The 115,343-nt window shown below is 36.7% G+C and carries 85 protein-coding genes, 4 tRNA genes, 2 other RNA genes and 3 pseudogenes (1 of these 94 cut by a window edge); 32 read left to right on the top strand and 62 right to left on the bottom strand.

What is annotated here, in order from left to right; translation table 11 throughout:
* The 9 genes from rplB to rpsL form a co-directional block, all read right to left on the bottom strand.
* Positions 1-701: the 5' portion of a 50S ribosomal protein L2 gene (gene rplB / locus HWV54_RS01015; protein ID WP_005865059.1), read on the bottom strand. Its footprint begins 133 nt before the window's first position; 701 of the gene's 834 nt are visible here — the first part of the coding sequence; it begins with the start codon at positions 699-701; its stop codon lies beyond the left edge, outside the window.
* 20 nt (positions 702-721) lie between these two features.
* Complete coding sequence (locus HWV54_RS01020; RefSeq protein ID WP_005865057.1) at positions 722-1,015, bottom strand: 50S ribosomal protein L23; 294 nt, start codon at positions 1,013-1,015, stop codon at positions 722-724.
* Positions 1,012-1,632: a 50S ribosomal protein L4 gene (gene rplD, locus HWV54_RS01025; RefSeq protein WP_005865055.1), complete on the bottom strand. Its 621-nt coding sequence runs from the start codon at positions 1,630-1,632 to the stop codon at positions 1,012-1,014. The genes HWV54_RS01020 and rplD overlap by 4 nt, the downstream gene beginning before the upstream one ends.
* Complete coding sequence (rplC, locus tag HWV54_RS01030; RefSeq protein WP_005865053.1) at positions 1,632-2,372, bottom strand: 50S ribosomal protein L3; 741 nt, start codon at positions 2,370-2,372, stop codon at positions 1,632-1,634. The genes rplD and rplC overlap by 1 nt, the downstream gene beginning before the upstream one ends.
* Positions 2,373-2,399: 27 nt before the next feature.
* Positions 2,400-2,708 (bottom strand): 30S ribosomal protein S10, encoded by a 309-nt coding sequence (rpsJ, locus tag HWV54_RS01035; protein WP_005865051.1) that lies wholly within the window; start codon positions 2,706-2,708, stop codon positions 2,400-2,402.
* Positions 2,709-2,773: 65 nt separating this feature from the next.
* Positions 2,774-3,949, bottom strand: coding sequence for an elongation factor Tu (gene tuf / locus HWV54_RS01040; protein ID WP_005865050.1), 1,176 nt, complete (start codon positions 3,947-3,949; stop codon positions 2,774-2,776).
* Between the two features lie 58 nt (positions 3,950-4,007).
* Positions 4,008-6,092, bottom strand: a complete 2,085-nt coding sequence (fusA, locus tag HWV54_RS01045; protein ID WP_005865046.1) for an elongation factor G — start codon at positions 6,090-6,092, stop codon at positions 4,008-4,010.
* A gap of 27 nt (positions 6,093-6,119) precedes the next feature.
* The gene (gene rpsG, locus HWV54_RS01050) at positions 6,120-6,590 is read right to left on the bottom strand and encodes a 30S ribosomal protein S7 (protein WP_005865044.1); all 471 of its coding nucleotides are present in this window, start codon (positions 6,588-6,590) and stop codon (positions 6,120-6,122) included.
* Between the two features lie 18 nt (positions 6,591-6,608).
* The gene (rpsL, locus tag HWV54_RS01055) at positions 6,609-6,980 is read right to left on the bottom strand and encodes a 30S ribosomal protein S12 (RefSeq protein ID WP_005865042.1); all 372 of its coding nucleotides are present in this window, start codon (positions 6,978-6,980) and stop codon (positions 6,609-6,611) included.
* 498 nt (positions 6,981-7,478) lie between these two features.
* Here rpsL and xth point away from each other — a divergent pair, with 498 nt between their 5' ends.
* From xth to HWV54_RS01080, 5 genes are all read left to right on the top strand, one after another.
* A complete protein-coding gene (gene xth / locus HWV54_RS01060) occupies positions 7,479-8,261 on the top strand; it encodes an exodeoxyribonuclease III (protein WP_040296372.1) in 783 nt (260 codons plus the stop codon).
* A gap of 130 nt (positions 8,262-8,391) precedes the next feature.
* Entirely contained in the window at positions 8,392-9,297 is a 906-nt protein-coding gene (locus tag HWV54_RS01065) for a transporter substrate-binding domain-containing protein (protein WP_005865038.1), read from the top strand.
* 137 nt (positions 9,298-9,434) lie between these two features.
* Positions 9,435-10,193 carry an amino acid ABC transporter permease gene (locus HWV54_RS01070; RefSeq protein ID WP_005865037.1) on the top strand — a complete coding sequence of 253 codons (759 nt, stop codon included), beginning with the start codon at positions 9,435-9,437 and terminating at the stop codon, positions 10,191-10,193.
* Positions 10,190-10,906: an amino acid ABC transporter permease gene (locus HWV54_RS01075; RefSeq protein ID WP_005865035.1), complete on the top strand. Its 717-nt coding sequence runs from the start codon at positions 10,190-10,192 to the stop codon at positions 10,904-10,906. Before HWV54_RS01070 ends, HWV54_RS01075 begins: the two co-directional genes overlap by 4 nt.
* 10 nt (positions 10,907-10,916) lie before the next feature.
* Positions 10,917-11,663 (top strand): amino acid ABC transporter ATP-binding protein, encoded by a 747-nt coding sequence (locus HWV54_RS01080; RefSeq protein WP_176953546.1) that lies wholly within the window; start codon positions 10,917-10,919, stop codon positions 11,661-11,663.
* Positions 11,664-11,761: 98 nt separating this feature from the next.
* On the opposite strand, the gene HWV54_RS01085 is transcribed toward HWV54_RS01080, so the two are convergent.
* The 6 genes from HWV54_RS01085 to HWV54_RS01110 all read right to left on the bottom strand — a co-directional run bounded on the left by HWV54_RS01085 (position 11,762) and on the right by HWV54_RS01110 (position 18,800).
* Positions 11,762-12,553 (bottom strand): tetratricopeptide repeat protein, encoded by a 792-nt coding sequence (locus HWV54_RS01085; RefSeq protein WP_005865032.1) that lies wholly within the window; start codon positions 12,551-12,553, stop codon positions 11,762-11,764.
* Between the two features lie 259 nt (positions 12,554-12,812).
* The gene (locus HWV54_RS01090) at positions 12,813-15,536 is read right to left on the bottom strand and encodes a valine--tRNA ligase (RefSeq protein ID WP_005865031.1); all 2,724 of its coding nucleotides are present in this window, start codon (positions 15,534-15,536) and stop codon (positions 12,813-12,815) included.
* Between the two features lie 157 nt (positions 15,537-15,693).
* Positions 15,694-16,257, bottom strand: a complete 564-nt coding sequence (locus tag HWV54_RS01095; protein WP_005865029.1) for a DUF2497 domain-containing protein — start codon at positions 16,255-16,257, stop codon at positions 15,694-15,696.
* Positions 16,258-16,481: 224 nt separating this feature from the next.
* Positions 16,482-17,783, bottom strand: coding sequence for a TolC family outer membrane protein (locus HWV54_RS01100; RefSeq protein ID WP_176953547.1), 1,302 nt, complete (start codon positions 17,781-17,783; stop codon positions 16,482-16,484).
* Positions 17,784-17,838: 55 nt separating this feature from the next.
* Positions 17,839-18,513 carry a protein-L-isoaspartate O-methyltransferase family protein gene (locus HWV54_RS01105; RefSeq protein WP_005865025.1) on the bottom strand — a complete coding sequence of 225 codons (675 nt, stop codon included), beginning with the start codon at positions 18,511-18,513 and terminating at the stop codon, positions 17,839-17,841.
* 213 nt (positions 18,514-18,726) lie between these two features.
* Positions 18,727-18,800 (bottom strand) — tRNA-Cys (locus tag HWV54_RS01110).
* A 182-nt stretch (positions 18,801-18,982) separates the two neighbouring features.
* Between HWV54_RS01110 and HWV54_RS01115 the strand changes: the two genes are divergently transcribed.
* A tRNA-Asn gene (locus HWV54_RS01115) sits at positions 18,983-19,057 on the top strand.
* 821 nt (positions 19,058-19,878) lie between these two features.
* Here HWV54_RS01115 and HWV54_RS01120 read toward each other — a convergent pair.
* Together HWV54_RS01120 and ilvA are read right to left on the bottom strand one after the other, a co-directional pair.
* The gene (locus HWV54_RS01120; RefSeq protein ID WP_005865023.1) at positions 19,879-21,291 is read right to left on the bottom strand and encodes a DEAD/DEAH box helicase; all 1,413 of its coding nucleotides are present in this window, start codon (positions 21,289-21,291) and stop codon (positions 19,879-19,881) included.
* A gap of 704 nt (positions 21,292-21,995) precedes the next feature.
* Positions 21,996-23,261 carry a threonine ammonia-lyase IlvA gene (gene ilvA, locus HWV54_RS01125; protein WP_005865021.1) on the bottom strand — a complete coding sequence of 422 codons (1,266 nt, stop codon included), beginning with the start codon at positions 23,259-23,261 and terminating at the stop codon, positions 21,996-21,998.
* A gap of 157 nt (positions 23,262-23,418) precedes the next feature.
* Between ilvA and HWV54_RS01130 the strand changes: the two genes are divergently transcribed.
* Positions 23,419-23,504: transfer RNA gene (locus HWV54_RS01130), tRNA-Leu, on the top strand.
* A gap of 320 nt (positions 23,505-23,824) precedes the next feature.
* On the opposite strand, the gene HWV54_RS01135 is transcribed toward HWV54_RS01130, so the two are convergent.
* The 3 genes from HWV54_RS01135 to HWV54_RS01145 all read right to left on the bottom strand — a co-directional run bounded on the left by HWV54_RS01135 (position 23,825) and on the right by HWV54_RS01145 (position 28,176).
* Entirely contained in the window at positions 23,825-24,769 is a 945-nt protein-coding gene (locus HWV54_RS01135; protein WP_005865019.1) for an outer membrane protein, read from the bottom strand.
* 765 nt (positions 24,770-25,534) lie between these two features.
* Positions 25,535-25,807, bottom strand: a complete 273-nt coding sequence (locus HWV54_RS01140; RefSeq protein ID WP_005865017.1) for a hypothetical protein — start codon at positions 25,805-25,807, stop codon at positions 25,535-25,537.
* The gene (locus HWV54_RS01145) at positions 25,801-28,176 is read right to left on the bottom strand and encodes a mechanosensitive ion channel family protein (RefSeq protein WP_005865015.1); all 2,376 of its coding nucleotides are present in this window, start codon (positions 28,174-28,176) and stop codon (positions 25,801-25,803) included. Before HWV54_RS01145 ends, HWV54_RS01140 begins: the two co-directional genes overlap by 7 nt.
* Positions 28,177-28,355: 179 nt before the next feature.
* Here HWV54_RS01145 and HWV54_RS01150 point away from each other — a divergent pair, with 179 nt between their 5' ends.
* The 4 genes from HWV54_RS01150 to HWV54_RS01165 all read left to right on the top strand — a co-directional run bounded on the left by HWV54_RS01150 (position 28,356) and on the right by HWV54_RS01165 (position 34,146).
* Positions 28,356-28,736: a hypothetical protein gene (locus HWV54_RS01150; protein ID WP_005865013.1), complete on the top strand. Its 381-nt coding sequence runs from the start codon at positions 28,356-28,358 to the stop codon at positions 28,734-28,736.
* Positions 28,737-28,803: 67 nt separating this feature from the next.
* A complete protein-coding gene (secD, locus tag HWV54_RS01155) occupies positions 28,804-31,317 on the top strand; it encodes a protein translocase subunit SecD (protein WP_005865011.1) in 2,514 nt (837 codons plus the stop codon).
* Positions 31,318-31,422: 105 nt separating this feature from the next.
* Positions 31,423-33,168: a cation:proton antiporter domain-containing protein gene (locus HWV54_RS01160; RefSeq protein WP_005865009.1), complete on the top strand. Its 1,746-nt coding sequence runs from the start codon at positions 31,423-31,425 to the stop codon at positions 33,166-33,168.
* 24 nt (positions 33,169-33,192) lie between these two features.
* Positions 33,193-34,146 (top strand): lysylphosphatidylglycerol synthase transmembrane domain-containing protein, encoded by a 954-nt coding sequence (locus HWV54_RS01165; protein WP_005865008.1) that lies wholly within the window; start codon positions 33,193-33,195, stop codon positions 34,144-34,146.
* A gap of 723 nt (positions 34,147-34,869) precedes the next feature.
* Here HWV54_RS01165 and HWV54_RS01170 read toward each other — a convergent pair.
* Positions 34,870-36,423 carry a TerC family protein gene (locus HWV54_RS01170; protein WP_005865006.1) on the bottom strand — a complete coding sequence of 518 codons (1,554 nt, stop codon included), beginning with the start codon at positions 36,421-36,423 and terminating at the stop codon, positions 34,870-34,872.
* 473 nt (positions 36,424-36,896) lie between these two features.
* Here HWV54_RS01170 and HWV54_RS01175 point away from each other — a divergent pair.
* Positions 36,897-36,972: transfer RNA gene (locus HWV54_RS01175), tRNA-Lys, on the top strand.
* Between the two features lie 214 nt (positions 36,973-37,186).
* Here the strand turns inward: HWV54_RS01175 and HWV54_RS01180 are convergent.
* Complete coding sequence (locus HWV54_RS01180; RefSeq protein WP_005865004.1) at positions 37,187-37,399, bottom strand: hypothetical protein; 213 nt, start codon at positions 37,397-37,399, stop codon at positions 37,187-37,189.
* A gap of 221 nt (positions 37,400-37,620) precedes the next feature.
* On the opposite strand from HWV54_RS01180, the gene HWV54_RS01185 reads away from it, so the two are divergent.
* Positions 37,621-37,794, top strand: a complete 174-nt coding sequence (locus tag HWV54_RS01185) for a hypothetical protein (protein WP_005865002.1) — start codon at positions 37,621-37,623, stop codon at positions 37,792-37,794.
* 106 nt (positions 37,795-37,900) lie between these two features.
* Complete coding sequence (locus tag HWV54_RS01190; RefSeq protein WP_156785828.1) at positions 37,901-38,515, top strand: hypothetical protein; 615 nt, start codon at positions 37,901-37,903, stop codon at positions 38,513-38,515.
* 13 nt (positions 38,516-38,528) lie between these two features.
* Here HWV54_RS01190 and HWV54_RS06855 read toward each other — a convergent pair whose 3' ends face one another.
* The 3 genes from HWV54_RS06855 to HWV54_RS01205 all read right to left on the bottom strand — a co-directional run bounded on the left by HWV54_RS06855 (position 38,529) and on the right by HWV54_RS01205 (position 39,834).
* Positions 38,529-38,729 carry a hypothetical protein gene (locus HWV54_RS06855; RefSeq protein WP_040296442.1) on the bottom strand — a complete coding sequence of 67 codons (201 nt, stop codon included), beginning with the start codon at positions 38,727-38,729 and terminating at the stop codon, positions 38,529-38,531.
* A 513-nt stretch (positions 38,730-39,242) separates the two neighbouring features.
* Positions 39,243-39,638, bottom strand: coding sequence for a type II toxin-antitoxin system HicB family antitoxin (locus tag HWV54_RS01200; RefSeq protein WP_005864994.1), 396 nt, complete (start codon positions 39,636-39,638; stop codon positions 39,243-39,245).
* Positions 39,610-39,834, bottom strand: coding sequence for a type II toxin-antitoxin system HicA family toxin (locus HWV54_RS01205; protein ID WP_005864993.1), 225 nt, complete (start codon positions 39,832-39,834; stop codon positions 39,610-39,612). The genes HWV54_RS01200 and HWV54_RS01205 overlap by 29 nt, the downstream gene beginning before the upstream one ends.
* Before the next feature lie 421 nt (positions 39,835-40,255).
* Between HWV54_RS01205 and HWV54_RS01210 the strand changes: the two genes are divergently transcribed.
* The 4 genes from HWV54_RS01210 (at position 40,256) to parE (ending at position 44,765) form a co-directional block, all read left to right on the top strand.
* Positions 40,256-40,900, top strand: coding sequence for a LemA family protein (locus HWV54_RS01210; protein ID WP_005864989.1), 645 nt, complete (start codon positions 40,256-40,258; stop codon positions 40,898-40,900).
* Positions 40,900-41,751, top strand: coding sequence for a TPM domain-containing protein (locus HWV54_RS01215; protein ID WP_005864987.1), 852 nt, complete (start codon positions 40,900-40,902; stop codon positions 41,749-41,751). Before HWV54_RS01210 ends, HWV54_RS01215 begins: the two co-directional genes overlap by 1 nt.
* 135 nt (positions 41,752-41,886) lie before the next feature.
* Positions 41,887-42,624, top strand: a complete 738-nt coding sequence (gene lipB, locus HWV54_RS01220) for a lipoyl(octanoyl) transferase LipB (protein WP_005864986.1) — start codon at positions 41,887-41,889, stop codon at positions 42,622-42,624.
* Positions 42,625-42,707: 83 nt separating this feature from the next.
* A complete protein-coding gene (parE, locus tag HWV54_RS01225) occupies positions 42,708-44,765 on the top strand; it encodes a DNA topoisomerase IV subunit B (protein ID WP_005864984.1) in 2,058 nt (685 codons plus the stop codon).
* 19 nt (positions 44,766-44,784) lie between these two features.
* Here the strand turns inward: parE and recJ are convergent, their stop codons facing one another.
* The gene (recJ, locus tag HWV54_RS01230; protein ID WP_005864982.1) at positions 44,785-46,569 is read right to left on the bottom strand and encodes a single-stranded-DNA-specific exonuclease RecJ; all 1,785 of its coding nucleotides are present in this window, start codon (positions 46,567-46,569) and stop codon (positions 44,785-44,787) included.
* A 291-nt stretch (positions 46,570-46,860) separates the two neighbouring features.
* Between recJ and rplM the strand changes: the two genes are divergently transcribed.
* The gene (gene rplM / locus HWV54_RS01235) at positions 46,861-47,325 is read left to right on the top strand and encodes a 50S ribosomal protein L13 (protein WP_005864980.1); all 465 of its coding nucleotides are present in this window, start codon (positions 46,861-46,863) and stop codon (positions 47,323-47,325) included.
* A gap of 2 nt (positions 47,326-47,327) precedes the next feature.
* A complete protein-coding gene (gene rpsI / locus HWV54_RS01240) occupies positions 47,328-47,813 on the top strand; it encodes a 30S ribosomal protein S9 (protein WP_005864978.1) in 486 nt (161 codons plus the stop codon).
* 307 nt (positions 47,814-48,120) lie between these two features.
* Here rpsI and HWV54_RS01245 read toward each other — a convergent pair whose 3' ends face one another.
* On the bottom strand, positions 48,121-48,486 hold the full coding sequence (locus HWV54_RS01245; RefSeq protein WP_005864977.1) for a response regulator: 366 nt from the start codon (positions 48,484-48,486) through the stop codon (positions 48,121-48,123).
* Positions 48,487-50,522: 2,036 nt separating this feature from the next.
* Positions 50,523-53,294 (bottom strand): autotransporter family protein, encoded by a 2,772-nt coding sequence (locus HWV54_RS01250; RefSeq protein ID WP_005864975.1) that lies wholly within the window; start codon positions 53,292-53,294, stop codon positions 50,523-50,525.
* A gap of 1,877 nt (positions 53,295-55,171) precedes the next feature.
* Between HWV54_RS01250 and HWV54_RS01255 the strand changes: the two genes are divergently transcribed.
* Positions 55,172-56,560, top strand: coding sequence for an amino acid permease (locus HWV54_RS01255; RefSeq protein ID WP_005864973.1), 1,389 nt, complete (start codon positions 55,172-55,174; stop codon positions 56,558-56,560).
* Positions 56,561-56,668: 108 nt separating this feature from the next.
* Here the strand turns inward: HWV54_RS01255 and ilvC are convergent, their stop codons facing one another.
* The 10 genes from ilvC to HWV54_RS01305 form a co-directional block, all read right to left on the bottom strand.
* A complete protein-coding gene (ilvC, locus tag HWV54_RS01260; protein ID WP_005864971.1) occupies positions 56,669-57,688 on the bottom strand; it encodes a ketol-acid reductoisomerase in 1,020 nt (339 codons plus the stop codon).
* 1,024 nt (positions 57,689-58,712) lie between these two features.
* Complete coding sequence (locus tag HWV54_RS01265; RefSeq protein ID WP_005864969.1) at positions 58,713-59,447, bottom strand: pyridoxine 5'-phosphate synthase; 735 nt, start codon at positions 59,445-59,447, stop codon at positions 58,713-58,715.
* 79 nt (positions 59,448-59,526) lie between these two features.
* Positions 59,527-60,648 carry an ATP-dependent DNA helicase gene (locus tag HWV54_RS01270; RefSeq protein WP_040296368.1) on the bottom strand — a complete coding sequence of 374 codons (1,122 nt, stop codon included), beginning with the start codon at positions 60,646-60,648 and terminating at the stop codon, positions 59,527-59,529.
* A gap of 1,957 nt (positions 60,649-62,605) precedes the next feature.
* Positions 62,606-64,405, bottom strand: coding sequence for an acetolactate synthase 3 large subunit (locus tag HWV54_RS01275; protein ID WP_005864965.1), 1,800 nt, complete (start codon positions 64,403-64,405; stop codon positions 62,606-62,608).
* A 261-nt stretch (positions 64,406-64,666) separates the two neighbouring features.
* Complete coding sequence (gene miaA, locus HWV54_RS01280) at positions 64,667-65,539, bottom strand: tRNA (adenosine(37)-N6)-dimethylallyltransferase MiaA (RefSeq protein WP_005864963.1); 873 nt, start codon at positions 65,537-65,539, stop codon at positions 64,667-64,669.
* Positions 65,540-66,141: 602 nt separating this feature from the next.
* Positions 66,142-67,659: a Do family serine endopeptidase gene (locus HWV54_RS01285; RefSeq protein ID WP_005864961.1), complete on the bottom strand. Its 1,518-nt coding sequence runs from the start codon at positions 67,657-67,659 to the stop codon at positions 66,142-66,144.
* A gap of 155 nt (positions 67,660-67,814) precedes the next feature.
* Positions 67,815-68,750, bottom strand: coding sequence for a protease modulator HflC (gene hflC / locus HWV54_RS01290; protein WP_005864959.1), 936 nt, complete (start codon positions 68,748-68,750; stop codon positions 67,815-67,817).
* Between the two features lie 2 nt (positions 68,751-68,752).
* Positions 68,753-69,898 (bottom strand): FtsH protease activity modulator HflK, encoded by a 1,146-nt coding sequence (gene hflK / locus HWV54_RS01295; RefSeq protein WP_005864957.1) that lies wholly within the window; start codon positions 69,896-69,898, stop codon positions 68,753-68,755.
* Between the two features lie 117 nt (positions 69,899-70,015).
* A complete protein-coding gene (locus tag HWV54_RS01300) occupies positions 70,016-70,525 on the bottom strand; it encodes a dihydrofolate reductase (protein ID WP_005864955.1) in 510 nt (169 codons plus the stop codon).
* Positions 70,522-71,316, bottom strand: coding sequence for a thymidylate synthase (locus HWV54_RS01305; RefSeq protein WP_005864953.1), 795 nt, complete (start codon positions 71,314-71,316; stop codon positions 70,522-70,524). Before HWV54_RS01305 ends, HWV54_RS01300 begins: the two co-directional genes overlap by 4 nt.
* Positions 71,317-71,537: 221 nt before the next feature.
* Here HWV54_RS01305 and HWV54_RS01310 point away from each other — a divergent pair, with 221 nt between their 5' ends.
* The 3 genes and pseudogenes from HWV54_RS01310 (at position 71,538) to HWV54_RS01320 (ending at position 76,709) form a co-directional block, all read left to right on the top strand.
* Positions 71,538-72,845, top strand: coding sequence for an MFS family transporter (locus tag HWV54_RS01310; protein WP_005864951.1), 1,308 nt, complete (start codon positions 71,538-71,540; stop codon positions 72,843-72,845).
* Positions 72,846-73,526: 681 nt separating this feature from the next.
* A pseudogene (locus HWV54_RS01315) lies at positions 73,527-74,835 on the top strand (MFS family transporter).
* A 566-nt stretch (positions 74,836-75,401) separates the two neighbouring features.
* A complete protein-coding gene (locus tag HWV54_RS01320) occupies positions 75,402-76,709 on the top strand; it encodes an MFS family transporter (RefSeq protein ID WP_005864946.1) in 1,308 nt (435 codons plus the stop codon).
* Positions 76,710-76,787: 78 nt separating this feature from the next.
* Here HWV54_RS01320 and HWV54_RS01325 read toward each other — a convergent pair whose 3' ends face one another.
* Positions 76,788-77,093: a DUF2853 family protein gene (locus HWV54_RS01325; protein WP_005864944.1), complete on the bottom strand. Its 306-nt coding sequence runs from the start codon at positions 77,091-77,093 to the stop codon at positions 76,788-76,790.
* A 98-nt stretch (positions 77,094-77,191) separates the two neighbouring features.
* On the opposite strand from HWV54_RS01325, the gene ssrA reads away from it, so the two are divergent.
* From ssrA to HWV54_RS01350, 5 genes are all read left to right on the top strand, one after another.
* Positions 77,192-77,549: a transfer-messenger RNA gene (ssrA, locus tag HWV54_RS01330) on the top strand.
* A 160-nt stretch (positions 77,550-77,709) separates the two neighbouring features.
* Positions 77,710-78,255, top strand: a complete 546-nt coding sequence (locus HWV54_RS01335) for an SspB family protein (protein ID WP_005864943.1) — start codon at positions 77,710-77,712, stop codon at positions 78,253-78,255.
* Positions 78,256-78,267: 12 nt separating this feature from the next.
* Positions 78,268-78,450, top strand: coding sequence for a DUF4169 family protein (locus tag HWV54_RS01340; RefSeq protein WP_005864941.1), 183 nt, complete (start codon positions 78,268-78,270; stop codon positions 78,448-78,450).
* A 10-nt stretch (positions 78,451-78,460) separates the two neighbouring features.
* A complete protein-coding gene (locus HWV54_RS01345) occupies positions 78,461-78,712 on the top strand; it encodes a ribbon-helix-helix domain-containing protein (protein WP_005864939.1) in 252 nt (83 codons plus the stop codon).
* Positions 78,713-78,834: 122 nt separating this feature from the next.
* Positions 78,835-81,171 (top strand): ATP-dependent helicase, encoded by a 2,337-nt coding sequence (locus tag HWV54_RS01350; RefSeq protein WP_040296441.1) that lies wholly within the window; start codon positions 78,835-78,837, stop codon positions 81,169-81,171.
* A 61-nt stretch (positions 81,172-81,232) separates the two neighbouring features.
* Here HWV54_RS01350 and HWV54_RS01355 read toward each other — a convergent pair.
* Positions 81,233-81,829, bottom strand: a pseudogene (locus HWV54_RS01355) (DapH/DapD/GlmU-related protein); the annotation flags it as partial.
* A 157-nt stretch (positions 81,830-81,986) separates the two neighbouring features.
* Here HWV54_RS01355 and HWV54_RS01360 point away from each other — a divergent pair.
* Genes HWV54_RS01360 through HWV54_RS01370 form a run of 3 tightly spaced genes read left to right on the top strand, consistent with a single transcriptional unit; the run spans position 81,987 to position 85,312 of the window.
* A complete protein-coding gene (locus HWV54_RS01360; RefSeq protein ID WP_005864933.1) occupies positions 81,987-82,568 on the top strand; it encodes an SCO family protein in 582 nt (193 codons plus the stop codon).
* A 29-nt stretch (positions 82,569-82,597) separates the two neighbouring features.
* The gene (locus tag HWV54_RS01365; RefSeq protein WP_005864931.1) at positions 82,598-83,467 is read left to right on the top strand and encodes a 50S ribosomal protein L11 methyltransferase; all 870 of its coding nucleotides are present in this window, start codon (positions 82,598-82,600) and stop codon (positions 83,465-83,467) included.
* A gap of 18 nt (positions 83,468-83,485) precedes the next feature.
* Positions 83,486-85,312, top strand: a complete 1,827-nt coding sequence (locus HWV54_RS01370; RefSeq protein WP_005864929.1) for an aminopeptidase P family protein — start codon at positions 83,486-83,488, stop codon at positions 85,310-85,312.
* A 948-nt stretch (positions 85,313-86,260) separates the two neighbouring features.
* Here HWV54_RS01370 and ligA read toward each other — a convergent pair.
* The 22 genes and pseudogenes from ligA to HWV54_RS01480 form a co-directional block, all read right to left on the bottom strand.
* The gene (ligA, locus tag HWV54_RS01375) at positions 86,261-88,420 is read right to left on the bottom strand and encodes an NAD-dependent DNA ligase LigA (RefSeq protein ID WP_005864928.1); all 2,160 of its coding nucleotides are present in this window, start codon (positions 88,418-88,420) and stop codon (positions 86,261-86,263) included.
* 122 nt (positions 88,421-88,542) lie between these two features.
* Positions 88,543-90,204 (bottom strand): DNA repair protein RecN, encoded by a 1,662-nt coding sequence (gene recN, locus HWV54_RS01380; protein WP_005864926.1) that lies wholly within the window; start codon positions 90,202-90,204, stop codon positions 88,543-88,545.
* Positions 90,205-90,210: 6 nt separating this feature from the next.
* The gene (locus HWV54_RS01385) at positions 90,211-91,104 is read right to left on the bottom strand and encodes an outer membrane protein assembly factor BamD (protein ID WP_005864924.1); all 894 of its coding nucleotides are present in this window, start codon (positions 91,102-91,104) and stop codon (positions 90,211-90,213) included.
* Positions 91,105-91,273: 169 nt separating this feature from the next.
* On the bottom strand, positions 91,274-92,149 hold the full coding sequence (gene lpxC / locus HWV54_RS01390) for a UDP-3-O-acyl-N-acetylglucosamine deacetylase (RefSeq protein ID WP_005864922.1): 876 nt from the start codon (positions 92,147-92,149) through the stop codon (positions 91,274-91,276).
* 202 nt (positions 92,150-92,351) lie between these two features.
* Entirely contained in the window at positions 92,352-94,121 is a 1,770-nt protein-coding gene (gene ftsZ, locus HWV54_RS01395) for a cell division protein FtsZ (RefSeq protein ID WP_005864920.1), read from the bottom strand.
* Between the two features lie 68 nt (positions 94,122-94,189).
* Positions 94,190-95,491: a cell division protein FtsA gene (ftsA, locus tag HWV54_RS01400; protein ID WP_005864919.1), complete on the bottom strand. Its 1,302-nt coding sequence runs from the start codon at positions 95,489-95,491 to the stop codon at positions 94,190-94,192.
* Positions 95,488-96,399 (bottom strand): cell division protein FtsQ/DivIB, encoded by a 912-nt coding sequence (locus tag HWV54_RS01405; RefSeq protein WP_040296367.1) that lies wholly within the window; start codon positions 96,397-96,399, stop codon positions 95,488-95,490. Before HWV54_RS01405 ends, ftsA begins: the two co-directional genes overlap by 4 nt.
* The gene (locus HWV54_RS01410) at positions 96,387-97,307 is read right to left on the bottom strand and encodes a D-alanine--D-alanine ligase (RefSeq protein WP_005864915.1); all 921 of its coding nucleotides are present in this window, start codon (positions 97,305-97,307) and stop codon (positions 96,387-96,389) included. Before HWV54_RS01410 ends, HWV54_RS01405 begins: the two co-directional genes overlap by 13 nt.
* Positions 97,308-97,548: 241 nt before the next feature.
* Complete coding sequence (gene murB / locus HWV54_RS01415) at positions 97,549-98,526, bottom strand: UDP-N-acetylmuramate dehydrogenase (protein ID WP_005864913.1); 978 nt, start codon at positions 98,524-98,526, stop codon at positions 97,549-97,551.
* Complete coding sequence (murC, locus tag HWV54_RS01420) at positions 98,504-99,931, bottom strand: UDP-N-acetylmuramate--L-alanine ligase (RefSeq protein ID WP_005864911.1); 1,428 nt, start codon at positions 99,929-99,931, stop codon at positions 98,504-98,506. Before murC ends, murB begins: the two co-directional genes overlap by 23 nt.
* A complete protein-coding gene (locus HWV54_RS01425; RefSeq protein ID WP_005864909.1) occupies positions 99,915-101,051 on the bottom strand; it encodes a UDP-N-acetylglucosamine--N-acetylmuramyl-(pentapeptide) pyrophosphoryl-undecaprenol N-acetylglucosamine transferase in 1,137 nt (378 codons plus the stop codon). The genes murC and HWV54_RS01425 overlap by 17 nt, the downstream gene beginning before the upstream one ends.
* Positions 101,041-102,198, bottom strand: coding sequence for an FtsW/RodA/SpoVE family cell cycle protein (locus HWV54_RS01430; protein WP_040296440.1), 1,158 nt, complete (start codon positions 102,196-102,198; stop codon positions 101,041-101,043). Before HWV54_RS01430 ends, HWV54_RS01425 begins: the two co-directional genes overlap by 11 nt.
* 130 nt (positions 102,199-102,328) lie before the next feature.
* Positions 102,329-103,729 carry a UDP-N-acetylmuramoyl-L-alanine--D-glutamate ligase gene (gene murD, locus HWV54_RS01435; RefSeq protein ID WP_005864904.1) on the bottom strand — a complete coding sequence of 467 codons (1,401 nt, stop codon included), beginning with the start codon at positions 103,727-103,729 and terminating at the stop codon, positions 102,329-102,331.
* Positions 103,730-103,733: 4 nt separating this feature from the next.
* Entirely contained in the window at positions 103,734-104,804 is a 1,071-nt protein-coding gene (mraY, locus tag HWV54_RS01440) for a phospho-N-acetylmuramoyl-pentapeptide-transferase (protein ID WP_005864902.1), read from the bottom strand.
* Between the two features lie 21 nt (positions 104,805-104,825).
* Positions 104,826-106,247 (bottom strand): UDP-N-acetylmuramoyl-tripeptide--D-alanyl-D-alanine ligase, encoded by a 1,422-nt coding sequence (locus tag HWV54_RS01445; RefSeq protein ID WP_005864900.1) that lies wholly within the window; start codon positions 106,245-106,247, stop codon positions 104,826-104,828.
* Positions 106,244-107,695: a UDP-N-acetylmuramoyl-L-alanyl-D-glutamate--2,6-diaminopimelate ligase gene (locus HWV54_RS01450; RefSeq protein ID WP_005864897.1), complete on the bottom strand. Its 1,452-nt coding sequence runs from the start codon at positions 107,693-107,695 to the stop codon at positions 106,244-106,246. Before HWV54_RS01450 ends, HWV54_RS01445 begins: the two co-directional genes overlap by 4 nt.
* A 23-nt stretch (positions 107,696-107,718) precedes the next feature.
* Positions 107,719-109,462 (bottom strand): annotated as a pseudogene (locus HWV54_RS01455) (peptidoglycan D,D-transpeptidase FtsI family protein).
* Positions 109,462-109,866 carry a cell division protein FtsL gene (gene ftsL, locus HWV54_RS01460; RefSeq protein WP_005864893.1) on the bottom strand — a complete coding sequence of 135 codons (405 nt, stop codon included), beginning with the start codon at positions 109,864-109,866 and terminating at the stop codon, positions 109,462-109,464. The pseudogene HWV54_RS01455 and the gene ftsL overlap by 1 nt, the downstream one beginning before the upstream one ends.
* Positions 109,863-110,861, bottom strand: a complete 999-nt coding sequence (gene rsmH / locus HWV54_RS01465; RefSeq protein ID WP_005864891.1) for a 16S rRNA (cytosine(1402)-N(4))-methyltransferase RsmH — start codon at positions 110,859-110,861, stop codon at positions 109,863-109,865. The genes ftsL and rsmH overlap by 4 nt, the downstream gene beginning before the upstream one ends.
* Positions 110,862-111,131: 270 nt before the next feature.
* An RNA gene (gene rnpB, locus HWV54_RS01470) (RNase P RNA component class A) lies at positions 111,132-111,521 on the bottom strand.
* A gap of 74 nt (positions 111,522-111,595) precedes the next feature.
* Positions 111,596-112,105 carry a lytic transglycosylase domain-containing protein gene (locus HWV54_RS01475; protein ID WP_005864889.1) on the bottom strand — a complete coding sequence of 170 codons (510 nt, stop codon included), beginning with the start codon at positions 112,103-112,105 and terminating at the stop codon, positions 111,596-111,598.
* Between the two features lie 626 nt (positions 112,106-112,731).
* Positions 112,732-113,106 (bottom strand): hypothetical protein, encoded by a 375-nt coding sequence (locus HWV54_RS01480; protein WP_005864887.1) that lies wholly within the window; start codon positions 113,104-113,106, stop codon positions 112,732-112,734.
* Positions 113,107-115,343 lie beyond the last annotated feature (2,237 nt).

The following is a 115,343-nucleotide window of genomic DNA, read 5'->3' on the forward strand; positions in this document are numbered from 1 at the left end:
CCACCATGTGGATGATCAACTGGGTTCATAGCAACGCCACGAACATGCGGACGCTTACCACGCCAACGTGACCGACCTGCCTTACCATCATTAATATTCCCATGATCAGGATTTGAAACAGCACCAACGGTTGCAAAACAACTGCTAGACACCAAACGCTGCTCTCCGGAATTAAGACGAAGAATAGCCATTCCTTGATCTCGTCCAACCAACTGTGCATAAGTACCAGCTGAACGCGCAATCTGACCACCCTTTCCAGGTTTTATTTCAACATTATGAATAATCGTACCCACCGGCATATTACCGAGCGGCATAGCATTTCCTGGTTTAACATCAACATTTGAACCAGCTATTATAGAATCGCCAACATCAAGACGTTGTGGCGCAATAATATAACTCAATTGCCCATCCTCATAGCGAATTAGTGCAATAAAAGCAGTGCGATTTGGATCATATTCCAAACGCTCAACTTTCGCAAAAACATTGCGCTTAAGACGCTTAAAATCAACAAACCGATAGCTACGCTTATGACCACCACCCTGAAACCGAGCAGTAACACGACCATGATTATTACGCCCACCTTTTGATGACAAACCTTCAGTCAGTGTTTTTACAGATTTCCCCTTATAAAGACATGAACGATCTACAATAACAAGCTGACGCTGCCCCGACGTAGTTGGATTAAACTGCTTAAGTGCCATTATTTTATCTCCGAGCCTCTTTAAAGACCTGTCGAAACATCGATAGACTGACCACTCGCCAGTGTCACGATCGCTTTCTTGACATCACTCTGCCGACCAACAATACCCTTAAAACGCTTCACTTTGCCCTTACGGACTAACGTGTTAACTGCTTTCACTTTTACACTAAAAAGCGCTTCAACAGCAGCTTTAATTTCAGGTTTCGTCGCTCTCGGCGCAACATTAAAAGCAACTTGATTATATTCAGAAATCATAGTCGATTTTTCAGTAATAACTGGACTAATAATTATATCATAATGCCGAAGATCTATCATTTAAAACGCTCCTCAAGAGCCTCGACAGCTGCTTTTGATAAAACAAGTTTGCTGCGACGCAAAATATCATAAACATTAATACCTTGAATTGGTAAAATATCAATATTAGGAATATTCGATGCTGCTCTAGAAAAATTAATATCAATATCTCTACCACCAATTAAGAGAGCATTATTGAATCCAAGCTTAGAAAAACAAGAAACAAGCACCTTGGTTTTAACATCCTTAATGCTCATCTCATCAACTACAATTAAATTCTTTTCCTTTAATTTCGCTGATAAAGCAAAACGCAACCCAAGTGCACGAATTTTTTTAGGAAGATCATGCGTATGACTACGAACCACTGGACCATGTGCTTTACCACCACCACGAAACTGTGGCGCACGAGCAGAGGAGTGTCGAGCACGTCCTGTTCCTTTTTGTTTAAACATCTTTGCCCCTGTTCGTGATACATCAGATCGCCCCTGAGATTGATGAGTCCCTTGCTGACGATGTGCAAGTTGCCAACGAACAACACGTTGTAGAATATCCTCACGTGGAACAAGACCAAAAATAGCATCAGAAACTTTCAACTTACCAGCTTCATCCCCATCAAGGGTTTTAATTACAAGATCCATTACACGGCTCCCTCAGATTCAGAGGTCTCCATCATCGGAGTAATCATTTCCGCTTTCTCCTTTGCAAGATGGCGAATACCAGCAGGCTTCGGTACATTATCAGGAAGAGGTTTTTTTACAGCATCCCGCACCAAAATCCAAGCACCTTTAGAGCCAGAAACAGAACCACGTACTAAAATCAAACCACGTTCAATATCTGTAGAAACGATCTCAATATTCTGCGTGGTTACACGCACCTGCCCCATATGGCCAGCCATCTTCTTCCCTTTAAACACTTTACCTGGATCTTGACATTGCCCTGTCGAACCATGCGCACGATGTGTAATTGAATTACCATGTGAAGCACGATGACCACCAAAATTATGACGCTTCATAACACCAGCAAAACCCTTACCGATACTCGTACCTGTCACATCAACCCTCTGCCCTGGAACAAAATGCTCCACTGTAATCTCAGTACCAACATCAAGAAGATTATCGGGACTCACACGAAATTCTGCCATTTTAGCCTTCGGTTCAACAGAAGCTTTAGCAAAATGCCCACGAAGCGGTCGCGAAGTATTTTTTATTTTAGCAAATCCTACACCTAACTGAACAGCAGTATAACCATTCTTTTCAACTGTACGCTGAGCCACAACTTGACAATTCTCCAAACGAAGTACTGTTACTGGCACATGCTCACCAGCTTTATTATAAATACGGGTCATGCCCAACTTCTGTGCTATTACACCTGAACGCATCGGGTCTGTTCCTTCTGTCCTCAAACCTCAGAGCTTAATTTCTACATCAACACCAGCAGAAAGATCGAGTTTCATAAGAGCATCTACTGTTTGCGGTGTTGGATCAACAATATCAAGAAGACGTTTATGTGTACGCATTTCAAACTGCTCACGGCTCTTCTTATCAATGTGTGGTCCACGATTGACCGTAAACTTCTCAATCCGCGTTGGAAGTGGAATAGGACCACGGACATTTGCACCAGTACGCTTAGCAGTCGACACGATTTCACGTGTCGATGCATCAAGAATTCTGTGGTCAAACGCTTTCAAGCGAATGCGGATATTTTGATTGTTCATGCTCTTTTATTTCCCTGTCATGCAAAACACCTTTAACAGCAAAGGCACTTTTCACTAACCTTTATTTACTCAATGATCTTAGAAACGATACCTGCACCAACAGTACGACCACCTTCACGAATAGCGAAGCGAAGCTTCTCTTCCATTGCAATCGGAACAATCAAAGAGACATCCATCGCAACATTATCACCAGGCATAACCATCTCCGTTCCTTCTGGAAGTGTAACAATTCCCGTCACATCCGTAGTACGGAAATAAAACTGAGGTCGATAATTCGTGAAAAATGGAGTATGACGCCCTCCTTCATCTTTTGTTAAAATGTAGGCCTCTGCTTTAAATCTTGTATGAGGAGTAACCGAACCAGGCTTTGCCAAAACCTGTCCACGCTCAACCCCTTCACGATCAACCCCACGAAGCAGTGCTCCAATATTATCTCCTGCTTGACCTTGATCTAAAAGCTTGCGGAACATTTCAACACCTGTAACCGTCGTCTTAGAAGTCGGACGTATGCCAATAATCTCGATTTCCTCACCAACCTTAATAACACCACGCTCAACACGACCTGTTACAACCGTCCCACGGCCTGAAATTGAAAAAACATCTTCTATCGGCATTAAAAATGGCTGATCAACTGGTCGCTCAGGTGTCGGTATATAATTATCAACTTCACTCATCAAAAGACGAACTGCATCTTCCCCAATGCTTTTATCTTTATCTTCAAGAGCTGCTAACGCAGAACCTTTTACTATCGGTATATCGTCTCCGGGAAAGTCATATTTTGACAATAGCTCACGCACTTCAAGCTCAACAAGCTCCAAAAGCTCAGCATCATCAACTTGATCAACCTTATTAAGAAAAACAACAATCGCCGGAACACCTACCTGACGTGCTAGCAAAATATGTTCACGTGTCTGAGGCATCGGACCATCAGCAGCAGAAACAACCAAAATCGCTCCATCCATCTGCGCTGCTCCTGTGATCATGTTTTTTACATAATCCGCGTGCCCAGGGCAATCAACATGTGCATAGTGCCGTTTCTCTGTTTCATACTCAACATGCGCTGTAGAAATGGTAATTCCGCGTGCACGTTCCTCTGGTGCAGCATCAATTTGGTCATACGCTTTAAATTCACCAAAATATTTCGTAATCGCTGCTGTCAACGAGGTCTTCCCATGATCAACGTGACCTATCGTTCCTATATTAACATGCGGCTTCGTACGTTCAAATTTGCTCTTTGCCATTTGAGCTCTCCATTTTCCATCCAAGTCAAGGACTAAGTTAAAATTAATGACTTAAAAATCATGCGTATTTTTTCTGAATCTCCAAAGCAACAGCCGAAGGGACAGGTTCGTAATGATCAAACTGCATTGTATATTGCGCACGCCCTTGACTCATCGAACGAAGATTATTTACATAACCAAACATGTTCGCCAAAGGAACCATTGCATTCACAACTGTAGCAATACCACGAGTCTCAGTTCCTGAAATTTGACCACGACGAGAATTTAGATCACCAATGACATCACCAACATAATCTTCTGGAGTCACAACCTCTACCTTCATAATTGGCTCGAGAAGCTGTGCACCAGCCTTCTTTGCTCCATCACGAAAAGCTGCACGAGCAGCAATTTCAAAAGCCAAAACGGAAGAATCAACATCGTGATAACCACCATCGATCAGAGTAGCCTTTACACCAAGCATAGGAAACCCTGCAAGAGGCCCTGATCCCATAACACTTTCAATCCCTTTTTGAACACCAGGGATATATTCTTTGGGAACAGCACCTCCAACAACTTTCGACTCAAAAACAAAATCATCGCCCTCGTGAGGTTCAAAAATAATCTTTACACGAGCAAACTGTCCCGCACCACCAGATTGCTTCTTATGCGTATAATCAATTTCTGCCATTTTGGTAATCGTTTCACGATAAGCAACTTGAGGCTGCCCAATATTTGCCTCAACTTTAAACTCACGCCGCATACGATCAACAATAATATCAAGATGGAGCTCACCCATTCCAGCTATAATAGTTTGCCCTGATTCCTCATCAGATTTTACACGGAATGAAGGATCTTCAGCAGCTAAACGATTCAGTGCAATACCCATCTTTTCCTGATCTGCTTTCGTTTTGGGCTCAATAGCAATCTCAATAACAGGCTCTGGAAAATCCATCCGTTCCAAAATAATAGGCTTTAGAGGATCACAAAGAGTATCACCTGTTGTCGTTTCTTTAAGCCCTGCAAGAGCAACAATATCACCAGCAAATGCTTCCTCAATATCCTCACGAGAATTTGAATGCATTTGAAGCATACGGCCCAGGCGCTCCCTTTTCCTCTTCACAGTATTTTCTAGAGAAACACCCTTCTGAACCTTACCAGAATAAACACGACAGAAAGTTAATGACCCAACAAAAGGATCATTCATAATCTTAAAAGCAAGCATGGAAAGCGGAGCATCATCCGAAGATTCGCGCGTTGTCTCAGATTCAGTCTTCACATCTATACCACTAATGGCCGGAACATCAACCGGAGAAGGAAGATAAGAAACAACAGCATCCAAAAGTGGCTGAACACCCTTATTTTTAAAAGCTGTCCCACAAAGAACCGGATGAAACTGAACCTCTATTGTCCCCTTACGGATCAGAGCAATAAGCTGTTCATTAGTCGGCATAACACCTTCTAAATAAGCCTCTGTCGCAGATTCCTCGACCTCAACTGCCATCTCAATTAATTTTTCACGATATTCTTCCGCCTTCTCCTTCAAATCGGAGGGAATCTCACTAACTACCGCTGAAGCACCGATGGAACCATCCCATTTCAATGCCTTCATCTCAACAAGATCAATGACACCTTCGAAATCATTTTCAGCACCGATTGGTAACTGCAAAACAAGCGCTTTAGCCCCTAACCGAGAACCAACCATTTCTACACTACGATAAAAATCAGCACCGATCTTATCCATCTTATTAACAAAAACCATGCGTGGCACACGATATTTCTCAGCCTGCCTCCAAACAGTTTCCGTCTGAGGCTCAACACCAGCATTTGCATCCAATAAAGCTATCGCCCCATCAAGAACACGCAAAGAACGCTCAACCTCAATAGTAAAATCAACGTGCCCTGGTGTATCAATGATATTAAAACGCCGTTTACGTCCATCACGCCCTTCCCAAAAAGTCGTCGTCGCAGCAGATGTAATCGTAATACCACGCTCTTGCTCTTGCTCCATCCAATCCATCGTAGAAGCACCATCATGAGTTTCACCAATTTTATGATTCTTACCCGTATAGAACAAAATACGCTCAGTCATCGTGGTCTTACCAGCATCAATATGCGCCATAATACCAAAATTACGATAGTCTTCAATTTTATATTCGCGAGCCATTACATTTGCCTTAAGTCTTAAACATACCTACCAGCGATAATGAGAGAATGCACGATTAGCTTCAGCCATACGATGGACATCCTCACGCTTCTTTACTGCAGAACCACGATTATTAGCCGCATCCATCAATTCACCAGAAAGACGATCAATCATTGTTGCTTCATTCCGCCCACGTGCCGCTGAAATTAACCAACGAATAGCAAGAGCCTGACGACGACCAGGGCGAACATCAATTGGAACCTGATAAGTAGCACCACCAACACGACGAGAACGGACCTCAATATGAGGAGCGACATTTTCTAACGCTTGATGAAACAGAGCCACAGGATCTATTTTCACTTTCTTCTCCACCACCTCAAGCGCACCATAGACAATACGCTCAGCAACTGACTTTTTACCATCAAACATAATGGCATTCATAAATTTCGTAATAACCAAATCACCAAATTTAGGATCCGGATTAATTTCACGTTTTTCTGCTCTATGGCGACGGGACATGGGCTTTGTCTCTCAATATTATTTTGGACGCTTTGCGCCATACTTTGAACGGCGCTGTTTACGATTCTTGACACCCTGCGTATCAAGCAAACCACGAATAATGTGATAGCGAACTCCTGGCAAATCTTTCACACGACCACCCCTAATCATTACAACAGAGTGCTCTTGAAGATTATGCCCCTCTCCAGGAATATAACCAATCACCTCGAATCCATTTGTTAAACGGACTTTAGCAACTTTCCGAAGCGCAGAATTGGGTTTCTTGGGTGTCGTTGTATAGACACGCGTACAAACACCACGCTTCTGTGGATTCGATTGAAGTGCAGGAACCTTATTGCGCTTAACTGGCACAACACGCGGCTTGCGAATCAACTGGTTTACGGTAGGCATGTAACCTTCCTCTTTTTGATTTTCTTCTCACCCTTTTGGGCTTTTTCTATTTCATCTATTCCGATAAAATCGGAGCAAATACTTAAACTCACACACAAAATCGGGCAGCACTGCGAAAACAGCTTACCCGATTACAAGCAGAGAAGGCAATAGCCTTTTGCACTAGCATTTGCTTTTAATCTTTAAAACAAAACCCGTTTGAATGACCCTTTGGATGAACACTCAAAACCGCTTATCATTCTCACATCGGTTATAGTACTTTCTAATAGCGAGAACACATACATTCGTCAAGAACTAAACATCAGAAAGTTTTTAAAAATGAAAATAAATTAATCATACACTTTGAATTTGGCTTTTACAGAAGTTCTTGATAAATGAAATCCTCATAGTAATATCTCTAACCATAATATAATATTGTGGATATGTCTAATATGTCTATAAGAATACTTGAACGCAGCAATTTAACCAATTGCACAGGTGATATTTAAGATGAATACCATGAAAATAGTAACTTGGAATATTGCTGGAATAAAAGCAAGACATGAAACATTATACCAATGGCTACAGCAAAACCAGCCCGACGTAGTCTGTCTACAAGAAACTAAAAGTACTGATGAAAATTTTCCACGCAATGCAATTGAAGGATTAGGTTATCACATAGAAACACACGGACAAAAAAATTTTAATGGCGTTGCGATTCTCTCTAAAAAAACACCTGATGAAGTTGTCCGAGGATTACCAGGCAATGATAATGATGAACAAACACGCTACATTGAAGCCGTTTATTCAACAAATAAAGGTGTTATCCGTATTGCATCCTTCTATTTGCCGAATGGAAACCCTGTAAAAAGCGAAAGATATCTTTATAAAATGGAATGGATGGAAAGATTGTATGCACATGCAAAATTATTGCTTACATACGAAGAACCTCTTATCCTAGCTGGTGATTATAATGTCATTCCCACCCCATTAGATGCAAAAAATCCTCAAGAGTGGAGTCATAATGCCTTATTTCTTCCACAAATAAGACAGGCATTCCAACGTATTATCTATTTAGGTTTTTATGACGCTATTCGTAACGTCACAGAAGCCCCCTCATACAGCTTCTGGGATTTTCAAGCTAATGCGTGGCGCAAAAATAATGGGATTCGTATTGACCACTTACTATTATCACCAGAAGCTGTCGATCAACTTATTTGCGCTTATAGCCAAACAGAAGTAAGAGGATATAAAAAACCATCGGATCATACTCCCGTTTGGGCTCACCTTAATTCCAATTAAGAATAAAGTACTTGGACTTTAATTAAAATAAAAAATATCCCAACTAGAATATAAATGTGCTAAACGGTACGTGACGATATATCTCAAGCTAAAAATAAAAACGAAAAATTGTAAATGAATGGAGGACATAATGAAACAATCACTGTTAATTTTTATTGCAGTAATTGCCATTGGGCTGACAAGTGTCGCACGTGCCGGTAATGACACACTTGAAAAAATAAAAAGAACAGGAGAAATTACCCTAGGTGTTCGTGAATCATCAGGTCTAGCCTATGCCCTTGGTAATGATAAATATGTAGGTTTCCATACAGAAATGGCAGAGCGTATTATTGACGATATTTCAAAAAAAATTGGTAAACCGATTAAAATTCGTTATATTCCCATCACATCACAAAATAGAATCCCTCTCTTGAAAAATAATACCTATGATTTTGAATGTGGCTCAACAACAAATGATGTTGCCCGTAGTAAAGAAGCTGCATTTGCTTATACCACTTATGTAGAAGAAGTTAGAATTGCCGTAAAGAAAAACTCTAATATTAAATCTCTTGCCGATTTAAACGGAAAAATAGTCGCTACCACCACCGGTACAACGTCTGTCCGCCTTATCCGTAAAAATAAACGTGCCAAAAATATTCATTTTAAAGTTGTGAAAGGTAAAGACCACGGAGACAGCTTTTTATTATTAGAATCTGGCCGCGCAGATGCATTTATTATGGATGCTTCAATTCTTGCTGGACATATTGCCAAATCGAAAAACCCATCCGATTATGTCATCCTTGATACAGTACTTTCAGTCGAACCCATTGCTTGTATGCTCCGATTAAATGACAAAAAATTTGAACAAATAATCAATGATAGTATCATACGCCAAATTAAAGACGAATCACTTGCAAAACTTTATGATAAATGGTTTATGAAACCAACTCCGCCTACAAATATTATTGTTAACCTTCCCTTATCTAAAACAACAAAATATGCCTGGGAACATCCAAACAATAAGCCTCGCGAAGAATACTTAGATAATAACCTGTAGAATTCGAAAAAGGATAACCACGTTCTTTGAAAATTGAGTGTGGTTATATTTTAGTTCGTTTTTTTATAAATTCAGCATATTTAAATACGGTTGATTTATTCTACTATTTTACAGATACTTAAATTTAGGAAATATTAATGGACTTTTCTTTCCTTTGTAAAGATGATCTTAATCAAACACTCGTGGTTGGATGCTTTGGAACTCCTGGTGTGAATCATACCTATTTAGATACGCTACTTGATAGCTTCAAAAATACAGTTATATTATCCGTCTCTTCATTGATCTTAGCTGTATTCTTGGGTATCATTATAGGGACAATACGCACTCTACCAAATACTTCCATCAGCCGTTGCTTGTTGCGTACTATTGGAAGTATCTGGGTGGAAATTATGCGTAACATTCCTTTACTTGTACAAGTGTTTTTATGGTATTTTGTTGTGCCTAAAGTTTATCCACCAGCGATGAACTTTTCACCTATTCTCTTAATAACATGTGCCTTAGGATTTTTTACATCTGCCCGTATTGCAGAACAAGTTCGCTCTGGTATTGAAGCAATTCCTTCTGGACAACGTTATGCAGCTATGGCACTGGGATTTACAACCTATCAAGTTTATCGCTATATCATATTACCACGTGCTACGCGCACAATCATGCCTCCGCTTACTTCAGAAGCAATGGGAATTGTGAAAAATTCATCCATAGCATTCGCTGTTTCACTAAACGAACTGATGCAATTTCAATACCAAACAATTGAAGAAGTAAGCCATGTTTACGAGAATTATCTCATTGTCACGATTCTTTACATCATTATATCTTTATTTATATTCACCATTATGACAATAATTGAGCAAATGCTCAAGATACCTAATTTTCAAACAGAGGAACACAGAATATGATAAATTCCATAACCTCCAAGTTTGAATTTTTTTCTCCTTTCAATTTTTCAGATTTCGATTTTTCATTTTTTACTTTTGATATATTCTATTCTTATATTCTATCAGGGTTACTCTTTAGTATTTTTCTAACTCTTTTTGCAACAATACTAGGACTTATTTTCGGTACACTCTTAGCAATGATGCGGCTTTCTTCTATAAAATTGGTCTCTTGGCTTGCAATAATTTATATAACTGCTATGCGCTCAATACCACTTGTTATGGTTATCTTATGGTTTTTTGTACTTCTACCTTTCATAACTGGAACATCAATCGGTGCAAATAAATCAGCACTCATTACCTTTACCGCATTTGAAACTGCATATTTTGCTGAGATTATGCGCGCCGGTATAAACTCTATTTCACAAGGACAAAAACAGGCAGGGCAAGCTCTTGGAATGACATATTGGCAAAATATGTACATCGTAATTCTTCCTCAAGCTTTTAGAGACATGTTGCCAATTTTTTTAACACAAGTGATTATTCTTTTTCAGGACACAACACTTGTTTATGCAATTAGCGGCAATAGCCTCTTGAACGGTTTTGATATTGTTGCTAACAATTTCGGCGTAAAGCAAGAAGCTTATGTCTTGGCAGCTATTTTCTATTTTGCTATCTGTTTTACATTGTCGCAGATAGTTTTATATCTACAGAAAAAAATATCCATTATCCGCTAACAGGAAAAAAATGTCTACGCATATGATCGAAATAAAAAATGTTTCCAATTGGTATGGTGAAATTAATGTCCTTAAAGATTGCTCTACCAATATTAACAAAGGCGAAGTCGTTGTAGTTTGTGGGCCCTCAGGCTCAGGAAAATCAACACTTATTAAAACAATTAATGCCCTTGTACCTTTTCAAAAAGGTGAAATTTGGATTAATGGAGTCCCAGTTCATTCAAAGCAGACAAATCTGTCTAAATTACGTAGTCACGTAGGAATGGTATTTCAACACTTTGAGCTTTTTCCACATTTATCTGTCACAGAAAATTTAACAATAGCACAAATTAAAGTTCTAAAACGCAGTAAGAAAGAAGCACTTGAACGTGGCTTGTTATATCTTGAACGCGTTGGACTGATTGAACATAAAAATAAATACCCTGGTCAACTTTCCGGAGGTCAACAACAACGTGTTGCTATTGCACGTGCATTAACTATGGATCCACTCGTGATGCTTTTTGATGAACCCACATCTGCTCTAGATCCTGAAATGGTAGGTGAAGTACTAGATGTTATGATCAGTTTAGCTGAAGAAGGTATGACGATGATTTGTGTAACACACGAAATGGGTTTTGCTCAAAAAGTATCAGAGCGTATTATTTTCATGGATCAAGGAAAAATTCTCGAAGATTGTTCATCCGAAGAGTTCTTCTCTGCCCCTCAAGCCAGAACACCGCGTACACAAGAGTTTTTGTCTAAAATTCTCAGCCATTAATCATTACATGATGAAGACAAAAATTTTTCTCTCTTTAAACTCGAATAAGAGGTAAAATTTTGTTATTAAGAAATCCACGAAACGTTGTAATAATATATTCAGAAACTATTATTTTTTAGAATATCATCAACCAGAGACATTGCCTTACGTCGTTCAAATTCATCACAAATGTTAAAAGCACGCTTTTGTAGAGGATAAATCCAATTACGATCTTTTGCATTAGCTTTTTCATAGGCCGCAGTTAACATCGCGACACCGCGAATTGTTTTTCCTGCCTGAAAAAGCATATTTCCAAGCATTGCTTGAGCAGGAGGATTTCCTTTCCTTGCTGAAAGTTGAAACCACCGTGCTGCCTGTACAAGGTTTTTTTCTCTTCCCTCTCCTTTTAAAAATATTTTTCCTAGTTGATACTGAGCTTTAGGATTTCCATAATTCACCGCAGCTTGCATATAAAGATTAGCAGCATAAAAAGAATTAGGTTTTACGGGTGATTGAGGAATACCTTTTTTTATATATCCTGCAAGTTTAACCAACGCATCAGAAACATAACTTTCACTCTCTGAGCCAAGATCAGCACCTTTTTCAACGACATATGCAAAAAAATTATATGCTTTATAATCATCTTTAGGTACACCATCACCATCTGCATAGATATGGCCAAGTTTCCAATTCGCACCAATATGCCCCATACTAGCTGCACAACGTAATGCTGAAATAGCCAGATTTATTTGCCCATTTTTATAAGCAGACATACCACGTTTCAAAAAATAAAATGAATTATCAGCAGCATTCTTCGAGCTATTTATATCTATTCCATAAGCAGCAGAAAAAGATCCTCCCCAAATAATAATAATTGCGGCTCTTTTTAATACCTTAAATATGTTTACCATCTAAAAATCCCCCCCTTATCTCAGTTTTATGATTACATGTACTCCAAATTTCTTTATATACACTGGAAATTTTCTTTTCAGTAAGAGAGAAAAAAATATTTTAAAACTAGTATTTTAACAAAAAAGGCAAATAAATAGAAATCGCCCCAAATATCTAATTAAAAGAATGTCTTACTTTTGTATACAAGAACTTAATTTTTAAGCATAAATGAGCAGTACAATAATATAAAGTCTCCACGAAAGAAGTAAAAAGTCGAAATCACGCCAATCTCTCTAAAGCAACAGATATTTTCTTCTGTACCGCACGCAATTCTATAATTCTGTTACGTTCAATCTCAATAATTTCAGATTTTGCATTTGCGATAAAGTTAGGATTGTTTAGTTTAAGCAATATTTTTTTAATATCCTGCTCAATTTTACTAACATTTTTCATTAAACGAGCGCGTTCAACTTCCAAATCAATCAACTGCTCCAATGGTAAACAAAAAACCGCCTCTCCCACAATCATTTGTGCCGAAACAACTGGAACTCTATCAGAGAAATCAATAGATTCAATACGCGCCAACTTTTTAAGAAGAGTATCATAAAGTTTCACACGCTTTTGCGTTAATTCTCCACCTTCTACAATAACAAGAGGTGCTAGCGTACCAGCTGGAATATTCATCTCAAAACGCACAGATCGAATCTCACTGACAACATCAATAAGCCAATTAATATCAGAGGCAGCTTTTTCATCTACAAATATTTCCTCTGGCCATGATACCAATGCCAGCATATCCTCACGCTTCATACCTGGCGTTTCTGTAAGAGACCACAACTCCTCCGTCATATGAGGCATAAAAGGATGAAGAAGTTTATAAACTACATCCAAAACAAAAGCAGTACATGCCTGAGTCTCATTTTTAGCATCCTCATTGGAATCTTGAAATATCGGTTTGAGAAGCTCCAAATACCAATCACATAATATATTCCAAATAAAGCGGTAGAGTACGCTAGCAGACTCATTAAACTTATAATTTTCAATGCCAACAGTCACTGCCGAAATAGTTTTAGATAACTCTGTTAAAATCCAACGATTAAGCGTAAGCTTTGCTTTTTCTGGCTTAAAAGCTGGATCATGTTTAACACCATTCATCTGTGCAAAGCGGGTGGCATTCCATAATTTCGTAGCAAAATTACGATAGCCTGCAACACGGGAAGGGTCCAGTTTAACATCACGACCTTGTGCTGCCATAACAGCCAAAGTAAAACGGAGTGCATCTGCACTATATTTTTCAATGAGCTCCAATGGGTTAATAATATTTCCCTTCGATTTTGACATCTTTGCTCCCTTCTGATCTCGAACGAGAGCGTGCACATAAACCGTTGGGAAGGGAACCTCACCCATAAAGTGAAGTCCCATCATCATCATACGAGCAACCCAGAAAAAAATAATATCAAAACCTGTAACAGATAGAGATGTTGGATAAAAAGTAGCTAATTCAGGTGTTTTGTTTGGCCAACCTAGTGTTGAAAAAGGCCAAAGTGCGGATGAAAACCATGTATCCAAAACATCTTGATCACGGGTTAATTCCACCACTCTACCATAATGGGAGAGAGCCGAAGCTAAAGCTTCTTCTTCACTTTTTTCAACAAAAATCTTGCCATCAGGACCATACCAAGCCGGTATCTGGTGCCCCCACCATAATTGACGTGAAATGCACCAAGGTTGAATATTTTGCATCCAATTGAAATAAGTTTTCTCCCAACTATCAGGAACAAATCGCGTTTTCCCTTGATGAACAGCCTCTATCGCTGGTTTTGCTAACTCTGCAGCATGAACATACCACTGATCTGTCAAGAATGGTTCAATAGGCACCCCGCTGCGATCCCCATGAGGAACAGTATGTGGATGATCTTCAACAGCTGCTAAATATCCTCTCTCTTCCAACAAAGAAACAATCCGATTGCGTGCAAAAAAACGATCACATTGATCTAAATTTTCTACTAATAGGTTTAATCCATCGGATAAAGTTAAACCATCGAAAAATGCTTCATTCTCACGGAGAAAAATCTCAGCTTTTTCTGTAAAAATATTAATTAAACGTAGATTATTGCGCTGCCCTACTTCAAAATCATTAAAATCATGTGCTGGGGTAATTTTTACAGCACCACTCCCCTCATCAGGATTTGCATAAGTATCACCAACAATTAATAATCTACGTTCAACAAGCGGTAAAAGAGCATTTTGACCTATAAGATCTTTATAACGATCATCTTCAGGATTAACCGCAATTCCTGTATCACCAAGCATTGTTTCTGGGCGTGTTGTTGCAACCGTTATAAAAGTTGTAGCATCATTTGGATCAAAAATTTTACCTTCAAGTGGATATCTAAAGTGCCACAAATAGCCTTTGATTTCTCTTTGCTCAACTTCAAGATCCGAAATAGCCGTTAATAATTTTGGATCCCAATTAACGAGACGTTTATCCTTATATATCAACCCTTGCTTATAAAGCGTGACAAAAACTTCGCGAACAGCTTGAGATAACCCTTCATCCATTGTAAACCGCTCACGCGACCAATCACACGAAATACCAAGACGGCGCAACTGATTCGCAATAATTCCTCCAGTTTCGTAACGCCATTCCCAAATACGCTCAACAAATTTTTCTCTACCCATTTCTTGACGCGTTGGCTCTTGTCGCTCTGCAAGTTGACGCTCAACAATCATTTGCGTTGCAATTCCTGCATGATCCATACCAGGCTGCCACAACACATTTTTGCCACGCATCCGCTGAAACCTGACTACAATGTCTTGAATTGTTGTATTAAGTGCGTGGCCCATATGAAGTGAGCCCGTAACATTGGGAGGTGGAAGCATAACACAAAAAGGTTCTGCATCACTTTTTGCACCCGCTCCCGCTTCAAAAGCACCACGAGCCTCCCACCTCTTTGCAACCCGTTGCTCTATAGAAGCAGCATCATAGTTTTTTTCTAACATTCTACTCACCCATAACGCCGCTGAAAATTAATATATGATCTAAAACGCGATCATACTATCCTACAAGGCCTACTTATTCACAGTACACCTGCAAAGCTGTAAACAAAATTCTTATAAAATAAAATGAAAATTGAAAAAAGCAATAAAAAGCAAATAGTTAAGATGATTTCTTAATTGCCTTGACAATCTCTTCACGTAAAATTTTCTCAAGCAAAACAGGCAATTTACCCTGTAACCACTCTGCTACAGCTGGACGCAAGACATCCTTTGCAATCTTCTCAGCAGAAGAAATACAATATTCAGATAACTCCACATGACCAACCTCTATATTCTCCGACTGGGAGAAATGTGCCTTATCACTATATTCTTTTGTTTTATGAACAGAACTCTGCTCTTCAAAAGAAAGCTTTACCTTTTGCATATCTACACCAACTGCATTATTTTCTGCTTCTATATTCTCTTTTTGCGTTAAAGAAAAATCCTGTTTCTCAGAAGAAAGGCCAATACGATCAGCTAAAGCTTTCATTGCATCATCAACTGATAAGGTTGTATCATAAGCTCCCTCTGACGCTGCTGCTGAATGATCCGCAGAAGCATTCACTGCTACACCGCCATTTAAAAAGTGATCAGGTTGAACCGAATTTTCTTCGATTATTTCACGAATAGATGTCAAAATTTCATCCATACTCGGTTCACGTAATACGCTTGAACTCTGTACCATACTTTAAAACCTCTCAATGATGCAACAACAAACAGAATCATTCTTTAGTGTAAGCAAAAGAATAATAAGATCAACATGCTTCCCTCTATATTTCCAAACACAAACGTCGTGAAGAGGGCACTACACACAACTTTTTTATTTATGAAATGCTCTATTTTCCAACATGTTCAATTCTGGATCTACTAATCTTTTAAAGATCGACATTATTTGCAGATTAATATGCACTATCGAATATATTTAATCGTTTTTAGACCTAAATAATCTGCAGTCAATTTACCAATAGAAGATTGAACACTATAGCTCGCAACAACAGCATTACATTCTGCCATCGCAAGTGCAATTTGAGCATTAATTAACTGAGTTCGAGAATTTAAAACATCCAATGTCGTAGCCTGCCCTACCCGATTTTCTTGAACACGACCTTTAAGAGCAATTTCAGCAGCACGAACACTCTCACGATACGCGACAACAGACGTACGCGCACCCTCTAACTGAAACCAAGCAGAAGTAAGTGCCTGTCTTATCTTACTATGAGCTAAATTAAGCTGAAGATGAGCCTGCTCAAGTTGTTCCTTGGATTGTCGAATCTGAGCAGATGCACGCCCACCTTCAAAAATTGGAACACTCACTGACACCCCTATTGATTTAGAAACTCCCTCTTCCCCAGCACCACTGTAAATCTGATTATAAGATGCTGCTGCAGAAAGATCAACTTTAGGAAGCAATGCTCCTTCTTTTGCCTTTACATTGTAACGGCTAGCATCAACCAAATATTTTGCATAAAGAATTGCCGGATGTAGTGCAACACTCATCTGATAAGCAGCATCAAGATTGATCGGTAAATCTTTTGCCACAGGTGGATGTATTAATTTTTCAGGATCAGAACCAATAACTTGCCTATAAACTGCCTCCGCTGATTTTACATCAGCACGTGCCCGACTAAGTTCTGAAATAGCCACAGATCGCGCAGCTTGTGCTTGAGAAAGATCAACACGCCCTCCTTCTCCCACATCAAATTTTGCTTTATTCGAACGAACTTGTTCTTCAAGAGCAGCCAAATTTTCTCTACGAAGATCAGCAATACGACGTGCTTGATATACATTCGCATAGGCTGTTACAGTGTCAAGAAACGTATTTTGCTCAACATTACGAAGATATTCACGCTGTGCTTTCAACTTAACCTGTGCTGAAGAAAACATATTTTGGGTGCTAAATCCGTCAAATAATCTTTGATTTAACTTTATCCCTATGGCACCAGAAGTAGTATAGGGACCCCTCATGGGTTTACTCCGTCCATAGCTTCCAATACCTTCAATTTGTGGCAATAACCCAGACCGTACAATAACCACATCATCACTTGATATACGCACCGCAGCACGTTCACTATTTAATTCAGCATTGTGTATATAAGCTTTCGCAAAAGCATCCATCAATGTTTCAGCACAAACCGATCCTGATAGTAAAACATTCAGAACCAGAAACAAACACACCTGAAATTTCTTGTTTATTTTAAACACAATACCCACAACAACAAACCCCACATTAATTTAAATTATCTTTTATTTACAAACAAAACAAACACTAAAATATAAAATCAGGTGTTTTTAAAAAACTAGGAAGAGGTTTTACAGCGAGATTAAAAGCACGACGCGCCGCAATAATCTTATCTTCTTTTACATAGATTCGCGCAACACCGGAATTACCGCACCCCTCAACCACAACAAGACGTCCGTGGTTTTTCATTTGATCAAAGAGACTTTCGGGAATAAAATCGACAGCTCCCTCGATAAAAATCAAATCATAAGGCCCCTCAACAGCATATCCCTTCTCTAAAGGTCCATGAATTACAATCACATTGTCATATTGATTACGCTTTAAAGTCTCAGTAGCTTGTTCCGAAAGAGCTTTATGACTTTCTAACGCAATCACAGACCTTGCAAGTTTTGAAAGCAATGCTGCACAATAACCACTATTAGTCCCAACATCCAAAACGATATCCGATGATTTTACAGCCGCAAGCTGTAGCAATTTTGCCAAAGAAGCAGGCCCCATCGAATAGTAAGCAGGTAATCCATTTTGCGCTGGCCATACAATAATATCGGTATCGACATAACTTAAAGATTTCATATCGGAAGATATAAAATCTTCACGAGGTACCATTAAAAACGCTTCAAGAACTGATAAATCCGTTACATCTACTGTACGAATTTGATTATCAACCATTTTGCGGCGAAGCTCTGCAAAATCTGCAACCATCACAACCCTTTTCTCCCGCATACAATCAAAAACTACAACAAAACGACGAGAATGAGAACTTAAAATACCTTATTGTGGATGTTACAAAAAAGCATATTATAACAAACAATTAGATTCTAGCCGCATTACTTTTTATAATAAAGCGCTTTATCGTGAAGGAAAATCTTTTATTTTCGCATATCACCCTTAAAAGCCATTTTGTTTAAAATCGGCTGGAGGCCTCGCCCGGAATCGAACCGGGATACAAGGATTTGCAGTCCTCTGCGTAACCATTCCGCCACGAGGCCTCGTCAAACATACAAGTGTCAATAAGGGAAGGCGACGCATCCGTCAAGATATAGAAATCTTCTCCGTTCTTTTTTCTTCTTCTTACAATTTATGACATTTTTTAAAAAAAAAGTAATTTTACTCTTTGCAAATCAGTATTGCTTTGCTATAGCCCTTGCAGTTGAATAATTGGGTACTACGTTCCCCGGTAGCTCAGCGGTAGAGCAACCGGCTGTTAACCGGTTGGTCGCTGGTTCGAATCCGGCCCGGGGAGCCAAATTTCTTTTTTTGTGTATAAGATTATTTCATGGATTGCGTGTGAAAGGTGCATAAATAAAAATAAAAGAGTAGCTTCTCAGCTTACCTTCTACAAAACGCATTTTCTTTTATTAACTTTATCTAATAATGCTTCTTGAATTTTCTTAAGGCTTGTTGGGAAAGATTGTTCAACGTTCTAACAGGTATACTTTTTACAACTGACGAATCAACAAAAAACAATAAATGAAGCTGTATTATCAGATATTATTCCCTAATATTACCGATATAACTAAAAATTTCTGTAGCTTAAAAACTATAGGACAATAGGCATAAATCTTATCCTAATCCAAATACCATCTTTAACAAGTTACATTGCACTACATTCTCTTGTTTAAATCGCAATACGTATCAAATAAAAACTAAAACCCATCAATATAATCTCTGAAAGCATTAAAATAAAATGTAGCTAAATGAATTTTTTATAAGACATAAAATCATCTCTATTATAAGTTAGCATAGAGAGATAAAATTTGACCATTTATTATATAATACTTTCTTTTATTTATATTTTTAAAGATAATATATCTAATAACAAATATAAATAAATCTTTTAAAGGCAATTATAAGAGCATGTTATTTACATCATATTATAAAAGAATATGTCTTTTAAAGTTATTAATTACACCAGATATCTAACTTATTTCCACTCCCCAAAAGTGAGAAATTAAAAAAACGCTCTCATTTTGGCAAAAGCATTATTTTATATTTCTCTTTCTCTCGTTTAGACTTATAAGAAACCGAGAAAATATTCTGAACTTACAATCCCTTATAAATATTTTTTTAGGCTGCCTTCTTCACTGACTTGCAAAAACGAAAAGACTTGGCACGTTTTGCTACTTTTTTTGCTTTTTTGTGTTTTTCATTTGAAGATGGAGAATTTTTATCCTTTAACTGTTTAGCTTTATCTTTACGACTTAAAAATTTCTTCTGACGTTTAGATTTTCTAAAATGCAGTTCTTCACCATTTTCTTTATCTCCACTTTTTGGTATAGTCGGCTTTTCTGGAAATGCAGCAAACTGTTCTGGAATAGCTTCAGAGACTAATCGTATACGAATCAAGCGCTCTATGGCACGTAACCGCGCTCCTTCTACTCCTTCATCAAAAAGTGTGATAGCCTCACCAGATGCACCATTGCGTCCTGTTCGACCGATTCGATGCACATAACTTTCAGCTTCATCTGGTAAATCATAATTAATAACGTGGCTTATTCCTGGTATATCAATACCCCGTGCTGCGATATCTGTCGCAACAAGAACCTGTACTGTTCTTTCACGAAAAGCTTTCAAAGCAGACTGCCGAGCACTCTGTGATTTATTTCCATGAATTGTAGCAACTAAATACCCCATCCTTGCTAAACTACGTGTAACAGCATCAGCACCGTATTTAGTTCGGGTAAAAACAATAACCGAAGTAAAAGCTGGATTCGCTAAAAGTTTACCTAAAACCTTCTTTTTTTCACTTGTAGGGACACAATACAATTTTTGAGTGATTTCTGCAGCAGTTGTCCCTTGAAGAACGATCTCTATTTTAATCGGATCCTCGAGCAAAAATTTCGTAAGTGCTATGATTTCTTTCGGCATTGTCGCAGAAAAAAGTGCTGTTTGACGCTCTTGATGTAAAAGCTTTGCGATCTCCCGTATATCATGAATAAAGCCCATATCTAACATACGATCTGCTTCATCCAGAACTAAAAAACGAGATTGAGAAAGATCAACGTATTTTTCACAAACAAGATCTCTTAAACGACCTGGCGTTGCTATGAGAACATCTACACCTGTTTCCATACGTTTAATTTGTTTTAAACGTGATACTCCACCAAAAAGAAGACATGTTGAAAGATGCGTTCCTTTCGCAACAGCACGAATTGTTTCATTAATCTGAACAGTGAGTTCACGCGTAGGAGCCAAAATCAAAGCACGCGCAGTTTTAGGGGAACGCTTATCGCCTAAAGCCAAAATCTGACTCAAAATAGGTAAGCTAAATGCCAAGGTTTTTCCAGAGCCTGTTTGTGCAATACCCAAAATATCATGACCTTTTAACATCACTGGAATAGCTTGTTCTTGAATAGGTTTAGGTTTACTCATACCAGCAATGAGTAAATTTTTAATCAAAAGAGCAGGTAAGCCCAATTTTGCAAAAACATTTTCTCTATTTATATTCAAAATAAAATCTTTCCTCAGTCCAACAACCATAAACAAGTAACAAGCTGAACCTAGTTATTTAAGAATCCACGCAATAGAAACCTTGATATTTCAAATTTGTGAAGCAACGCTTTAAAAAGCGATTTGTACACCCCATGAACATTTAAGATCAAAAGAAAGGCAGATAAATTTTATTCTACAAAGAACTAGCCCACTAGCTTAGATACCTTTACCTGCACTATCGTTCGATTACAACAAAAAAGCAGATATTTTATAAGATATATTTATTATAAACAAGAAAAACACTATTTTAATTGTTATTTCTTTATTCGTTTTCTTCAATAGCAATAAATGTACTCTCTTAAAATCAGAAAAAGTCTCAAGAAAGATCGAATTCTGTATAATTTTCTGACCACTATAGATTAAATCCATTGAGTTTTATCAAAAAATTAAAATTTATAATGAATGATACGATCTTTTATCTCAAAAATAGCCGATATCAAAGCACAAAAGCACCATCATCGGTTTGCAAATAGTCACCCTTGTTTCATTTAAACGATAAGTGCCTGCAGGAAAATTCTTAAACTAAACACGTAACTGTTCAAGAAGATTGCGCCGTAACATATTTTCTGTCGTCTTTAATCGGAGAGCTATTCCTTTAAAAGCCGACCAAGTATATAAGCAGAAAGATGTACGAAATTTTCATTTTTTACAGGATTACGAACACCACCAATTAAATTCAAAAGTTCAGCTTTTCAGATGACAAAATCAAATAATGTTTGGTCGTCGGTAATATCACGATAGCGCCAACCTAATTTTTGAAACTTCTCCTCTAAGATACGAAAATTAATGTATTTTTTTGTTTCAATTGCAATCAATACAGAACCAAAATTTCTAGCTGATTTTTTGAGGTATTCAAAACGCACGATATCATCATCTGGAGATAACTGAGTAAGAAAACTACGCAGTGCACCAGGACGTTGTGGAAAACTAAAAATAAAATATTTTCTCAATCCCTGAAAACGCAGAGAACGCTCTTTAATATCCGGCAAACGCTCAAAATCAAAATTACCACCTGAAATAACGAGAAGAATTTTTTTACCCTTCAACTCCTGAGAGGAAATACTATTAAGAGCATCAATCGATAAAGCGCCAGCCGGTTCAAGAACCACACCTTCAACATTGAGCATTTCAACCATTGTAGAACAAACACGATTTTCAGGAACTGTAATAACAGAATCTGGTGAAAATTGCTTCAACATGGTGTAATTTAATGCGCCAATTTCAGCAACAGCAGCACCATCCACAAAAGTATCAATATTTTCAAGTTTGAGACGTTTCCCTCCCTTCAAACATGCAAGTAAACTTGCTGCCCCTTGTGGTTCAACAAAACGAAGCTTTGTTTTCCAACCATATTCACGTAAAAACTTACTCACTCCACTGGCCAAACCACCCCCGCCTACAGGTACAATTATCAAATCTGGTTCATTCTCTCCATTGAGTTTTTTCCATTGTAACACAGTCTCGCATAAAACTGTCGCCTGCCCGGTAATAATGCGAATATCGTCAAAAGGTGGTGCCATCACACCACCACTCTCAGCAGCGAAAGACTGTGCAGCCGCATAACATTCATCAAATGTATCACCAATTAAGCGAATATCAATAAACTCTTTACCAAAAATGCGCGTCTTATCAATTTTTTGTTGCGGAGCTGTCACAGGCATAAAAATCACGCCCTTACGTCTAAAATAGCGACAAACAAAAGAAACTCCTTGCGCATGATTACCCGCTGACGCACAAACAAATACAGCATCTTGGGATATCTTACCAAGCATTTCTGAAACAAAATTAAAAGCACCGCGAATCTTATATGAGCGTACCGGTGTTAAATCTTCACGCTTCAAATAAATTTCTGCATCATATTTTTGACTCAGAAAATCATTTCTTTGAAGTGGAGTTTCAGCAAACACATTATGTACAGCTGCTGTAGCCTTGGTTACATCTTGGATAAATTTACTCATAACACCATCATTTTATACTTTGTTAACATCAGACAGATTTCTTCTAGCCATAAAGATAACTATTGTCAGCCTCTAATTTGCCCAAAAATGAAAAGTTACACTTTTATCATTAATTCTTGATTCAGTAAAAAATATAGCTTATGAGAGAGCTCTTATCGCGGACGTGATGAAATCGGTAAACATAGCAGACTTAAAATCTGCCGGTCAAAGACCTTGCGGGTTCAAGTCCCGCCGTCCGCACCAAAAACACAAGTTTTTTATTTTACAACAGTTATTAGGGTCTCAATAAACTACCTTTTGTAACACTATTATAACGTTATAGAGAGGCGTGATTATAAAAATAGAGAATCATGACTCTCTTTTTGAATACGTTTTTAGCCAAGAAAATTATTCAAAGAAGTTTTATTCTAAAAAATGGAAGCCGCAGTAATTATTTCTCACCTCATCATAATCATTAAAAATCAATAGCTCCATTCTCCGTTATAAAAATAGTATTTTAAGCACTTTTAATAAAAATAAAGGCCCGAAAAACAAGGCCTTTTAACAATCTATTCTTGCAAAAATTAGAATTTGTAAGCTATACCAAAACGAAAATCATTTGTCTTATAGTTAAGTTCAATCTTGTCTCCAAATTTCTTTTTACCAAAATCTGAGTAACGATATTCTGTACGCAAAATAATATTATCAGTCATTGCAAAATCAACACCACCACCAAAAGTATAACCAACCATAGTCTTCGTTTTATCTAATTTAGCTCCCAAATTCTCTTCTCCCGTAATCGATAAAGACAAAATATCTTGAAGCTGCCCATAAGCAACGCCACCAGCAATATATGGCATAATACGATTAGCAGAAAAACCAACACGTACCCGGGTGGCACCAGTCCATTTTTGTTTTAAAGTATGACTAAAATTTATATGATCTTGTTTTTGATTGTGTTTTTCTGCCCTTTGGTCTCCTACATTTGACTGAGAAACCCCATTTACCGAGCCTCTCACTGACTGCTCAATAACTTGTTTTGCTAAATCGTGGATTCTTTCTTTCTTGACATTATCAGATTTATTTTGATCAGTTCGACCAATAAGAACAGCGTTTTTTTCATCTATAACAACAATAGTTTGGGTCTTCTTTCGTCCAGATAAAAATACGTCAGTATCAACACCTAGAATAAAGCTATTGCCTAAATCAACATTAGCACCAGCATAAAAACCCCCCACAAAACCTGATAATTTAGGCAAATATTTTTCCTCAACCGGAACCCATTTTTTATGCTTACTTTCTTCATCAGAAAAAAAAGGGCTATCATCATCAAAAGCCATTGCAGAAAGTTTACTCGAAAACCCACCAATTTGACCTCCGAAATAAAAACCTTGCCAAGAAAACGTAGGAGTAGCAATTGATGAAACAACTTGCGCTGGCTGTTGAGAAATTATAGCATCTGCTGCTTCCACTATAGAAACTGAAAAAAAAGCAAAAGCAGATATTGTTACTAAATATTTCGTATTCATGAAATTATATCCTCTTGCTATTATTAAACATAATAAAAATAATCACATTTAAAAAACAAATCTCTATAATATCTTACAAAATTTTTTATACTTAACTATAGTTACATTAAAATTTAATCTTTAAAATAATATGAATCAATTTTAATATTTTATCAACAAGTAATAATTAAAAATATAAATACTTATTATAAAAATTATCATATTAAATATTGTAATAAAGAAATATTAAGCCTTACAATCAAATTGACGTACAAAATTCCTATATAAATCATTCAGTAATATTTTTATATAAAGTATCTCATAAAATATTTTAGATTAATTTCTTAACGTTATGATTTATAAAATATCACATAAACAAATATACGTTAATTTAATTACACTATTAATTATCAAATAATATAACATATAATAATTTTATACATTTTATTATACTAACTATTTCAAAATAAATATTAATATTTATTAAATAAAAATAATACAAATATATATGTTTCAAGAAAATTTGTAAAACAAAAAAAATAATATAATTTCAGTTAAAGAAATTATCTTTTTAACATTGAGTACTTAAATCCTCTTTCATATAAAGTACATATTTCAGATTCTGTAGATACTCAGAAAATGCCATCTATCTAATAACTAATATTAAACTCCACATCGATATTATAAGTTTTTACAAAAAGCCTTTAATCACGATGTTATTAATGTGCACAAAAACGATGTCACGGTTCTCTCCAACCCTAGCTAATAACAAAATCTTCAACCATTTTATTTAAAAATTGCTCTACCCTCACTGATTTCTATATTATCTTCTGCCTTTATTGCAAAACGATCTTTATTAGGAAAAGTGATAAAACACCCTTTCATACAAATTGTAACTGTTTGATTAATATTCAACGAGATATTTAAAGGTATACTCCCTTCAACGACGGTGATAGATTGTACCTTTAAATCAGTATTTTTCACAGTTGCTGCAAAAGCTACCATAGACAAGATATCCAATAACGCAACCGTTATAAAGACAGGAATACATTTTAACATTCCAGGATTCCTTCCTCAACAAAACGTCTATATAATACAAAGCGAAGAGCATTGGTCACCTTAGAAGGTGAGGTAATGTTAGGTACATAAATAGCCAAATTAAATGCAAATTTCTTACTATCAAATGCAGTAAAATTCACCTGTGGCGCAGGATTTTTCAAAACCCCCTCTGTCACAGAAGCAATCTCTAGCAAAATCTCAACAACACGCTCTGGAGCAACATTAGAAGAAACAGTAATAGGGATATCAACCCGCCCCATTTTACTCCCACGGGTCCAATTACTGACATTACTATTGATGAGGCTTGAATTAGGAATAATAATCGTCTTACGCTGAAATGTTTCAAGTTCAGTTGCACGTACACTGATACGTTTAACAATACCACCTACTGAACCAGATTCTATGTAATCCCCTAGTTTAAAAGGCCTCCCAACCAAAATAATAAGCCCAGATACAAAATTTTGAACAATATTTTGTAACCCAAAACCTATACCAAGCGAAAGCCCACCAGCAATAAGCGCAAAATTTTTAAGATCTAAACCTGCCATTGATAATCCTATCAAAGCCGACACGACAATACCGCCATAACCTATGACTGTTTTGATAGAATTACGTACCCCAGAATCAAATTCCCCACGCTCTAATACAGTCCCGTCTAACCAGGCAATAAATCGGCGAATAAGAAACCAACAAGTAAAGAAAGCAACAATTCCGATTATAATAGAAATTAAAGAGATGAACACATTTCCAATTTGAAAACCAGTCATTAACTGCCATAACATTGTTTTTAAATCAGAATATGAAAATCCAAATTGTACAGCAATTGGCATTGCGCAAAATAAAACCACAACCAAATTAAGAAAAATACTTAATATTCCCCCTAATTGATTCATTGTTTTCTCTTCTAAATGCAACCATTGCATCAGAGTATGACCAACACTTGTTTTTATAAATTGGCCTTGAGTTCCAAGTGCTTGAACACTCTGTATCCCCAAATACATGAGAACCAAAAACGCCCCACCAATCATAATTTGCTGCATAATGAAGCGCGCTAGACCAACATAACCTAAAAAATCCATCACAATCAGCAATACTCCCAATACAATGAGAGGAATACGTATATAAAATGGCCAAAATAGTGGCTCTTTCTTTTGACTTTGAGAAATCTCACGTCTGAACTGTAAAGGTACAAATGAGATAATAAACAGCAGTATTGCGACAAAAAAAACAGCAATAAAACTTTTGGCAATAGTCAAAGAAAGAGAGGCTGAAACGACTTGATAAATACTATCGAGAACAGCATCAAATGCTAAAACTCCACCTAAAAAAGTAATCAAAATCACCAGTTGATACGCTGCCGTCGGTGCAATATTGAGAAGATGCACACGGGTTATATTTGATGCTAAAAGAACCACTGCTAAACGATTTACCAAAAAAACGAAGATAATTTGATACCCTATTATATCAAATACTGTTATGAGTTTGCCTGGATCCAAACCAAAACTACGGAACAAAAATAGTACAAGATAAACACAAACAACACATACAAGTGAAGGGAGAAGAACTGAAATAAAAGCAACCAATAAGCGTTGTAAATAAAATATTTCTTCATTCCTCTTGGTAAAATGATTGCGTATACGCACCAGCATTTTGCAAGAAAAATAAGAAAGTCCTAAAGCAATCAAAAGTGGAATTAAAAAGGAAAGAATCAGTTTTAATAACTTGAAATAAAATACAAAATTCCACCAAGAGCTCAACAACAAAAGAAAATCAGATGAAGCCTCTTTGGTTTTTTCTACGAGATGTTTAACCATCGGCATTGAAAACTCAAGCCTGTGCGTAAGTGTACGTTTAAAAAGTTCTCGAGATTGAGAAATAGCAAGTTCGGCTATTCTATTTGTAGCTAAAAAGATTGCTTCAAACCGAAGTACTATACTATTAATCTTAGCTTTTTTCTCTAACAATTGAGAACGCTCTTCACTTGTTTTTTTCAAATTATTTAGATCATTATGGAGTTCTATTAACTGATCAAGAAGTGCATTAATATCATTAAGAGGAGCACGTAAAACAAACGCCGCTTCTATAGCACGCTTACTGATATCTTGTGCACGTAACCGCACCTCTACTAAAGCACGCTCATCTTCTGACTTATTTTCAAAGTCTTTTTCTAAAGTTTCTGTATTTTGTTCAAGATTTTTAATAATGCACTGTTGTTGTTGAATAATTTCATCAATTGAGTGAGAAGTAATCCTTTGTCCGATGATTGCATTTTGTGACTCAAAACGCTCCAATGCAAAACAATTGAATACAATGATAAACCCCAAAATAAAGAGAAGTATACGTAATTTTTTTCTAAAAAATGAATACATATCTGCCTTAGATATACAAAGAAAAACTTTCTCCTCTGTGAAAATAGAGCATGGAATAAATATTTTCAACTTTTATAGAATAAGTTTATAAAAGCTTTCCCTTATTTCATAATCCTGATAAATAAGAAAAAGGATATCAATAGGCTTTGATTCAATAAGATTAAAGAAAGCGCTTTAGCATGTTTTTTTTGCACCTCTATTGCAAAAAAGAAATTTTTTTCCCTTTTACGGCCTGGTTTCTTCTGTCTGGTTTTAGCATGCTGTTGACTAGCAACCTAGAAGCATGCGCTTATTTAAGTCAACAATTACAAGCAAATAATATAATTGAAATGAATACACTTGATACACAAAACGAGTGTGATCAATTAAATCTTAATGTTATAATAACTGAAAACAAAAAATTTGTAACACTTCATACAGATTCTATGCTACCTATCAGTATTTTTCAATCTATCCTAGCATTGAATCTCTTTTTAATAACGACCATAGTTATTGACACAAAATTTTGTAACCTTCAAACACAATATTTTGAAAATAAACGTGCGCCTCCTATTACTTGAATTATGAAATGATCTTCTTATATCACCTCTGCCTTTAACTATTAGATTGCCTAGAGCGGAATATATCATGCGTACACCCGGTTGGTTAATTACTCTTTATTGTTTTATCCTTCTAAGTAGCATTTACGTTACCTTGCCTAATTTATTTTCACAAGAGCAGGTTAAAAATTCACAATTTTTAACCAACACCCGTGTGACACTTGGGCTTGACCTTCAAGGAGGTTCTTCTCTCCTACTCGAGGTGGATAGTAAGACATTAAAGCGTGATCAATTACATATAGTTTTAGCAAATGTGCGTAACACACTACGTGAAAAACAAATCCCTACATCGAGTGTTCGTATCATCGAAGATAGCGTCGTTGTACTTATTTCTGATCCATTACAAACTGAAAAAACACTCTCTGCTTTGAAAACATTAATAACCCCCATATACAATAGCTTTGGCACTCCAGCCAATAACATCACTATCAGTGCCCAAAATCAAACTATTCGTGTTACATTGACTGAAGCCTATATTAAGGATTGTATTAGCAATGCTATTGAACAAAGCTTAGAAATCATCCGTCGCCGTATAGATCAAGTTGGAGTTACTGAACCAGCCATCCAAAAAGTAGGAACCGAGCGTATTATGGTTCAATTGCCAGGCTTGCAAGACCCAAAACAGCTGCGTGATCTTTTAGGAACAACCGCTAAGATGACTTTTCATTTAGTGCCCTCTCACGTGGATATAAATAACCCACCCGCAGGCGTTTCAATCATTCCTGGATATACTGATGAGACACAACGTTACGCAATTTATGACCAAATAGCCTTAGATGGAAATGTCCTGAAAGATGCCCACGCAGGTTTCGACCCGCAAATGCCAGGACGCTCTATTATTTCATTTACCTTGAATTCTGCTGGTGCAAAAATATTTGCGGAAATAACACGACAAAATATTAATCGTCCTTTTGCAATCGTTCTTGATAACAAAGTTTTGACCGCTCCTACTATCAATAGTGTCATTCCCAACGGACAAGGTCAAATTACAGGAAATTTTGATCCCAAAGAAGCTTCAACTCTGGCTGCCCTTCTGCGTGCTGGCTCTTTGCCCGCACCATTAACCGTAATTGAAGAGAGAACCGTAGGTCCAAATCTTGGTGCTGACGCCATCCAAATGGGGCTTTATACCGGTATAATCGGTTTTGTTCTTGTTACAATTTTTATTTTCCTCCTCTACAGAGTTTGGGGTATCATTGCTAATATAGCACTAGCACTTCACACTATCTTAACATTTGCTGCACTAAGTCTTCTCGGTGCAACACTCACACTCCCAGGTATTGCTGGTATTATTTTAGGCATTGGTATCGCCGTTGATGCCAATATTCTAATTAATGAGCGTATCCGTGAAGAAAGCCGAAAAGGTGTCAGTGCTTTTGCAGCTTTAGATCGTGGATTTAAACATGCTTTTGCAACCATTGTTGACGCAAATATTACTGCAATTATTGCAACTATTTTATTATTTTGGTTTGGTACCGGCCCTGTTCGTGGTTTTGCTGTAACAATGTTGCTTGGTATTATTATATCCATGTTCACAAATATCACCATTGTGCGCATTATGATGATTTGGGTAATCCGTAAATGGAAAATTAAAACTCTGAATCTTCCCTCTATTTTCAACATTATCCCACAAAATACAACCTTCCACTTTATGAAAGCGCGCTTCATTGGTATTGGCGCCTCAATTATTTTATCATTTGCTTCAATTTTTCTATTTTTTAAGCCTGGTTTAAATTTCGGAATTGATTTCATTGGTGGAAGCCAAATGAGTATTACCACAAAAGCACCAGCAAACTTAGCAACTTTGCGTTCTAAGCTTTCTACCCTTAATATTGGTGAAATCACACTGCAAAATATTGATAATGAAAATACTGTGCTAATTCGCATACAGAAACAAAATGACAGTGAAGCACAACAAACCATCGCGATTGATAAGGTTAAAACAGCAGTACAAAACATCTATCCAGATGTCACATTCGATCAAATAGAGGTTGTTGGTCCAAAAATTTCAGGAGAGCTTGCCACAGCTGCTTTTACTGCTGTTATTCTCGCCGCGATTGCCATGACCCTCTATATATGGTTGCGCTTCGAATGGTTTTTTGCAGTTGGAGCAATTGTAACACTTATCCTAGATACTACAAAAATGATTGGTTTTTTTGCTTTATTTCAATTTGATTTCAATTTAACGGCCATCGCTGCTCTTTTAACAATTGTTGGTTACTCGATAAATGATAAAGTTGTTGTCTATGATCGAATGCGCGAAAACATGCGTCTTTATAAAAAAATGCCGCTGCGTGAACTCATTGATCTCTCAATTAATCAGGTTCTTATACGTTGTCTTTTTACATCAACGACCACAGTTCTTGCTATGTTACCTATGGCGATATGGGGAGGAAGTGCTGTCCATAATTTTGCATTACCCATGGTCTTTGGTATTATTATTGCTACATCATCCTCTATCTTTATTGCTGCTCCCATTTTACTCCTTCTAGGAAATTGGTGGCGTAAACGAAGTAATCGTATAAACACTGAACTACAATAAAAATGCTATGCTACTTTAATATTATAATACCACCCCTTTCTCTTCATAAAAAAATTATAGTCGTTTAACTCATTAATTTTTTTGATAAAAAGTCGTAAATAATACATGCTCCATGATACACCACTGATTACAACTATCGTTGCAGGTTTATGTTTAGCATTTCTTTTAGGAATGATTGCTAGCCGTTTGCGTATTTCACCCCTAGTAGGATACTTGTTAGCAGGTGTCATTGTTGGACCCAATACAGGCGGCTTTAGAATAGATTCCGTTATTATCAACCAACTTGCTGAAATTGGTGTCATTTTGCTGATGTTTGGTGTAGGGCTACATTTTTCATTAAAAGACCTTTTATCTGTGAAAGCTATTGCTGTCCCTGCTGCCATTGCACAAATGGCATTCTCTACTTTTCTAGGCTTATGCCTTGGCTTGATCATGGGATGGGGATTCAGCGGTAGTTTAGTCTTTGGTTTAGCTTTATCCATAGCAAGTACTGTCATCCTGCTGCGTGCTTTACAAGAACGTCACCTTATTGAAACAGAAAAAGGACGCATTGCTGTGGGATGGTTGATTATTGAAGATTTAGCAATGGTCCTTATACTTGTCCTCATACCATCACTGGCAAATGTTCTTAGCAACACAAAAAAGGAAGCGCTTGATCCTCTTGTTCAATGGTTAGATTTAAGTATTTGGGGAATTTTTGGTCTTACCATCTTGAAAGTTATTGTATTTATCGCCCTTATGCTTGTTATTGGACGGCGTATTATCCCTTGGTTATTAAAAATGAGTGCCCAATCGGGTTCACGTGAATTATTTCGTCTGAGTGTCTTTGCTATTGCACTAGGAGTAGCTTTCGGAGCAGCTCATTTATTTGGGGTTTCTCTTTCTCTTGGCGCCTTTTTTGCAGGTATGGTTATGAGTGAATCAGAATTAAGCCATCGTGCAGCAGAAGAATCTTTACCATTACGAGACGCATTTTCTGTGCTTTTTTTTGTTTCTGTGGGGATGTTATTTGACCCAGGAAAATTCTTGACCCATTTTTTTCCTCTCTTAGCAACGTTACTCATTATTATACTAGGAAAGTCTGTTGTTGCCTTTTTCATTGTTAAGGCTTTTCGCTATTCTAACGCAACAGCTTTGACCATTTCTGCAAGCCTTGCCCAAATCGGAGAATTTTCTTTTATCCTTGCAGGTTTAAGTTTGAGCTTGGGACTTTTAAACAACGATGCCCATGATTTAATTCTTGGTGGTGCAATTCTTTCTATTTTACTCAATCCTCTTGTTTTCATTGCCTCTAACAAAATTAAAAAACGGCTAGAAAATATCTCAGAAAATTCACAAGACACGCAAACAACTACTGATATTGATTCACCAAATCCTGAGCAAGAACTTTTATCAATGACCTTAAAAACTAATCATATAGTGATTATTGGCTATGGTCGTATTGGTAAATACGTTGCATCATCTTTAATAAACAGAGGTGAATCTGTCTTGATAGTTGAAGAATCAAGCCGCCTCGCTGATAAAGCAATTGCAGATGGATTTGAAGCTATTTGCGGCAATATTATTCAACAAGAAATAATGAACGCAGCAAATATGAGTAATGCATACAAAGTTGTTATTACAATGCGAAGTACCATTGAAGTAGGGGAATGTATAGTAAATATACATGAAGTGAAAAAAGATATTCAAATAATTACCCATGCACTTTCCGATATAGAAACAACTTATCTCATTGATTTAGGTGCAAATGTCGTAGTAACTGATGATGAAGAAATTGCTAATGGTATTGTCGAGCATATAACAGAACAGAAATCTGTAAAAAATATGCACAATAGTGAATTTAGTTTATAGAAAACATAAAATGGATAAAGAAGCGTGAAAACAAAGCAATTTATATGGCCGTTTGTTGGTATTTTAGCAATGCTGATATCTATCCGCATTCTTTATATAAAACTCTCTGCGATTTCTTTTGGTGATGTTTTAGAACGCTTGAGCAATTTAAATGCACAACATTGGCTATTAGCCTGTTCGTGCTCTCTTCTAGCTTATGCTGCTCTTGCTGGATATGACCGAATTGCCTTACAACATTTAGGCCATAAAATTTCTTGGATTTTTATTGCCATATGTTCATTTACGACGTATGCTCTTTCACATAATATCGGTGCTTCAGTTTTTTCTGGAGCAGTCGTGCGTTATCGTGCCTATAAAATGAAAGGACTAAATGGAACAGAAATTGCGATATTAGTAGGTTTTTGTTCTTTTACTTTTATAGTAGGCACGATTTTACTTTTGGGGATCGTTTTGATTCTGCAACCCCAAATTATTACTCTCATTCATGATGAGCTTCCCGAATGGCTTGGAACGACAGTTGGTACCATTTTGCTCAGCTGTATAATACTCTATACTTTCGGCAGCTGGCTTCAATTAAAACCTTTACGCTTGAGCAAAAAAATTCAACTTTCTTACCCAAGGCTAAAAATTGTCATTCAACAGCTTCTCATTAGCCCCCTGGAACTTTTAGGAGCAGCAGGAATTATATATGCTGTTCTTCCACATAATCCAGATGTTCATTTTATTTCTGTGCTCGGTGTTTTCCTAGCATCTTTCACCATAACCCTTCTCTCCAACGCTCCAGCCGGAGGAATTGGTGTTTTGGAAGCTTTATTCATCACAGGCATGCCCAATATAAATCCAACCGATGTCGTTGCAGCACTTATTGTATTTAGGCTGCTTTATTTGATTATACCACTTATTATTTCATTATTTGTTGTAGCAATTTTTGAAGCTCAACAATACTGGAAAGGTTCCTCTAAAACACCGCCTGAATAAATAAAAAGAAATCAATTTCCCCCCTCTCGTGGAGCGTGTGTAACTAATAAACCTTACCGGCATTCCGCTTCGTATGGAAATTAATGCAACCATTATACTCATTTATCTTTTTTTATTAAATCTTGAAGCCTTTCTCTTTTCATATCAACTTCACGATACAAAATTCATGGAAATACTTGGTACTTCAATTTTCCACCCCCAAAACCCTTCATGCATCTATCGAATGAATTTCTGTATATAAAAACAACCACTTCTATAATCTTCAACCGGCTTTTAATACTGAACATTAGGATTGCTATTTTGTAATGTATATATCTATACGATTTTTTATAAAAAAAGAATATACAAAGAGTTTCTATAAACGACCACACAAGAATACAAACAAAGATTTTACAAAATTTTCGTCTCTAAAAAATGCAAAAATAACGTATATGCAATCACTATTTTTGGGATTAATAACTATTTTATAACTAACTCTGCAGCATTTCTTTTTCCGTAGCAATTTATTGATAAAAGTTCTTGTCTAATATAACGATTTCCCTGTTCTAATATAGCAATTCAATGACAATTTAACTTTTGCATATCCATGCTTCACGCTCAAAAACCTGTTAAAAAATAATGACAACACTATCCGATCCACTAATTTCTATATTCTTTCTTTTCTTTATAAAATAAGAAATGTTTTTCTATTGCCTTGCCTACCAAATAATACGCTTTTTTTGGCTATACAAGTGGAGAAATAAGGATTTTAGAAACATTGCGGCGATCCATTTCAATAACTTTAAAGCGCAAACCGTCAGCTTCAAAGCTTTCTCCCTCATTCGGCAAATGACCGAACCGCCAAAGCATAAACCCAGCTAAAGTAGTATAACGATCGGCCTCATCAACAAGATTACGCCCAAGATAACTACTTAAACGGCGGATATCAGCATATCCTTCAACAAGAAGGTTTCCATTTTCAAGTTGTTCTGCAATCATGGGTTCTTCGTCATCATCAGGAAAATCACCTGCAATGGCTTCAAGAATATCGGTTGGTGTTGCAATTCCTTTAAAAGATCCATGCTCATCAACAATAATTGCAAGCTGAATCGAAGAATGGCGTAATTGCTCCATTAATCGTAAAACACTTGTATTTTCATGAACGACGAGCGGTTCTCGCATAGCTTTTTTCCAATTGATCTTTTTACCCTCTGCCAAATTCAAAAGAAGATCTTTTGTCAAAGCAACACCAACAAATTCATCCACTTTTTCACGTGCAAGAATTAATCGACTATGTTTAACCTGTTGTAGTTCTTCACGCATTTCATTCTCATCACCATTTAAATCAAGCCATTCAATCTCATTACGCGGTGACATAATAGAGCGAACAGGACGATCAGCCAAATCGAGCACACCACGAATCATCTCTTTTTCTTCCGGACGAAATAACTCAGAAGCAGCTACCTGCTCAGCAATAACATCTACAGTCTCACCAAGATTACCACCTTTGCTGCCCCCACCTAAAAGTCTCAAAACAGCATCAGCAGTTCGACCACGTAGATCATTTGTTGTAATCATTTTTTCACGATTACGACGTCCAATTTGGTTAAAAGCTTCAATAAGAACAGAAAAACCAATAGCAGCATACAAATACCCTTTTGGAATATGAAAACCAAATCCTTCAACAATGAGAGTAAAACCAATCATCATCAAAAAACCAAGACAAAGGATTACAATAGTGGAATGACGATTAATAAAACGCATAAGAGCGCCAGATCCACACATCATTACCGCCATAGCAATAATAACTGCTATGTACATAACTGCTGCTTGTTCTTTTGCAATCATACCTGTTGCAGTAATAATACTATCTAAAGAAAAAACAGCATCCAGAACCACAATTTGAACAATTACCTGCCAAAAAACAGCATAAGCAACGCCTGTTTTTCTTTCATGTGATACGCCTTCTAATCTTTCATGTAATTCTAGCGTTCCCTTTGCTAGCAAAAAAGCCCCACCCGCAATTAAAATAAGGCTATGCCAACTAAATATAAAAGATGAAATTGAAAAAGTTATTGTGTCAAGATTCATCACCCATCCAATAACCGCAAGAAGAAAAATCCGCATAATCAGCGCTAAAGTGAGTCCCATCAAGCGCGCACGATCACGCAAATGCAGCGGCAATTTTTCAGCTAAAATCGCAATAAAGACAAGGTTGTCTATTCCTAAAACAATTTCAAGAAAAACCAACGTGACTAAACCAAACCACGCATGGGGATCAATGATCCATTCCATCATAGTTCACCCTTTAAAAACATCTTTAAAAGCTTAAAAGCGCGCGATTGACAAAACAAATTCATAAGCTTTCATTCGCACAATTGAACAAACATATTGAACGCAAAAAAATCCCATTCACAGGAAGCAATAGCAAAATATTCCTTAAACACATATGATTGATAAAATTTACAAAACAGAACAATAGCTTACACTTCTTACAACCAAAAGAAGGTTCTTCTGAATTTTGCCCGGGCATTACGCTCGCCGATCCTCCAACTAATAGTCCCTCAATAACTAAAACATTTATCTTTAGAACCTCTTATAATGGGTCTATTTTTATATAAGATCAAGGGGGGTATAGTATCATAATTTTAACCGTATAGCCAATTTAGCTATAAGCTTAACCATTTTCAATAAAAAATAACAAAACCATCTAGACATCCTCCCTTAGGAGCGTTATAGAACCGCTCAATTCTTATATTTCAAAAAGCTGTGGGTGATTAGCTCAGTCGGTAGAGCAGCTGACTCTTAATCAGCGGGTCGCGGGTTCGATTCCCTCATCACCCACCATCTGTCTTTTTTTCTCTATAACTTATTGATTTTATTGATATTTATTTAAGGTTAGGGATGAGAAAATCAGGTTAGGGAATAAGAAATATAATCTCTCTTTTAATTTTTACTCAACCAATGTTTTAAATGTGTAAAGCTATTATTAATAGCCTCCACAAGACGAGCAAAATTAAGAAACCATTTTCTAAAGAATTTCGCGCGTCTCAGAGTATGTTTAGAGGCGGATATTTGGTTTTTGTGTAAAAATATTTCCTACAGCATCTATAAGACGTGAACAATCGAGTGCTAACAAGAGTATAATGAATACAATCCATTTCGTATAACGTGACATCACTTTTACACTTTTGTAGGTCATGATGATTTCTTGAAGGATTTCTTTTTCTGCTTCTGTAAGTTCTGTATCGTCTTTTATTTTTTTTCTAGCCATGTTTCCACCCACACAAGCGTTCACCTTGTTTATTGTGCTTTAAGATCTCTCTTGCTAAGTTTGGACTGATGGTGTTCAGATCTTGCCCACTTAAATAAATTGGCAACCAACCAAACCAATCTCTGTAGTACTGAACATAATAATAAAGAGGAAACTGAACAAAATTATTAAACAACTGGATGAAGCAATTATTCATCAGAATCTAGAGTAAGGAGAGAAAAATGATTACAGCTACGATACTAGGGCAGATTATAGGAGTTATTGGCGGTTGTGCAATAATAACATCATCTATTTCACTTGTTTATTCTATCGTTAAGTATCAGAAATTATACCGTAAAGCGATTAGAGGACTGAATCTAGCGCTCCAAGAACTAAATAAAGCGATTGACGAGTAAAAAAAGGGGGGAATGTGGTTTATTATAGGAATTGCAATCCTTATTATTCATAATAATCCCAATATTAATTAGTATCATTATATTAGTAATTTACGGTGTTGGATTCTTGCTAAAGAAAATATATGAGATTCTAGGTACGATACTCGGTGTAGTAATGAGAGTACTAGTAGCAATAATACTACCAACGGTAGAGACTATTAACTATACCTTTACAAAGGACAAAAGAAAATGGAACGAAATAATTGAGAAACGAGAAGAATTTAAAGAATATAAAGCGATTAAGAAAAAAAATGGAGAAAAAACGATAAATTATTACTTCCGTTTTGCTAAACATGGGGTATCTCTACTCTTGCGCTTAGTGGAACTCTCCTACTTCGCAGCAGTAGTCGCTTTAATAATCATGTTTCCTACAGAGTACATCATTGCTACGTTTTTCCCCCGCTCTTTTGCCCCTTATTTGTTAGGGACAATCATTTTAATGCTTACTCTTCCCCTTACAGTCTGTATGGCACCAATCCAATATAGAATACAAGCGCTACCTGTTTCATTTTTACTACAGACACTGCTTCTCTGGATTCAGTTTCGCGAAAACCTCTTTATGGATACTGTATTCTGTATCGGATTTGAAGTATTCGTATATATATTATTTAGCTTTTCTCAAGCAGTATTTATAGCCGAACTATCAGAAGAGCAATCAACCGCCTTTGAAACATTACAATAAATACCTGAAGCAATTAGGTAAGAAATGTTGATAGCTTAGCGAGTACTTCGTTCATAATCATGGGAGGAACTGTTTCCATTTTCTTACCAGCACGCTCTGCTGCTTTAAGCACTGCCTCTTTCAAAATACGTGTCGTTTTATTTGGCACGCCTTTTACCCGCCCTTGACCTGCCTTTGGGGGCGTTCTTTTTGCAGGTTTCTCAGTGGTTTTCATGTGTGTTTCTTTTTGTAAACAAGACAATAAAAAACCCCGCAAACGCAGGGCTCTAAACAACCATATCATTACAAAAGGGGTTTAACGAGAAACGATCTACTGTAATTTTGGACGCAATTCGACCCCTACAGCAGCGTCATTAAATACGACTTTTCATGCATTGTCAATAGAAAAAATCTATATTTTGTATTTTTTTTATTTTTTAATCAAAACCTAGTATTTTAAAAGCCAATCCAATACAAATTGATCGATTGTTGGATTTAAACCACGCAACAAAATTAGACTCTTTAGAATCCACTCTTATTACTCTTGGCAAAGAGATTACCACTAGTATTCAAAATGCCGCTTGAAACTTATTTATTTATAAATTACTAGACAATTATCATAGGAGGGAAGAGCAATGACAGGTCCAGAAATATTAGATGCCGTGTATATGATATCAATGATAGTTATATCCGTTTTAACTATAGCGTTTTGTTTATCTTCTGCTTTTTGATTTTCATTAATATATAGCTAAATATTAAGCTCATGGCGGGCTGCTGTTGCCAAAAAAGCAGATCTTGTTAAACCTCTTTCTTGTGCACAATCATCAATTGCACGTAAGAGTCCTCTTTCAATAGATATATTCGTACGTACCACTTCCGCATCATTTTCAATAAAAGGAACTTGTATTAAAAAGGCTCCTTCTGACAAAGCTGTTTTGACAGATTCCCGTTGTATGACTTCTTCAAATTTTGAAGGAATAGGCACTATATCTATATCTTCACAATAAAGTTGAAGTGCTTCTGTTGCATTTGCGATTAAATTTTCTTCCTCATCAGCAGCAGAAAAAAGCCCCTCAAAATCAGGAAACTGAACACCAAAAGCAGAATCTTCATCTTTATGAACAAGAGCAAAAAATCTTTTCATTTTTCTTCTCCTTTTTTAACCAACCTGCTTGTTGTGCGATAGAACGTGCTGTACCAATCGGAAGATTTTTTTTAGGATGTGGAACAATAACAACCTTACCATCTTTTTTTGATTTATGATGAGAACCTTTTACTTTGATAAATTCAAAGCCATCACGCTTTAATTTTGCAATGATTTTTCGGCTATCTTGTTCCATTACCTAAACTAATAATGTGTAAATATATACACATTTCAATGATTTTTCATCTGATGTCAATTCTTTTTTAACAGCTAAAGTGCTTATGAAGCGCGTTAAGAGCGACCCTCTCCCCCCTCCAAAATCATTCAAAACTACCTCTTTCATTGTTATCTCTAAAAAACAAGTGAGTTCTAAAATAAAAAATGGAAAAAATTAATCTGCTGCAATAATGCTTAATATAATTTAGTATTTTATAAGCGGGTATTTATAAAGACATCATTATGTTAATATCAATTAAGTACCTTAAACACAATAAATACGATAAAAATTCACATAGAGATAAATCTCTTCATACAATATCTTTTTATAAAATTAAAAATACTTTTTATCCCAAAAGTACATCCTATATAATACACCAAATAGCTACGGAGATATGTTTATGTTAAATGTACGAAATGCTTCAATTATATTTATTTATCCCATGATTAAAATGTTAAGACGATTCTTAATCGCTATTTTCTTGGCATGTTTAATACCATCTTTAAGCGGTTGCGGATTTAATACGATACCAACAAATGAAGAAAGAGCGCAGGCAGCATGGAGTGAAGTGTTAAACCAATATCAGCGCCGAACAGATCTCATTCCTAATCTTGTAGAAACTGTTAAAGCCTATGCATCTCATGAACAAGCTGTTTTTACTAATGTTATTGAAGCACGTGCAAAAGCAACGCAAGTAAAAATTAATGCTGATATGTTAAATAACCCAAAAATAATGCAGCAATATCTTAACAATCAAGCAAATTTATCAAGCGCACTTTCGCGCCTTATGGCTGTTGTTGAAAACTATCCTGATCTCAAAGCAAATCAAAATTTTCTCGCTCTCCAATCACAATTAGAAGGGACTGAAAACCGTATTTCTGTTGCTCGCCGTGACTATATTGAATCCGTACGTATTTACAACACGTCACTAAAAACAATGCCAACAATGATTTGGGCAAAATTGTGGTTTCGTGATGCTAAACCTATGCCAACATTCACTATTGACATCAACAGTCAACAAACGCCGAAGGTCAATTTTAATTAATGAAACCGTTTCGATACTCTCTACAACTCAATGTTTTTCTATATTTATTTGTTTTATTGAGCACTTTATATTTAATCATTGCATTGAGAAATATCACTTACGCGCAGCCTCAATTTCCTCCCTTAACTAGCTATGTTAATGACTTGGCTCATTTGCTTGATAATGCTACAAAGCAGGATCTAACAGTAAAACTGACTGAGCTCGAAGAAAAAACTGGAGATCAAATTGTTATCATAACTCTTCCTACTCTTTCAGGGAACGATATAGAAACATATAGTAATTCTCTTTTCCGCAAATGGGCATTAGGTCAAAAACAGATCAATAACGGTGTATTACTTGTCATTGCTCCTAATGAACGCGAAATGCGTATCGAAGTAGGTTATGGTTTAGAAGGAGTATTAACTGATTCTCTTTCCGCAGTTATTATTAATACCTTCGCTCTTCCCAATTTTCGTGAAAAGAATTATCAAAAAGGAATTATTGAAACAGTTCATGCAATTATCAATGTCATTACAAAAAGTGATTCTGATTTCTCTTTTCGAATTAAGGAGAAAGCTAAAATTATTGAAGAACAACGTAAACAAGCTGAAAAAGAAGAAATGATAGCTAATACAATCATATTTTTAATCCTTTTTATAATGTTTGGTTTACCCATCCTTGCAATGATTTTTGGAAAAAAAGTAGGCCCACAAAAATATCTCTGGATGGGTATCATCTTCACACCTTGGTTTTTAAATTTAAATGCTAGTGGTAGACGTTCTGCTGGAATCTTTGGAAATAATTCAAGAAGAGGAGAATTTAGAGGTGGTGGTGGATCGTCTGGTGGTGGTGGAGCCACAGGAAAATGGTAAAATGAGTGTAGATTTTTAATGTAGAGAATTTTCTTAAGATAAAATTTGGTTACTATATTATTTCACTTTTAATAAACTATTTTACATCAATTACTGATTACAGTACAAATTCAAACACCAACATAAATATTGCTCATGACATCTGAATTGAAATATACTGACCGTAATCATCTCCCACATCAGCTTAAAGCAATCCCTGGAAGTCCACCAGTCGAATGGAAAATAAGTAATAACTTAGTCGAATATCCTGAAGCACTGCGTTATATGCAAGAACGCGTAGAAAACATTCTTGCAAAAAATGCACATGAACAAGTTTGGCTCCTTGAACATCCTTCCCTTTATACAGCTGGTACAAGTGCAAATAAAAAAGATCTTTTAGCACCTCATTTATTTCCTGTTTATGAGGCAAGCCGTGGTGGTGAATTTACATATCATGGACCAGGACAGCGTATTGCTTATATTATGCTTGATCTTAAACGCCGAAAACAAGACATTCGTATTTTTATTAGTGCATTAGAAGAATGGGTCATACAGATGCTTGCGAAATTTAATATTAAAGGTGAACGGCGTGAAGATCGCGTTGGTGTTTGGGTTAAACGATCCCATTTCCCATCAACACAAAACAACCTTTCTTGTGAAGATAAAATCGCAGCTATTGGTATTCGTGTACGCAAATGGGTAAGCTTTCACGGCGTTTCTATCAATGTTAATCCGAATTTAGCGCATTATTCAGGGATTGTTCCCTGTGGAATCACAAATTACGGTATAACCAGCTTTCTTAATCTAGGTTTCTCTGTAACAATGCACGATATTGACATTGCTCTGAAACAAGCATTTGAACAAATTTTTGGTCCAACAACTGATGTTTTCTAGATACATTGATTTTTAAATAAAAAACAGGCATAAAATTTATCTTGGTACAAGAATTTATTTAATGAGGTAGATAGTCAAACGCCATGAGCGATAACAATAGGGATCTTTTTAGTATTTTAAATCATGCTCAGTCTCGGATAAATACAAAAGAAAAAAATTCGCAAATCTCAGTGAGCTCAAAAGTGATGACTTCAAAGAAGGATACACACAAAGATAATTATAACGCCCACTCCATTCGAATTCTTGAAGGCTTAGAGCCTGTACGTTTACGTCCTGGAATGTATATTGGAGGAACAGATAGCAAAGCACTTCACCATTTGTTTGCCGAAATTATTGATAATGCAATGGATGAAGCTGTTGCTGGTTATGCAGACTTAATTGATGTTTTCTTAGATAAAAATGGTTATTTAACAGTTACAGATAATGGACGCGGCATTCCTGTTGAAAATCATCCTCAAATGCCGGATAAATCTACTCTTGAAGTCATTATGACACAACTCCATTCAGGCGGAAAATTTGATGGCAAAGCTTATCAAACTGCTGGTGGGCTGCATGGAGTAGGAATTTCTGTGGTCAATGCGCTTTCCGATGATATGGAAATTGAAGTGGCACGAGAACGCAAACTTTACCGACAACGCTTCTCGCGTGGTATTCCTCAATCTGGATTGGAAAATTTGGGTGATGTTTATAATCGACGTGGCACACGCGTTCGTTTTCATCCAGATAGTAAAATTTTTGGTGAAAAAACGGCTTTTGATCCAGAAAAAATTTATAAGATGGCGCGTTCTAAAGCCTATCTTTTTGGTGGTGTAAAAATTCGCTGGAACTGTGATCCTGAAAAGTTAGAAGGCATAAAAAATATTCCCGAAAAAGCTGTTTTCCACTTCCCAGATGGGCTTAAAGATTATTTACTTTTGTGTTTAGAAAATGAATATCGTGTCACATCGGAAATTTTTTCTGGTAAAACAAAACAATATAATGGTCACGGATCTGTTGAATGGGCTGTCGCTTGGCATGGTGGCGATGCCTACATACAGTCTTACTGCAATACTATTCCCACTGGAGAAGGTGGAACACACGAAATAGGACTGCGTCAAGTTCTTTTGCGTGGTTTAAAATCCTACGCTGAATTAATAGGAAACAAGCGTGCTGCTATCATTACATCCGATGATGTTATGATTTCAACTACTGCAATACTTTCAATTTTCATCAAAAATCCTGAATTTGTCGGACAGACTAAAGATCGATTAGCGACAATAGAAGCCCAGCGTATCGTTGAGAATGCAATACGTGATCCTTTCGATCATTGGTTGGCAAATTCGCCACAAGAATCAACAAAACTTCTTGATTGGGTTATTGAACGTGCTGAAGAACGCGTTAAACGGCGCCAAAATAGAGAAATAAATCGAAAAACTGCTGTACGTAGATTACGTCTACCTGGAAAACTCGCAGATTGTAGCCAAAACTGTGCGAGTGGTGCTGAATTATTCATTGTAGAAGGTGACTCCGCTGGTGGTTCCGCTAAACAAGCGCGAAATAGAACAAATCAAGCAATTTTACCTCTTCGCGGAAAAATCTTAAATGTAGCCAGTGCTGCACACGAGAAAATGAACTCAAGCCAAACAATTAGTGATCTTATACTTGCTCTTGGATGTGGTACACGCTCTAAGTATCGTGAAAAAGATCTCAGATACGAACGTATTATTATTATGACCGATGCAGATGTTGATGGTGCTCATATTGCCTCACTCTTAATTACCTTCTTTTTTCAAGAAATGCCTGATCTTATTCTTCAGGGACATTTATACCTTGCTGTTCCTCCTCTTTACAGAATATCGCAAGGAGGAAAAGTTGCTTATGCACGTGACGATGCCCATAAAGATGAATTACTAAAAACTGAATTCACTGGAAAAGCTAAAATCGAAATTGGTCGTTTTAAAGGGCTTGGAGAGATGCGCGCTGAACAGCTTAAAGAAACAACTATGCATCCTCAAAAACGTACATTGCTTCGTGTTTCTATTGATGCAATGGAAATGCAAGACACTAAAAATACAGTCGAAAGTTTAATGGGAACAAAACCAGAAGCGCGGTTTCGTTTCATACAAGAAAATTCTACTTTTGCTTCCAATCTAGACATCTAATTTCCCCCAAATATTCCTCTCAAACCACTGCTGCTGCGTCAATCACACGTAGTTGAGGATTGATTGTTCCATTCCAATAATTCAAACTAAGATTACCAGCCAAATGAATCATTTTACCAAGATTTTCAAAAAGAAAATCACCAAGCGATGTTCCCACAGCACGGAAAGCTACTCCTTGCAGTTTGTTTCCTTCAATATTAGACATAACAAGGCGCAGATGCCCTTTCCCAACCTCGCACAGATTAATTAATCGGTGAGAGGGAAGAACAAAAACAGGTGTAGTATTCCCTGAACCAAATGGCCCTGCTTTTTCAATCATATCAAAAAGCGCTTTATTAGCACCCGAAGCAGAAAGACAACCATCTATACTAAGAGACTTTTCAGTACGCAACTGTGAAACTATTGAAGAAACTTTCTCTTCCAGCCATTCTCGAAAAACTTCAATTTTTGTCGATTTGATTGTGATCCCTGCTGCCATACTATGCCCTCCCCCTTTTTCTAATAAATTTAATGTAACAGCTTCACGAACAAGTGCTCCTAAATCTATGCCGCTAATTGAACGTCCTGATCCCACACCGCTTCCATCTTCTTTTAAAGCAATGGCAAAAACAGGACAAAAAAAACGCTCTTTTAAGCGAGATGCGAGAATACCAATGATTCCCGGATGCCATTCTTGATGAGCAATCACAATTGACAATGGTGTTTCTCGATCTTGATAATGAGTATCAATATAAGATTCTGCCTGCGCTAATTGAATGCTCTCCATTTCTTGACGTTCTTGATTAAGTTGATTCAATTGTTCTGCTATTTTTTCAGCTTCATCTTTATTCTCACAGCTAAGCAAATGTGCTCCCAAAGCTTGGTCACCAATACGTCCTCCCGCATTAATTCTAGGGCCTAACAAAAAACCTAAATGAAAACTATTAAGCGGTTCACCTATACGTGCAACCTTTGTTAAAGCTGCTATCCCAGGATTATGCATAGAACGGGCAACTTGAAGTCCTTTAATCACAAAAGCACGGTTTACACCTTGTAATGGAACAACATCACATATTGTTGCCAATGCAACAAGATCAAGCATACTTAGAAGGTCAGGAAGTTTTCCTCTAAATTTCTTCTTTCGCAACAAATGATGAACCCATGCTAACGTAACAAAGACAACGCCAGCAGCACATAAATGCCCTTGTCCAGAAAAATCATCAGAACGATTAGGATTGACAAGAGCAAAAGCTTCTTGATGAATCTCTGACATTTGATGATGATCTAAAATCACAACCTCAGCGCCTGCAAGCCTTGCTGCTTTTACTGCATCTGGACTGTTCGCACCACAATCAACTGTGATAATCAAATGGGCACCTTGTTGTACTAACATCCTCATTGCTTGTTCATTCGGACCATATCCTTCAGCAATACGATCAGGAATATAAATTTTTACTTCGATATTCAAATAACGGAGAAAGCGCGCTATAAGTGCTGATGAACAAGCACCATCAACGTCATAATCACCAAAAACTGCAACTTTTTCTTGATTCAAAATAGCTTTCACGATGCGCTCTGCTGCACATTGCATATCCGTAAAACTTTTTGGATCAGGCATGAGAGTACGCAACATTGGATTGATAAAAGCAACAGCTTCAGATTCATCCACATGTCTTGCCGAGAGAACACGAGCTAACTGATCTGGAAAACCAAATTTTTGAGAAATAGCACGCGCATTATTCACCCCTTGAATATCAAGAGCATCTAACCATGCCTGACCACAAGCAGAAGATTCAACATTAAGAAAATAACGGGACCGCTGCATCGTAGTTTATTTTACAATGAAAGCGAATAAAATACAATCGAGTGTTAAAAAGAAAGCACTCTATTGCAACATCTATTTTTGTTTAAATATACCTCAATTACTCTAAATATGTAGTATTATAATACCTCAATTATAAGATATTGTTTTAAATGTTTTATTTCTCTTGACGTAAATCAAAAGACATTATATTCAAAGCAGATAATATGCGTTAAATATTTCGCTACGATAACAATTTTCAACGCAAAGCAACAAAAACACCCTCATGTTAAAGGGTTTTATAAAGGATCTTCTATGGTGACTTTTTCACAAAAGCCAACTGAAGTGGTGAAGAAATGGGTTATTATTGACGCAGAAAACCTTGTTTTAGGTCGTCTTGCCACATTCGTTGCTAACCGCTTACGTGGCAAACATAAAGCCACATTTACTCCACATGTCGATGACGGAGACAATGTTATTGTGATCAATGCAGATAAAATAGCTCTTACCGGAAAAAAATATACAGATAAAAAATATTATTGGCATACCGGATATATTGGTGGAATCAAAGAGCGTACAGCACGCCAAATTCTTGAGGGTCGTTTTTCTAAACGTGTTGTTGAAAAAGCTGTGGAGCGCATGATTCCTCGTGGACCTCTTGGTCGTCGCCAATTAAAGAATTTACGTGTTTATGCTGGAAATCAACACCCGCATGCAGCACAACAGCCTGAAGCTCTTGACGTTGGTGCTTTAAATCGCAAAAACAAAAGGATTGCTTGATTATGGCTGAAATTAATTCTCTTTCTGAGCTTAGCATAGTAACAAATATTACAGAAGCTAAGGAAAATCTCACTCCTATTCATATACAAAAGCTTGATTCACAAGGGCGTGCTTATGCAACAGGAAAACGTAAAGATGCTGTTGCTCGCGTATGGATTAAACCAGGCTCTGGAAAAATCACCATTAATAATAAGGAGTTTGATAAATATTTTGCTCGTCCTGTTCTTAGAATGATTCTTCGTCAGCCAATCGTTGCAACAAACAGAGACACCCAAGTTGATATTATAGCAACCGTTGCAGGTGGTGGTCTTTCGGGACAAGCTGGTGCAGTACGTCATGGTATTTCCAAAGCCTTAACCTATTACGAACCAGAACTTCGTACAGTTTTGAAAAAAGGGGGCTTTCTTACCCGTGATAGCCGTGTTGTTGAACGTAAAAAATACGGTAAAGCAAAAGCGCGTCGTTCTTTCCAATTCTCAAAGCGTTAATTTCAATTTTTGTGCAATGCATAGAGCTCCGTTTTCAATGGAGCTTTTTTGTCTTTTAAAGTGAATTTTTGAACAAACCATATAGTGACAAATTTATATTTATAAAGAATAAATAAAGATGTAAAATACACTCTTTCTCCTTAGATAAGAATTAAGAAGAAAACGAACATTAAAAACCGTGTTTTTAATTTTAAAGACTTGTAGTTAGTAACTCAGATACATCTATACGCTAACTTACAAAAACATTTAAAATATAGTTATCTCATGAACTTATCAATATCTTTTTCTACTATTATTTAACAAAGATTCAGTCCAAAAAATGCTTTACCATTGTGATGAAATGGGGAACTGAAATAGGCTTAGACATGTATTCTTCACATCCACTCGCACGAATTCGTTCTTCATCCCCTTTCATAGCAAAGGCTGTTACAGCAACAATAGGAATAGATCTAAGTTCTTCATCCTCCTTTAATTGTTTAATAACGTCTATTCCTGAAACTTCTGGTAACTGAATGTCTACAAGAATAAGAGATGGCATTGATGAACGAGCTAAATCTAATGCCATAAGACCATTACGTGTTTCAACAGTTTCATAGCCACTTGCTTCTACAAGATCACGGAATAATTTCATATTAAGTTCGTTATCTTCCACGATCATGACTTTTTTTGACATTAATATAACTCCACCCTTTTGAGATAAAATAGATAAAGAAAAATTAGTACACACTCCCTCTTAGCTAAGATAAAATGATAAAAAAAATTGTAAACCACAAAGAAACTAAATAACGTCCAATAAAAGCATTTTTTCGTAAATATTCATAATGCTAAGCGTTATGCTTATTCAGTTCATAAGAATGAAATCTACAATAATCGTAAAATTTTGTTATCATATATTTTTTGAGCTGGTATGCAAAGTTTATAGATATCCCAATTAACTCATATGCCTTTTCATTTTAGAAAAGCTGTAAAATAAGTAAATTAATTCCAACACCAACTTTTGAACACAAAAAACAATAGGGTGACTCTGATCAATTATGCATAGATTCGATGTTAAAAAACATAACATCCAATAATAAAGGAAAAACATAAATTAACACATGATATTAAAAAAATTCGGAATCAATCAAATATGCGATTAGTAAGCTATTAAATGCAAAGGCAATAATAATATGCTAATAGAAAATATAATTATAAATAATGAAATATTTCTACAGCATAATTCTCCTTCCGTTTATAATTTTTTGAAAATTCTTCATAAGAAAATATGAATTACAGACAACAATAATTTTCTTAGCCTTTTCAATTTATTTATATATCGTCATTCGCATTATTTTTATCACCGATAATCAACAACATCGATATATTTATTGACCTATTTTGTAACATCAGATTAAAGCATCATTTTTATTTATCGAACGAACTACAAAAATAAAATTAACTAAATTTTTTATATATAACAGATTATTTTTTAATATAAATATTATTAAATTTATATAAACTATAATTATTATAATTTTTAATAAAAAATTTATAAAATAAAATTAATAAAATTCATCTTATTAAATAATAAAAACTAAATAATTAAAAAATAAATATATTATTAATAACATTTATAATTGAAGTTAATCTTCCTTATATAATCCACTTCTCACACACCTGATAAGTAGAATAACTATACAAATGTATCAAATAAATTTATTATTATAAATTATTAAATAATAAACAACATATTAATATAAAATACGTGATAATTATAATTGATGATAAATTTTATAATACTTCCTTAAAGTAATAAAATGTAATTTTTAAAATATACAATTAATATTTAAAAACTATTTATTTTAAACAATACATTTTTAATAACAAATACAAAATCATTGTATTAGCAACAATTTCTCTCTCATGGTATAATCTTTGCGTATATCCAACATTGGCACTCTAAAAAGTTGTTTCCTCTCTTTTTTCCCTATAATTTTTATTTTCACTGTAACCGCCAATTTTAAGTTATTAATTTTTATCGACACAATATTGCGAAACGTATTAAAATTCACAGCTGCCTTAATCATTAGATAAAAAGCAATCATAGGTAATATAGTTATACAGCCTTTTCTCTATACCACGAAATATAAAAAATATTTCTAATATAGAACTATCATAATCTAACTAAAAGAAAAGAAATTAATTTACTATCATATTAAGTAATGTTTTATTAAAATTTTAAATTCTTATTATTAAAGATAAATTATAGTTTAAAGATATTTTTAAAATAATATTTATAATTCATTTAAAATGATATATTATTGTTTTATTTGTTATTATTACAATTAATATAAACTTTTTTTATATATATTATACAAATTGTCATTTCTACAGATTGATGTAATCAATTTATAGTTTACTTTTATTTAATAACTTTTTTCCCATTCATTACTTGTTTCTGTTTTACACAGACATGAATTTCTTTTAAAATACTAATACTTTTATTAGATATTAAAGAATAGATCTTGCTATAATTTTAAAAAATTAAATATAACTTTTTAATTACAAATATTTTTTACAATTTCTCTATGAAACCATAAGTTAAAATTTGCGAAAAATGCTCAAATAATTAACCTAAAAAAACTTTAGAATAATAGGAACTTTCATCCTTCCAACCTTTTTCTTAATAATAACAGCTTTATTTATCTTTAACTTTTTACCAAATTAATTTTAAAAATGATAATGCAATCCACCAGAAAAACGAATACCAGAAAAACCAACCTTAGCGAACTTATGCTGATAGTTTAGATCACCGTGAAATGTAATTTTAGGAGATAATTGAGAATTGATACCAAAACCAACTTCTAAAGAAGATCCAAAGGAACCTAACGGGAAAGTATCCTTAAAATGCACAAATTGTTTTTCTCCAAAACGGCTAGAAAAATGAACCTTCCCATAAAAGGAAATGAAACGATCCTTTTCAGCTGCTGCAAATGTCTTGGTTAAGCGCCCACCAACACGCATCACCCATTGATCAAGTTTTCCTAGATCAATATAAAATCCATCAATATCATAGGTTTTACGAAACTGGAGATATTGATAAATAAACTGAATTTGTGGATCAAAAACAAGCCCTTCATGCCTACTCACAAATGCTTTACCAGCAGACAATGAAATGTTCAAGGGATTTCCTTTTAATGTTGCCGCTTTACCTCTAGCTAAAGTGAGAACATCCCCTTCAAACAGCCCATAGGATAAAAGACCATCTACATAAAAACCAGTATTATATTTCAAGCTCCCGTAGGCTGTAACTAACCATTTATGAAATGTGCTTTTTTGACTTTGTTTAACATCTCGAGGATGCAAAGATATTTTTCCATAACTCCCCATGACTCCAAAAAACCTTGTACTGTATGCACCCTCAATTGTTTTCAATATAATTCTCGCCTCTATGGCATTATAATCAAGATCACCTCCATAACCATATTCAAGTGGAGAAAGATCTGAAACATAACGATAATTTCCACCATAACCGTGAACAGATAAAATAGAATTCCCATCGATTTTTAATAGTCTATTAGAAACAAATTGCATAGTTTTCAATTCTTTATTTTGACTATCAAGATCCATCAATCCAGTGTGGAAAAAAGCATTTGGTAAAAGAAGATAGGTAGGAACTTGTGGAACAACATCTCTCACTTTTAGCTTAGAATTAGGTAAAATAGATACATCTAAAACAGGTTGAATATATTTACTTTCGAGACGAAAGTCCCAAAAATCTCCATCGCCTTTTATTAATCTTTGAGAAGTATGTGCATTTCCAAGAGAAGAACCTGGTCCATATGCATAGAGATAATATTGGTAAGGCAAACCCTCCAACGCGATATAAGGACTACTTAGTTGAAAAGAATCTTCTGCTGCTTTTCCAGAAACTTGAATAAGTGAAATACTTTTAGCATTTTCATCGTCTACTGTTTCTCCTTTATTTCCTACAACAAAATGTACTTGGACTGTAGTTTTTCCAGAAACATCACCATGAATCAAAAGCCGGTCAGTTTTTTGATTATTGAGTGAACCATCTTCATTAAGATACGTATTGAGATAAATACGTGCATTATCTTGTGCATTGTAAACTTCTTCTTCTCCGTTTCCAACATAAAGTGTCTGGTATTTTTGGAACATCGGAGTTTCGAAAGCAATAACACTTTCAGAAAGTTGTACAAACGAAATCGACGAAATTATATGGTTCAAATTTTCTAGATTCATTCCTTTCTTTTTTGTCAAAATCCATTTTGATCCTCCTGTCAAATAAAGTTCGGCGACAGAATCATCGGCAACGCGAGTACCACCTATAAGTAAAGAAGAATCAGCAAAAATCGCTATAGAAGCTCCTTTCTCGGCTGTTAACAATAAATCACCAGAAATTTTTGTGCCTTCTGTTAAGCCAATATAACCACTACTTCCATAACTATGAATAACCGAACCATCTGGAACATCAAAAGTCGTTTTTTTTAAAAAGACAATTCCTTGTTGATATTCATTATTTCCTTCGTCCAAATCAAAATATATACCATGTTTTTTACCTGATACTGAAATTTTTGAACCTTCGATATTAACTCGTGAAACTAAAATATTTTCTTCTTGGCCCACATTTGATTGTGTATTAGCATTTAATCCAATCCATAAACCATGAACATCTGTAGCAACAATCTTGGTATTCTTTAAATAGATAGAGCCTTGCTGATTTACATTTAAAACTGCATGATCAATATCAGTTTCTTCATCAATATCACTTTCTTCATCAATATCACTTTCTTCATTTATTCTTTGATTGTTTGAAGCAATGGTAACACTATCTAAAATAGCGCTCCCACTGATGCCCACGTAAAGTGCTGCCGCATTTGACACATCAATCGCCCCACCCATCATCTTAATACTCGCATCAACGCCAACGAAAAGAGCTGCCCCTTGGCCAAAGTCCTGACCTTTCACCTTAATCTGTGCATTCGCTAAAATGACAGATGTTCCTTCCTCCTCTGCATAGACACCCATCTGAGAAGCCTCAATTTTTCCTCGATTTACCTTAATCATTCCCCCATTAGCTCTAAGACCTGTTGTCACATCTTTAAAAATTGAATCGCTTAAAATAACCTTTCCTCCTTGCGAGGCAACTACACCATAAGAGTCTTCTAAATCACCAATACCATTGATTTTTATACGACTTGCCTGAATAATTGTACCTGACTCCTGTGCCGCTATGGCAGCAGAGGATATAAGAAAATCGTCTTGCTCATCCTCTTCTTCAGAGGAATCAAATTGATATACTTTATCACTAATTGCGTGTTTTTCACCATCATTGCATCTATAAGGTAATTTGCTTTTATCACACAAAAGTGACACAGATGAACGAGAATTTGCCTCAACTTTTGTGTTTGATAAGAAAGAAAAAATAACAGCCGTGAAAATGCACGAATATAAGCGACCTTTAGACATTCTAATCATTATTCCTCTTTAAATTTTATTTTTTTCAGCAAAAATAAAAAATGCAGGTAAAAAACGAATTTTGCATAAAACACAATAAGTACAAAATAAACAAGAAAAATTTTCTGATTATTTGGATAATTATGGAATAATATAAGTTGTTTTGTATTTTATATAAAGCGAGAACAAAATAAATACAATTTATACTTGCAATCCTTTAAATTTATACTTGCAATCCTTTAAAGAAGTTTGTGCAAAACAACTAAGAGTGGTAAGATAATTCACTCTTAAAAAAACAGTTTGGTAAACTTATGCTGATAAAAAATGTTATGAAACCAAAAAGCAGAAAAATCAAAACTTACTGTAGATTCTAAGTAAGATACGAACTGTATGGAAAATGAAATAACACGCATCTCTCCAATAACAGGAAAAGTTTAAATAAATAATCTTTAATATAAACGGAAGATATATTTAATTTTTATAACAAAACTGTTAACCTCTAAAATAAAAATTTGTACAATAAAATTTTTAACCAAAGAAAATTTTTTTTCACACTCTACCATCAATGCTTTATTATGAATAAATGAAATACTCAAAAAATGCCTTTTAACATTGCCATCTTTTCTTTGTAAAAAGATGGAGATATTACCTCTAAAAAGCTATAAAAGTAAAAAATTTTCAAATAAAACCAAGATTGGTAAGGCATTTATCATTCTAAAATTAAGAGTAAACAAACAAAATACTTCAAATATCAATTCTATTAGCAATGATATCTGTGATAATATTGAAGTAAATATTTTAGCAAAACTATTTTTATAGAGTAAATTTCTATCAATAATAACTAACCAGAATACCCTTACAATTCGCAACTTACTATAATGTTATTTGCGATTTTAACCTAATAGGCTTCTCCTTTGTTTTCCGTTAAAAGAACCAGTGTTTTTTACCTCTATCTATAAACTGTTGATACCCCGCTATCATTAGATTGACTAGTAATGAGTCCTTGCGCGTGGCAATTAAAAATAAATTCTATTTGAATGCTGCAATTTGTATCGATAATCTGCTGTGGTCATACATTCATGAACAGATATAAATTTATTCACATGCGAATCTATATTCTCAAGAAAACCATAAACTGGTTTTCAACCACATTGTGAAAGTGCTTTTTGGATTGCAGCTTGGTTAGCTCTGGAATTCTCCATAATACTAAAGTGTGATGGAGAAAGCTACTTAATACACTCAGCAGTGCTTAAAAGAGTTATCTCACACAATAATTTTAAGATTTTCTTCATTTTTTCCTCCTTAAATAAGTTGAATAAATTAGTATAGCATGAGGTTGATCCCTAAACATGCTTACATGCTGGCACCGCATTTCCATAATTAATGATGAGTACTAGGATAATACTGCCTGACGCTTCCTTTACCTCTCTAAGTAGAATTGCTGGCAAATAGAATAATTCTAAAGGTACTCTATAAGAAGTAGGACGATTGAAGCGAACCTAAAAACCTACCAGATCTAATAAATAATTTTCCAAGTTGACAGTGGACTGTTTTCCATTACTTACCTCACCTAGTGTATTTGCCATAACCCCATGAGCAGTTTCTTATACTTGTTTGAGGCAAGCTAAAGGTGCTACCGTAACAGTATTAAATCTGTTGATCAACCATTTATCAGTCATCTCAGTTATAACTTAAAAGTTAGTACGTAAATAACTGTTGTATTGTTTTGAAGAGGAATTGTATATCCTTACCATTTTCATATTCTTTTTCTTTATCCACATAAAATCATAAAAAATGTTTTTCCCCTTTACTCCTCATTTATATCATGCTTCGATACACGAGATTACTTTTTTCAGTGTAATTTTGAATCTTAAATAATTAAAGGGAACTTCCAAAAAATGAACTATAAACAAAAGTTAGAAGATAATCCTCAAAAAAAATTGCAACGCGGATTAGATAACCGACACGTACAACTTATAGCTCTCGGTGGTGCTATTGGAACAGGCCTCTTTATGGGATCAGGAAAAACAATCAGCGTAGCAGGCCCATCCATCATACTCGTTTATGCCATTATCGGGTGTGCCTTATACTTTGTAATGCGTGCTATGGGAGAATTATTACTTTCTAATTCACAATACCGATCTCTTATTGATTTTTCAACCGATATGCTAGGACCAGAAATTGCTTTTTTTGTTGGCTGGAGCTATTGGTTAAGCTGGGTTGTAACTGGAGCAGCGGATATTATTGCCATCATCACTTATATGCACTTTTGGTGGCCAACACTCAATTCATGGTTTACTGTTTTTGCTTGCATTAGTTTCTTTTTAATCTTTAATCTCTTTGCCGTAAAAATGTTCGGAGAACTTGAATTTTGGTTTGGTCTTATTAAAGTCATAGCAATTTTGGCTTTAATCGTTGTTGGATTTTATATGATCGCTACTGGCTTTACCTCTCCAAATGGTACTGTTGCCTCTCTTAGTCACGTATGGAACGGAGGAGATATATTTCCTCGAGGAATTATAGGTTTTTTTGCTGGATTTCAAATTGCCATTTTTTCGTTTGTTGGGATAGAAATTGCCGGAACAACTGCAGCTGAAGTTAAAGACCCTAAAAAAGTCTTACCTAAAGCAATCAATGCAATACCGGTTCGTATTGTACTCTTTTATATCTTTTCTCTCGCTGTGATTATGTCAGTCACACCTTGGGATCAAGTTATCCCAGACAAAAGCCCCTTTGTTTCGATGTTTTGGCTTGCTGGCATTCCGATAGCTGCTGGTTTGGTAAATTTTGTTGTTCTCACCTCAGCTGCCTCTTCAGCAAATAGTGGTATTTTTTCTACTAGCCGCATGATATATGGGCTAGCAACACAAAAAGGTGCGCCTCGGCTTTTGGGAAAACTTTCCAAATATCACGTTCCAGCTAATGCCTTATTCTTTTCTTGCTTGTGCATTTTATTAGGGTACACGATCGCATCACTATCTCCAAACATCATCAGTGCTTTTACAATTGTGACTAGTATTTCAGCTATTGCATTTTTATTCGTATGGTCTGTAATTCTGATTAGCTATATTGTATATCGTCGCAATTATCCTCAGCTACATGTTGAATCTGTCTACAAAATGCCGGGAGGTGTTATCATGTGCTGGGTTATTTTAGCTTTTTTTGCTTTCATGCTCTATTTGTTGACATTAGAAGCTGATACCTTAACAGCTTTAAAATATAGTACATTATGGTTTATCTTCTTAGGCATAGCGTATTTTATGTTTGTAAGAAAAAAAATTTCTTAAAATAACAAATAAAGCCTATGCATAAAAAGCATATCAAAAAAGGGTAACATTAGTTACCCTTTTATACATAAAGCATAAAAGCTTTTTACATAATATTTCATATAAACTTCAATTACGCTCTTTATCAACTAAAGCATTAGCTTTTATCCAAGGCATCATAGAACGGAGTTTCTTACCAACTTCTTCAATAGGATGACTATCATTTAAACGCCGTCTACTTTTAAAATGAGCAGCACCGGCTTTGTATTCTTGAATCCAATGAGATGTAAATTTACCTGTTTGAATATCTTGCAAAATACGTTTCATTTCTGCTCTTGTTTCATCCGTAATCACACGTGGTCCAGATATATACTCGCCCCATTCAGCTGTATTGGAAATCGAATAATTCATGTTGGCAATACCACCTTCATACATGAGATCAACAATCAATTTAACCTCATGTAAACATTCAAAATAAGCCATTTCCGGTGCATAACCTGCTTCCGTTAGTGTTTCGTAACCTGCTCGAATAAGCTCAACAAGACCACCACAAAGAACAGCTTGCTCACCAAAAAGATCAGTTTCACACTCTTCTTTAAATGTTGTTTCAATCACTCCAGCACGTCCACCACCAAGACCACACGCATAAGACAATGCGACATCATGAGCATGCCCTGAAGCATCTTGTGCAATCGCAATTAAGCAAGGAACCCCACGACCACGTTGGTATTCATTGCGCACTGTATGACCCGGACCTTTAGGAGCAACCATCACAACATCAACTGTTTTTTTAGGTTCAATTAAGCCGAAATGAATACTCAAACCATGCGCAAAAGAAATCACGGTGCCATCACGTAAATGATCATGAATATGCTCTTTATAAATATCAGCTTGTAATTCATCTGGTGTTGCCATCATAATAAGATCTGCCCATTTTGCTGCTTCAACAACACTAGTAACTTTAAAACCGTCCGCTGTAGCCTTTTTAGTTGTTTCCGACCCTGAACGCAAAGCAATTTGCACATTTTGAACACCGGAATCCTTCAGATTTAAAGCATGTGCACGCCCTTGTGAACCATAACCAATAATGGCTACTTTTTTTCCTTTAATCAAATCAACATTTGCATCATGATCATAATAAACACGCATAAAAATATTTCCTTCTCTCTACATTTAAACTGAATTTCAGATTATTTTTATTGAATAAAAAATTCAAAGATCACTTTAAGTGCTTCACATGCTATCAATAATAAAACTATCGCTTATAATAACGAAGAAATTGAGTAATCTTTTAATTTATAATTGCATACAAAAAAACTAGATCCCTAAAACCCTTTTTAATACACATCCGGCCCCCCCCAAATAGATTTCAAATTTTTCTCTACAAAAACGATATACTGTACAAAAAATACTTTTGAAAAAATATATCTACTAAGATTCTATTCTTCTTCTGCATAATAAAGCATTGTATCCTTAAAATTTAAAGACACACCATACAACTTCAACATGAACCAAATCAAAATGGATAGCAAGACAATTTATAAAGAAGGAAGATTGTTTTTATACTTTATATTTGAGTGTAAAAATCAATTTTTCCTCTCTCATGTGGAACAACACCATTTTTGTACAACCTTCAATTCTAGTAACCGAGTTACACATGACATCTAGTATTTTAGCTAAATAAATTTTTAATTGATGAATTACAGTAAAGCACTCATACAGATCAATGTAGTGTAATTTTTAAACATTCATCTTTTAAAAGCTGTCAAGCAATTGCTTCTTGACAACCATAAAAACTGTATCTTCATTATGGCTATCCACTTCACCTCACAGTTATTATAAAGAAAAGTTTTTCCTTTTCTTTTTCAAAACACTCTCTTAAACTTATATGAATTTTTACATTTTTAGTAAAATTGACTGTTTATTTCCTGCTTTTTTAAAGTAGGTTTCAGCAAAACTATCAAGCTTTATCTCTAACCTTTCTTTCACAATCTAATATGATAAAAAATACTGTTAACTGTTTTCAATCGAACGCAATATTTCTACTACTATCATAATGTGTGCTGCAGGGAGCACTATTTATCTAAAAAAACACATACAAAATTATTTTTTGAAACAAACTAGCAGAACTTTATAAAAATTTACCTTCTCTAATTGTATAGAGGAAAAAAGATCACACTAATAACTGAGTGAAACGTTGAACAGTATTATGCATTCCATACTCTAACGCATCAGCAATAAGCCCATGACCAATAGAAACTTCTTCAAGCCAAGGAATACGATTAATAAGAACAGGTAGATTCGCAATTGTCAAATCATGCCCTGCATTAACACCTAGTTGCAGCTCTTTAGCTCTTCTTGCTGCTAAAACAAGTTTATTTAGCTCCTGATCCTGTTTTGTCTTATCTTTAAACGCTCCTCCATAAGCTCCAGTATAAAATTCCACACGATCGGCCCCAATTGCTTTAGCAATATCAAGACCATCAACAACAGGATCAGCAAATAATGACACTCGAATCTTTCTTGCTTTCAAGCGTTGAATAATAGGTGCTAAAAATTCTGCATTACGGGAAAAATTCCAACCATGATCAGAAGTTGACTGAGTTGGATCATCAGGAACAAGAGTAATCTGATTAGCATAATTCTCTGCTATATTCAAAAACGCATCGCTTGGATAACCTTCAATATTAAACTCAGCAGTAGGAAAGGTGCTGTTAATTAAACAATGTATATCTGGCAAATCAGTAAAACGAATATGTCTTTCATCAGGACGCGGATGGACCGTTAACCCCCCTGCACCAGCTGTAAGCGCTATATGGCCAATACTCTTTATATTTGGCCATGGCAGATTACGCCGATTGCGCAAAACAGCAATAGCATTAAGATTAACCGAAAGTTTTATTGCCATGTACACTCCTATTTTCCGTGTATAATGCTAAAAACAGAAAAATACTCCGCCCGTAGAATCGTAAAGAATAAAAATTCCCCTATCGGACAATTGTTAAACACTCTGCCGCACGCGTAATTCCTGTATACAGCCATCGTGCATACATATCACGAAATGCAAAACTTTCATCAAACAAAACGACATTATCCCATTGAGATCCCTGCGCTTTATGAACAGTTAACGCATATCCATAATCAAAATCATCATATCTTTTTTTTAATTGCCAAGAAATTTCACTATCAGGATTTTCAAATACTGCTTTTAAAAGCTTAATCTTTGCCACCCCACGCTCGTTTTCTTCTGATTTAATAAGAAGGTTAATACCTGGTTTAACAGTTTCTTTCTGTGAAGTCATCACTTTCCATAAAGAGCCATTCAACAAACTTTTAGTAGGATCATTGCGCAAACATACAAGTTTATCTCCCGCTTGTGGGTAAGCTGCCGTAAATCCCTTCAATGCACGCAAACGTTTATTATAAAGATGGCGTGTTCGATTAACACCTACCAACACTTGATCAGCATCCAAAACCAATTGCTGATCGACCTCTTTACGTGTAATAATGCGAGCTGTCCCATAATCACCATAAGTAATATCGCGTCCTTCACGCACATCCATAGCCAAACGAATAATCGGATTATCATGTGCTTGCCGATGAATTTCTGAAAGAAAAAAATCCGGTGTACTATTGGAAAAAAAGCCACCTCCTGATATAGGAGGTAATTGACCTGGATCACCAAGAACGAGAATTGGTGTTCGAAAGCTCATTAAATCACGTGCCAATTGTTCATCTACCATCGAACATTCATCAACAATGATAAGTTTAGCTTGCGCAGCGGCACTTTTTCGATTTAGTGCAAATGTCGGTGCAATAGACTTTTTCCCTGTTACTTCATCGGAAACTTCTTCTTCTCCACGTGGACAATAAATCAATGAATGAATAGTACAAGCATTACTGACACCTTTAGAGCGCAAAACCTGTGCCGCTTTACCTGTGAATGCAGTAAATTGAACAGAGCCATCAACTGTTTCCGCAAAATAGCGCGCAAGCGTTGTTTTGCCTGTTCCTGCATAACCAAAGAGACGAAAAAGTGGAGAACGCCCATCCCTCAACCACGCAGCAACAGCCTTCAATGCATTGTCCTGTTCTCGTGAAAACTGCATAATTTATCAAAATAAGATTCGCATCAAAAGAGCAAGCATTTTGAAAATAAAACCACTATCAAGAAATTTTTTGCCGTTAAGAGGTTCTGGTATAGGGCTATCTAATCACTTTCACAGTCAAATTATCAACGATTGTACCAACAGTTTTCGTCAAAATACTGCAATAATCTAAATTTATACTCAGACAAAATTTGTATTAACCTTTTTTATAACATCGCATACTTGTTAGGAAAAATGTCCTTTTCTATAGCAGACTATAAACAATCAAATTAATCGCGAAGTAAACTTAAAACAATGCATATATATACTTCTTCTGCCTCATGTTTAGAATTAAAAAACAGCTAAAACAAAACCTTAAGGCTATGGGTTATCATTGAAAATTTTTCATTACAAAAAACTGCTCTTATACAGAATACGAACAGTATAACTTTATAAATCATACTCCACGTTTTACTAAAACCAATCAGTTCCTTTGCGCATAAAAGCAAAACGCGCACCCTGTAATAAAAAATAAATTGCACCAATAAAGCTATCGAAGTTTTTTAGCAGAAATAAAGCAAGACATGAAGCAGATCTTAACAAAAGCCGCTTAACCCAATCAGGTCTGTCAATAATCTCTTAGCAATCTTCATCCCATAACAACTTTCAACACATGCATGACTCAAGATACAAGTGAACTACACCTAAATGAAAAAAAACGTGGCTCCCATTCCTTACCATCAATTAATATTGCAAACGCTTTAAGAAAAGCTCAAAAATGAGATGCTAATTAATAGAAATTAAGCCTACTAGTGAACTGCTCATCTATCTTAAACTGGTAACCTAATATCAAACACAGCCACGCATCCTGATAAACTTTGGAATTCATTAAACGATAAATATAACTTTGATATCATCCTATAGGCTATCTCCATGTCAAATCTACGCTCTCTTTATCTCGTCAAAGAAGTTACATACCATGGTGAAACTGTATAATAAGTACATATTAATCATGAACAACAGCACAAGAAGCTCAAAATTTATAGAACTCAAGATTTTGTTGACAACTATAAAAGAACACTTGCTGAATTAAAAAGACTTATACTTCCTAAAGCGAACTTAGGGGAAACGTGACGAAGATTCATTCCCATGGCTTCTTAAACAATATTACAATACCACTAGTATAGCCCTGGCTAAAACTACAAAAAGATAGAAAAAACTCATCCTTATAAAGAGAAGTGCAGTTTTATAGGAATTATTCCACACCAAACAACCGAAATAACATGTCATAGCCGAAGTTGAACGCCGTAAAGAAATACTAGCAACTACTTTAAAACTTCCCCCGAAACCTTCAATGATCTTTTTAATTAGAACAATTGAACAGGACTTTTGAAAAACAAAAAGGAATTTCCAATTTAAAGAAGAAAGATATTATCAACGATGAGTTTTAGATACCCAATGAACACGTTTATATAAAATCTTTCTTATACAAACTTACGTCGTGGTGATGCAGTTCCGACTAATTAAAAAAAACGGTAAAGAATATCATTCATTTAAAAACAGAAAAAAGCAAATTTCAAACAGATGTCGTTCTTTCAATCTGGCTTGAATGAACAGTAACGTTTGAAATTTGGCTTACCGAAAAAACGTTTATATACAATAAAAATAGAAAAACATTCTCTACAGTAAGTTTTTGGTACAAAATTTTAATAAAGAATACAATTAGATAGCTATAAAATAGTAAATAATTTAAGAACACTTGCAACACATACAGCCAATTTAGATTAAAAGTTTCATAATTCAAAATACTTTTTGTATAAAAAAATAGCAATATACTGCCTCTTTACACAAAGAGCGTAGATTGAAAAAATATGTTCTAAAAATGAGAGAAAATCCCCAAAATGAAGGAAAAAATTTAAAAAACACAAAAGAATCAATAACTACTAAATTCCTTCATCATTTGATTAACATACTAATTTTATACAAAAATCCGCCCTTCAGCAGAAATAGCATTTGCAACTACTTCATCATTAGCCTCATCAGGCAACAGCATATCATTATGCGCGCATCCAGATGGTATCATAGGAAAACAATTTTCTAAATTATCAACACAACAATCAAAGAGAACTGGCTTGTCAGAGTCAATCATTTGCTGAATTTTACCATCAAGTTCATCTGGTTTTGAACAACGAATCCCAACCACTCCATAAGCTTGTGCCAACTTTACAAAGTCAGGCATTGATTCCGTATAAGAATGAGAAAGACGATTACCATGCAGCAATTGTTGCCACTGTCGGACCATACCCATATATTGATTATTTAAAATAAAAATTTTTACCGGCGTATTATGCTGAATTGCGGTTGCAAGCTCTTGAATACTCATCTGAATTGAAGCATCACCAGAAATACATAAAACAAGAGCATCAGGATGTGCTATTTGAACACCAATAGCCGCTGGAAGACCATACCCCATAGTCCCAAGACCACCAGAAGTCATCCAGTGTTTTGGCTTGTCAAAACGATAATACTGCGCAGCCCACATCTGATGCTGTCCAACATCAGTGGTAATATAAGCATTCGCATCTTTAGTTAATGCATAAAGCCGTTCAAGAGCATATTGTGGCATAATAACATCTTTTTTTTCCATATATGCCAATGAATTACGAGCTTTCCAACGATTAATTTGTCTCCACCATGCGTCACGACTTTCGTCCTTAAATATTGGTTTCTGCATATGCAAGTGTTGATTTATGTCTTCTAAAATATCCGCCACATCACCAATAAGTGGAACCTCCACTTTTACAATCTTATTGATAGATGAAGGATTAATATCAATATGAATAATGCGCGCATGAGGTGCAAATGCATCAAGCCGCCCAGTGATACGATCATCAAACCGTGCACCAACAGCTAACATAACATCACAATCATGCATGGCCATATTAGCCTCATAGGTTCCATGCATTCCAAGCATTCCAAGCCAATTTTTGCTAGAAGCAGGATAAGCACCAAGTCCCATTAATGTTGAAGTAATCGGAAAATCTCCCAGTTGAACTAAATCACGCAAAAGCTGTACAGCTTTAGAACCCGATGAAATAACACCACCACCAGAATAAATAACGGGACGCTTTGCATCTGCTAAAAGAGAAACAGCACATTCAATAGCCTTAATATCCCCTTTCAACCGTGGAGAAGAATGCAAAGATGACGAAACTTGAGGCGTTCTATAAATACCCAAAGCTAATTGGATATCCTTAGGAATATCAATCAAAACCGGTCCTGGACATCCTGTTTGAGCAACAGCGAACGCTTCATGAATAATTGCGGCGAGATCATTCACATCTTCAACAAGCCAATTATGTTTCGTACAGGACTTTGTAATACTAACTGTATCAGCCTCTTGAAAACCATTTGTTCCAATCACAGTTGTTGACACCTGACCAGAAAAACAAACAAGAGGTATAGAATCCATGAGTGCATCTTGCAAAGGTGTCACAGCATTCGTTGCCCCTGGACCCGAAGTCACAAGCATAACACCTACCTTTCCTGTGCTTCGAGCATAGCCTTCAGCAGCATGACCTGCAGCCTGTTCATGACGCACCAAAATATGCTGGAGGAAATCCTGCTGATAAATAACATCAAAAATAGGAAGAACAGCCCCACCAGGATAACCAAAGAGATGTTTAACTCCTTGATCAATAAGAGCTTGAACCACCATTTCAGCACCCGACATTCTTGTTCCGTTCGCCCGCTCTTGCATTCTTGGATGATTTGTCATTTTTCCCACTCGCCTACTTGATAGCACAATAAAAAAGCTCCCGAAGGAGCCTATAAAAAAGCTCCGAGAGAGCCTATTACACACAAAAAAGATATATTGTATGATTACCCCCCCCCTTATTCCAATACACAAAATCTATAAGGAAAACTTCTCCTATAAAAGGCTTCTAATTATATTGGTACTATCCGTCAATAAAAAATTATACTTCCTAAAAAATTTTCCGCTTACAATTAACTTTTTTCAATTTTTTCAGCACTTTTATCAAGAAATAACTACCCAATCATCATCAAACTGATTACGAAACCATGTCATTTGTCTTTTTGCATACCTCCTCGTTTGAGATTTCACCATTTCAAGAGCATCCTCAAAACTTTGATGCCCATCTAAATGAGCTATAAATTCAGATACACCAATAGCCTTCATCGCTGGTAACAAAGGAGAAAGCTCAAGCTTCTTTATCGCAATCACCTCTTCTAAAACGCCTCTTTCAATCATAGAATCTAATCGTTTATGAATCCGTTCATAAAGCAATTGACGTGGTGGAACGAGAAGAATTTTTTCTAAACAATGCCATGCAATGAGAGATGTTGTTTTTCGTTTCTGCCACCAACTTAGCTTTTTACCTGTTGCATCATAAACTTCCAAAGCACGGATAATACGTTGACCATCTTGCGGAGAAATTTTCTCAGCGAGAACAGCATCAACCTGCAACAACTGACAATAAAGACTCTCAATACCCTCTTTATCAAGCCGAAGTCGCCATTTTTTCCGCACAACATCTGGAATATGAGGGATTTTTGAAATTCCTCCTAAAAGAGCACGAAAATAAAGTCCTGTTCCACCTACAAAAATAAGTGATTTTGTCGTAAATGTATTCAACAGTTTCTCAACATCCCGCAACCATTTCCCTACCGAATAATTTACCGTCGGACTCACATAACCATAGAGATAATGTGGAACAATTGTAGTATCAGCCTCCGTCGGCCGAGCCGTTAAAATATTTAAAACATCATAAACCTGCATTGAATCCGTGTTAATGATAAAAGCATTTTTTTCTTGAGCCATTTGTAAGGCAAGCGCAGATTTCCCACTTGAAGTTGGCCCTGCTATTAATGTAATCGTTCTCTGTGTCATGAATGGAAATTCCTATATCCACCAAACAACAACTCACTGCAATACGCATAATCCCCCCAAAGATACTGTACTCCATCTAAATTGTCATAGAGTGAGCTCTCCAAAGGAAACAAACAGAACCTGTACACTTAACACCGAAATGCACCTGTGATAGTTCTATTTTTTTGAAAAACTAAAAATGAAAATAATAACAAAAAAAACCTTAAAGGATTGCTTCTTACTTTTATCAAAATACCACTAAAAAAATTCTATCACACTGACCATCATAAACAAATATATTCTTTGCAATCATATGCAAAATATTTAGCTTAACACACATAATGAAACAGCTTTATCTTTCTATATAAAAACGTGTGATATTCTGATTCAAAATAAGCACCTCGTAAACTACTTTCTTGAAGATCCCCTTTCTTGCGTTTCTTTTCATTTACCACAAAGCAAAATGTAGCAATATCTATGAATTACAGAATTTGAGATTAATCTTTTTGTATAATTACTCTTTTGACAACTAAACAGATTAAACTATTTCCTATTGCACGCCTAATAACCGTAACAAAACACAAATTGACTAAACATGTATTCAAAAAACAATCTTCCAAATATCAATCCATTGGAAGCGTTACAACTCGTAATTCTCCATCTGGACGAGCAACTATAAATAAAGCATTTTTACGTCCAGCCTCACGCAATTTATGAATACGTTTTTTAGCCTCATCAATTTTCGTGACAGCACTTTGATTGATATCAACAATTACTTCACCAGCGCGAATACGCTTTTTATCCGCTACACTATTTTGTGCAACAGATGTCACCACTAATCCCCAAAGTTTATCTATAATTGAATAATGATGACGTAAATCCGCTGTAAGTTCAGATAATGTCATTCCCATAAATTGCATTGTCACACTTTTCGATACAGCATCGTTTTTCTCATCATTGAATTTCTCTTCTGTATCCTCATTTGTTTCTGTCTCAATCAAACGACCAAGCTTAACCTTTACTGTTCTTTCCCGGCCATTCCGCAAAACAGTAACATCGACCACTTTTCCTTCTGGACTTTCCGCTACTAAACGCGGTAAGTCACGCGCATGCTTAATTCTCGCTTTCCCAAAGGAAAGAATAACATCTCCAATTTGTAACTGGCTATTATCTACACCGGATTGTTCTATTTTACCAGCAACTAACGCTCCCATTGTGCTATCTATTTTCAAACTTTTTGCAATATCTTCTGTCACCGGTTGAATACGAATAGCCAACCAACCGCGTCTTATTTCTCCCAAATCACGCAACTGATTGATAACAGAAAGAGCCATATCAGATGGTATAGCAAAACCAATACCAATCGATCCTCCAGAAGGCGAAACAATTGCTGTATTAATCCCTATCACTTCACCATTTCTATCAAATAACGGACCTCCAGAATTGCCTCGATTAATTGCTGCATCTGTCTGAATAAAATTATCATAAGGACCAGCATTAAGATCACGATTGCGTGCAGAAATAATGCCAACCGTCACACTACCACCAAAACCATAAGGGTTACCAATAGCCATAACCCAGTCTCCAATACGCGCCTTTTCAGAATCTCCGAAACGGACAGCTTTTAATTTTTTTCTCCCTGCTTCCACTTGAAGCAGTGCCAAATCAGTCTTGCTATCCTTTCCAAGTAATTTTGCTTTTAGCTTTGTACCATCGGTAAAATTAACCTCAATATCATCAGCATCAACAATAACATGATAATTTGTAACAATAAGCCCTTTTTGCGTATCAATCACAAAACCAGACCCCAAAGAACGTACCTTCTGAAACTGACTATCTTTTTGACCATCTTTAGGTGTAAAAAAATCACTAAAATATTCTTGTAGTAATGAATCTTTTGGAATAACAGGCACTGAAATATGCTCATCTTGTTCAGTCCCATCGACAGTCTGTGTTGTAGAAATATTTACAACGGTATCTAAAAGCTCAGCAGCTAAATCAGGAACGGAAAGGAGTGTATTTTTTGTTTCTACTCCCCAACACAAGCCGATTGATCCTGATAAAAACAAAACCATACAGACAACAACTTTTGTGATAAAGAACTTTAAAGACGTATTTTTATCTACGACATTTTTATCCATGATATGCCTTTAAACAAAATGCTGCAAAGAGATTCTCTAAATTCATCTACGCAAAATCAAGACGGTTTAACACTCTACCATTTGCATCCTAAAAGAAAGTAACAACAGATCACACCTCTCATACAAAAGCGTGTATCCATAATTCATTGTCACTTCTACTCTCCTCCGATTTTTTGATCAGTTTTATTAAAGCCAGTATTCATTGTTGAAGGAAATTTTCCCTTTTTCTGCAGTGGATTGCGAAAATAGAAAAAGAAATCCTCATTTGGTGAAATTACCATGGGAATATGTTCTAAATTTTTGTACTGTTCCATCGCTAACCAAAAATCGTAAAAGGAAGGATCAGCCTCTCTCGCATTTAACAAAAGGCGAATACTTTCAGCCTGACCTTCACCACGAGTAATTTCAGCATCACGTTTTGCAGCGGCTACGATCTCTTCATATTCACGATTAGCTTCCGCCACAATACGATCTCGCTCCTGCTGACCACGAGCACGAATATTTTCAGCTGCAGCCTCACGCTCAGCTGCCATTTGCCGATAGACATCTTCTGAAACAGCATCAGTTAAATCAGTTTTACGAATACGTACATCAACAATAGTAATGCCTAATGACCCTGCATCTACAGAAAACTGCCGCTGCACTTCAGCCATCATCGCTCCCCGTTCATCTGATAAAGCTGCTTTAAATTCACGCTTACCATAAACGGCACGTAAAGCATCAATAAAACGCGGTGCAAGATTTTCACGCGCAGCAATTTGCGGACGCCCCGAAGCAATACGCTGTAAAAACAGCTTTGGATCTGTAATACGATAAATAAAGAACGCATCTACTTCATAATAGGCTCCACCACGAACCTGTACAGATTGTGTAGGAACATCATAACGTAACAACCGATTATCAACAATGATCATCTTATCTATAAAGGGCGCTTTCAAATAGATCCCAGGATCAGATTCTACCTTAACAATTTGCCCAAAACGCTTAATTGCCACTTGTTGACGAGGATAAACTATAAAAATAGACATCCAAAAAATCATCAAAAAGAGTACTATAGTACTAAATAAAAATAAGAAACGAGACTGCTGCATAATTAGCGTCCTCCAGAAATACGAGAATCCAAAAACGATGTAGAACGCGTTGATGTTTTTTTCACGTTTTCTGATGAATTGCTACGTAGCAATTCATTCAGCGGGAGATAGGGAACCATTGGAGAATTTATTTGATCAAGAACCAACTTGTTAGGTGACGAGAGAATACGCCCTACAGTCTCCATATAAAGGCGATAACGCGTAGCTTCTGGTGAAATTATAGCCTCACGGGCTATAGCCTGAAAACGCTCAGCACGCCCTCTTGCCTCTTCAACCATCTGCGCCTTTTCACCCTTTGCAATTTCCCGTGTGCGTGAAGCTTCACCATTTGCTAAACCAATTTTAGTAAAACGCACACGATTTCCCTCTTCAATCATCCGCCCACGTTCTTGCTCTGCCTGCTGGACAGAATTAAAAGCAGCAGCAACCTTTGTAGGAGGAGCAGCTTCACTGATTGACACACGGCTTATTTCAACACCAAGTTGATATTTATCTACCGTTAACTGGATAATTTTTCTAACGTCACTAGCAACTTCTTCTTTCTTGTCACGTAAAACATCATCAACGGGTCTTGAACCAATAACCTCACGCATCGCACTCTCAGCTACTTGACGAACTGTTCCTTCTTGATCATTCACATTGAATAAAAATTGACTAGGGCGTGAAATTCGATAGTAAACAGAAAAATTGACATTAACAATATTCTGATCACTCGAAAGCATCAAGCCTTCACTTTGTTGAACCTGTCCGGATTGACTACCGATCGCAATCATTTTCTCTGTTAAAGGCACTTTCATATAAGTCTCAATTGGCCAAAAATGAAAATGCAAACCATCACCAATAATCTCTGCTTTTGGCACCCCAAAACGCAATTCCACTGCTTGTTCATTTTGCTGAACAATATAAATAGACTGATACAAACAAAAAAATACAGCAAGAAGAAACAACAGAACAAAAAGCCCACTTCTACCAACTTGTTGAAATTGATCATGCCCTTTACGCAAAAGATCATCAATATTGGAACCATTGTCACCATCACCATTGCCCCCAGAACCAAAAATATTCTTAGCAGGTGTTTTTTTGTCACTACCGTATTTACTCTTTTTACCGCTCCATGGGCCGCTACCATTTTGATTTGTCCAGGGCATCATCACCTCTTTAATTGACTACCATTAATCAATATCAACCATTTACTTGATCTTATAAAATGCTTCTTATCTGTTTACAATGTAACTGATAGGCTCTTTCCACTCAATTACAAACGATTATTTCCGCTCATAAACTATAAAACGCGTCGGATGACTGTCTTTATCTCCTTCTGGAATATATTGCGTTTGCACAATAGTCCACCCTTCTTTATCGAAAACAGGAAAAAAACTATCACCTTCAATGGAAGCTAATACTTCTGTAAGAAATATTTTATCAGCAATACGCAATCCTTGTTGAAAAATTTCACCACCACCAATAATAAAAATTGCATTTGCACCATTTTGAGAAGCCTCGCTTTTTGCAACAGAACAAGCTTGAAGCAAAGAATGAACAACAACAGCACCTTCAGCCATAAATGTACAATTGCGCGTAATAACAATATTTGTACGCCCTGGTAAAGGTCGTCCAAGAGAATCCCAAGTTTTTCGTCCCATAATAATAGGCTTACCAAAAGTTAAAGTCTTAAAGCGTTGCAAATCTGTTGACAAACGCCAAGGCATAATACCTCCACGACCGATAACACCATTTTCTGCAACAGCTGCAATTAAACAAACTGAAAAAGTCATATTGCTACTGGAGCCTTGATATGTGGTTGTGCTTCATAATTAAGCAATTCAAAATCCTCAAATTTAAAAGAAAAAAGATCTGTTACCGCTGGATTTATACGCATAAACGGCAAAGCATTTGGTCTACGAGACAATTGATACCCAGCCTGCTCAAAATGATTAGAATAAAGATGCGCATCACCAAGCGTATGAATAAAATCACCTACTTTAAGCCCACTGACTTGCGCAATCATCATCGTTAACAATGCATAAGAAGCAATATTAAACGGAATACCTAAGAAAATATCCGCTGAACGTTGATAAAGCTGGCAGGATAACTTACCATTAGCAATGTAAAATTGAAAAAAACAATGGCACGGCGGGAGAGCCATCTCCTCTATTAATGCGGGATTCCACGCTGTTACAATTAAACGGCGAGAATTAGGCGTTTTCTTAATCATAGTCAATAGATTACTAATTTGATCAATATATCGTCCGTCAGGAGCTGGCCAAGAACGCCACTGATAACCATAAATAGGACCAAGATTCCCTTTCTCATCAGCCCATTCATCCCAGATTGACACACCATGTTCCTTCAACCACGCGATATTCGTATCACCCTTAAGAAACCACAAAAGCTCATAAATGATTGAACGTAAATGCAATTTCTTTGTTGTTAACAATGGGAATCCGACCTGTAAATCAAATCGCATCTGATATCCAAAAACCGATCGCGTTCCAACACCGGTCCGATCTACACGATCAATGCCGTAATTTAAAACATGAGATAAAAGATCAAGGTAGATTTTCATATAAATATTATGCCCGATTCTATCGGTTATAAAAAATAAAAACTATAAAAATTCAGAAAAGTACAATTTAAATCTCTTTTTTCAAACATCTTTCACAAGAAATTACCATGATCCGATTAAATTTTTGACGCAAAAGATAAAATACTGTAGACAGCTCCTAGGGGAATAAATACAGGGATAATAAATCAACAGACATGAACATAATTTAAAGGGATAGACTTATGGAGAATGAAACAACTCTAGCACCGCATGATACGAGAAAACGTGTTCTTTCTATCATATCTAGTGCATCAGGTAATCTAGTTGAATGGTATGATTTTTATGTTTATTCTTTCACATCCATCTACTTTGCATCACAGTTTTTTCCCTCCAACGGAGATGTTGTTACTGAACTTTTAAAGTCTTCCATTGTCTTTTTTATCGGCTTCCTCATGCGTCCAATTGGCGGTTGGCTCTTCGGATTTATTGCTGACCGTTATGGACGTAAGCGCTCTTTGCTTATTTCTGTTTTTATGATGTGCGGTGGTTCATTCCTCATTGCCTTACTTCCTACATATGAAACTATTGGAGCAACAGCAGCGGTTCTACTCATTTTACTCCGTATGCTTCAAGGACTCTCAGTGGGCGGTGAATACGGTACAACAGCAACTTATATGAGCGAAATTGCTGTGAAGAATCGTCGTGGTTTTTTTAGCTCCTTCCAATATGCCACACTCATTGGTGGTCAACTTCTCGCAAGTCTGGTTATGTTTATTCTAGCGTTATATCTCACAGAAGATCAGTTAAAAGCATGGGGATGGCGTATACCCTTTGCGATTGGTGGATTAGGAGCAATTGTCGCAATTTATCTGCGTCGCTCACTTCATGAGACAACAACCAAAGAAAGCCGTTCTAAAGAACAAGCTGGTAGCCTCAAAGAGCTTCTCTGCAATCACAGAAAAGCTTTCTTTTTAGTTATAGGCTTTACAGCGGGAGGGTCTCTCACATTTTATACCTGTACAACTTATATGCAGAAATATCTGATCACAACCACAGGGTTTGATAAACACACCGCTACAACAATAATGACTGCTGCACTCTTTATTTTTATGTTACTCCAACCTCTTTTTGGTTCTCTAGCCGATAAAATTGGCACAAAAGCTTCGTTGCTTATTTGGAGTGCCCTATCTATCATCTGCACAATTCCTGCACTTAGAATCATTGGTAGCACAGATGATACATGGGTTGCCTTATCAGTCATTACTGGAATGCTTTGTATTATGAGTTTTTATACGTCTATTTCTGGTATCGTAAAAGCAGAAATGTTTCCTGCTTCAATCCGGGCAATGGGAGTTGGTCTTTCTTATGCTATTGCCAACGCGCTATTTGGTGGTTCTGCTGAAACTGTAGCACTTGAATTTAAAAAGATTGGATATGAATCCGTCTTCCATTTTTACATAGCCGGTATGATGATTATTGCATTTATCGCAATTCTTTTCATGCCAGATGCTAGAAAAAAAGGATACCTTCAAGGAGAAGATATTCATTAACTTTTTCATTAACTTTTTTGTTATATTCGTCATATGGAAATTAAGTGCTCATAAATTTTCGTACTCTATCTCCGATAGTGTAAAACAATACTATTCTTTTCTGTAACCTACGCTTTTAATAGTAAGTTTTCATAGTATCATAAATATGTCGCTTTTTTTCCACTGAATACAGTGCACTCAAGAGCAAAGAAATCTTTGTTTGAGTTTAAGCAACCATTCTTTTTATCAATAATGATCAACCTTTATCGAAAGTAACTTCCTCCCATAAAAACACAACCGCCTATTTCGCAATAATATAAGTCTAAAAGAAAATGAGCAGCAACAGTATTTTAACTGTAAATAGGCGGATTTGCGGTTTATCACAACACACATACATGTATAGAATAAACTACATCTGTTTCCATAAGTTATCCTATCTCAATATCTTTTTTATCTAATGATCAATGACATTATTAACGCGCAACAAAAATCAAAACACACATCCTATAAATATTATGGTCTTCTGCTTTACTAAAATATAAAGTCATCAAAAAGTATAGTGCCATAACCCAAATAAGCCATCTCAAATAGCTTTCATAAAAATAACTATTACATACATTATATAATTGAATTTTAATGATACAAATCATTATCAACTTTAAACTAAAAAAATAAACTATAGATCTAAAGGGGGAATATTTCATGAAAAGCGAAACAACTTTAAAACCAGATGATACAAGGAAACGTATCTTCGCAATCATATCCAGCGCATCAGGAAATCTAGTAGAATGGTATGATTTCTATGCTTATTCATTTGCGTCGATTTATTTTGCTTCACAATTCTTTCCTGCAGATGATGATGTCGTTACACAACTTTTAAAAATTGCAGGAATCTTTTTTATTGGCTTTCTTATGCGCCCGATTGGAGCATGGCTCTTCGGCTTCATTGCCGACCGTTATGGACGTAAACGTTCAATGCTTATTTCTGTTTTTATGATGTGTGGTGGTTCATTTCTTATTGCCATACTTCCTACTTACAAAACTATTGGAATAACAGCAGCCTTTCTTTTGCTTTTAATCCGTATATTTCAAGGACTTTCAGTCGGCGGTGAATATGGCACAACAGCAACTTATATGAGCGAAGTCGCTCTTAAAAATCATCGCGGGTTCTTTGCTTCCTTCCAATATGCTACAACGATCACAGGTCAACTTCTCGCCAGCTTTATTATATTTATTTTAGCACTTTATCTCACTGAAGATCAGTTAAAATCATGGGGCTGGCGTATCCCCTTTGTGATTGGTGGATTAGGAGCACTGGTTGCGATTTATTTGCGTCGTTCGCTCCATGAAACAACAACCAAAGAAAGCCGCTCCAACCAACATGCTGGTAGTATTAAAGAGCTTTTCCACAACCACAAAAAAGCTTTCTTTTTGGTTGTTGGCTTTACAGCGGGAGGGTCACTCACATTTTACACATACACTACTTACATGCAAAAATATCTGATAACAACCACAGGATTTGATAAACAAACTGCAACAACGATAATGACTGCCGCACTTTTCATTTTTGTATTACTCCAACCCCTCTTTGGGTCTTTAGCCGATAAAATTGGAACAAGGACTTCACTTATCAGTTGGAGTACCCTATCCATTATTTGCACAATTCCTGTGCTTAAAATGATTGGAAATACCCATAATGCATGGTTTGCATTATTAATTATTATCGGAATGCTCTGTATTATGAGTTTTTATACATCCATCGCTGGTATCATAAAAGCAGAACTGTTTCCTGCTCCAATCCGAGCTATTGGAGTTGGACTTTCTTTTGCTATTGGTAATGCGCTGTTTGGCGGTTCTGCCGAATATGTAGCACTTGGACTTAAAAATATCGGATATGAAACTATCTTCTCTTTTTACATAATTGGTATGATGATCATTGCACTCATTTCAATTCTCTTAATGCCAGATATAGACAAAGAAGGATATCTTTAAAGACGATACAATCCATTAAAATTTTTATATACAAAAGAGTCCAACTAATTAGGCCTTTTTGTAATGTAATTAGGCCTTTTTGTAATGAATGTATAAAAATTTAATAAAAGCAGCAAATAACATGAAATAATTCATTTCTTTTAGCTTACCTTACAAAAAAAACATTGTGGTCCTTTACAAGGTGAAGAACACGTGTATAAAAATCTACATTGTTTAAATTTTATCAAGTATCCTTAATCGTTTAGCGACTAAATAATAAAAAGTTACACAACTTTTCTGCACATTCCAAACATCTTCGGCAACTGTTAACACAACCATTTAAACACTCTTTTTAATAACAATTCACTAACTTGAATCTATTTTTCAACGCACTTCTTCCCGCGCTCAGCTTTAGATTCAATATAATTAGCTTATCCTACTACAAAATAAAACCCTCTAAATGTACAAGTCTATAACCCAAATAAGCCCTCTCAAATAGCTTTCACAAGAAATTATTACGATACTACTAATTGAATTTTGATGATACAAGTCGTACAACAAACTTAATCAGAAAAATAAATTATAGATTTAAAGGGGGAATATTTCATGAAAAGCAAAAAAATTTTAAAACCAGATGATACAAGGAAACGTCTCCTTGCTATTATATCCAGTGCATCAGGGAACCTAGTAGTATGGTATGATTTTTATGCTTACTCATTTACGTCGATTTATTTTGCTTCGCAATTCTTTCCTGCAGATGATGATGTCGTTACACAACTTTTAAAAACCGCAGGAATCTTTTTTATTGGCTTTCTTATGCGTCCAATCGGAGGGTGGATTTTCGGATCTATTGCTGATCGTTATGGCCGCAAACGCTCAATGCTCTTTTCTATTTTGGTGATGTGTGGTGGTTCTTTGCTCATCGCCATACTTCCTACCTACAAAACTATTGGAATAACAGCAACATTCCTTCTTCTTTTAATCCGAATGATGCAAGGACTTTCAGCGGGTGGTGAATATGGTACGGCAGCAACGTATATAAGTGAAGTTGCACTCAAAAAACATCGTGGTTTCTTTGCTTCTTTTCAATCTGCCACACTTATTACCGGACAACTTCTTGCCAGTTTTATTATATTCATTTTAGCACTTTACCTCACTGAAGAACAGTTAAAATCATGGGGCTGGCGTATTCCTTTTATGATTGGTGGATTAGGAGCATTGGTTGCGATTTATTTGCGTCGTTCGCTCCATGAAACAACAACAAAAGAAAACCGTGCTAAAGTACAAACTGGGAGTATTAAAGAACTTCTCACCAAACACAAAAAAGCCTTTCTTGTAATTACTGTTTTTGCATCAGGAGGATCTCTCACATTTTATACCTGTACAACTTACATGCAAAAATATCTAATTACAACGACTGGATTTGATAAACACACTGCTACAACAATAATGACTGCTGCACTCTTTATTTTCATACTATTTCAGCCCATAGCTGGTTTTCTAGCCGACAAAATTGGAACAAAAACTTTACTCATCATTTGGAGTATACTCGCTACACTCTTTACATTTCCTGGGCTTAGCATAATAGGTAACACGCAGAATCCTTGGGTTGCCTTATTACTCATTATTGGAATGCTCTGCATTATGAGCATGTATACATCTATCTCTGGTGTTGTAAAATCAGCAATGTTTCCTGCTTCAGTGCGGGCACTAGGAGTTAGCCTTTCTCATGCTATAGGCAATGCATTATTTGGTGGCTCTGCTGAATACGTAGCACTTGGTTTAAAAAATATGGGACATGAATCTATCTTTTATTTCTACATAACCGGTGTGATGATCATTACCTTCATCGCACTTCTCTTTGTACCGGATATGAGTAAAGGAGGATATCTCCAAGACAGCGAAACCTGTTAACTTCCTACACGAAATGAAAAAGCCCAAGAAATTGGGCCTTTTTATCATTATTGCATAAGAATTCTTGTTTAATACTGCTTAAATTTTATGAAGCGCATTTAATTGCTTGGCCAACAAATAATAAAAGGTTACACGACTTTTTCTGCGATCTCCAGACATCATCTCTGCAACTTTTGAAACAGCTGCTTTAGCACCCTGTTCATCAGCACCTAATACATCTTGAACCCATTTTTCAACGCGTTCTAATTCTTTTGGATCCGATGTAGCAACAAGGGATGCATCCTCTTTTTTCATCACCAAAGCTAAACGCTGCCTCAGCCGTTCTACTGCAACTTCATCGGGATTTTGGTCATATAATTTAATATCTGCTAAATCATTTATCATTCTGCGCCATCTCCTCTCCAAGAATTCGCAGCTGTATTTTACAACCGCATCATATAGCTTCGTAAATAACTAGAGGATTTAAAATATTAACAACCCCCCCCCTTTTACAAAGCCCGTTCTTCATCTATATTTAAAGAGCTGGCTTGCCAGCTATGGTAATAAATGGACAATGAAATAAACTCATTGGACCCGGGGGCGGTACCCGGCGCCTCCACCAAAATATAATAAACAAAAATTTATATTTTGATGGGGGCGAAATAGGATCGACAAGAGTGTAAAGATTGCTCTTTTACTCGGTATAGTACCACCGTTATCGGACTAAATGAGTAGTTGCAAATGACAACTATGCGGAAGCACGTCTCGCCGCTTGAGTCGGCGTGAATGCTTCAAATTAAGTCTTAAACCGTCGCAGGTTTAAGCGGGGTTCGAAGGCACCTGGCAACAGAAGCCTTCACTCTTATAAATTTGATTGATTAGACATTATTTGACATAAAGTTTTGTGTTTTTCTCAATTAATTAAGTGCATTGTAAACAAAATATTGCTACCTTAAAAAAAATTCATTACACGATATTATTTATGCTCAGCTACTGTGTAAAATAAAAGGAATAAACTTCGATGGTTCAAGATCAAATCCGTTACGATATTCTCGTTCAGGATGCGCTCCGTGGAGTTATCCGTAAGGTTTTATCAGAAGTTGCCAAAGCAGGGCTTCCAGGTAATCACCATTTTTTTATTACTTTTTTGACAAATGCACCAGGAGTAAAAGTTTCTACTCGACTTAAAAACCGTTATCCAGAACAAATGACAATTGTATTACAACATCAGTTTAGAGATTTAAGCGTGTCAGAAACTGCTTTTGAAGTAACACTCTCTTTTAGAGAAATTAGCGAAAAATTGGTGATTCCTTTTGCTTCTATCCAAGTATTTTATGATCCTGTCGCATCATTTGAAGCAGCATTTGATCTACCCTCAAATCTTATCTCTGAAGATATTGAAAATTCAGAAAAGAGCTTATCCACACCTATCATTTTATCGGATAAACAAAAAAAAGAAAATACGCTCTCAAAAGAACAAAATCTCAGTACAAATAAGAAACCTTCAAACAATGATACCAAACAGAGTGCTGATGTTGTCTCATTAGATTCTTTTCGGAAAAAATAAATAAATTTGCTTATGACTGAACCAATTAACCTTCGCCAATTTCGAAAACAAAAAAAGCGAGTAGAAAAAACTATTCATGCAGAAGAAAATCGCTATCGCTTTGGAAGAACCAAAACTGAAAAACTTTTCGAGAAAAAAGAAGCTTTAAAGGTACAAAAGTTTCTTGATCAAAACCGTTTATCCTTTGACGAATAAGAGTAGAAGAATGCACGAAAATGATTCCATCAATTGGTCAAAAATGGTTCCGCAAAAAATATCGGTTCGGATTAATGGACACGCAACAAGTATATCTTTAGAACAGCCATTTTTAGACATTCTCAAAGCCGTAGCACACAAAAAAAGACAATCTTTAGCTTTTATTATCTCTGATATTGACAGCAAGAGACCACAACAAGTAAATCTCTCGACTTCATTACGCATTTATGCTCTTCAAAGCGTTCTTATCCAACGCGTTTAATATTTTGTTTTTATTTTTTACGATCTCTGTTTTCTTATTTAACAAAAGGTGTTGTGGCTTTATTGAAGAAAAGTTTTTTAGACCTAGCGCTCAGATCAAAAAAAGACTACACAAAAGGTATAATGAATAATTTTCCTGATCACATACCATTCTTTGAAGAAGATGCTCTCCCTCTCCAAAATAAAAAGAGCTCTGGGGTGACTACCCATACTTTAACAATAAAAGAGCAAACACAATGTGGTATCGATTATTTGGAACAACTCAATCCCGAACAGCGGCAAGCTGTAATGAATACTGAAGGGCCACTGTTAGTTCTTGCAGGAGCTGGTACTGGAAAAACACGAGTTTTGACGACACGTATTTCTCATATTTTGCGCTCCGGGCTCGCCTCTCCTAGGCAAATACTTGCTGTAACTTTCACCAATAAAGCAGCACGTGAAATGAAAATGCGTATTGGTGAACTTATTGGTGAAATTGTTGAAGGCATGCCCTGGCTTGGAACCTTTCATTCCATCGGTGCAAAAATTTTGCGCCGTCATGCAGAACTTGTTAATTTAAAAAGCAATTTTACAATTCTTGATAATGATGATGTTACTCGGCTTTTAAAACAGCTTATTCAAGCTAAAGGCTTGGATGATAAACGTTGGCCCGCACGAAACCTTGCCGTAATAATTGATTCTTGGAAAAATCAAGGACTTTCACCACAACACATTTCAGAAAGCGATGCCCATTCCTTTGGAAATGGCATGGGACGTGAACTTTATCGTAGCTATCAGGATAGATTAAAAAGCCTTAACGCCTGCGATTTCGGTGATCTGCTACTGCATTCTATCTCTATCTTTCAACATAATCCAGATATTCTTCAAGAATATCATTCCAAATTTCTCTATATTCTTGTAGATGAATATCAAGATACGAATACAGCACAATATCTTTGGCTTCGCCTTTTGGCACAACAGTCTAAAGGGAAAGATATTAACATTTGTTGTGTTGGTGACGACGACCAGTCTATTTACGGGTGGCGAGGTGCTAAAGTTGACAATATATTGCGCTTTGAAAAAGATTTTCCTCCTGCAAAAATTATTCGTTTAGAACGCAATTATCGTTCAACATCACACATTCTCAAAACTGCTTCTCACCTCATTTCTCACAACCAAGGAAGACTTGGAAAGATACTTTTCTCTGATCAAATAAATACCGAAGAAGAAAAAGTAAAAATTCATACAGCGTGGGATTCCGAAGAGGAAGCGCGCGCAATTGGAGAAGAAATTGAACGTGCACAACAAGCAGGTCATTCATTAAATCATATGGCTATATTGGTGCGTGCATCATTTCAAATGCGTGAATTTGAAGATTGTTTTGTAACACTTGGACTCAATTACCGTGTTATTGGCGGTCCACGCTTTTATGAACGAATGGAAATACGTGATGCCATGGCTTATTTGCGCGTTGTTGTCCAACCAGCAGATGACCTAGCCTTTGAACGTATTATCAATACACCTAAACGCGGCTTAGGAGATGCAACTCTACGCACCCTTTATGAGAGTGCACGTGCACGTGCTATTCCTCTCTTTTCTGCTGCTGCAGCAATAATTGAAACAGATGAGTTAAAACCCAAAGCACGCAGTGCTTTGCGAAGTGTTATTGAAAACTTTCGCCGTTGGCAAAATATGCTGCAATGCACTCCCCATAAAGAACTTGCCGAAACAATTCTTGATGATTCAGGCTACACAGCTATGTGGTTAGAAGATCGTTCACCTGAAGCAGCAACACGATTAGAAAATCTTAAAGAAATGATCCGTTCTATGGAGCAATTTGAAAGCCTTAACAGCTTTCTAGAACATGTTGCACTGATTATGGATGCTGAAAGCAACGAAAACACTGATGCAATCAATATTATGACTCTTCATTCAGCCAAAGGGCTTGAATTTGAAACAGTTTTTCTTCCTGGTTGGGAAGAAGGTCTCTTTCCTCACCAACGCTCATTGGATGAAGGAGGTCGTTTAGGATTAGAGGAAGAACGTCGACTAGCTTATGTAGGACTGACAAGAGCAAAAAAATATTTACATATATGGTTTGTATCCAATCGAAAAATTCACGGACTTTGGCAATCTGCACTTCCTTCTCGTTTTTTGGATGAATTACCAGAAGAGCATGTAGAAGCTATAGAAATGCGAACATCTTACGGTGGTTATGGAAAGTCTTCCTTGAAACCTCACAATCCCTTTTATAATGATTATGCTACACCAGAACAAAAACGTGCACAAAAAAGTATTAAAGAAAAAATCATAACCCAATCACTCTCTGAAACAACCCAAGATTTTTCAATTAATGATCGGATCTTTCATATAAAATTCGGTTATGGTCAGATCACAGAGATAGATAATCATAAATTAACTATTATGTTTGAGAAAGCTGGAGAAAAGCGAGTCCTTGATAATTTTGTAAGCAAAGTTTAACAGAAGTCACATGAAAACACCTTTTTACTCCTAAGAATTATTTTCCATTTTATTTTAAATGTTATTTCCATTTGTAAATAAAAGCTTCGATTGACAAATTTTGCATATCAGGTAGTGCATTATGAATTTTATCAAGCGGCCAATTCCACCACACCATCTCCAAAAGTGTCTGAATCACTTTATCAGAAAAACGCATCCGCAATTGCTTAGCAGGAACACCAGCGACGATCGTATAAGGCATAACATCTTTCGTTACAACAATGCTCGCACCAATAATTGCACCATGTCCAACTGTCACTCCAGGCAGAATAACCGCACCATGTCCAATCCATACATCATGCCCAATGGTAACACGTTTTGTACGACATCTTTTGCGAAAAGAACTATCTGACTCCATATAGCGGAAATATTGGTTAGGACGATATGTTATTTTATGTGTTGAAATACGTTCTATGGGATGTTCTAACACACTCAAAGACACATGAGATGCAATAGAACAAAATCGCCCAATATCGCTATAAATAGCCTCACAGTTATGCTGAAAATAAGAAAAATCCCCAATTGTTACATCACACAAAATCACTCGTTCTTTAATTTCTACATAGCTTCCCAATTTACAATCATATAATTGTGCAGCTGGATTAATACGAGGTTCGCAAGCACGAAATTTGTGTACTCATTCTCTTTCACCTAATTATTTTTCCACAAAAACAGAAAAGTATACCACAAAATGAATAAAATCAATCATGAAACAGAGATTGCAAAGCCAACTAGCCGGTGTTACAATTTTCCGATCTATCTAAGAAAGTTAAATTATGAAAAATGTAACACGCATATTGGGGCTAACGATCATATTTCTTGTAGGCATTTTTATTTATGACACATTAAAAAATAAGCCTTTAGGTGAGAATTTTATACTCACTGATTCTAATGGCAAAACTATCACTGAAGCGGATATTCGAAGCAAGCCTTCAGTAATTTTTTTCGGCTTTACCATGTGTCCTGAAAGCTGTCCTACCACACTGATCAATCTTGATCGATGGCTTACAGCACTCGGCCCAAATGCCGATAAATTAGGAATATGGTTTGTCACCGTTGATCCTGAACGTGACACACCCGAAATACTCCATGATTATCTCAGTAATTTTAACAATCAAATTATCGGTATCAGTGGAGATCCTGAAAAAGTTCATAAAATGGTAAACTCCTTTAACATCGTTGCTGAAAAAGTACCAGGAAGAGATGGAAACTACACTTATAATCACACAGCAGCAATTTTTTTACTAAAAAAAGGCGGCAAACTATCCGGTGTTATTCCTTATGAAACAAACGAGATCGACACTGAGTTAAGAGACAATATCGCCATTGAACGGCTAAAAAAACTCATCTTGGACTAAATAAAAAGCTAGCTAAAAGAAAGAACAGAATGTCACAGCAAATTCGTCTGTATTATAATGCCTTTAAAAACGAAGCAGAACAGTTTTATACTCTTATGGAAACAACTTTTGATGAAGAAGGATATCCTCTTGCTCTTGTTGAGATAAACGAAAAAAATTCCTTGTATGAACTTTCACTTTATATAGATAAAGAAAATCAGGAGGATGTTTCAGAACGTTTTGCAAAAATCCTTTCTATAGATCCTGATAAAATTAATTGTGAAATTTTACCAAATATTGATTGGGTTAAACATAGCCTTAAAGGACTTACACCTGTACGTTCTGGTCCTTTTTTATTACATGGAAGCCATAATAGAGGTGATATTCCACCCAATGTTTTACCTATTGAAATTGAAGCTAATCAAGCTTTTGGAACAGGCCACCATGGAACAACAGCTGGTTGTTTGGAAATGATTGCCAAAGTAATGCAAAATGAAAATCCCCAAAATGCTTTTGATCTTGGTACCGGCAGTGGAGTATTAGCCATTGGCATAGCAATGCTCAAACCCATTTCTATACTTGCGTCTGATATTGATCCAATTGCAACCAAAGTTGCACAACACAATATCGAACTTAATGGTGTAAAAAAATATGTTACAGCTATTACAGCAACAGGTTTTACCCATGATGAAATCGCTTCACGTGCTCCTTTTGATCTCATCATTGCCAATGTTCTTGCCAATCCGCTCATTGAACTTGCACAAGAAATGGTACAAGCACTCCAAAAAGGTGGATCACTTATATTATCTGGAATTCTTGAAGAACAACACACTCACGTACTGGAGGCTTATGTAAAGCAGGGTCTCAAACATATTGAAACATATCACCGTCAAGGATGGGTTACGATACATCTTAAATAAATTGAAAAGGACGTTGTTATGTATCAATCCTTTGAGGCAACAACAAATCCAACCTATGCTGTAGAACGCATTTCCTCTCTTCGTAAAAAACTCGATCACCTAAGACTAGATGGCTTTCTTGTTCCACGTGCTGATGAACATCAAGGAGAGTATATTCCCCCGAATGCTCAACGTCTTAGCTGGCTCACTGGCTTCACTGGATCATCGGGTATTGCACTCATTTTAAAAAATAAAGCTATTATATTTACAGATGGACGCTATAAACTTCAAGTTCGCCAACAAACTGATCCTTATATTTTTGATTACGAAGATCTCATAACTTGCCCACCCTCACAATGGCTTGAAAAAAATGGGAAAAAACTTTCTATTGGCTTTGATCCATGGCTTCATACTATCACTGCTATAGATATATTGAAAAAAACATTAGAAATAAAAATAGGTGGAAAACTTATAGCGGTTCAACAAAATCCTATTGATCTTATTTGGCATGATCAACCGAAACCCCCTCAATCTGCCTTATCGATTCATCCTCTCAAATATGCAGGATGCAACCCTGATGAAAAGCTGACCTTGATTCACCAAAATATCAAGCAAGCCAATGCAGATGCTTTTATTTTTACAGACCCTTCCTCTATTGCATGGATATTCAATATACGTGGGAATGATGTTCCCAACACTCCTTTTACCCTTTGTTTTGCTCTTACCCCCATCAAAGAAACACCCGCATTATTTATTAACAGCGAAAAATTGGGTCTAGAACAGAAAGAATATCTGGAACATTATGCAAAGTTATATGAACCTGAGCAGTTTATCCCAAAGATCAGAGATTACATCCGAAAAGGAATGATTTTTGCCTTAGATCCACAGTTAACATGCGAAAAATTACGCATTGTTATTGAAGAAGATAGAAAATCTTTCATCACACTTACCAACCCTGTTGCTCTACCGCGTGCTATTAAAAATAGCACAGAACTAGACGGTGCACGTAAAGCACATCTGTGCGATGGCGTAGCACTTACCCGGTTTTTTTCTTGGTTAGATACACAAATACCAGGCACAATAAGTGAAATTACTTCTGCCCAAAAATTAGAAGAATTTCGTATAAAGACAGCAAAAGAAATGGGAGAAAAACTTGAAGATCTGTCTTTTGACACAATCTCAGCAGCAGGCGCAAATGGCGCAATTGTTCATTATAGGGTAACCACTGAAACAAATAAACTTCTGAATGCAGGTGAACTTTATCTTGTTGATTCAGGTGGACAATATCGTAATGGCACCACAGATGTCACACGCACAGTGGCAATTGGAAATATTGGAGAGGAAGAAAAACGCTGTTTTACTCTTGTTCTCAAAGGTGTAATTGCTCTTTCAACTGCACGATTTCCCAAAGGCACACGCGGACAAGACATTGATATTCTAGCACGCATTGCATTATGGAAGGCTGGCTTTGACTATGCCCATGGTACTGGTCATGGTGTTGGATCTTATCTCTCTGTTCATGAAGGACCACAAAATCTTTCACGCAATGGTAGCCAAGAACTGATTCCTGGAATGATTATTTCTAATGAACCTGGATATTACCGTGAAAGAGCTTTTGGCATTCGTATTGAAAATTTACTCATTGTAAGACCAGCACAAAAAATTAATGGTGGAGATATAGAAATGCTTTCGTTTGAAACACTTACAAATTGTCCCATTGATCGAAGATTAATTCTACCAGAGCTTTTAACACTACCAGAACGACAATGGCTAAATGATTACCATGCACGTGTTTATCAGATTAATGCACCTTACTTAAATGAAGAAGATAAAAAATGGGCAAAAGAAGCAACAAGGCCTCTTTAAATGAAGAAGCACAATATCTTCTACTCTTCTTACAAAACAACGCACTTTCTCTTTTTAAGAAAAAATGTACATTTTCCATCAGAAAATACACAGAATATTTCTACAAAATAACTTCTAGTATGATAAACGCTAGCCCAAGTGGAAAATGATAATGCTTATTTTGCTACTTTATCCTCCACCATCTCCAAACGATTATATTCCCTTATTCTGCTATAATAGAAACTTTCATTATAATTCTTAGCATAATCTCCATTATATCATATTTATTACAATCAGTTTATTATGGTATCCTGGATTTGAATTTCTGCATATAGATTCACAATTTTCACCTTTTCAGTTCGCTTCAAAGTGATAATCTATATTTTTTCTGATAATAGAATTTATATATTCTTCGTAATAGCCGATAAAGTACAATATTAGGTTCAATGTTAATCGTTTTTAACACTTAATAAATATTTAAAGTACATGGTAGGTTGTTGGTGCCCAAAAAATAAACTTTGTTAAACCTTTTTTCGTATACTATTATCAATAGCACATATACGAAATCATTTTCAATAAAAGGAATCTATCAAAAAAAACTTCTAACAAGGCTTCGTTGATAGTCTTCTACTCTATTACTTCTTTAAATTTTAAAGATGTAAATAATATATCCATTTTTTCGCAATAAAGTGGAAGCAATTTAATTACATTTGTGATGAGTTTTCTTCTTTATCGACAGCAGAAAAAAGTCCCTCAAAATTAAAAAACTAAATATTAAAACAGAATCTTTCTCTTTAGCAACAAAAGCAAAAATCCTTTCATTATATCAGCATTCTAAAGAACAATATTTTACGACACTAAAGATAATTATAAGATTTCATAGGGTTATATATAACTCTTAATATCAATAAATCGTACCTAATGAAGAACAGCAAATAGGTAAATTCGTCATACTTGAAAAAATCTTCCCTAAACATAATGTCCTTCAATCAACTGTAGCCAAGTCTCTTCATCGATAACTTCAACGCCTAACTCTTGTGCTTTAGTTAACTTCGATCCTGCTCCAGCTCCTGCAACAAGGAGATCTGTTTTTTTAGAAAGTGAACCGGAAGTTTTTGCCCCTAACCGTTCTGCCAATGCTTTTGCTTCATCACGTGACATACGTACCAAAGTTCCTGTAAAAACAATGATTTTTCCTGCTATCGATGAAGATGCTGTTATTATAGGTTTTTCATCAAAAGGAGTCACTTCTTCAAGCAAAACAGCCAAAACCTCACGGTTATGCGCTTCCTTATAAAAATCAATAATTGCGCTCCCTACCTGTGGTCCAATTCCTTCAATATTGATGAGCTCCATCCAAGCCTCATTGCCTTCTTTACCTGCCTTAACACATGGCATGGTAGCTGCTATCGCCGCTGTCTCAAAAGCCGTATAATTTTGATAAGCATGTGCAAGACGTCGTGCATTTACTTCCCCCACATGACGAATTCCTAATGCAAATAAAAAACGACTTAAAGAAATTTTTCGGCGCGCATTAATGGCATCATAAAGTTTACGAACTGAAATAGCACCAAAACCTTCCATATTTTCTAAGCGCGTCAAAGATTTTTCTTGGCGACGTTGTAAAGTAAAGATATCGGCTGGTGTGTTAATACAAAGAGTCTTGTCTTGAACATGAAAAAAAAATTCCACCTGTTTTTTCCCAAGTCCCTCAATATCAAAGGCATTACGCGAAACAAAATGACGAATACGCTCAATCGCTTGTGAGGGACAAATAAGCCCACCTGTACATCGACGCACAGCTTCACCTACTTCACGAACAGCATGACTCCCACAAGCTGGACATAGATGAGGAAAAACAAAAGCAGAAGAGTCTTTTGGACGCTTTTCAGCAACAATATCAACGATTTGAGGAATAACGTCACCCGCACGTTGGACAATCACGGTATCGCCTACACGGATATCACGCCCTTCACGAATTAACTCTCCTTTATGGCCAATTCCTTTAATATAATCCTCATTATGCAAACTTGCATTGGTAATCACTACCCCCCCAACAGTAATAGGTTTAAGGCGCGCAACAGGGGTTAAAGCTCCAGTTCGTCCTACTTGAATATCAATGCCTTCCAAAAGAGCCATAGCTTTTTCTGCTGGAAATTTATGCGCAATTGCCCAACGTGGTGAACGAGATACAAACCCCAATCGCATTTGGAACTTTAAATCATTAACCTTATAAACAATCCCATCAATATCATAACTTAAAGAATGGCGCAGTTCTTCGATATCATGATAATATGAAATAATTTCTTTCACTGTCTGAAAAACTTTTGTGAATGGATTGATAACAAAGCCATATTCTTTTAGCTTTTTCATCATTCCCATTTGGTCCACTGCTGGCATTTCACTTACTTCACCCCAAGCATAAGCAAAAAATTTAAGTTTTCTACTTGCCGTTACCCGTGAATCGAGCTGACGTAAAGAACCAGCTGCAGCATTTCTAGGATTAGCAAAAGCGAATTTTCCCTCACTCTGTTGTTTCATATTAAGCGCTTGAAAATCCTCCCTCCCCATGTAAACTTCACCGCGAACCTCAATAATATCAGGAAAATTACTCTGCAAGACTTTTGGAATATCAGAAATTGTTTGTGCATTCGCTGTAACATTTTCACCTATATACCCATCACCTCGTGTTGCTGCACATACAAGCCTTCCTTTTTCATAGCGCAAAGATAAAGATAAACCATCAATCTTCGGTTCAGCTGTTATTTCTAATACTTGTGCTGCTGGCAGCCGCAAAAAACGACGAACACGCTCCACAAACTCACTAACATCTTCAGAATTAAAGGCGTTATCAAGTGAAAGCATCGGCTGTACATGAACAGATTTTTCAAACTTTTCGGAAACTGGTGCTCCAATTTTATGTGAAGGCGAATCGGCACGAATGAGTTCAGGAAAGAGAGCTTCAATTTCTGCATTACGTTTACGAAGAGCATCATATTCAGCATCAGAAATTTCAGGTTGGTCATTACAATTATAAAGCACATCATGACGTGCAATCTCTTTTGCTAACCACTCTAATTCACTTTCTGCCTCAAAAGCAGTGAGGTTTTTAATTTTATCCTTATTCATAAAATCTATTCCAAATTATGGACTATAGCCATAAGAATCTTAACTTTTATTACAAATAGAATCCAAATGAATAATGCCTATCTGTAAGATAAGCGATATTTTTATCGTTTAATCAATTATCTTTATACGAGAAGCTTTTGAGCAGCGGCACGCGCCTCTTCAGTAATCTGTTCTCCTGCTAACATGCGAGCAATTTCTTCTGCACGCTCATGTTCTTCCATTTTATGAATAGCAGTAACAAAGCAGCTTTTATCATTACTCTCAACCTTTGAAATAAGAAAATGACTGTGCGCTTTCGATGCTACCTGCGGTGCATGTGTAATAGCAAAAACCTGAACCCTTTCCGACAAATGCCGCAACCGTTTTCCAATGGCAGCTGCAATAGCTCCACCAACCCCTGTATCAATTTCATCAAAAATCAGTGTGGGAGCTGATCCACGATCAGACAAAACAACCTTTAATGCCAATAAAAAACGAGATAACTCTCCACCCGAAGCAACACTCAACATTGGCCCAGCGTGTGTTCCAGGATTTGTCCGAACCCAATATTCAATGCGGTCTATCCCTTCCGCACCTCGTCTTTCAACATCAGTTTGTATTTCAACGATAAATTCTGCTTTTTCCAATTTCAATGCTGGTAACTCAGCCATAACGCTTTCAGACAACTTCTTTGCTGCTTCTCGACGCTTTATTGATAACGCTTGCGCTAATGTATCATAATTTCTCTGTGCTTGCTCTGCCTCATTTTCAAAACGTGTTAGTGTGCTCTGAGCCTCCTCAAAATCAGAAAGTTTAGCACCCATTTTATCGTATAACTGAACCAATTCATCTGCAGGAACATTGTATTTACGAGCAAAACCACGAAGAGCAAAAAGGCGTTCTTCGATCCGTTCCAATTCACAGGTATCAAAATCCAATGCTTGCATTGCCATCTCAATTCCTTCTTGCGCTGTTGCAAGTGCATACAATGCATCATCAATAGATTTCACCACAGGGGCAATAAGTTCTTGCACTTCAGGAATTTTTCTCTCTAAACGCCTTACCAAATTGGAAAGGATCGGAATTGGCGACTTTTGACCATTTAAAAGATCATCAGCTTCTTTAATATCTACCGCTATTTTTTCTAATCTAAGCATATCTGCACGACGAAGAGAAAGAGCCTCTTCTTCACCAACCTGAAAATCAAGCTTTTCAAGCTCTTCCACACATGCACGAAGATAATCAGCCTCACACACAGCATTTTCTACTTTTATACGCTGTTGTTGTAGACGCTCTTCAAATTCACGCCATATCTGATAGCACTGACGTAAATTCTCCGTTTCATCCTCAAACCCCCCAAAGGCATCTAATAACTGGCGATGTGTTGCAACATCAACAAGTGCACGATCATCATGCTGCCCGTGGATTTCAACCAACATCCGACCAACACTACGCATCAATGCAACACTAGCTACCTGATCATTGATAAAAACACGGCTACGCCCATCACTTGATTGCACGCGCCGTAAAATAATATCACCTTCATCATCGAAACCATTCTCACGGATAAGCTGACGCACAGGATGTGCAACAGGCACATCAAAAACAGCTGTCACTTGCCCTTGCATAGCACCATGACGTACAAGCGAAGCATCACCCCGCCCACCAAGAGCCAATGATAAAGCATCAAGTAAAATAGACTTTCCAGCACCTGTTTCACCAGTTAAAACTGATAACCCTGCTGTAAAATGAACATCGAGCGTTTCGATCAAAACAATATTATGAATCGAAAGCTGTACCAGCATAAAAAATCAACGTACCTTATTCTTATCACCACTTAAAGCATGTGAGATCCAAGAAGATTTATGCTCCTGCGGTGATATGCTATTCTTTTTCAATAGATTATAAGAAAATTTATACCATTCACTTTTGGGATAATTACGTCCTAAAATAGCTGCTGCTGTCTGCGCTTCAGCTGTTAAGCCAAGAGCAAGATTAACTTCTGTCAAGCGAAAAAGTGCCTCTTCAATTTGATTTGTATCGGAATACTCTTCAACCACTGTACGAAATCTTCTACTCGCAGCAAGATAACGCCGTCCTTCTTCATAATAACGGCCAACTTGCATCTCTTTACCAGCCAACTGTTCTCTTCCAAAACGTATTTTATCTTTAGCATCTTTAACATATTCAGAATTTGGATAACGCTCCACGAGAAGCTGCATAGCAGCAATAGCACGTTTTGTATCACGTTGATCCCGCGTAACATCAGGAATCCGACGGAAAGAAGAAAGACCAATAATATAATAAGCATAAGCAGAATCATCTGCCCCTGGATAAAGAGTAATATAGCGCTGAGCCATATTAATTGAATCATCATATTTGCCAAGCCGATAATTTGTAAAAGCACCCATTACTAAAGATTTACGACCCCAATCCGTATAAGCATACTGCTTTTCAATCGTAAGAAATTTTTTCGATGCCTCTGCAAGCCGCCCATTATTAAGGTTAGCAAGTGCCTGATTATATAAAATATCTGGTGGATCCATTTTTAAAACATATGCAGATGGACCAAGGGTGTTTTTTTCTTCAAACAAACAACCCGCTAACATGCATGTGCTCCCCAAAAGCATCACCCCCAATATCTTGCGTACAATGTTAGATTTTCTATATGCCATATTTTCAATACATACACGAGATTTTGTCATAGTTCCTGTGGCCTCCAGAGAATATCACCTTGTAGCAAAAATTATTTATTAAAAGTTTTTATACCATATCACATTAAAATCCACTAACCAATTTAGTGATTTAAGATTAATCATCCCCTTAAAAATCAAACAAACTCCTAAAAAATCTTTTCAATTTTTTTCATCCTACCTATAAACAGCTTTCTTCGTAACACGATTTGTCTGCTAAAATGGCTTTCACCAACTGCAAATTAATTTTATGCCCACTACAATAGGAACGGAATAATCCAATAAAAGGTGCTCCAAGCAACGCAGTATCACCAATTGCATCAAGCATTTTATGCCGAACACATTCATTCTTCCAATAAGGACCATCTGGATTCATGATTTTGTCATTAAGTCCGATAATAAGGGAATTTTCTAAAGAAGCACCTATCCCTTTCCCAGAAATCCATAATTTTTCTACATCTTTCACAAAACCAAAAGTACGTGCACGTGATAAATCGTCTCGAAACCCCTTTGTGGTAAGATCAAAATAGAAATGTTGTTTACCAATAGCAGCAGAAGGAAAAGAGATTGTTATATCAAAACAACGCCCATCAAATGGCAAAAACTCCGCAGCGCCACTAGTACTTTCAACCCGCAGTGGCTTTTTTATAATGAAATAAGAACGTAAAGCATTCTGCTGTAAAATGCCAACTTCTTCAAAAGCTTGACAATACTGCCAAGCAGAACCATCCAAAATAGGTATCTCTCTATTTGATACTTCAATAACAAGATTATCTAAATTATAAGCAGCAATTGCAGCCATCAAATGTTCAATTGTTTCAATTTTTACATCTCCATGCCCAAGCGTTGTTGATAGCTCAGTTGCTCCTGTTTGCGATGCATGTGCTGGAAATATTTGTTCTTTTCCGTCTAATCCACAATGCTTAAAAACAATACCACGTCCAACATCAGCTGGAAAAACCTTAACTACAGACGAACACCCACTGTGAACACCATAACCCTTAAATATCACAGCTTTTTTCAGAGTAGATTGATATTTTTGCACCTGCTTTATCATGTTAGCCCATTGAATGGTTTTTATGTTTTTTAAAAATATTTATAAAACCATAAAAATTATATTCATAGCAAATAATAAACCCACTTATTACTAAGCGAGTTTATAAAAAACAAAGTATTTTCCTCAAAAACACAGGATATTTCACTTTAAAAAGTATTTACGCATTATGCAAAAGATCAAAAATTCTCTCTTTTTTATCAAATTAATTTACCTGACGACGCAAAAACGCTGGTATTTCCAACTGATCTTCTTCACTTATAAAAGTACGCTGATCTTGCGGCACATGAGGATGCAACTCGCCAGAACGACGTGGAACATAAACAGAAGCATCTTGAGGAAGTGCCTGAGAACTTTTATTATAACCATGCGCTTCTTGTCGCTGAGAAGACTTTACAGCAGGTTCCAGCCTAGCTTCTGGCTCAGCTTCTTCACGATGTGTCAAACTCTGTTTCAAACGTTGCCAAAGATTACGAGGTCCCTGTTCGGCAGCAGATGACTTCTCATATTGACCATGAGCAACAGGAGGAAAATCCTTTAACTCAGGCATACGCATAGGCGAACGCACTTGCATCTGTTGTATTTGTCTTTGTTGTACTTTCTTTTCTTCCTGCTGCACAACTCCTGCCATCTCATCAAGAACGTGTGCTGTTGCCTCCATACTCACTGGTACAACCATAGAAGGCTGCGAACCACGATTCACTTGCATACGTGGTGCATTTGACATCTGCCCATGCATAGCACTTGAACCATAAGAAGCAGCATTCGCATTTCGTGCAACCACAGCATCTACAGGCTGTGCAAAAATTTGACTTTTAGGACGAAACTGTTCTCCTGGCGATTTGCCTTTCTCTATTTCAAGCGCTTCAATCACTTCTACCATTGACTCAGAACGCAAGGGAGGTGACTGAACATGAAAAGAACTCTGCGATATTCCAGGATCGCTTTTACGAATTGAAGCTGCTGGTCTGTGAAGTTGAGGATGAGAAGGTTGAACCACATCACTAATCTCACGATCAATCCCCGTCGCAACCACAGAGACACGAATAACACCTTCTAATGACTCATCATCAATAGCACCAAAGATAACATTCGCATCCGCATCTACTTCTTCACGAATACGATTAGCTGCCTCATCTACTTCAAATAAAGTCATATCACGACCACCAGTAATTGAAATCAGTAAGCCACGAGCGCCACGCATAGAAGTATCATCCAACAGTGGATTCGCAATAGCAGCTTCAGCAGCATTCAAAGCACGACCTTCACCAGATGCCTCACCAGTTCCCATCATCGCTCGGCCCATTTCATGCATAACAGAACGAACATCAGCAAAATCAAGGTTAATAAGCCCCTCTTTAATCATTAAATCCGTAATAGAAGCAACACCAGAATAAAGCACTTGATCAGCCATAGCAAAAGCATCAGCAAAAGTTGTCTTTTCATCTGCAATACGGAAAAGATTCTGATTAGGAATAACAATTAATGTATCAACAGATTTTTGTAATTCTTCAATACCAGCCTCTGCCGTTTTCATACGGCGTGCACCTTCAAACTGAAATGGCTTTGTTACAACACCAACAGTTAAAATACCTTTTTCACGCGCAGCACGAGCCACAACAGGCGCCGCTCCAGTTCCCGTACCCCCACCCATACCGGCAGTAATGAAAACCATATGAGAATCTGCCAGATGATCGATAATTTCATCAATACATTCCTCTGCAGCCGCTTGTCCAACTTCTGGCAAAGCACCAGCGCCTAAACCTTCCGTAACGGCTGCACCAAGTTGGATAACACGTTCAGCCTTTGACATAGCCAAAGCTTGTGCATCTGTATTTGCAACAACAAAATCAACTCCCTGAAGACCAGCATTAATCATATTATTCACGGCATTCCCACCACCACCGCCAACACCAAAAACAGTAATGCGTGGTTTTAATTCCGCGATATCTGGCCGATGCAGATTAATCGTCATTTCTTTTTCCTTCTCATAAGACACCGCAAACCCAAGCGATGAAATTTAACTTACCCAAATAGACTTACTTAAAAACTCTCACGCAACCACTGACCAACACGCTTAAAATACCCACGCGTGCCTGTCGATAAATGATTCACTGCAGCCTGCATTGTTTTTTCTTCAAAACCCACCAATTGCGGATAAATTAACAATCCAACAGCAGATGTAAACGCCGCCCCTTTCGCAAGAGAAGGAAGCCTTGAAATACCTAAAGGCCGCCCTATACGAACATTTCTTCCCAATATAGTACGTGCCATCTCTGGCAATCCTGTTAACTGGCTTGCTCCACCGGTCAAAATAACACGCTTACCAATAATGTGACCAAAACCAGAACGATTCAAACAATCACGTACCATCTCCAAGATTTCTTCAACACGCGCACGAATAATACGACCAAGAACAGCACGAGGATATTGAATTTCACGTTGTTCACTTCCAATCTCCGCAACATTAATCATATGTCGCTCATCAGCACTTGTCAGAAGCGCTGAACCATAGACAACCTTTAAACGTTCTGCCTCTGTAAGAGACATAGAGAATCCACGCGCAACATCAAGAGTCACATGATGTCCACCAACTGCAAAAGCATCCGCATGAATAAACTTTCCTTCAAAAAACACTGAAAATGTCGTTGTTCCACCACCAAAATCAATACATGCTGCTCCTAAATGCGCCTCATCATTCATCAAAACAGCAAGGCCACTTGCAAAGGGGGTTGCAACCATTGCTTCGACACTTAAATGCGCACGATTAATGCAAGTTTCTAAATTACGCAAAGCCGCAGTCTCCGCTGTTACCACATGCACATCTACACCAAATGATTCCCCCGTCATTCCAATAGGATCAGAAATTCCTTTATCCCCATCCAATACATAAGAGATCGGCACTGAGTGCATGACATGACGCTCAGTATCAAAAACCTTGCGCGAAACATCTGAAAATGCCACACGTACATCTCGCCTGCTTACTTCACGGCCATTCAAACGTACCATGCCATTGATAAGAGCACTTTGTAATCGACTTGAAGAAAAATTCACTATCACCGAATCCACCACCAAACCAGCCATTTTTTCTGCCGCATCAACAGCTAGCCGTATTGATTGCTCTGCTGCAAACATATCCATTACAACGCCGGATTTGATACCACGTGAGCGTTGCACTCCAAAACCTAGAATTTCCATAGAATGCGTACGACCATGTAGATAATGCGCATGTTTCAAAGGACGTAAACAAGCAATAAGACAAACAATCTTACTTGATCCAACATCAAGAACCGTTAAAAAACGTGTTTTACGCCCTCCACCATGATGAGATCTTAGCAACATCATAAGCTTCCTGCCTTTCGCGCTTTTAAAATGCGCTCTTCCTCTGCCACAGCAGCACTACGACGTTCTAACGTCTCATCTGACAAAGAAACTGTAATGCGATCAGAAAGACGTAAATCAATACTTAGAATATCACGAGAAAAAAGATCTTGCATCGTCCCTGCCTCCATTAAAGCAGAAAGTCTTTCAAGTGCACCTTTTTCAGGCAACATCACACGTATCCCATTATCCAAAAGCAAATCCCAACGCCGATCACCTATACGCACAAAAGCACGAACACGACTGTACAATTGCGGATATACTGAAAGTGCTTGAATAAATATTTTGGCAGATTTCTGGGCACCCTGACCAACTACAAGAGGCAAATTCCGAACGATTCCGCCTTTAAAAGGCACAATGATACAACCTGTATCATCAACGATATCCATTACACCATCATGCTGCCAAATTGCATACGGTTCACGTTCCACAACAGAAATACGAACTCTATTAGGATAAATCTTCTGAATATTAACTGATTGAATCCACGCCTGCTTTTCTAAAAGAGAACGTGCCCTATCAACATTAAAAGTGAATATAGATTGAGCTGTATCAAGCCCTAAAATTTTTAAAACCTCCTGTTTTACTAAACGCTTATTACCACTTATATCGACATCAGTGACCACAAAACCAATATCCGATACTGTTGTCTTGACAATCATCCCCATATGACCATTCAATAAAAGCCCATAAAGCACTGTAACAAAGAAAAACAATACAACAGAGAAAGAGCCAAAATGGCGTGGAATACGAATATTAATAAAGATAAACTCGGACATAAACCGAAGAAAGCGACGATAAAATCGTGGAAAAGCTAGCACTAACGGCACCTCCATCGATATATTTGTTTTATTAACATTCAACGCATACACGACGCGTCCTCCACCATCCATTGAACAATTTCGCCATAAGTACGACCACTTGCTTTTGCAATATCAGGAAAAAGAGAAGTGGATGTCATACCGGGCTGTGTATTAATTTCAAGCCAAATCAATTCTCCCGTTTTCTCATTAAAACGAAAATCAGAACGGCTAACACCTCGACAACCTATCGCCTGATGTGCTGCTAAAGACATTCTTTGCACCTTTTGGTAAATATTTGATGAAAGTTGTGCAGGACAAATGTGAAGAGAGCCACCAGTTTTATATTTTGAATCATAATTATAGAATTGAAAGTGTGAATCGGGGAGAATTTCACAAACATCTAAGGCTTCGTTTCCTAAAACAGCACAAGTAAGTTCACGACCAGGAATATATTTTTCAACAATCACCTCATCTGCATAATCCCACTCAGCTCCTACAACATTACGTGGTGGTATAGATTCACTTTCTTTTACAATCACAACACCAAAACTCGACCCTTCACATATAGGCTTAATCACATAAGGAGGCTCCATAGGGTGTGCTCGTCCAACAGCAAAACGATTCATAACAAGAGAAGGTGCAACCGAAACCCCAGCGCTCGCTACAATAATTTTTGCACGCCCTTTATCCATCGCCAATGCAGATGCCATTACTCCAGAATGCGTATAGGGAATTTTCAAATATTCAAGGATACCCTGAATACGACCATCTTCACCAAATAGCCCGTGTAATGCATTAAAAGCAATATCAGGCTGCAATTGTTCAAGAACAGAAGCAATATGACCATCAACATCCACGCGGCTTACACGATATCCTTGTGCTTCAAGAACATCAGCACAAGCAGTACCTGAAGACAAACTTACAGACCGTTCAGAAGAAAATCCTCCCATTAATACAGCTATATGCTCATCTTTCATAATAACTAACCCTCTTGTGTATACTATATATAGACTACATAGAAATCACTAATACCATATACAGAAAAGACTAAGATTTATCCTTGCGAATCAATAACCTAGCATTTTGCATAATGAATCAGACTCAAACGAATGACGCAAGAGTTTCTTTGGTAATTTATTGATTCTTAATGGATTTTTTTATTATCTCTTTGAAATGACTCAATTTTTTATGATATTTTTTTTATTACACTGAAATCAATTAATGAAACGGATCAAAAGAAGGAACAGTACGACCTTGTTCAAATTGACCGATACGTTGTATTTCCCACTGTAAAAGGTGAGCCGAATGAGCAAAAACACGAGCACGCACTGTTTCTCCCAAAGATTCGAGATCATAACCTGTTGCTTGCCCCACATTAATCATAAAATTACAGTGCATTTCACTCATTTGAGCTCCACCAATCCGTAAACCACGACACCCTGCTTCATCAATAACACGCCATGCAGATATATTTTCAGGATTTTTGAAAGTTGATCCACCTGTTTTTTCTCGAATAGGTTGTACCATTTCCCGATGAAGAGCAACCTCATCCATGGCTACACGAATATTCTCTTTATTCCCTAATTCACCTTCCAATAAAGCAGCAGTAAAAATAAGACCCTTTGGAATATCACAATGGCGATAGGAATAGTGCATATCCTTCAAACTCAAGATATGACGCTGTCCTCTACGATCAAATGCATAAACCTCCACAACACAGGCAGCTGTTTCAACACCATTAGCTCCTGCATTCATTTTGAGTGCTCCTCCAAGACCACCAGGAATACCATGATAAAAATGAAAACCCGCAATTTCAGCCTCTAAAGCCGCTGCTGCTAAATGTTTATTTGCCGTAGCAGCACCAACCAAAAAACGCTTTTGAGAAACTTGCTGTATTTGTCCAAAACCTTTTGCTGAAAGACGAATAACAATGCCAGGAATTCCCCCATCACGTACCAGAAGGTTAGAACCAATCCCTACAATTGTTACAGGGATAGATTCAGGAAGACTTTGAAGAAAAAAGGCTAAATCCGCTTCATCAGCAGGCTGATAAAAAAGCTCTGCTAGTCCACCAGAGCGAAACCATGTCACCTTACGCATATCCATATTAGGCGTAAGCTTGCCTTTTATTCCGCTTAACGCCGGTTGCAACCGTGCTAAAAGCATCTTACCATCAATGAGTTGAAAATTGTTCATTGCTATCAAGTACCGCCAACTGATGAGGCAACGCACAAGCCCATTGTGTGATATTACCAGCACCAAGAAAAACAACATAATCCCCTGCCTTAGCAAATGTCGAGACAATCGAAACGACATCTTCCAGACAATGAATCAAACGCACATCACGATGACCGGCCATTTGAATATGTTCTACCAGTTCTCTAGCACCAAAACCCGCGACTGGCTCTTCACCAGCTGCATACACGGGCGTAATCAACACTGTATCTGCATCATTAAAACAAGCAGCAAAATCATCAAATAAATTACACAAACGTGAGTAACGATGTGGTTGTACAATCGCAATCACGCGTCCTTTTGCGCTCTCCCGCGCTGCACACAGAACAGCCTTTATTTCAACAGGATGATGCCCATAATCATCGAATATTTTAATGCCATGCCAACTTCCTGTTTGCGTAAAACGCCGTTTCACTCCACCAAATTTTGCTAAACCATTTTTTATAGATTCATTTGTAATACCAAGTTCATGAGCAATAGCAATCGCTGCCGTCGCATTAGAAACATTGTGTTGCCCCGACATTGGTAAAATCAAATTTTTCAACTCGGTCTTTCTACCTGTTTTCCGTGAACGAATAAGAACATCAAAATGGGTTTTTTGACCATCCATCGAAAGATTAAGAAAACGAACATCAGCTTGGGGATTTGCACCATAAGTAATCACCCAACGATCATCAATACGACCAACCAACGACTGAACTTCTGGATGATCAAGGCACAAAACAGTAAAACCATAAAAAGGAACATTCTCCACAAATTGCTGAAAAGCCTGACGCAGAACAGCAAAACTTCCATAATAGTCCAAATGCTCGGCATCGATATTGGTAACAACGGCAATATCAGCAGGCAACTTTAAAAATGTACCATCACTTTCATCAGCTTCAACAATCATCCAATCGCCTTCTCCCATACGAGCATTTGTTCCATAGGCATTAATAATACCACCATTAATGACCACCGGATCAAAATGACCGGCATCAAGGAGTGCTGCTATCATTGATGTAGTCGTTGTTTTACCATGCGTACCACCAACAGCAATTGCTCGACGAAAGCGCATAAGCTCAGCTAGCATTTCTGCGCGCCTGACAAGCGGCAAATGCCTTTCTTTCGCAGCGATATATTCAGGATTTGTTTTTTTAATGGCAGTAGAAAAAACAACAACTTCTGCATCTCCTAAATTTTCAGCATGATGACCTATATGGATGCTAATCCCTTTTTTCCGTAAACGTTCAACATTTGCACTATCAACTTGATCTGATCCCTGAACTTTATAGCCAAGATTATGAAAAACCTCCGCAATTCCACTCATGCCGATACCACCGATTCCAACAAAATGAATAACACCTATATTAAGCGGCATTTTCATCAAAAAACTCCTCTTTTATATCTGATAATGATCGCCCCGCAATCAATGCTTCAGCCATATCAGCAAGGTGACTAGTTGCATGAGGTTGTCCAACTTTTTTGGCAGCACGCGCTTGTTTTTCCAATAAGTGCGGAGCACAACAGGCTTCTGTTAAGAGGGAAGCGAGTCTTTGCACAGTTAAATCTTTTTCTGATACAATTTGCGCACCTCCCACGGCAGCAAGCAATGCTGCATTTTCTGCTTGATCGTGATCTAAAGCATGAGGATAAGGAATCAGCAAAGCAGGCCGACCAATCACAGCTATTTCACAAACGGAAGAAGCACCAGCACGTGATAAAATGAAATGAGATCGTGCCATACGCTCAGCCATATCATCAAAAAAAGAAGCAACTTCTGCTTGAACACCCATCTTGCGATAAGCTTTTATCAATTCTCCAGCTTCACCCCGAACTTGCTGAACAACCCGCAAACGTTTACGTAACTCATTATCCAACAAAGCAATTGCTGCCGGAACAATTCGTGAAAAAGAAGAAGCCCCTTGGCTACCACCAAAGACCAAGAAATGAAATGGTTCTTCACCTGCAGAAGGATGATAAGGAATTTCCGCTGCTTTGAGAACAGTCTCACGCACAGGATTTCCAGTCAAAAGTGTTTTATAAGCGTAAGTATTATTTTGCGATAACAAACCACCTGCTATTGCATGCACAAAAATTGCCAACGCCCGATTAGCACGCCCCATAACGGCATTTTGTTCATGAATAAATGTTACACGCCTCATTAAGACAGCAACAACAAGAGGAGGAAAGCTAGGATACCCTCCAAATCCACCCACAAGAACAGGACGCAGTTTATAAAAAAGCGCTAATGCTTCCCCCATTCCTCTCAACAAAGCCCAAAATGTTTTTATCACTGCAAAAGGATGGCGTCGTGTAAATGTTGCTGATGAAACTATATGTATATGCTCTTCATCAAAACAGCGTACGAAACATTGAGCTCTTCCATCCGTTGCCAAATGAACATCATATCCACGCCGCCTTAATTCAACAGCAAGAGCTTCAGCAGGAAAAAGATGCCCACCTGTACCACCAGCTACCAAAACAATAACTTTTTTATGAGTCATAAGCGGTATCCAAAACAACAGGAGAAGAAAAAGCTGAAAGACGTGCTTCTGGCCAGCGACGTGTTAAACTAAGCAAAATCCCCATTGAAAATGCAATTGCCACCATAGATGAACCACCATAAGAAATAAACGGCAGTGTCATACCTTTTGGAGGTATCAAATGAAGATTAACCGCCATATTAATTGCTGATTGAAAACCAATCATCATCGCTATGCCAGTAATACCAAGGCGTATAAATGAATCACGCGTATTCAATGCTATATACAATGATCGCATAACGATAAAGCCAAAAAGCATCATAATGAACAGACAGAGGATAATGCCATATTCTTCAGCAGCAACGGAAAACACAAAATCTGTATGGCTATCAGGAATGATTCGTTTCACCGTACCCTCTCCAGGTCCTTGCCCAAACCATCCACCATTCAAAATAGCCTCACGTCCTACATCTACTTGAAAGGTATTGCCTTCACCTGTCAAAAAACCATTGATACGTTCCCGTACGTGGTGAAGAGAAAAATATGCAAAAACAATTCCCACAATGCCTAAAATGATAAATAAGAAAATAACAGTAAGAGGCACACCAGCTACAAAAAACAGCCCCCCCCAGGTAGTGCTTATTAAAAGTGCTTGCCCAATATCAGGCTGGAGAACGAGAAGCATACAACAAAAAGCATAAAGTACAGTCGCTAACATGTAGCCAGGAATATTTCTACGCCGTATCTGTTCCGAAAAAAGCCAAGCAGACATCACCACAAAAGCTGGCTTCATAAACTCTGAAGCTTGTATAGACAAACCAAATAGAGAAATCCACCGTCGCGCTCCCTTTAATTCTGGCCCCCACAATAAGGTTGCAACCATAAGAACAAGCGTTACAATGAGTAAAAGGGCACATAAACGGCGAATATTACGAAGCGAAAAAAAAGAAATAGTAATCATCGTAAAAAACGCTGGAATACTAAAAATAATATGCCACCGAACAAAATAAAAACTATCAGCTATTCCAATTTTTTTTGCAATAGTGGGACTTGCAGCAAAAGACAACATAATGCCAATCCCCATTAAAATCAAACAAGCACCAAAAATAGAGCGATCAATCGTCCACCACCAATTAGCAATTGGATCTCTATCTGCACGCGTAACCATCATATCTATCTTATCTTTTTTACAATTCTACTCAAAATGATACAGTTCCCCACTTTTTAGTAAACACTTCAAAAACTGAATTACACGAAAAAAGATTCAGGATTCTTAACGCAAAAACATTTTTTAAAATTCATGTTTCTTTTAACTGCATAACAAAAGAAACAAAAGCTTCCCCACGCTCTTCATAATTTTTAAATTGATCATAACTTGCACATGCAGGTGAAAAAAGAACAACAACTTCTTTAGCCTGACAACGCATTGCATCAGCAGCAGCTTCGCGCACTGCATTTTCTAAAGTAAAGTTCATCGAAAAAGGAAAAGAAGACCCAATAACACCAGCAAATTCTTCCACTGTACTCCCAATCAAATAAGCTTTGTGAATTTTATGAAAAAATCTTCTAAGAGAATCAATTCCACCTTTTTTCGCTTGCCCTCCAACAATCCAAAAAATATCATGAAAAGTAGAAAGTGCAGGCGCTGAAGCATCTGCATTAGTAGCCTTGCTATCATTGACAAAAAAAACTGACCCCATTTTACGCACCTGTTGCATACGATGAGCTAGCCCAGGATAACTTGCTAAATGCTTTTCTATATGTGGATCAGTTATCTTTAAAGTCTGCAATGTTGCTAATGCCATAAGAGCATTTTGTGTGTTGTGACTACCACGTAATGCAGACATAGAAGCGAGATCTGCAAGCATATGACGCTGTCTATTACGAGTGGAAAAAAGCTTCGTACCCTCCGCATAAAAACCATTTTCAATAAAATTTTCTTTAGAAATTGCAACAACGTGACGACCTTCATGTACCAATTGTTGATACAAATCCTGACAAGCAGCATCATCAACTGAAATAAAAGAATGCAAAGCTCTAGCTACTAAATGTCTTTTGGCTTGCACATAATGAGCAAAACTACCATGGCGATCAATATGATCAGGTGTTAAATTTATTAAAAGTCCAATAGTTGGCTGAAGAGAAGGGGTAAGATCAATTTGAAATGATGAACATTCAATCACATAAATACGCTTTTTAACAAATGGCTTAAGCATTAATATTGCAGTTCCAATATTCCCGCCCATTTGTACATCATAGCCCATTTGTTCCAACAAATGAGCAAGTAAAGCTGTTGTTGTTGATTTCCCATTTGTGCCGGTAATAGCAATAAACGGAATATCTCGATCACAAAGGCCATAATGCTGTAAAAAATGATTACGTGCACGAACAAATAATTCAATATCACCAATGATTTCTATATCTTTTTGTCGCGCTTTTTCAACAACCCAATGAGGCTTAGGATAAGTTAAAGGAACACCAGGGGCCAAAATCAACGCAACAAATTCAGTCCAATCCTCATGTTGAAGATCCCTAGTTGGAATATTTTGCCGAACAGCTTCTTCTACGCTGGAAAGATTATCATCCCAGGCAACCACTTCTGCACCACCACTAATCAATGCTTGCGCTGCAGCTAGTCCTGATCGCCCTAATCCAAACAGAGCAACTTTCTGATCTTTATAACACGCAACAGAAATCAAAATTTTACCGCAACTTCAGTGTTGAAAGACCAATTAAAGCGAGAACAATTGAAATAATCCAAAAACGTATCACGACTTGACTTTCAGTCCAACCTTTTTTTTCAAAATGATGGTGTATCGGTGCCATAAGAAATACGCGTTTTTTTGTTAATTTGAAATAACCAACCTGAATAACAACCGAAAACCCTTCGAGAACAAAAAGCCCACCAATAAAAGCCAAAACAATTTCATGCTTGGTTGCTACAGCGACAATACCTAAGAGTCCTCCAAGAGCCAATGAACCAGTATCCCCCATGAAAATAGCCGCGGGTGGTGCATTAAACCATAAAAAACCAAGCCCTGCACCAACAACGCCTCCCAATAAAACAGCTAATTCACCTGTTCCTGATACATAACGAATTTGTAGATAATCAGCAAAATTTATATTACCAGAAAGGTAAGAAATCAAAGCAAAAGACAAGGCTGCAACCATCACAGGAACGATAGCAAGCCCGTCAAGACCATCAGTTAAATTAACCGCATTACCCGTTGCCACAATGACGAAAGCAGAAAAAGGAATGAAAAACCAGCCTAAATTTATAAAATACTCTTTTACAAAGGGCAAAGCTAATCCAGGCGAGCCAATTTGTAAGATAATAAAAGCAGCAATTGCTGCAACAAAAAATTCCAAACTTAAGCGCGCTTTACCTGAAAATCCTTTATCCGTTTGTCTTGTAACCTTAAGATAATCATCATAAAAACCAATTGTTCCAAAAGAAAGCATAACAAATAGTGATACCCAAAAGTAAATATTCGACAAATTACACCATAAAAGCGCTGATACTACAGTACCGGTTAAAATCATCAAGCCACCCATAGTAGGTGTTCCTGCTTTTTTAAAATGCGTTTGAGGACCATCAGCGCGAATTGGTTGTCCTTTTCCTTGCCGCAATTTAAGAGAAGCAATAATGCTAGGGCCAAACAAAAACACAATAAGCCCCGACGTAAGCATAGCTGCTATAGTGCGAAAAGTAATATAACGAAAAACATTAATTCCTGGAATCCAATCACTAAGTGAAGATAAAAAAAGCATCATGATACAAAAAACCTATATAAATTATAGAGAAACCACTTTATAGCGATCAAAAAGTGCAGTCACAATATCTGATGAATAAAGACTACGAGATGATTTAACCATAAGTAGATCTCCATTAGAAATTTCTGCAAAAATAAGCGGTAAAATTTTTTCAACATCTTCAGCATAATAAACCTTAACGTATGCAGACAGATCAGTAGCTAAAAACTTCATTGCCTTACCAAATAAAAAAACTGGATCAGCGCCAGAAAGATATAATGGCTTTAATAAATCACGATGAAGTTTTTCACTATAAACTCCTAACTCTAGCATATCACCCAAAATCGCAATCCGCCTACCACGCGCCCCTACTGGTCCGATAGCAAGCAAATCAAAAGCCGCATGCATTGATGCAGGATTAGCATTATAGCTTTCATCAATTAAATGAAATTCTCCTCCACTTGGTAAAGACAGTCGATAACGAACACCGCGCCCTTTCTGAAGAGAAAAACAGCTTAAAGAAAGCAAAACAGGCTCTAAATCAACATCAATGGCATCACAAACAGCAATGACACCTAAAATATTTTGTACAATATGTCGTCCGGGAGCACCAATTTTAATTGTTCTATCTTGCCCTCTAATACGAACAATTATAGAAGAGGAATCTGTTAGAAGACGTATATCTCTAACCTGATAATCATAATTATCAGCCTCACCAAAGCTTAAAATCTTTTTCACACCACATTGCTTTGCTCTTTGAACTAAATAAGCAAAGAAATCATTATCTGCATTTAAAATGGCAATGCCCTTCTCATCCAATCCTTCAAAAATTTCAGCTTTTGCCTCTGCTATTTCCTCAAGATTTTTGAAGAACCCCATATGCGCCGCAGAAATATGCGTAATTAAAACAACATGTGGACGAACCAACTTAACCAAAGGACGAATTTCATCTTTATGATTCATACCAATTTCAAAGATACCATAATCACTCTCTGCAGGCATACAGGCCAAGGTAAGCGGCACTCCCCAGTGATTATTCAAAGAAGCATAATTAGCGTGGACCCTCCCAACAGTTGCAAGCACTTGTTTTAAAGCTTCCTTTGTCGTTGTTTTTCCAACAGAACCTGTTACCGTTATAATTTTAGCTTTTGAGCGCTTACGTGCAGCTTGTGCAAGTTTTTCTAAAGCTTGCAAAACATCAGGGACAACAATCAGCGGAGCAGATATTTTTTCCATATCAGCCAAACGATTTTCCGCAACAATAAGAACGCCTGCACCTCGTTCATAAGCTTGCACAGCAAAATCGTGTCCATCAAGATGATGCCCCTTAATACAAAAAAAGATATCACCCTCTGTAAGAGTACGACTATCAATAGACACCCCAGAAAAAGTTTCTGGCATACATCCCACTACAAAGCCATCAATTGCAGCAATAAGTGCCTGTTTATCCCATAAAGCTGTCATCTATTACGTTCCTGCAAAGCACTAATCGCTTTCAAACGATCTGAAAAAGGATATACTTTTTGCCCTATAATTTGTCCATTCTCATGACCTTTTCCTGCAATGATTAACGTATCTCCTGCTTTTAAAAGCCCAATTGCATACGCAATAGCTTCACCACGATCTGCTATTTCTATGGCTTTTGGTACTGTTTCTAAAATATCCTTGCGAATTTTTTCTGGCATCTCTGTACGAGGATTATCATCCGTTACAATAACAATATCAGCTTTATTTTCTGCGATTTTTCCCATCAAAGATCTTTTTCCTTGATCACGATCACCCCCGCAACCAAAAACAAGGATTAAACGTCCTTGCGTAAAGGGACGAACAGAAAGCAATACCTGCTCTAACGCTTCCGGTTTATGCGCATAATCTATATAAACAGGAGCATTACTTTCTGTCTTTCCGACCAACTCTAACCGACCAGGTGCTCCTTGCAAAGTTTCAAGCGAACGAAACGCCTCACTAGGAGAAACACCTGTTGCAATTGCTAGCCCCGCCGCCATAAGTGCATTGGCCACCTGAAAATCTCCAGCTAAAGGCAAATTAAACGTATAAATATCGTTTTCCATACGACATTCAACATACTGTTTTGAACGTTGATGTTCCACACGATTAACGGTGATAAATCGCCCTTTACGTCCAATTGTTAAAACACGACGGCGTGCCCTTGTAACAGTATCAATAACCTTTTGCGAATAAGCATCATCAGCAAAAATCAGAGCAGGTGCATCTTGAGGCAAAAGCGTATCAAAAAGCCTCATTTTAGCACGCAAATAATCCTCTACGCACGCATGATAATCCATATGATCACGCCCTAAATTGGTAAAGGCAGCAGCAGTTAAACATACCCCATCAAGTCGCCTTTGATCAAGTCCATGAGAAGATGCTTCAAGGGCTACATGTGTAACACCTTCAGTGACAATTTCAGAAAGGAGGCGCTGTAAAATTATTGGATCAGGTGTTGTGAGAGAACCATAATCATTCCGATGAGGAGAAACAACACCTACCGTTCCTATACTGGCAGCACATAATCCAACATGTGTCCAAATTTGCCTAATAAAAGAGACAACAGACGTTTTACCACTTGTCCCTGTCACAGTAACTACAGTTTCAGGTTGAGAACCGTAAAAACGTGCAGCCGCTACCGCTAAACTATGACGAACATCAAAAACACGTAAAACAGGAATAGACAAATTTTCAAAAACAACATTATAATCTGTAACGACTGCTCGTGCACCACGCTTTATAGCATCATTGATATAATATCTGCCATCTCCTTGATTTCCTTTAACAGCTACAAAAACATAGCCGGGTAAAATTTGCCGAGAATCTGCACTTATTCCTGTTATCTCCATTGAAGAAAGGCTTTCATCTTCAATACATTCTGTAAAAACTGTTCCAAACAACATAATGATACACCTTTGTATTAATTTTATCGTTGTTTAACGAATCTTGAACTGTTTTTTGTATTCAAAAATAGGCTCATACTCTTTTTCAAAATCCGGTTTTATTCCTAAAAAACTCGCTGAACGGCGAATAATATTAGCAAGCATCGGTCCTGCATTCATTGCCGCTGTTGCTGAAAGCTGTCCATCTTCAGGCTGAGGTTCATCGATAATTGTTAAAACAACATAAGAAGGATTTTCAATAGGAAAAGCTGCGAGAAAACTATTGAAATTTTTTGTTTTAGAATATTTTCCATTTTCAACTTTTTCGGCTGTTCCCGTTTTACCACCAACCCGATAACCTGCTACTTTTGCATTACGTCCAGAACCAATATCACTGTTTAACTTATAAAGATAACGCATATTTTGACTTGTACTAACCTGTAAGACTTTTTTCGCATGTCGCAAAGCTTGTTCTTTTGTGCGTTTTAAAAAGGTAGGGACAATCCACCATCCATCATTCATTAAAGCAGCAGCACCTACTGCTGTTTGCAGAGGCGTTGTTGCCATACCATGTCCAAAAGAAATCGTCATAGAATGAATTTCCTTCCAATGATATGGCACGACAGGATGAGCAACTTCAGGTAATTCTATCGACAATCGATCAAGTAAACCAAGCCGTTTCAAAAAATCCCTATGTCCGTCAATTCCTATGGCCAATGCCTCCTTAGCAGAACCAATATTAGAAGAATAAATAAAAACTTCCCAAAGTGTTAAAGGACGATTTTTTCCATGAAAATCACGAATAAAATAATTTTTACTTGCTTGAATAGGCTGTGAAGCATCAATAACGCTATTTAAATGAAAAAGTCCTGAATCAAGTGCCATTGCAGTTGTAAAACTTTTAATAATAGATCCCATTTCAAAAGTTCCAGCGGTCATTCGATTGAAGCGATCACTTTTCAAAGCATCAACAGGATTTCCAGGATCAAAATCTGGTATAGATGCCAAAGCTAAAACTTCACCTGTGTGGATATTTAAAATCACAGCTCCTGCAGCAATTGCTTTATAACGCTTCATTGCCTTAACAAGTTCATCATGCACAATTGTCTGAATACGCACATCAATCGAAAGCTGAACTGGTTTTAATGATTCTTCCGTCGCAAGACCAGCAGCACGCAGAGCACTCAAACCAGCATCATCAATATATTTTTCCATACCAGCTATACCCTGATTATCAATATTAACCATGCCGAGAATATGCGAAACCACAGATCCACTTGGATAAAAACGACGAATTTCAGTGCGAAAACCAATCCCTGGAATCCCAAGAGCCATAATTTGCGTCTTTTGCGTTGGTGTTAACCCACGCTGAATCCAAGAAAAGCTAGACTTTCTTTTGAGACGTTTATAAGTCTCCTGCCAATTAAGATTGGGCAAAACTGTTGAGAGTAATTCAATGGTTTCATCTACATCAATAATGCGTCGCGGTTCAGCGAAAAGCGAATAAGTTTTAATATCTGTTGCCAATAAACGGTTATGACGATCAACAATATCAGGCCGCGCAGTCAACTGAAGGACATTTGGTCCTTTTGCTTCTTCAATCTGCCCACCCTCAAGCCCATAAGAAATAAGACAAGCCCCCATAACACCATATAAAATAAGGAAACAAAACAAAGAAAAAAGCAAGCGTGGACGGCTAGGATACGAGCAACAAACAGGGAAATTATGAATATCTAACTGGTTATTTAAGCGTTTTTTACTTTGCGAAAATAGAAATAACGATTTCATCATCGCATACCTTTTTGAGCTATGCCGTTCATCTGAGAAGCACGATTATTCGCCCAAATATCTCTTTTCTCCTCTAAGATATTCTGTTTAATCACTTCTTCAATTGGATCATGTATACGTACCGGAATATCTTTAAATTCTACAACTTGGTGAGGTTGTATAATTTCTAAACCAAGCTCTTTTTGATAACGCTTTGCGAGCCTTTGCATGCGTGAAGGCTCAATCATCACAGCCCACTCAGCATGGAGTAAACTCACCGTATTTTTTACTGCAGCAATTTCATGTTCAAGACGGCGAATTTCGCTCATCCGTTTTTGAACATCATATTTTACTTTATAAGTAAGACCTGCCATACAAATCATAATCATCACTAAAATCATATCAAATGTACGAAAAACTGTCATTTCTTGTTGCCTTCAAAACTGGCAATTTCTGCTAAACTAAACAATTTCATATCTGCAGCAAGACTCTCCGCCTCAGTACGTACACCAATACGTAATCTCGCAGAACGTGAACGAGGATTTTGCTGGACCTCTTCTTTATTTGCAGTGATTATGCCTTTAAACAAAGGAAAAAATGTTGCTGGAACTGTCTCTATTTCAGGAAGATAGCGCGATCTCATACGCTCTCCTGAACGTGCAGAAAAAAATCTTTTAACTATACGATCTTCAAGAGAATGAAAACTAACGATACCCAAACGGCCTCCTGGTTTTAAAACGCGTTCAGCAGCAAATAAACCACGTATAAGTTCACCAATTTCATCGTTAACATAAATGCGAAGAGCTTGAAATACACGCGTTGCAGGATGAATCCGATCTTTGCTTTTATGGCCTACCAACACCTCAATGGCATGAGCAAGATCACTTGTACGCAAAAAAGGTTGAAAGCAACGGCGTCTTTCAATCATTCGTGCTATTCGCCCCGCATAGCGTTCTTCTCCTAATATTTTAAATATTTTCTCTAATTCCTTACTTTTTAAACAATTTACAACATCACTAGCAGTAAAACCAGTCTGAGCCATTCGCATATCTAATGGACCATCTTTTTGAAAAGAAAACCCCCTCTCAGCCTCATCAAGCTGCATTGAAGAGACACCAATATCCAAAATAACAGCATCTACCTTCTCTTCAACAACGCACTCCAACTTTGAAAATTCCGTCTGTATCAAACGAAGTCGTGGAAAAAACTCTTCAACAAACGATTGTCCCTCGCTAATAGCATGAGGATCACGATCAAGAGCAATAACCTCCGCACCTGCATTTAACAAAGCACGCGTATAACCACCAGCACCAAAGGTGCCATCAATCACTCTTGCCCCAACCAATGGTGCAAGCCCAGCTAAAACTGGCTGTAACAACACTGGAAGATGGCGTTCAGCTCTGTGCCTCTGTTTTGTCAAAATAATCCGTCTTGATTTACGTTCTCTATATCAACAGCATCCTAATAACAACTGATGTCAGAATAACCAAAACTTCAACTCTCATAATAAAAGAAAATAAAGCTAAAGTTAACCCAACACGTATCCTAACGCATTATACTTAAAGAAATGTTATGATTTTTGAAAACACTCTTTTTAAGGATTCACTTCAAAAACACACATTTTACAAAAAATCCTTTGTACAACGTTTTTTGTGTACAATATCAATTATGTAAATGTATTCAGTTACAAAAGATCAGTCGGCCTATAAGCCGGGTTCTGTATGATAAAGCTTACACTCTACATGGCAACCATTCATCTGGGACGGATGTTACCACCCGCCTCATGCAACCTACCCGAATGACTCGCCCGGAAACCAGCTGCAAGTTAATCTTGCACGTCATTTCTATTTGGTCTTGCTCCCGGTGGGGTTTACCTTGCCACATTCATTACTGAATGCGCGGTGGGCTCTTACCCCACCCTTTCACCCTTACCTACAAAAATAGGCGGTTTACTTTCTGTGGCACTTTCCCTAGGGTCGCCCCCGCCGGGTGTTACCCGGCACCGTTTTTCCGCGGAGCCCGGACTTTCCTCACCTGCCGCCTTTAGATATTGGACAAGCGCGGCTGCCCAGCCGACTGACATGCTACTTATAAGACATTTTTTACCAAGTGAAAATAGCCAACTCTAGAAATTTTACAGCAAATGTACCATTCTCACTTTAGTGAAGCCAGATAAGTTTTTACTTTTGAGCAATATTTCGCTGAAACGGGATTCATTTTTTTCGCAGCATGACCTGCATTATATTTAAGGATTGTGCCACACGTATTTCCACCACTTAGTTTATACGCCCGTGCCAAATAACGCATACCATATTCAAGATTGGTCGCAGGATCGTAAAGATCTTGTACAGAACCATTAAAGCCCAACCCTCGCGCTGTAGAAGGTTTAATCTGCATCAAGCCTATTTCACCAGCGGCCCCTTTTGTACGTGCTTGATAATTACTTTCAACACTTACAACAGCATGCGCCAAATTAACGGGAACATTGTACTTATTCGCAAATTTCTGAATAAGAGATTCATAAGGACGAATAGGAATCTTAGTAACAAGATTTACTGAACTTTTACCTGATCCTACAACATTTAAGACAGTATAGGCCCAACCTATATCAAATATAAAAAATACAGCAAATGCTGCACTTAAAAGGATTTTTAAAAATTGCATTTTTTCTCTCTTCATTAAGGTGTTCTCAAAACCTAGCCGCAACGATTTTGTGTGCCTATTTTACAGAAAAAAAAAGCTAAAGAGCGATTTTAAAATGAAAATATTAAGACAATTTCAAGATATTTTTTTATAATAGAATAAAACCATCAACTTACGAAATATAATTCCCTGATTTCATAAAATAAAAAAAATAATGAAATTATAATGAAAGTGTAAACATATTAAAAATGTGATATATTTTATAAATTTCTGATATATCTACTACAATATTCGCTTTTAGCAAAAAAAACAACATAAAAAACGCTGTTATTATTTTTGATATAGGATTCTTAAAATTTTATTGAAATCAGTTTCATAATCGCAAAAAGTGATACACACTAAAGATCTTTCACAAAACACTTTTTATACTGTAGAATCCTATTAGAAAAAGAAATCGCTATCTCATCTCACTCCATAAGTAAACAAACATCTCCAGTAAGACGATTAAATACTTTAAAATCTGCAAAAAAGAAGACTACAAATATTTTACTCCCCCCTATTCCCCCACAATATAAAACAAAAAATAAGCAATATACTTTAAAAATTTTTGAGATTAACCGTAATCGCACAATCCCTTAAAAGAATAATTAAAAATAAGTATCAGTAACAGAAGGATGAGAAATTGCTTTTGATAGAACCATAGCAACGGTTTTACCTAATTTCTGAGCTTCCTCATTGTTCTGACCATTTGCAAAAGCAACAGCAATCATATCGCAACGTACTTGCTCAATCAATTGTTTCTGTTGCTCGGGTTTCAGCTTAGAAAGATTCTTTATAATATCTGGAAAAAATACTGCCAATCTCTCTAGAAGTATCTCCTGTGTAATATTAATCTTAGGAGAAGAAAAAGAGCGATCAAATAACTGATAAACCGAAGCATTTCGAGAAGCAAAAAAGCTGGCAAAAAAAACGAAAAACACAAAAAAAATGAGAAGAATACGATGCCCAAAAAAACTTATCATCTCTCGCCTAAAACTCATAAATACACAAAACAAATTGCCGCTGCTTAATTTTCTGAACTTTCAATAAAAAACAATTCCCTAATCATTGAAAATACTATAAACGGCACCACCATAAAACAACTTGTAATAGCCTCTCCTTACGCACTATACACCTAAACCTTTATAAAAATTCCATCACACTTTAACACAAACTCTAGAAAAGCCTGGCTGAGGATTTGCCCAGCCAGGCCAGACAATCTAAGGGATCCACGCGGGGGGGGGGGAGGCTCCCTGATCGTCTTCTCGCATCAATCACAAGATGCAATTTCTTTGCTATGGTAAAATATTTTAAACAACAAGAATTCTTATCATATTCTATGCAAAAAAACATAAAAAAAACTATAAATCGTTTAAAAATGGAAAAATTTAGGCAAAAAATGTTCATATTGATCCAATTTGAGGCAATTTTATTTCAGTGGAGAATCACTAAGAATCTAAGATCGTCGTAACTTTCATAATAATTCTTCAGAAATCTTAGTGACCATAACATTTTAAAGCACAAGCGATTTGCATGAATTCTATTTATTAAAATGCAAACTAGCAAATACTTGTTTAAAAATATCCCTGACCGCAACAATCAAAACATAAATCTTTTAGCCTTTTAAGATTAGATAAAAAATTAAAACTCCATGCATCATTATATCAAATCACTCATTACCACTATCTTAGATAATTAAAGGTCATTTTATAACCAACAACAAATTCCAACGAATTATCATAAAGTACTGTAATTAATAAAAATATTTTCTCCTTTTCAAGACTAGACTTAATCTTTCTTGCGAAATGATACTAATAGCCATTTTTATAACATAAAACGGCCTTATTATATTTTTTATGCAATTATGCATCTTATGAAAAATTGTACACTAAGTACTGTCCATTCATATGATTTCTCAGAAAGATATCTCAGCTTTCTTCTAATCTATTTCTCCACATCAGCCGTGAAAAATAAAACACAAGATCTATAACCATCGTCTTTATACTTAGTGAAGCTATAAGCCAGAAACATTATTACTTAACAGCTCTCAATGGTTACAACTGCTCTTTTACATATAAACAACTCTTAAAAAAGCATATTTACTTCTTTCCTAAAAAGTTTTTCTCTATATATAGAGTTTTCTTGTGACACATAAACAAACGTTTTTTTTAATCTAAAACAGAAAGTTTGAGTTGAAAAACAATAAATTATCTTTGTATATTAATGTATTAATCAATAAAATAAATTCTGTACAACACGCATTAAATGACTGTCCTAAGAGCCTCATCTCTATGAAAAATTATACAGCTTACAGATTGAACTATTAAAGCTTCCAGTAAAGCTTATTCAAAAATGGTAACTTTTTAAAGACTTACTAAAATTTCATCTTTGCTTCTTTTATTTAAGATTTGAGAAAAGCGCTTTTTATAACGTGAACTGAAATATATAATAACCGTAATACCTGCCACTACGCCGCATTTCGTAAAAAAACTCTCTCTTCATTTTTTAAAGCTGTTTTTTAACATTCACAAAATGCGCCACATCATGCACTATCTTTGGCAAAGTTGAAATAATAGTTATCACAATGTCTTTACCCAAAAACAATTGTCACAACTTAAAATAACACTCCCCCTCTTTCTGATAACATGTAACCAATCCTACCTCATACAATAAATGTAAATGCCATGAAACACACACACGATTGCGATCGATCAAGAATAAAAATAAAATAGAGGATTATTAAATCTTCATGACACAACAGCGCCCAGAATACGCAAATGATTTACTTTCGCCATCGTTTTCAACAGCCCACTCATTGCATCCAAACTTACGTTTTTTTCATCAATATTCCTTAACACAAATAAAAATTTATTCTAACTAATAAAAAATCACACAGAAGACACAGAGTTGCATTACTACTATTCGTCTTGTTTCTTGATAAGATAAAAAACGAACAATTATTTAAAAAACAATGTTTTCTCTTCCCACCATTCCCCTTCAGATGATAGAGACGAGACTTACTACTGCAATCATAAAACTGCTTATAAAAACTTACAACGCGCCATTGTAACTTAATGAGCAAGTAGAGGTTTAGCTATCAACATATCAAGTATAATAACACATTTCGTAAAGGATATAATTAGGTTCTAGGCTCTATTTCTATCTTAGGTGCAATAAACAAAAACCTTATATTATAGTGCCCGCCCTCTATTTTGAAAAA

The organism is Bartonella alsatica, from assembly GCF_013388295.1.
In the GTDB taxonomy this organism is placed as follows: domain Bacteria; phylum Pseudomonadota; class Alphaproteobacteria; order Rhizobiales; family Rhizobiaceae; genus Bartonella; species Bartonella alsatica.

Coding starts and splice junctions, on each gene's coding strand:
- HWV54_RS01090 (WP_005865031.1), bottom strand. CDS start 15,536: ATGTTAGAAAAAAACTATGATGCTGCTTCTATAGAGCAACGGGTTGCA.
- HWV54_RS01085 (WP_005865032.1), bottom strand. CDS start 12,553: ATGGTAAACATATTTAAGGTATTAAAAAGAGCCGCAATTATTATTATT.
- rplM (WP_005864980.1), top strand. CDS start 46,861: ATGGTGACTTTTTCACAAAAGCCAACTGAAGTGGTGAAGAAATGGGTT.
- HWV54_RS01430 (WP_040296440.1), bottom strand. CDS start 102,198: ATGGTTACGCGTGCAGATAGAGATCCAATTGCTAATTGGTGGTGGACG.
- HWV54_RS01360 (WP_005864933.1), top strand. CDS start 81,987: ATGAAAAATGTAACACGCATATTGGGGCTAACGATCATATTTCTTGTA.
- HWV54_RS01140 (WP_005865017.1), bottom strand. CDS start 25,807: ATGTTAAAATGTATTCCTGTCTTTATAACGGTTGCGTTATTGGATATC.
- HWV54_RS01310 (WP_005864951.1), top strand. CDS start 71,538: ATGGAGAATGAAACAACTCTAGCACCGCATGATACGAGAAAACGTGTT.
- fusA (WP_005865046.1), bottom strand. CDS start 6,092: ATGGCTCGCGAATATAAAATTGAAGACTATCGTAATTTTGGTATTATG.
- ftsZ (WP_005864920.1), bottom strand. CDS start 94,121: ATGACGATTAATCTGCATCGGCCAGATATCGCGGAATTAAAACCACGC.
- recJ (WP_005864982.1), bottom strand. CDS start 46,569: ATGCAGCGGTCCCGTTATTTTCTTAATGTTGAATCTTCTGCTTGTGGT.
- HWV54_RS01120 (WP_005865023.1), bottom strand. CDS start 21,291: ATGGTTGTTGGACTGAGGAAAGATTTTATTTTGAATATAAATAGAGAA.
- HWV54_RS01250 (WP_005864975.1), bottom strand. CDS start 53,294: ATGATTAGAATGTCTAAAGGTCGCTTATATTCGTGCATTTTCACGGCT.
- HWV54_RS01340 (WP_005864941.1), top strand. CDS start 78,268: ATGACTGAACCAATTAACCTTCGCCAATTTCGAAAACAAAAAAAGCGA.
- HWV54_RS01135 (WP_005865019.1), bottom strand. CDS start 24,769: ATGAATACGAAATATTTAGTAACAATATCTGCTTTTGCTTTTTTTTCA.
- HWV54_RS01325 (WP_005864944.1), bottom strand. CDS start 77,093: ATGATAAATGATTTAGCAGATATTAAATTATATGACCAAAATCCCGAT.
- HWV54_RS01265 (WP_005864969.1), bottom strand. CDS start 59,447: ATGGCAATAAAACTTTCGGTTAATCTTAATGCTATTGCTGTTTTGCGC.
- murB (WP_005864913.1), bottom strand. CDS start 98,526: ATGAACAATTTTCAACTCATTGATGGTAAGATGCTTTTAGCACGGTTG.
- HWV54_RS01275 (WP_005864965.1), bottom strand. CDS start 64,405: ATGACAAATCATCCAAGAATGCAAGAGCGGGCGAACGGAACAAGAATG.
- ftsL (WP_005864893.1), bottom strand. CDS start 109,866: ATGACAGTTTTTCGTACATTTGATATGATTTTAGTGATGATTATGATT.
- recN (WP_005864926.1), bottom strand. CDS start 90,204: ATGCTGGTACAGCTTTCGATTCATAATATTGTTTTGATCGAAACGCTC.
- HWV54_RS01160 (WP_005865009.1), top strand. CDS start 31,423: ATGCTCCATGATACACCACTGATTACAACTATCGTTGCAGGTTTATGT.
- HWV54_RS01080 (WP_176953546.1), top strand. CDS start 10,917: ATGTCTACGCATATGATCGAAATAAAAAATGTTTCCAATTGGTATGGT.
- xth (WP_040296372.1), top strand. CDS start 7,479: ATGAAAATAGTAACTTGGAATATTGCTGGAATAAAAGCAAGACATGAA.
- HWV54_RS01370 (WP_005864929.1), top strand. CDS start 83,486: ATGTATCAATCCTTTGAGGCAACAACAAATCCAACCTATGCTGTAGAA.
- HWV54_RS01150 (WP_005865013.1), top strand. CDS start 28,356: ATGTTTTTTTTGCACCTCTATTGCAAAAAAGAAATTTTTTTCCCTTTT.
- HWV54_RS01210 (WP_005864989.1), top strand. CDS start 40,256: ATGTTAAATGTACGAAATGCTTCAATTATATTTATTTATCCCATGATT.
- HWV54_RS01320 (WP_005864946.1), top strand. CDS start 75,402: ATGAAAAGCAAAAAAATTTTAAAACCAGATGATACAAGGAAACGTCTC.
- HWV54_RS01300 (WP_005864955.1), bottom strand. CDS start 70,525: ATGACTTTTTCAGTTTGTTTAATTGCAGCTGTTGCAGAAAATGGTGTT.
- HWV54_RS01350 (WP_040296441.1), top strand. CDS start 78,835: ATGAATAATTTTCCTGATCACATACCATTCTTTGAAGAAGATGCTCTC.
- mraY (WP_005864902.1), bottom strand. CDS start 104,804: ATGATGCTTTTTTTATCTTCACTTAGTGATTGGATTCCAGGAATTAAT.
- rplD (WP_005865055.1), bottom strand. CDS start 1,632: ATGGATCTTGTAATTAAAACCCTTGATGGGGATGAAGCTGGTAAGTTG.
- HWV54_RS01385 (WP_005864924.1), bottom strand. CDS start 91,104: ATGACAAAATCTCGTGTATGTATTGAAAATATGGCATATAGAAAATCT.
- parE (WP_005864984.1), top strand. CDS start 42,708: ATGAGCGATAACAATAGGGATCTTTTTAGTATTTTAAATCATGCTCAG.
- rpsJ (WP_005865051.1), bottom strand. CDS start 2,708: ATGAACAATCAAAATATCCGCATTCGCTTGAAAGCGTTTGACCACAGA.
- rplC (WP_005865053.1), bottom strand. CDS start 2,372: ATGCGTTCAGGTGTAATAGCACAGAAGTTGGGCATGACCCGTATTTAT.
- ligA (WP_005864928.1), bottom strand. CDS start 88,420: ATGAATAAGGATAAAATTAAAAACCTCACTGCTTTTGAGGCAGAAAGT.
- HWV54_RS01185 (WP_005865002.1), top strand. CDS start 37,621: ATGATTACAGCTACGATACTAGGGCAGATTATAGGAGTTATTGGCGGT.
- hflC (WP_005864959.1), bottom strand. CDS start 68,750: ATGCAGCAGTCTCGTTTCTTATTTTTATTTAGTACTATAGTACTCTTT.
- HWV54_RS01145 (WP_005865015.1), bottom strand. CDS start 28,176: ATGTATTCATTTTTTAGAAAAAAATTACGTATACTTCTCTTTATTTTG.
- ftsA (WP_005864919.1), bottom strand. CDS start 95,491: ATGATGTTGCTAAGATCTCATCATGGTGGAGGGCGTAAAACACGTTTT.
- HWV54_RS01365 (WP_005864931.1), top strand. CDS start 82,598: ATGTCACAGCAAATTCGTCTGTATTATAATGCCTTTAAAAACGAAGCA.
- HWV54_RS01180 (WP_005865004.1), bottom strand. CDS start 37,399: ATGGCTAGAAAAAAAATAAAAGACGATACAGAACTTACAGAAGCAGAA.
- tuf (WP_005865050.1), bottom strand. CDS start 3,949: ATGGCAAAGAGCAAATTTGAACGTACGAAGCCGCATGTTAATATAGGA.
- HWV54_RS01480 (WP_005864887.1), bottom strand. CDS start 113,106: ATGATAAGTTTTTTTGGGCATCGTATTCTTCTCATTTTTTTTGTGTTT.
- HWV54_RS01065 (WP_005865038.1), top strand. CDS start 8,392: ATGAAACAATCACTGTTAATTTTTATTGCAGTAATTGCCATTGGGCTG.
- HWV54_RS01335 (WP_005864943.1), top strand. CDS start 77,710: ATGGTTCAAGATCAAATCCGTTACGATATTCTCGTTCAGGATGCGCTC.
- secD (WP_005865011.1), top strand. CDS start 28,804: ATGCGTACACCCGGTTGGTTAATTACTCTTTATTGTTTTATCCTTCTA.
- hflK (WP_005864957.1), bottom strand. CDS start 69,898: ATGCCCTGGACAAATCAAAATGGTAGCGGCCCATGGAGCGGTAAAAAG.
- HWV54_RS01345 (WP_005864939.1), top strand. CDS start 78,461: ATGCACGAAAATGATTCCATCAATTGGTCAAAAATGGTTCCGCAAAAA.
- rpsL (WP_005865042.1), bottom strand. CDS start 6,980: ATGCCTACCGTAAACCAGTTGATTCGCAAGCCGCGTGTTGTGCCAGTT.
- HWV54_RS01450 (WP_005864897.1), bottom strand. CDS start 107,695: ATGTTGTTTGGAACAGTTTTTACAGAATGTATTGAAGATGAAAGCCTT.
- HWV54_RS01245 (WP_005864977.1), bottom strand. CDS start 48,486: ATGTCAAAAAAAGTCATGATCGTGGAAGATAACGAACTTAATATGAAA.
- HWV54_RS01020 (WP_005865057.1), bottom strand. CDS start 1,015: ATGATAGATCTTCGGCATTATGATATAATTATTAGTCCAGTTATTACT.
- HWV54_RS01285 (WP_005864961.1), bottom strand. CDS start 67,659: ATGGATAAAAATGTCGTAGATAAAAATACGTCTTTAAAGTTCTTTATC.
- HWV54_RS01425 (WP_005864909.1), bottom strand. CDS start 101,051: ATGACTCATAAAAAAGTTATTGTTTTGGTAGCTGGTGGTACAGGTGGG.
- HWV54_RS01305 (WP_005864953.1), bottom strand. CDS start 71,316: ATGAAAATCTACCTTGATCTTTTATCTCATGTTTTAAATTACGGCATT.
- rpsI (WP_005864978.1), top strand. CDS start 47,328: ATGGCTGAAATTAATTCTCTTTCTGAGCTTAGCATAGTAACAAATATT.
- murC (WP_005864911.1), bottom strand. CDS start 99,931: ATGAAAATGCCGCTTAATATAGGTGTTATTCATTTTGTTGGAATCGGT.
- ilvC (WP_005864971.1), bottom strand. CDS start 57,688: ATGCGTGTTTATTATGATCATGATGCAAATGTTGATTTGATTAAAGGA.
- miaA (WP_005864963.1), bottom strand. CDS start 65,539: ATGACACAGAGAACGATTACATTAATAGCAGGGCCAACTTCAAGTGGG.
- HWV54_RS01215 (WP_005864987.1), top strand. CDS start 40,900: ATGAAACCGTTTCGATACTCTCTACAACTCAATGTTTTTCTATATTTA.
- HWV54_RS01270 (WP_040296368.1), bottom strand. CDS start 60,648: ATGCAGTTTTCACGAGAACAGGACAATGCATTGAAGGCTGTTGCTGCG.
- HWV54_RS01200 (WP_005864994.1), bottom strand. CDS start 39,638: ATGAAAAGATTTTTTGCTCTTGTTCATAAAGATGAAGATTCTGCTTTT.
- HWV54_RS01095 (WP_005865029.1), bottom strand. CDS start 16,257: ATGGTACAGAGTTCAAGCGTATTACGTGAACCGAGTATGGATGAAATT.
- HWV54_RS01475 (WP_005864889.1), bottom strand. CDS start 112,105: ATGCAATTTTTAAAAATCCTTTTAAGTGCAGCATTTGCTGTATTTTTT.
- HWV54_RS01075 (WP_005865035.1), top strand. CDS start 10,190: ATGATAAATTCCATAACCTCCAAGTTTGAATTTTTTTCTCCTTTCAAT.
- HWV54_RS01105 (WP_005865025.1), bottom strand. CDS start 18,513: ATGGTTGCAGATTTTGCAGAGCTTCGCCGCAAAATGGTTGATAATCAA.
- HWV54_RS01205 (WP_005864993.1), bottom strand. CDS start 39,834: ATGGAACAAGATAGCCGAAAAATCATTGCAAAATTAAAGCGTGATGGC.
- HWV54_RS01410 (WP_005864915.1), bottom strand. CDS start 97,307: ATGAAAGATGAGCATATAGCTGTATTAATGGGAGGATTTTCTTCTGAA.
- lpxC (WP_005864922.1), bottom strand. CDS start 92,149: ATGATAAAGCAGGTGCAAAAATATCAATCTACTCTGAAAAAAGCTGTG.
- HWV54_RS01070 (WP_005865037.1), top strand. CDS start 9,435: ATGGACTTTTCTTTCCTTTGTAAAGATGATCTTAATCAAACACTCGTG.
- HWV54_RS01445 (WP_005864900.1), bottom strand. CDS start 106,247: ATGACAGCTTTATGGGATAAACAGGCACTTATTGCTGCAATTGATGGC.
- HWV54_RS01255 (WP_005864973.1), top strand. CDS start 55,172: ATGAACTATAAACAAAAGTTAGAAGATAATCCTCAAAAAAAATTGCAA.
- HWV54_RS01170 (WP_005865006.1), bottom strand. CDS start 36,423: ATGATGGAATGGATCATTGATCCCCATGCGTGGTTTGGTTTAGTCACG.
- ilvA (WP_005865021.1), bottom strand. CDS start 23,261: ATGAGTAAATTTATCCAAGATGTAACCAAGGCTACAGCAGCTGTACAT.
- rpsG (WP_005865044.1), bottom strand. CDS start 6,590: ATGTCCCGTCGCCATAGAGCAGAAAAACGTGAAATTAATCCGGATCCT.
- lipB (WP_005864986.1), top strand. CDS start 41,887: ATGACATCTGAATTGAAATATACTGACCGTAATCATCTCCCACATCAG.
- HWV54_RS06855 (WP_040296442.1), bottom strand. CDS start 38,729: ATGAAAACCACTGAGAAACCTGCAAAAAGAACGCCCCCAAAGGCAGGT.